General features: G+C 72.6%; 97 protein-coding genes, 2 tRNA genes and 5 pseudogenes (1 of these 104 only partly in view). 38 read left to right on the top strand and 66 right to left on the bottom strand.

Annotated features, from left to right (window positions below; genetic code table 11):
• The 8 genes from ACGWYJ_RS05975 to ACGWYJ_RS05940 all read right to left on the bottom strand — a co-directional run.
• A protein-coding gene (locus ACGWYJ_RS05975) for a serine/threonine-protein kinase (protein ID WP_395104554.1) crosses the window boundary here: on the bottom strand, positions 1–973 show its 5' portion. The gene continues 662 nt to the left of window position 1, outside the view; 973 of the gene's 1,635 nt are visible here — the first part of the coding sequence; its start codon is at positions 971–973; its stop codon lies off the left edge, out of view.
• Between the two features lie 238 nt (positions 974–1,211).
• The gene (locus ACGWYJ_RS05970; protein WP_395104553.1) at positions 1,212–3,173 is read right to left on the bottom strand and encodes an acetoacetate--CoA ligase; all 1,962 of its coding nucleotides are present in this window, start codon (positions 3,171–3,173) and stop codon (positions 1,212–1,214) included.
• A gap of 90 nt (positions 3,174–3,263) precedes the next feature.
• On the bottom strand, positions 3,264–3,974 hold the full coding sequence (locus ACGWYJ_RS05965) for an HAD family hydrolase (protein WP_395104552.1): 711 nt from the start codon (positions 3,972–3,974) through the stop codon (positions 3,264–3,266).
• Between the two features lie 141 nt (positions 3,975–4,115).
• Positions 4,116–5,747, bottom strand: coding sequence for an L-glutamate gamma-semialdehyde dehydrogenase (gene pruA / locus ACGWYJ_RS05960; RefSeq protein ID WP_395104551.1), 1,632 nt, complete (start codon positions 5,745–5,747; stop codon positions 4,116–4,118).
• 72 nt (positions 5,748–5,819) lie between these two features.
• On the bottom strand, positions 5,820–6,326 hold the full coding sequence (locus tag ACGWYJ_RS05955; protein ID WP_395104550.1) for a DUF6912 family protein: 507 nt from the start codon (positions 6,324–6,326) through the stop codon (positions 5,820–5,822).
• Between the two features lie 61 nt (positions 6,327–6,387).
• On the bottom strand, positions 6,388–7,053 hold the full coding sequence (locus ACGWYJ_RS05950; protein ID WP_395104549.1) for an HAD family hydrolase: 666 nt from the start codon (positions 7,051–7,053) through the stop codon (positions 6,388–6,390).
• Between the two features lie 201 nt (positions 7,054–7,254).
• Entirely contained in the window at positions 7,255–8,151 is an 897-nt protein-coding gene (locus ACGWYJ_RS05945; protein ID WP_395104548.1) for an N-acetylmuramic acid 6-phosphate etherase, read from the bottom strand.
• On the bottom strand, positions 8,148–9,146 hold the full coding sequence (locus ACGWYJ_RS05940) for a MurR/RpiR family transcriptional regulator (protein WP_395104547.1): 999 nt from the start codon (positions 9,144–9,146) through the stop codon (positions 8,148–8,150). Before ACGWYJ_RS05940 ends, ACGWYJ_RS05945 begins: the two co-directional genes overlap by 4 nt.
• A 61-nt stretch (positions 9,147–9,207) precedes the next feature.
• Here ACGWYJ_RS05940 and ACGWYJ_RS05935 point away from each other — a divergent pair, with 61 nt between their 5' ends.
• The 3 genes from ACGWYJ_RS05935 to ACGWYJ_RS05925 all read left to right on the top strand — a co-directional run bounded on the left by ACGWYJ_RS05935 (position 9,208) and on the right by ACGWYJ_RS05925 (position 13,088).
• Positions 9,208–10,536, top strand: coding sequence for an N-acetylglucosamine kinase (locus ACGWYJ_RS05935; protein ID WP_395104546.1), 1,329 nt, complete (start codon positions 9,208–9,210; stop codon positions 10,534–10,536).
• Positions 10,537–10,829: 293 nt separating this feature from the next.
• On the top strand, positions 10,830–12,482 hold the full coding sequence (locus ACGWYJ_RS05930; protein WP_395104545.1) for a glycoside hydrolase family 3 protein: 1,653 nt from the start codon (positions 10,830–10,832) through the stop codon (positions 12,480–12,482).
• Positions 12,483–12,659: 177 nt separating this feature from the next.
• Positions 12,660–13,088, top strand: a complete 429-nt coding sequence (locus tag ACGWYJ_RS05925; protein WP_395104544.1) for a hypothetical protein — start codon at positions 12,660–12,662, stop codon at positions 13,086–13,088.
• A gap of 20 nt (positions 13,089–13,108) precedes the next feature.
• Here the strand turns inward: ACGWYJ_RS05925 and ptsP are convergent, their stop codons facing one another.
• The 7 genes from ptsP to nagA form a co-directional block, all read right to left on the bottom strand.
• Complete coding sequence (ptsP, locus tag ACGWYJ_RS05920; RefSeq protein WP_395104543.1) at positions 13,109–14,827, bottom strand: phosphoenolpyruvate--protein phosphotransferase; 1,719 nt, start codon at positions 14,825–14,827, stop codon at positions 13,109–13,111.
• 10 nt (positions 14,828–14,837) lie between these two features.
• Positions 14,838–15,110, bottom strand: a complete 273-nt coding sequence (locus ACGWYJ_RS05915) for an HPr family phosphocarrier protein (RefSeq protein WP_285694372.1) — start codon at positions 15,108–15,110, stop codon at positions 14,838–14,840.
• 57 nt (positions 15,111–15,167) lie between these two features.
• The gene (locus tag ACGWYJ_RS05910) at positions 15,168–15,833 is read right to left on the bottom strand and encodes an HAD family hydrolase (RefSeq protein ID WP_395104542.1); all 666 of its coding nucleotides are present in this window, start codon (positions 15,831–15,833) and stop codon (positions 15,168–15,170) included.
• A 20-nt stretch (positions 15,834–15,853) separates the two neighbouring features.
• Positions 15,854–16,303, bottom strand: coding sequence for a PTS glucose transporter subunit IIA (locus tag ACGWYJ_RS05905; protein WP_395104541.1), 450 nt, complete (start codon positions 16,301–16,303; stop codon positions 15,854–15,856).
• Positions 16,304–16,404: 101 nt separating this feature from the next.
• Positions 16,405–16,635: a PTS glucose/sucrose transporter subunit IIB gene (locus ACGWYJ_RS05900; RefSeq protein ID WP_285694375.1), complete on the bottom strand. Its 231-nt coding sequence runs from the start codon at positions 16,633–16,635 to the stop codon at positions 16,405–16,407.
• Between the two features lie 41 nt (positions 16,636–16,676).
• The gene (locus tag ACGWYJ_RS05895; RefSeq protein ID WP_395104540.1) at positions 16,677–17,753 is read right to left on the bottom strand and encodes an SIS domain-containing protein; all 1,077 of its coding nucleotides are present in this window, start codon (positions 17,751–17,753) and stop codon (positions 16,677–16,679) included.
• A gap of 2 nt (positions 17,754–17,755) precedes the next feature.
• On the bottom strand, positions 17,756–18,931 hold the full coding sequence (gene nagA, locus ACGWYJ_RS05890; protein ID WP_395104539.1) for an N-acetylglucosamine-6-phosphate deacetylase: 1,176 nt from the start codon (positions 18,929–18,931) through the stop codon (positions 17,756–17,758).
• A 197-nt stretch (positions 18,932–19,128) separates the two neighbouring features.
• Between nagA and ACGWYJ_RS05885 the strand changes: the two genes are divergently transcribed.
• The 4 genes from ACGWYJ_RS05885 to ACGWYJ_RS05870 all read left to right on the top strand — a co-directional run bounded on the left by ACGWYJ_RS05885 (position 19,129) and on the right by ACGWYJ_RS05870 (position 23,758).
• Positions 19,129–20,532 (top strand): PTS transporter subunit EIIC, encoded by a 1,404-nt coding sequence (locus ACGWYJ_RS05885; RefSeq protein ID WP_395104538.1) that lies wholly within the window; start codon positions 19,129–19,131, stop codon positions 20,530–20,532.
• Positions 20,533–20,776: 244 nt separating this feature from the next.
• The gene (locus ACGWYJ_RS05880) at positions 20,777–21,517 is read left to right on the top strand and encodes a GntR family transcriptional regulator (protein WP_395104537.1); all 741 of its coding nucleotides are present in this window, start codon (positions 20,777–20,779) and stop codon (positions 21,515–21,517) included.
• 84 nt (positions 21,518–21,601) lie between these two features.
• Positions 21,602–23,065, top strand: coding sequence for a PTS transporter subunit EIIC (locus ACGWYJ_RS05875; RefSeq protein WP_395104536.1), 1,464 nt, complete (start codon positions 21,602–21,604; stop codon positions 23,063–23,065).
• 180 nt (positions 23,066–23,245) lie between these two features.
• Positions 23,246–23,758 (top strand): Rv3235 family protein, encoded by a 513-nt coding sequence (locus ACGWYJ_RS05870; protein ID WP_395104535.1) that lies wholly within the window; start codon positions 23,246–23,248, stop codon positions 23,756–23,758.
• A gap of 63 nt (positions 23,759–23,821) precedes the next feature.
• On the opposite strand, the gene ACGWYJ_RS05865 is transcribed toward ACGWYJ_RS05870, so the two are convergent.
• A complete protein-coding gene (locus ACGWYJ_RS05865) occupies positions 23,822–24,106 on the bottom strand; it encodes an SEC-C metal-binding domain-containing protein (protein ID WP_395104624.1) in 285 nt (94 codons plus the stop codon).
• 44 nt (positions 24,107–24,150) lie between these two features.
• Positions 24,151–26,686 (bottom strand): annotated as a pseudogene (gene secA / locus ACGWYJ_RS05860) (preprotein translocase subunit SecA); the annotation flags it as partial.
• 225 nt (positions 26,687–26,911) lie between these two features.
• On the opposite strand from secA, the gene ACGWYJ_RS05855 reads away from it, so the two are divergent.
• Entirely contained in the window at positions 26,912–27,337 is a 426-nt protein-coding gene (locus ACGWYJ_RS05855; RefSeq protein ID WP_395104534.1) for an HGxxPAAW family protein, read from the top strand.
• A 60-nt stretch (positions 27,338–27,397) separates the two neighbouring features.
• Here the strand turns inward: ACGWYJ_RS05855 and ACGWYJ_RS05850 are convergent, their stop codons facing one another.
• From ACGWYJ_RS05850 to mtrA, 8 genes are all read right to left on the bottom strand, one after another.
• The gene (locus ACGWYJ_RS05850; protein ID WP_395104533.1) at positions 27,398–28,576 is read right to left on the bottom strand and encodes a winged helix-turn-helix domain-containing protein; all 1,179 of its coding nucleotides are present in this window, start codon (positions 28,574–28,576) and stop codon (positions 27,398–27,400) included.
• 224 nt (positions 28,577–28,800) lie between these two features.
• A complete protein-coding gene (locus ACGWYJ_RS05845; RefSeq protein ID WP_395104532.1) occupies positions 28,801–29,961 on the bottom strand; it encodes a maleylpyruvate isomerase family mycothiol-dependent enzyme in 1,161 nt (386 codons plus the stop codon).
• Positions 29,962–30,063: 102 nt separating this feature from the next.
• Positions 30,064–30,720 (bottom strand): response regulator transcription factor, encoded by a 657-nt coding sequence (locus tag ACGWYJ_RS05840; protein WP_231336292.1) that lies wholly within the window; start codon positions 30,718–30,720, stop codon positions 30,064–30,066.
• A 334-nt stretch (positions 30,721–31,054) separates the two neighbouring features.
• Positions 31,055–31,774 carry a ribosome hibernation-promoting factor, HPF/YfiA family gene (gene hpf, locus ACGWYJ_RS05835; RefSeq protein ID WP_395104531.1) on the bottom strand — a complete coding sequence of 240 codons (720 nt, stop codon included), beginning with the start codon at positions 31,772–31,774 and terminating at the stop codon, positions 31,055–31,057.
• Between the two features lie 957 nt (positions 31,775–32,731).
• Entirely contained in the window at positions 32,732–33,415 is a 684-nt protein-coding gene (locus ACGWYJ_RS05830; protein ID WP_395104530.1) for a ComF family protein, read from the bottom strand.
• A 76-nt stretch (positions 33,416–33,491) separates the two neighbouring features.
• Complete coding sequence (locus ACGWYJ_RS05825; RefSeq protein ID WP_395104529.1) at positions 33,492–35,312, bottom strand: LpqB family beta-propeller domain-containing protein; 1,821 nt, start codon at positions 35,310–35,312, stop codon at positions 33,492–33,494.
• Entirely contained in the window at positions 35,309–36,940 is a 1,632-nt protein-coding gene (gene mtrB / locus ACGWYJ_RS05820) for an MtrAB system histidine kinase MtrB (protein WP_395104528.1), read from the bottom strand. The genes ACGWYJ_RS05825 and mtrB overlap by 4 nt, the downstream gene beginning before the upstream one ends.
• 96 nt (positions 36,941–37,036) lie before the next feature.
• Entirely contained in the window at positions 37,037–37,714 is a 678-nt protein-coding gene (gene mtrA, locus ACGWYJ_RS05815) for an MtrAB system response regulator MtrA (protein WP_395104527.1), read from the bottom strand.
• 344 nt (positions 37,715–38,058) lie between these two features.
• Between mtrA and ACGWYJ_RS05810 the strand changes: the two genes are divergently transcribed.
• The 6 genes from ACGWYJ_RS05810 (at position 38,059) to ACGWYJ_RS05785 (ending at position 44,100) form a co-directional block, all read left to right on the top strand.
• The gene (locus ACGWYJ_RS05810) at positions 38,059–39,198 is read left to right on the top strand and encodes a hypothetical protein (protein ID WP_395104526.1); all 1,140 of its coding nucleotides are present in this window, start codon (positions 38,059–38,061) and stop codon (positions 39,196–39,198) included.
• Complete coding sequence (locus tag ACGWYJ_RS05805; RefSeq protein WP_395104525.1) at positions 39,195–39,890, top strand: DUF4129 domain-containing protein; 696 nt, start codon at positions 39,195–39,197, stop codon at positions 39,888–39,890. Before ACGWYJ_RS05810 ends, ACGWYJ_RS05805 begins: the two co-directional genes overlap by 4 nt.
• Positions 39,884–41,113 carry a DUF4350 domain-containing protein gene (locus tag ACGWYJ_RS05800; protein WP_395104524.1) on the top strand — a complete coding sequence of 410 codons (1,230 nt, stop codon included), beginning with the start codon at positions 39,884–39,886 and terminating at the stop codon, positions 41,111–41,113. The genes ACGWYJ_RS05805 and ACGWYJ_RS05800 overlap by 7 nt, the downstream gene beginning before the upstream one ends.
• Positions 41,110–42,114, top strand: coding sequence for an AAA family ATPase (locus ACGWYJ_RS05795; RefSeq protein WP_395104523.1), 1,005 nt, complete (start codon positions 41,110–41,112; stop codon positions 42,112–42,114). The genes ACGWYJ_RS05800 and ACGWYJ_RS05795 overlap by 4 nt, the downstream gene beginning before the upstream one ends.
• Positions 42,115–42,138: 24 nt before the next feature.
• Positions 42,139–43,431 carry a DUF58 domain-containing protein gene (locus ACGWYJ_RS05790; protein ID WP_395104522.1) on the top strand — a complete coding sequence of 431 codons (1,293 nt, stop codon included), beginning with the start codon at positions 42,139–42,141 and terminating at the stop codon, positions 43,429–43,431.
• Positions 43,432–43,533: 102 nt separating this feature from the next.
• On the top strand, positions 43,534–44,100 hold the full coding sequence (locus tag ACGWYJ_RS05785) for a Uma2 family endonuclease (RefSeq protein WP_395104521.1): 567 nt from the start codon (positions 43,534–43,536) through the stop codon (positions 44,098–44,100).
• Between the two features lie 31 nt (positions 44,101–44,131).
• On the opposite strand, the gene ACGWYJ_RS05780 is transcribed toward ACGWYJ_RS05785, so the two are convergent.
• Complete coding sequence (locus ACGWYJ_RS05780; RefSeq protein ID WP_395104520.1) at positions 44,132–45,127, bottom strand: stage II sporulation protein M; 996 nt, start codon at positions 45,125–45,127, stop codon at positions 44,132–44,134.
• Between the two features lie 85 nt (positions 45,128–45,212).
• On the opposite strand from ACGWYJ_RS05780, the gene ACGWYJ_RS05775 reads away from it, so the two are divergent.
• Entirely contained in the window at positions 45,213–46,202 is a 990-nt protein-coding gene (locus tag ACGWYJ_RS05775) for an RDD family protein (protein ID WP_395104519.1), read from the top strand.
• Between the two features lies 1 nt (position 46,203).
• Here the strand turns inward: ACGWYJ_RS05775 and ACGWYJ_RS05770 are convergent, their stop codons facing one another.
• The 3 genes from ACGWYJ_RS05770 to ahcY (ACGWYJ_RS05760) form a co-directional block, all read right to left on the bottom strand.
• On the bottom strand, positions 46,204–46,788 hold the full coding sequence (locus ACGWYJ_RS05770) for a hypothetical protein (protein WP_395104518.1): 585 nt from the start codon (positions 46,786–46,788) through the stop codon (positions 46,204–46,206).
• Between the two features lie 10 nt (positions 46,789–46,798).
• Complete coding sequence (gene ahcY / locus ACGWYJ_RS05765) at positions 46,799–48,055, bottom strand: adenosylhomocysteinase (RefSeq protein ID WP_395104517.1); 1,257 nt, start codon at positions 48,053–48,055, stop codon at positions 46,799–46,801.
• A gap of 125 nt (positions 48,056–48,180) precedes the next feature.
• On the bottom strand, positions 48,181–49,611 hold the full coding sequence (ahcY, locus tag ACGWYJ_RS05760) for an adenosylhomocysteinase (RefSeq protein ID WP_395104516.1): 1,431 nt from the start codon (positions 49,609–49,611) through the stop codon (positions 48,181–48,183).
• A gap of 156 nt (positions 49,612–49,767) precedes the next feature.
• Between ahcY (ACGWYJ_RS05760) and ACGWYJ_RS05755 the strand changes: the two genes are divergently transcribed.
• Complete coding sequence (locus tag ACGWYJ_RS05755; protein WP_395104515.1) at positions 49,768–50,139, top strand: MerR family DNA-binding transcriptional regulator; 372 nt, start codon at positions 49,768–49,770, stop codon at positions 50,137–50,139.
• A gap of 2 nt (positions 50,140–50,141) precedes the next feature.
• On the opposite strand, the gene ACGWYJ_RS05750 is transcribed toward ACGWYJ_RS05755, so the two are convergent.
• The 7 genes from ACGWYJ_RS05750 to ACGWYJ_RS05720 all read right to left on the bottom strand — a co-directional run bounded on the left by ACGWYJ_RS05750 (position 50,142) and on the right by ACGWYJ_RS05720 (position 57,193).
• A complete protein-coding gene (locus tag ACGWYJ_RS05750) occupies positions 50,142–50,810 on the bottom strand; it encodes a response regulator (RefSeq protein WP_395104514.1) in 669 nt (222 codons plus the stop codon).
• Positions 50,811–50,841: 31 nt separating this feature from the next.
• Positions 50,842–52,422 carry a sensor histidine kinase gene (locus tag ACGWYJ_RS05745; protein ID WP_395104513.1) on the bottom strand — a complete coding sequence of 527 codons (1,581 nt, stop codon included), beginning with the start codon at positions 52,420–52,422 and terminating at the stop codon, positions 50,842–50,844.
• 352 nt (positions 52,423–52,774) lie between these two features.
• Positions 52,775–53,767 (bottom strand): cation diffusion facilitator family transporter, encoded by a 993-nt coding sequence (locus tag ACGWYJ_RS05740; RefSeq protein ID WP_395104512.1) that lies wholly within the window; start codon positions 53,765–53,767, stop codon positions 52,775–52,777.
• A complete protein-coding gene (locus ACGWYJ_RS05735) occupies positions 53,764–54,903 on the bottom strand; it encodes an SIS domain-containing protein (protein ID WP_395104511.1) in 1,140 nt (379 codons plus the stop codon). The genes ACGWYJ_RS05740 and ACGWYJ_RS05735 overlap by 4 nt, the downstream gene beginning before the upstream one ends.
• Complete coding sequence (locus ACGWYJ_RS05730) at positions 54,900–55,076, bottom strand: Trm112 family protein (protein ID WP_285694408.1); 177 nt, start codon at positions 55,074–55,076, stop codon at positions 54,900–54,902. Before ACGWYJ_RS05730 ends, ACGWYJ_RS05735 begins: the two co-directional genes overlap by 4 nt.
• Position 55,077: 1 nt before the next feature.
• Positions 55,078–56,424, bottom strand: coding sequence for a phosphomannomutase/phosphoglucomutase (locus tag ACGWYJ_RS05725; RefSeq protein ID WP_395104510.1), 1,347 nt, complete (start codon positions 56,422–56,424; stop codon positions 55,078–55,080).
• Positions 56,425–56,779: 355 nt separating this feature from the next.
• Positions 56,780–57,193, bottom strand: coding sequence for a DUF3499 domain-containing protein (locus ACGWYJ_RS05720; protein ID WP_395104509.1), 414 nt, complete (start codon positions 57,191–57,193; stop codon positions 56,780–56,782).
• 343 nt (positions 57,194–57,536) lie between these two features.
• On the opposite strand from ACGWYJ_RS05720, the gene ACGWYJ_RS05715 reads away from it, so the two are divergent.
• A complete protein-coding gene (locus ACGWYJ_RS05715; RefSeq protein WP_395104508.1) occupies positions 57,537–57,953 on the top strand; it encodes a metallopeptidase family protein in 417 nt (138 codons plus the stop codon).
• Between the two features lie 4 nt (positions 57,954–57,957).
• Here the strand turns inward: ACGWYJ_RS05715 and ACGWYJ_RS05710 are convergent, their stop codons facing one another.
• The 4 genes from ACGWYJ_RS05710 to ACGWYJ_RS05695 all read right to left on the bottom strand — a co-directional run bounded on the left by ACGWYJ_RS05710 (position 57,958) and on the right by ACGWYJ_RS05695 (position 64,590).
• A complete protein-coding gene (locus ACGWYJ_RS05710) occupies positions 57,958–59,436 on the bottom strand; it encodes a DUF5719 family protein (protein WP_395104507.1) in 1,479 nt (492 codons plus the stop codon).
• Positions 59,433–62,822, bottom strand: a complete 3,390-nt coding sequence (locus tag ACGWYJ_RS05705) for a glycosyltransferase (protein ID WP_395104506.1) — start codon at positions 62,820–62,822, stop codon at positions 59,433–59,435. The genes ACGWYJ_RS05710 and ACGWYJ_RS05705 overlap by 4 nt, the downstream gene beginning before the upstream one ends.
• A 277-nt stretch (positions 62,823–63,099) precedes the next feature.
• Positions 63,100–63,363, bottom strand: coding sequence for a WhiB family transcriptional regulator (locus ACGWYJ_RS05700; protein ID WP_067487041.1), 264 nt, complete (start codon positions 63,361–63,363; stop codon positions 63,100–63,102).
• Between the two features lie 309 nt (positions 63,364–63,672).
• Positions 63,673–64,590 carry a hypothetical protein gene (locus ACGWYJ_RS05695; RefSeq protein ID WP_395104505.1) on the bottom strand — a complete coding sequence of 306 codons (918 nt, stop codon included), beginning with the start codon at positions 64,588–64,590 and terminating at the stop codon, positions 63,673–63,675.
• A gap of 124 nt (positions 64,591–64,714) precedes the next feature.
• Here ACGWYJ_RS05695 and cofD point away from each other — a divergent pair, with 124 nt between their 5' ends.
• Both cofD and ACGWYJ_RS05685 read left to right on the top strand, forming a co-directional pair.
• A complete protein-coding gene (gene cofD / locus ACGWYJ_RS05690) occupies positions 64,715–65,665 on the top strand; it encodes a 2-phospho-L-lactate transferase (protein ID WP_395104504.1) in 951 nt (316 codons plus the stop codon).
• Positions 65,662–66,948, top strand: a complete 1,287-nt coding sequence (locus ACGWYJ_RS05685; protein WP_395104503.1) for a coenzyme F420-0:L-glutamate ligase — start codon at positions 65,662–65,664, stop codon at positions 66,946–66,948. The genes cofD and ACGWYJ_RS05685 overlap by 4 nt, the downstream gene beginning before the upstream one ends.
• Before the next feature lie 124 nt (positions 66,949–67,072).
• On the opposite strand, the pseudogene cofH reads toward ACGWYJ_RS05685, so the two are convergent.
• The 3 genes and pseudogenes from cofH to ACGWYJ_RS05670 all read right to left on the bottom strand — a co-directional run.
• Positions 67,073–68,248, bottom strand: a pseudogene (cofH, locus tag ACGWYJ_RS05680) (5-amino-6-(D-ribitylamino)uracil--L-tyrosine 4-hydroxyphenyl transferase CofH); the annotation flags it as partial.
• Positions 68,249–68,380: 132 nt separating this feature from the next.
• Positions 68,381–68,560, bottom strand: a pseudogene (locus ACGWYJ_RS05675) (helix-turn-helix domain-containing protein); the annotation flags it as partial.
• 109 nt (positions 68,561–68,669) lie between these two features.
• Positions 68,670–69,110 carry a nuclear transport factor 2 family protein gene (locus ACGWYJ_RS05670; protein WP_395104502.1) on the bottom strand — a complete coding sequence of 147 codons (441 nt, stop codon included), beginning with the start codon at positions 69,108–69,110 and terminating at the stop codon, positions 68,670–68,672.
• Positions 69,111–69,224: 114 nt separating this feature from the next.
• Between ACGWYJ_RS05670 and ACGWYJ_RS05665 the strand changes: the two genes are divergently transcribed.
• A complete protein-coding gene (locus tag ACGWYJ_RS05665; protein ID WP_395104501.1) occupies positions 69,225–69,701 on the top strand; it encodes a MarR family winged helix-turn-helix transcriptional regulator in 477 nt (158 codons plus the stop codon).
• Entirely contained in the window at positions 69,698–70,987 is a 1,290-nt protein-coding gene (locus ACGWYJ_RS05660; protein WP_395104500.1) for an MFS transporter, read from the top strand. Before ACGWYJ_RS05665 ends, ACGWYJ_RS05660 begins: the two co-directional genes overlap by 4 nt.
• A 54-nt stretch (positions 70,988–71,041) precedes the next feature.
• On the opposite strand, the gene ACGWYJ_RS05655 is transcribed toward ACGWYJ_RS05660, so the two are convergent.
• The 3 genes from ACGWYJ_RS05655 to ACGWYJ_RS05645 are packed head-to-tail and all read right to left on the bottom strand — an operon-like array spanning position 71,042 to position 73,418.
• Positions 71,042–71,311, bottom strand: coding sequence for a hypothetical protein (locus tag ACGWYJ_RS05655; protein WP_395104499.1), 270 nt, complete (start codon positions 71,309–71,311; stop codon positions 71,042–71,044).
• 11 nt (positions 71,312–71,322) lie between these two features.
• The gene (locus ACGWYJ_RS05650; RefSeq protein WP_395104498.1) at positions 71,323–71,715 is read right to left on the bottom strand and encodes a DUF2267 domain-containing protein; all 393 of its coding nucleotides are present in this window, start codon (positions 71,713–71,715) and stop codon (positions 71,323–71,325) included.
• Positions 71,716–71,747: 32 nt separating this feature from the next.
• Complete coding sequence (locus tag ACGWYJ_RS05645; protein WP_395104497.1) at positions 71,748–73,418, bottom strand: catalase; 1,671 nt, start codon at positions 73,416–73,418, stop codon at positions 71,748–71,750.
• A 369-nt stretch (positions 73,419–73,787) separates the two neighbouring features.
• Here ACGWYJ_RS05645 and ACGWYJ_RS05640 point away from each other — a divergent pair, with 369 nt between their 5' ends.
• On the top strand, positions 73,788–74,702 hold the full coding sequence (locus ACGWYJ_RS05640) for a helix-turn-helix domain-containing protein (RefSeq protein ID WP_395104496.1): 915 nt from the start codon (positions 73,788–73,790) through the stop codon (positions 74,700–74,702).
• A 244-nt stretch (positions 74,703–74,946) separates the two neighbouring features.
• On the opposite strand, the gene ACGWYJ_RS05635 is transcribed toward ACGWYJ_RS05640, so the two are convergent.
• Positions 74,947–76,005: an amidohydrolase family protein gene (locus ACGWYJ_RS05635; RefSeq protein WP_395104495.1), complete on the bottom strand. Its 1,059-nt coding sequence runs from the start codon at positions 76,003–76,005 to the stop codon at positions 74,947–74,949.
• A gap of 98 nt (positions 76,006–76,103) precedes the next feature.
• Here ACGWYJ_RS05635 and ACGWYJ_RS05630 point away from each other — a divergent pair, with 98 nt between their 5' ends.
• Entirely contained in the window at positions 76,104–76,580 is a 477-nt protein-coding gene (locus ACGWYJ_RS05630; protein WP_395104494.1) for a MarR family winged helix-turn-helix transcriptional regulator, read from the top strand.
• An 11-nt stretch (positions 76,581–76,591) separates the two neighbouring features.
• On the opposite strand, the gene ACGWYJ_RS05625 is transcribed toward ACGWYJ_RS05630, so the two are convergent.
• From ACGWYJ_RS05625 to ACGWYJ_RS05610, 4 genes are all read right to left on the bottom strand, one after another.
• On the bottom strand, positions 76,592–77,386 hold the full coding sequence (locus tag ACGWYJ_RS05625) for an XdhC family protein (RefSeq protein ID WP_395104493.1): 795 nt from the start codon (positions 77,384–77,386) through the stop codon (positions 76,592–76,594).
• Complete coding sequence (locus ACGWYJ_RS05620; RefSeq protein WP_395104492.1) at positions 77,383–79,767, bottom strand: aerobic carbon-monoxide dehydrogenase large subunit; 2,385 nt, start codon at positions 79,765–79,767, stop codon at positions 77,383–77,385. The genes ACGWYJ_RS05625 and ACGWYJ_RS05620 overlap by 4 nt, the downstream gene beginning before the upstream one ends.
• Positions 79,768–79,870: 103 nt before the next feature.
• Positions 79,871–80,356, bottom strand: a complete 486-nt coding sequence (locus tag ACGWYJ_RS05615; RefSeq protein ID WP_395104491.1) for a (2Fe-2S)-binding protein — start codon at positions 80,354–80,356, stop codon at positions 79,871–79,873.
• On the bottom strand, positions 80,353–81,222 hold the full coding sequence (locus ACGWYJ_RS05610; RefSeq protein ID WP_395104490.1) for an FAD binding domain-containing protein: 870 nt from the start codon (positions 81,220–81,222) through the stop codon (positions 80,353–80,355). The genes ACGWYJ_RS05615 and ACGWYJ_RS05610 overlap by 4 nt, the downstream gene beginning before the upstream one ends.
• A 147-nt stretch (positions 81,223–81,369) precedes the next feature.
• On the opposite strand from ACGWYJ_RS05610, the gene ACGWYJ_RS05605 reads away from it, so the two are divergent.
• Complete coding sequence (locus tag ACGWYJ_RS05605; RefSeq protein ID WP_395104489.1) at positions 81,370–82,317, top strand: LysR family transcriptional regulator; 948 nt, start codon at positions 81,370–81,372, stop codon at positions 82,315–82,317.
• On the opposite strand, the gene ACGWYJ_RS05600 is transcribed toward ACGWYJ_RS05605, so the two are convergent.
• The 3 genes from ACGWYJ_RS05600 to ACGWYJ_RS05590 form a co-directional block, all read right to left on the bottom strand.
• Complete coding sequence (locus tag ACGWYJ_RS05600) at positions 82,300–85,533, bottom strand: ATP-binding protein (RefSeq protein WP_395104488.1); 3,234 nt, start codon at positions 85,531–85,533, stop codon at positions 82,300–82,302. The two genes, ACGWYJ_RS05605 and ACGWYJ_RS05600, sit on opposite strands and share 18 nt — an antisense overlap.
• A gap of 62 nt (positions 85,534–85,595) precedes the next feature.
• Entirely contained in the window at positions 85,596–86,897 is a 1,302-nt protein-coding gene (locus tag ACGWYJ_RS05595; protein WP_395104487.1) for an oxygenase MpaB family protein, read from the bottom strand.
• Positions 86,894–88,210 (bottom strand): hypothetical protein, encoded by a 1,317-nt coding sequence (locus ACGWYJ_RS05590; protein ID WP_395104486.1) that lies wholly within the window; start codon positions 88,208–88,210, stop codon positions 86,894–86,896. Before ACGWYJ_RS05590 ends, ACGWYJ_RS05595 begins: the two co-directional genes overlap by 4 nt.
• Positions 88,211–88,743: 533 nt before the next feature.
• On the opposite strand from ACGWYJ_RS05590, the gene ACGWYJ_RS05585 reads away from it, so the two are divergent.
• Positions 88,744–89,592 carry a glycosyltransferase gene (locus tag ACGWYJ_RS05585; protein ID WP_395104485.1) on the top strand — a complete coding sequence of 283 codons (849 nt, stop codon included), beginning with the start codon at positions 88,744–88,746 and terminating at the stop codon, positions 89,590–89,592.
• Positions 89,593–89,884: 292 nt separating this feature from the next.
• On the opposite strand, the gene ACGWYJ_RS05580 is transcribed toward ACGWYJ_RS05585, so the two are convergent.
• Positions 89,885–90,337 carry a TetR family transcriptional regulator C-terminal domain-containing protein gene (locus tag ACGWYJ_RS05580; RefSeq protein WP_395104484.1) on the bottom strand — a complete coding sequence of 151 codons (453 nt, stop codon included), beginning with the start codon at positions 90,335–90,337 and terminating at the stop codon, positions 89,885–89,887.
• A gap of 13 nt (positions 90,338–90,350) precedes the next feature.
• Positions 90,351–90,557: pseudogene (locus tag ACGWYJ_RS05575) on the bottom strand (helix-turn-helix domain-containing protein); the annotation flags it as partial.
• A 361-nt stretch (positions 90,558–90,918) separates the two neighbouring features.
• Between ACGWYJ_RS05575 and ACGWYJ_RS05570 the strand changes: the two are divergent.
• Positions 90,919–91,065: pseudogene (locus ACGWYJ_RS05570) on the top strand (helix-turn-helix domain-containing protein); the annotation flags it as partial.
• Positions 91,066–91,074: 9 nt separating this feature from the next.
• Complete coding sequence (locus tag ACGWYJ_RS05565) at positions 91,075–91,650, top strand: flavin reductase family protein (RefSeq protein ID WP_395104483.1); 576 nt, start codon at positions 91,075–91,077, stop codon at positions 91,648–91,650.
• Between the two features lie 39 nt (positions 91,651–91,689).
• Here ACGWYJ_RS05565 and ACGWYJ_RS05560 read toward each other — a convergent pair whose 3' ends face one another.
• The 6 genes from ACGWYJ_RS05560 to ACGWYJ_RS05535 form a co-directional block, all read right to left on the bottom strand.
• A complete protein-coding gene (locus ACGWYJ_RS05560; RefSeq protein WP_395104482.1) occupies positions 91,690–91,812 on the bottom strand; it encodes a hypothetical protein in 123 nt (40 codons plus the stop codon).
• Between the two features lie 264 nt (positions 91,813–92,076).
• A complete protein-coding gene (locus ACGWYJ_RS05555) occupies positions 92,077–93,291 on the bottom strand; it encodes an Ig-like domain-containing protein (protein ID WP_395104481.1) in 1,215 nt (404 codons plus the stop codon).
• Positions 93,292–93,482: 191 nt separating this feature from the next.
• Positions 93,483–95,084, bottom strand: a complete 1,602-nt coding sequence (locus ACGWYJ_RS05550) for a serine/threonine-protein kinase (protein WP_395104480.1) — start codon at positions 95,082–95,084, stop codon at positions 93,483–93,485.
• Positions 95,085–95,164: 80 nt separating this feature from the next.
• Positions 95,165–96,340, bottom strand: coding sequence for an Ig-like domain-containing protein (locus tag ACGWYJ_RS05545; protein ID WP_395104479.1), 1,176 nt, complete (start codon positions 96,338–96,340; stop codon positions 95,165–95,167).
• Between the two features lie 167 nt (positions 96,341–96,507).
• Positions 96,508–97,161, bottom strand: a complete 654-nt coding sequence (locus ACGWYJ_RS05540; RefSeq protein ID WP_395104478.1) for a VC0807 family protein — start codon at positions 97,159–97,161, stop codon at positions 96,508–96,510.
• Positions 97,162–97,540: 379 nt separating this feature from the next.
• Complete coding sequence (locus ACGWYJ_RS05535; protein WP_395104477.1) at positions 97,541–98,470, bottom strand: LysR family transcriptional regulator; 930 nt, start codon at positions 98,468–98,470, stop codon at positions 97,541–97,543.
• 153 nt (positions 98,471–98,623) lie between these two features.
• Between ACGWYJ_RS05535 and ACGWYJ_RS05530 the strand changes: the two genes are divergently transcribed.
• Positions 98,624–99,940: a pyridoxal phosphate-dependent aminotransferase gene (locus ACGWYJ_RS05530; RefSeq protein ID WP_395104476.1), complete on the top strand. Its 1,317-nt coding sequence runs from the start codon at positions 98,624–98,626 to the stop codon at positions 99,938–99,940.
• Positions 99,941–100,162: 222 nt separating this feature from the next.
• On the opposite strand, the gene ACGWYJ_RS05525 is transcribed toward ACGWYJ_RS05530, so the two are convergent.
• Positions 100,163–100,233, bottom strand: a tRNA-Ala gene (locus tag ACGWYJ_RS05525).
• A gap of 15 nt (positions 100,234–100,248) precedes the next feature.
• Positions 100,249–100,320, bottom strand: a tRNA-Trp gene (locus ACGWYJ_RS05520).
• Between the two features lie 496 nt (positions 100,321–100,816).
• On the opposite strand from ACGWYJ_RS05520, the gene ACGWYJ_RS05515 reads away from it, so the two are divergent.
• Positions 100,817–101,356: a hypothetical protein gene (locus ACGWYJ_RS05515; protein ID WP_285693367.1), complete on the top strand. Its 540-nt coding sequence runs from the start codon at positions 100,817–100,819 to the stop codon at positions 101,354–101,356.
• Between the two features lie 163 nt (positions 101,357–101,519).
• Entirely contained in the window at positions 101,520–102,077 is a 558-nt protein-coding gene (locus ACGWYJ_RS05510) for a CGNR zinc finger domain-containing protein (RefSeq protein WP_395104475.1), read from the top strand.
• Positions 102,078–102,093: 16 nt separating this feature from the next.
• Here ACGWYJ_RS05510 and folP read toward each other — a convergent pair whose 3' ends face one another.
• Positions 102,094–102,981 carry a dihydropteroate synthase gene (gene folP, locus ACGWYJ_RS05505; RefSeq protein ID WP_395104474.1) on the bottom strand — a complete coding sequence of 296 codons (888 nt, stop codon included), beginning with the start codon at positions 102,979–102,981 and terminating at the stop codon, positions 102,094–102,096.
• A 224-nt stretch (positions 102,982–103,205) separates the two neighbouring features.
• Between folP and ACGWYJ_RS05500 the strand changes: the two genes are divergently transcribed.
• The 4 genes from ACGWYJ_RS05500 (at position 103,206) to ACGWYJ_RS05485 (ending at position 107,502) form a co-directional block, all read left to right on the top strand.
• Complete coding sequence (locus ACGWYJ_RS05500) at positions 103,206–104,240, top strand: GDP-mannose 4,6-dehydratase (protein ID WP_395104623.1); 1,035 nt, start codon at positions 103,206–103,208, stop codon at positions 104,238–104,240.
• 74 nt (positions 104,241–104,314) lie between these two features.
• The gene (locus ACGWYJ_RS05495) at positions 104,315–104,578 is read left to right on the top strand and encodes a ubiquitin carboxyl-terminal hydrolase 14 (RefSeq protein WP_285693364.1); all 264 of its coding nucleotides are present in this window, start codon (positions 104,315–104,317) and stop codon (positions 104,576–104,578) included.
• A gap of 195 nt (positions 104,579–104,773) precedes the next feature.
• Positions 104,774–105,799: a LysR family transcriptional regulator gene (locus tag ACGWYJ_RS05490; protein ID WP_395104473.1), complete on the top strand. Its 1,026-nt coding sequence runs from the start codon at positions 104,774–104,776 to the stop codon at positions 105,797–105,799.
• Positions 105,800–105,891: 92 nt separating this feature from the next.
• A complete protein-coding gene (locus ACGWYJ_RS05485) occupies positions 105,892–107,502 on the top strand; it encodes a Na+/H+ antiporter (RefSeq protein WP_395104472.1) in 1,611 nt (536 codons plus the stop codon).
• A gap of 81 nt (positions 107,503–107,583) precedes the next feature.
• On the opposite strand, the gene ACGWYJ_RS05480 is transcribed toward ACGWYJ_RS05485, so the two are convergent.
• Positions 107,584–108,495, bottom strand: a complete 912-nt coding sequence (locus ACGWYJ_RS05480; RefSeq protein ID WP_285693358.1) for an Lrp/AsnC family transcriptional regulator — start codon at positions 108,493–108,495, stop codon at positions 107,584–107,586.
• A gap of 754 nt (positions 108,496–109,249) precedes the next feature.
• Between ACGWYJ_RS05480 and ACGWYJ_RS05475 the strand changes: the two genes are divergently transcribed.
• From ACGWYJ_RS05475 to ACGWYJ_RS05460, 4 genes are all read left to right on the top strand, one after another.
• Positions 109,250–110,686 carry a GuaB1 family IMP dehydrogenase-related protein gene (locus ACGWYJ_RS05475; RefSeq protein WP_395104471.1) on the top strand — a complete coding sequence of 479 codons (1,437 nt, stop codon included), beginning with the start codon at positions 109,250–109,252 and terminating at the stop codon, positions 110,684–110,686.
• Positions 110,687–111,131: 445 nt separating this feature from the next.
• Complete coding sequence (locus ACGWYJ_RS05470; RefSeq protein ID WP_395104470.1) at positions 111,132–112,586, top strand: LCP family protein; 1,455 nt, start codon at positions 111,132–111,134, stop codon at positions 112,584–112,586.
• A gap of 11 nt (positions 112,587–112,597) precedes the next feature.
• Positions 112,598–113,032 (top strand): hypothetical protein, encoded by a 435-nt coding sequence (locus tag ACGWYJ_RS05465; protein ID WP_395104469.1) that lies wholly within the window; start codon positions 112,598–112,600, stop codon positions 113,030–113,032.
• A 101-nt stretch (positions 113,033–113,133) separates the two neighbouring features.
• Complete coding sequence (locus tag ACGWYJ_RS05460) at positions 113,134–114,204, top strand: enolase C-terminal domain-like protein (RefSeq protein ID WP_395104468.1); 1,071 nt, start codon at positions 113,134–113,136, stop codon at positions 114,202–114,204.
• Positions 114,205–114,285 lie beyond the last annotated feature (81 nt).

The following is a 114,285-nucleotide window of genomic DNA, read 5'->3' as shown; positions in this document are numbered from 1 at the left end:
CGACCGTGGCGCGGGGGCGGGACGACACGGCGGTGAACGCCTCGTCGTCGCCGAGCTCGGCGGCCAGCACGCTGCCGGCGGCCAGCATCGCCGTCGCGTCCGCCGCCTCGCCGGCCCCCGCGGCGGCGCCGGCGGGCTCGCGCAGCCCGGCGGCGGGCGCGGGCGCCGTCTGGTGACCGAGCAGCCGCATCAGCAACTGCTGCGCGTCGGGACGGTTGGCCGGCTCCTTGTCCAGGCAGTCGACGACCAGGTCGCGCAGCGGCCCGTCCAGGTCGCCCAGCTCGGGCTCGTTGTGCAGGATCCGGTTGATGACGGCCGGGATGGTGTCCTGCCCGAACGGCGGCTCGCCCGTCGCGGCGAAGACCAGCGTGGCCGCCCAGCAGAACACGTCGGCCGGGGGCCCGATCTCGTCGCCCTGCAACTGCTCGGGCGCCATGTACGAGGGGGTGCCGATCACCTTGCTGGTCAGCGTGGTGGCGCCGCTGATCGCGCGGGCCACCCCGAAGTCGATCAGGCGCGGCCCGTCGACGCCGATCAGCACGTTGTGCGGCTTGAAGTCGCGGTGGATGATCTCGGCCTGGTGGATCGCCGCCAGCGCCGTGGCGGTGCCGACCGCCAGCCGTTCCAGCGCGGCGCCGCTCAGCGGCCCCTGCGAGAGCACCAGCTCGTTGAGGGACGGGCCGGGGACGTACTCGCTGACGATGTAGGGGCGGTCGCCGTCGGCGTCGGCGTCCAGCACCTGCGCGGTGCAGAACGGCGCGACCTTCTTGGCCACCTCCAGCTCGCGCAGGAACCGGGCGCGCGCCTTGTCGTCGGAGGTCAGCTCGGAGTGCAGCAGCTTGAGCGCGACCCGCGAGCCCCGCCCGTCCTCGGCGAGGAACACGGTGCCCTGGCCGCCCTCGCCGATGCGGCCGATCAGGGCGTACGGCCCGAGGCGTTCCGGATCGCCGGAACGCAGCGCCGCAACCTCCATGCGTCAGACCGCCCTCTCTGGACCCGACGGAACCGGGTCGCCGAACCGGACCGGTCCCGGTCGGCGCAGACCGATCCCCTGATTGTGGGACGCCCCGAACCCGGGGCGAGTTCACCGGACCCGAGAACCCATGCACCGGCCGAAGCCGCACATACCCGGTGACCGGGACATCATTCCATGCCTCTCGTGATCACCGAGGGAATTGAGCGGTTCGGATCTCACCGGCACCGGAGAGGCGTCAGGGAACGTAGTGGTCGAGGACCTCGGGGTTGGCGAGCGAGTCGCGGTTGGCGGCCTTCTCGACCGGGGTCCCCTGGAGGATCCTGCGGACCGGCACCTCCAGCTTCTTGCCCGACAGCGTACGCGGGACCCCCGGCACCCGGTGGATCTCGTCCGGGACGTGGCGTGGCGACAGCGCCGAGCGCAACTCCCGCCTGAGCCGGGCGATCAGCTCCTCGGTCAGCTCCGCGCCCTCGGCGGGCTGGACGTACAGGACCAGCCGCCCCTCCTCGCCCAGCCGCCCGGTGTCGATGACCAGGCTGTCGGCGATCTCGGGGAACGCCTCCACCACGCGGTAGAAGTCGGCGGTGCCCATCCGCACCCCGCCCCGGTTGAGCGTCGAGTCGGACCGCCCGTAGATCACGCAGCCGCCGTCCGGGCGGATCTTGATCCAGTCGCCGTGCCGCCATACGCCGGGGAACGTCTCGAAGTACGACTCGCGGTAGCGCGCGCCGTCGTCGTCGCCCCAGAAGAACACCGGCATCGACGGCATGGGCTCCGTGATGACCAGTTCCCCGACCTCGTCGATGACGGGCTTGCCGTCGTCGCCGTACGCCTCGACCTTGGCGCCCAGGCCACGGCACTGGATGACGCCCGCGTACAGGGGCAGCAGCGGGGACGGGCCGACGAAGCCGGTGCACACGTCGGTGCCGCCGGAGATGGAGCCGAGGAGCAGGTCCTTGCCGACCGCCTCGTACACCCAGGCGAACCCCTCCGGGGGCAGCGGCGACCCGGTGGAGCCGATGCCGCGCAGCCGCGACAGGTCGTACTCCTGTCCTGGGCGCTCGTTCCGCTTGGCGCAGGCGGTGATGTAGGGCGCGCCCACGCCCATGTAGGTGACGCCCGTGTCGGCGGCCATCTTCCACAGGTCGAGGGGCGCGCCGTCGTACAGGACGACGGTGGAGCCCACCAGCAGGCCGCCGATGAGGTAGTTCCACATCATCCAGCCGGTGGTGGTGTACCAGAAGAAAACGTCTCCGGGCCCCAGGTCCTGATGGAAGGTGAGGGCCTTGAAGTGTTCGAGGACGACCCCGCCGTGCCCATGCACGATCGGCTTGGGCAGCCCGGTCGTCCCGGACGAGTAGACCACCCACAGCGGGTGGTCGAAGGGGACGGGCTCGAACTCCAGCTCGTCCCGGTCGGGCTTGGGCAGGTCGGCCCAGCGCATGCCGACGCGGAGGCCGTCCGGGGTGGAGGCCGGGTCCAGGTATGGGATCAGGACGGTCGCGGCCAGCGTGGGCAGCGCCGCCTCGATCTCCGCGACGACCTCGCGCCGGTCGAACCGCTTGCCGTTGTAGCCGTAGCCGTCCACGGCGACCAGCACCTTGGGCTCGATCTGGGCGAACCGGTCGATGACCGAGGCCGAGCCGAAGTCGGGCGAGCAGGACGACCAGATCGCGCCGAGCGAGGCGGTGGCCAGGAAGCAGATCAGCGTCTCGGGGATGCTGGGCAGGTAGGCCGCGACCCGGTCGCCCTTGCCGACGCCCAGCTCGGCCAGCCCGGCGCGGACCTCCGCGACCTGGAGGCACAGCTCGCGGCCCGACAGGACGCGGTGCCCGCCCGCGTCGGAACGGAAGATCACCGCGGTGCCGTCCGGGTCGGCCTGGGCGTGCCGCAGCGCGTTCGCGGCGTAGTTGAGGGTCGCGCCCGGGAACCACCGCAGCCCGTCCACCGGCATGGGCCCGCCGGTGCGCACCGGGCCGTCGCCGCGCTCGCCGACGACCTCGAAGTACGTCCACAGCGCGTCCCAGAACGCGTCGATCCCGGTCACCGACCAGCGCCACAGCTCGTCGTAGGACTCGGCCCGCACGCCACGGTCCCGCAGCCAGCGCATGAAGCGGGTCACCCGCGCGTTGGCGACGACCTCCTCCGACGGCTCCCACAGCAGCGTGCCCTCGGCAACCTCATGACCACGTGACATGATCGTCCCTTCGCCCTTCCAGCATCGTGCCGAGGATATGATGCGCGCACCCCGGGCGATCTCGGCGGGTCCGCGGCCGCCGGCGCCCCGTCAGCGCCCCGTCAGTTCCAGGACGGCGCGGACCACGGCGTCGGTGTCGGCCAGGGTCGGCAGCACCACGTCGGCCCCCGCGCCGCGCAGCTCCGCGGCGGTCGCGCTGCCGGTCGCCACCGCGATGATCGGCGACCGGGCGATGTGCGCGGCCTGCACGTCCCGCGGCGAGTCGGCGATGTAGACGGTCGCCGACTCCCCGTACTGGACGCCGTTCTTCGCGCCCGCCCTGCTGCGCGCCAGCTCCAGCAGCGCGGCCTTGCTGTAGACGCCGTTCTCGTAGCCGCCGACCTCCAGGTCCAGCCGGTCGGCCAGGCCGAGTTCGGTCACCTTCAGCACCGCGTTCGGCTCGATCGAGCCGGTCAGCACCGACTGCGCGGTGTCGGGCAGCCGTCCCAGCGCGTCCAGCGTCTCCCTGGCCCCCGCCAGCACCCGCCCGTGCGTTTTCAGGTCCGCCCGGCGGGTCGCGAACGCCTCGGCCAACGCCCGCATGAAGGCGGGCAGATGGTCGTCGGTGGTGACCACGTCGTTGAACGCCAGCGTCTCGAAGATGATCTCCGACTCGGTGCGGCCGGGGGTGGGGGCGAGCCGCACCAGCGGGCGCCCGATGGTCCGCTGGAACGCCTCGGCGTAGACCTCCCGGGTGACCCGTCCGACGTCCACGAGCGTGTGATCGATGTTCCACAGCACCAGACGGTTCAGCGTCGTCATCCCGTTCCCATGCGCATCGGAGGGCGGCGCGGCGGTGCCGCCGCGGCTTGCCCGTACGCCTTCCGGGTACGGGCGAGCATATCGTCGGCCCTGGCGCCCGATTACCGCAAGGCGGGCGCCAAGGCGGGTACGGGTGTCCGGTCAGCGCCCCATGTGGGGGTAGCGATGGTCGGTCGGGGGGACGAAGGTCTCCTTGATCGAGCGCATGCCGACCCAGCGGGTCAGGTTGACGATCGACCCGGCCTTGTCGTTGGTGCCGCTGGCACGGGCGCCGCCGAACGGCTGCTGGCCGACGATCGAGCCGGTGGGCTTGTCGTTGATGTAGAAGTTGCCGGCCGCGAACCGCAGCCGCTCGGTGGCGTCGGCGATCGCCACCCGGTCCCGCGCGACGATCGCGCCGGTCAGCGCGTAATCGGCGACGCTCTCCATCTGGTCCAGCATGGCGTCGTACTCGGCGTCCTCGTAGACGTGCACGCCCAGGATGGGGCCGAAGTACTCCTTGACGAAGATCTCGTCCTCGGGATCGCCGCACTCCAGCACGGTCGGCTGGACGAACCAGCCCTCGGAGTCGTCCAGCGTCCCGCCGGTCAGCACCTTCACGGTGTCGACGGCGCGGGCCCGCTCCAGCGCCCGCCGGTGCTTGGCGAACGCCCGGTCGTCGATCACCGCCCCCAGGAACAGGGACAGGTCGGCGGCGACGTTGCCCATGGGGAGGGACTTGACCTCGTCGCAGAAGTCGTCCCGCATGCGGTTCCAGATCGAGCGCGGCACGTACGCGCGGGACACGGCCGAGCACTTCTGCCCCTGATACTCGAACGCGCCCCTGACCAGCGCCGTCTTCAGTACCGCGAGGTCGGCGGACGGATGCGCGACCACGAAGTCCTTGCCGCCGGTCTCGCCCACCAGCCTCGGGTAGCTCCTGTAGCCGGAGATGTTCTCGCCCACCGTCCGCCACAGGTGCTGGAACGTGGTGGTGCTCCCGGTGAAGTGGATCCCGGCCAGGTCGAAGTGGCGCAGCGCCACCTCCGACACCGCTCGGCCGTCCCCGGTCACCAGGTTGATCACGCCGGGCGGCAGGCCCGCCTCCTCCAGCAGCCGCATCGTGTGGTGCGCGGCCAACTGCTGGGTGGGCGACGGCTTCCAGATCACCACGTTGCCCATCAGCGCCGGCGCGGTCGGCAGGTTGCCCGCGATCGCGGTGAAGTTGAACGGGGTGATGGCGACGACGAAGCCCTCCAGCGGGCGGTAGTCCATCCGGTTCCACACCCCGGCGGACGAGATCGGCTGGTCGGCCAGCAGCCGCCGCGCGTAGGAGACGTTGAACCGCCAGAAGTCGATCAGCTCGCAGGCGGCGTCGATCTCCGCCTGGTGCACGGACTTGGACTGGCCCAGGATGGTGGCGGCGTTGATCGTGGCCCGCCACGGCCCGGACAGCAGATCGGCGGCCCGCAGCAGGATCGCCGCCCTGTCCTCGAACGGCATCGCGCGCCATCCCGGCGCCGCCGCGCGGGCCGCCTCGATCGCCGCCAGCACGTCCTGCCCGGTGGCGTTGCCCATCCGCCCGAGCACGCGCCTGCGGTCGTGCGGCTGGACGACCTCGATCGGCTCGCCGCCGCCGAGCCTGCGCTCGCCGCCGATCGTCATGGTCAGCTCGGTCTGCCCGCCGCCCAGTTCCTTGATCCTCGCCTCCAGGGCGGCCCGTTCGGGGCTGCCGGGCGCGTACGGCTTGACCGGCTCGTTCGCCGGTTCGGGCACGGTGACTACGGCGTCCATCTTCGCTCCCTGGATGTTCCGGCCGGCACGCCAGGAATACCCACGGGAGGACCCCTCGAAATCAGCGGACGGTCAGGGGACCAGGTGCTCCAGCTCCTGGGTGGCGTACCAGAGCAGCTCGTGCCCCTCGGCGCCGTCGACGGTGAAGCGGGCGTCCTCGTCGCCCTTGTCGGCGGCCGGCACGGCCTGGACGGCCGCCCGGACGTCGGGGACGGCGGACTCGTCGTCCACATGGCCGGAGGCGATCGCGCGCCACGGGATCGGCTCGGTCACCTGGACGAGGGCCCGGGTCTGCTCGTCGAACCGGTCACCGGACCCGGCGCGGACCAGCTCGTCGGGGACCTCGGCGGCCAGGACGACCCGCCGCGCGGGGGCCTCCGGCTCGGCGGCCAGCAGCCGCAGCGAGGCGCGGGCGGCGGCGGTCATCGCCGCGTACTCCAGCTCCTCGAGATCGCCCGACGCGTACCACTCGCGCAGCGCGGGCGTCACCGCGTACGCGGCGAGCGGCGCGGGCCCGACCTCCTTGTCCGCCAGGACGCGGGCGAGGCCGGTGAGCGTGGACGGGACGTAGACGCGCATGACGCTCGGCAGTCTGCCAGATCAGCGCACCGGCCGGTGCGCAGGCCGTCCCCTGGGCGGGTCAGACGGGCAGCCCCATGGCCCGCAGGCCGGTGAGGGTCGTGTCCACGGCGGTGTGGTGGATGGCCCGCATGCCCAGGGCGCGGGCGGCGGCGATGTTGTGCTCGATGTCGTCGATGAACACGCACTGCTCGGCGGGCAGCCCCACCAGGTCGAGGGCGTGCCGGAAGATGCGCTCGTCCGGCTTGCGCATGCCGACCTCCGCGGAGATCACCACGGCGTCGAACAGGTCGGCGAACAGGTCGCGCGGGTAGTCGTTGCCCCAGGAGTTGGACAGCAGCGCGGTGCGCAGCCCGGCGGCGCGTGCGGTGCGCAGCGCCTCGTACATGGGCTCGACCGGGGCGAACGCGCCGAACATCCGGTTGATCAGGCCCTCGGCCGCGACCGGGCCGCCGTCCACGGTCACCAGCTCGGCGGCCAGCAGCCGCTCGAACTCGGCGACCTGGAGGCTGCCGTCCTCCAGCCCGTGCACGGGGCTGGGGCCGCCGCTGCCGTAGGCTCCGGTGACCCACGCGCGCATCACCGTCCGGTAGCGCTCGGGGTCGATCCGCTCGGCGGCCAGCCAGACGGCGATCGCCTCCTTCAGCGGGGAGGTCAGCACGCCACCCCAGTCGGTGATGACTGCTTTGACGTGGTTGGCCGGGGGTTGGGCGGAATCGACGCTCACGGGGCGATGGTAAGCGATGCCCGTTCCCGGCCGCACCGGAGGCCGTGATCACGCAACCGGCGGCGGTGGCGGCCACATGATCACGCGCTCGATCACCGGACTCGATCACAGTGCTCGCTCACAGTGCCCGATCAAGGGCTCGGAGCGAGCCGGGCATACCCCCTTGGATCCCCGTTCGGCCCCCGGTGGGCCCGGCCGGCCTCAGGCCGACCTGAGCCGCTGCAGCGCCTCCCTGACGCCGCCGTCGGTCTCCTCCAGAACGACCGTCGCGCGCGCGGCCGGGACCTCGCCGAGCAGCGAGACCAGCGCCACGCGGGTGTCCCCCCCGGCCTCGACCAGCGCGTTCTCACAGGTCATGGCGTCCATCCCGGTCGCCTCGGTGAGAATGCGCACCAGCCGGGCGCGCAGCTTGGAGTTGAGCGCGTTCACGCTCACCATCAGGTTGGAGTAGGTGCGGCCCATCCTGATCATCAGCGTGGTGGAGAAGGAGTTGAGCACCAGCTTGGTGGCGGTGCCCGCCTTCATCCGGGTGGATCCGCTGATCACCTCGGGCCCGGTGGCCAGCGCGATGTGCACCTCCACCTCGTCCCCGTGCGGCGTGCGCGGGTTGCAGCTGATCAGCGCGGTTCGCGCGCCGACCGCCGTGGACGCCCGCAGCGCCCCCAGCACGTAGGGGGTGCGCCCGCTGGCCGCGATGCCGATGGCGATGTCGCCCGGCTGCACCTCGGCGGCGTCCCTGGCGCCGAGGTCCAGGTCGTCCTCGACCTCCGAGACGGCCTGGGACAGCGCGCCGAAGCCCCCGGCGTTGTGCGCCACCACCCGGCCCCAGATTCCGAACGTGGGCGGCAGCTCGGCCGCGTCCAGCACGGCCAGCCTGCCTGAGGTGCCGGCGCCGAAGTAGTGCACCCGGCCGCCGCCGCGCAGCGCGACGACCGCCAGATCCACCAGCCGGGCGATCTCCGGCAGCACGGACTCCACCGCCAGCGGCACCGTCGCGTCCTCGGCGTTGATGCGGCGGAGCACCTCCAGCGTGGGCAGCGTGTCGACGTCGAGGGTGCGCGGGTTGCGCCCCTCGGTGGGCAGGTCAGTGTCGATCAACGACGCCTCCGGTCGGGTCGGACGGTGCGGCCGCGGACGGCCTCGAAGGTGGCCTCCAGCGCCTTGCGGGTCGGCCCGTACGTGCGCTGGGCCACGCCGACGAACACGCAGTCGACCACCGTCAGCTGCGCCAGCCGGCTGGCGGTCGCGCCCGAGCGGAACGTGGTCTCCCTGGCCGCCGTGGTGAGGATGAGGTCGGCCACCTCGGCGATGGGCGATTTCGGGAAGTTGGTCAGGGCCACGGTCGTCACGCCCTTGGCCTTGGCCACCTCCAGGGCGTCGATGGTCTCGACGGTGGCGCCGGTGTGCGAGATGCCCAGCGCGACGTCCCCAGGGCCCAGTACCGCGGCGCTGGTGAGCATGATGTGGGCGTCGGACCACGCGCTGCACACTCTGCCGATGCGGTGCAGTTTCTGCTGGAAGTCCGCCGCGACGAAGGCGCTGGCGCCGACCCCGTAGACGTCGACGCGGTCGGCGGCCACGACCGCGTCCACGACCTGTTCGAGCATCTTGATGTCGAGCTGCGCGGCGGTCTCCTCCACCGCGCGCGCGTCGGCGAAGGTGACCTTCTCCACGATCTGCTCAAGGGAGTCGTCGGGACTGATGTCGCTGCCGATGACCCGGCCGCCGGTGGCGCTCTGCGCGCGGCCCGCCTCGGTGGCCAGGGTGAGCCGCAGCTCCGGGTAACCGTGGAAGCCGATCGCCCGGCAGAACCTGATGACCGTGGTCTCGGAGGTGCCGCATGCCTGGGCGAGCTCGGTGATGGTGGAGTTCGCGACCCCCTCGGGGTCGTCGATGACGCGCTGCGCGACCCGCCGCTCGGCGGGAGGCAGTGATGGGAGCAGGGAGCGCACCCTGACGACGGTGCTCAAAGGCGTCGCGTCCCTGGCCGCCTCGGGGGGTGTCTCCCTGGAGGGGGCGGATGGCGACACCGGTGTCCTGAGCGCGGCCGGGTCCCCGGCGCTCCCCGGCTCGGGGCCGGTGGGTTTCCTCATGGAAGAAATTTTCTTACATGGAGGATGTCGCGTCAACGGTAGAAAAGGCTACGGTCGCCATGTGTTGACCCATTTGGCCGGTCCATACGTGATCGGCATAGACGCGGGTGGCACGAAAACCCGCTGTGTCGTACTAACGCTCGGGGGCGCCGAGGCCGGTTCGGGAACCGGTCCCGGCGCCAACCCCAACTCCGGGGGCGACGCCGCGATGGCGCTGGCCACGGCCCTGCGGCAGGCGCTCGGTGACGTGGATCGTTCCCAGGTGATCGGTGGCGTCTTCGGCATCGCCGGCGCGGGCTCGGCGGGACGTCCCGCCGCGGTCGCCGCCGCGCGGTGCGCCTGGAACGCCGCAGGTCTGCGCGGCTCGCCCGCCGTCGTGACCGACATCGCGGTCGCCTTCGCCGCCGGGACCACCGCCTCCAAGGGCATCGTGGTGTTCTCCGGCACCGGCGCGGGCGCCGCGGTGATCAGTGACGGCGCGATCGTGCAGCGCGCCGACGGCTACGGCTGGCTGGTCGGGGACGAGGGATCGGCCGTCTGGCTGGGCAGGGAGGCGGTCCGGGCCGCCCTGGCCGCCTACGACGGCCGGGGCTCCCCGACGCTGCTGACCGAGGCGGTGCCGCGCGCGCTGCTCGGCGCCGCGGTCGTCCAGGAGCTGGACGCGGCCAGGCGCCGCCCGCGGCACCACCGCGGGCCGGCGTCCCTGTCCGCCCCGTCACCGCCGGGCTCCGGCCACACCGGCCACCTCGGTCACTCCGGCCACCCTCCTGGCCATGGAGCGGCCGCGGTAGGCCATGGCGGCGCCGCGCTCGCCCCCGGTCCACGTCCCTACCACCCAGCACCCGTCCCCGTTCCCGCACCGGCGTCCCTGGGCCGCGGCGCGGGAACCGCGGTACTGGAGCCGGACGAGCCCCATCCGCCAGATGGGGACGCGCTCGGCCACGCGGCCCGCGGCCAGCCGCCCCGCGGTCACCCGGCCGCCGGTCCGGGCGGTCCGCCGCCCGACCGGGTGGACGGGCCGGTCGCGCCGGCCCATCCGCCCAACCCGCAACTCGCCCAGGCGATCATCAAAGAGGTGTACGGCCGCCCGCCCGCGGCGCTGGGCCGTCTCGGCCCGGTGGTCGCGGCCGCCGCGGCCGCGGGTGATCCGGTGGCGCTGCGGATCACCGCGGAGGCCGCCGAGGTGCTGCTGCGGGACGTCGACGCGGTCCGCCCGGCACTGAACGAACCGTACGCCCCCGTGGTCATGCACGGCTCGGTACTGCGCGAAGGACCCGTCGCCGAGGCGGTCCGCGCCGGGCTGCGTGACCGTTTCGCCGCCGAGCCCTGCCCGGCCGGGGACGGCGCTCGCGGCGCCGCCGCCCTGGCCCTGCGCAGGCTCGGCCTCTAGAGGCGGCCGAAGCCCAAGAGGCACGGCCGCAGCGGTAGCCGTCCCGGATGTCGCCCCCGGGCCGGCCCCGCCGCCACACCGCGCGCGTCACCGCGCGACGAGTGACCCCGCATCCCACCCCACCTTCCGTGGGGCCGCCCATGCCTTCTCCCTGCCAGAGCTTTGCTCCGGCCTTGTCCTGAGCTCGGCTGACGCGCGCGGCGCGGGTCGACACACGCTGTACGAGCGGTTAACGTCTCCAGGGCCGTTTCAGAGACTCTGTCGTTAAGCGACCATGTCGGGGGGCCTGGTCCGTGCGCGTCTCACGATCGATCACGCTGGCCGTGGCGGCCGTCGTCCTGCCGCTGGCCGGCTGCGGTGGCGGCGCGCCCGACGACGGACGTCCCTCCGGCACGGCACGGACCCCGGCCGACGGGAGGGCACCCCGGTCCCCCGCGCCCACCAGCGGCGCCTGGATCCCCGGCTACGTCGCGGAGATGTCGCCGGAGGAGAAGGTCGGTCAGCTGTTCGTGCCGTCCTTCGAAGGCCCGGCCGAGGCGGCGGCGATGATCAAGCGCTATCACGTCGGCGGGCTGATCTACTTCCCCGGCAACCTCGCGGGCGGCCCGGAGAAGACCGCGGCGCTGTCCAACGCGCTGCAACGCTCGTCCAAGCTGCCGCTGCTGCTCGGCGTGGACGAGGAGCAGGGCCTGGTCAGCCGGGCTCCGTTCCTGACCAGGTTCCCCGGGAACATGGCGCTGGGCGCCACCGGCCGTCCGGAGGACGCCCGCGCCGCCGCCCAGGTGACCGGCACCGAGCTGCGCGCCGTCGGCATCAACCAGGACTACGCCCCGGTGGCCGACGTCAACGTGAACCCCGCGAACCCGGTGATCGGCCTCCGGTCGTTCGGCGCCGACCCCGGCCTGGTGGCGCGGATGGTGCCGGCCGCCGTCGCCGGTTACCAGTCCGCGGGGGTCGCGGCCACCACCAAGCACTTCCCCGGGCACGGCGACACCGCCACCGACAGCCACACCGGGCTGCCGGTCATCAAGCACAGCCGCGCCGAGTGGGAACGGCTGGACGCGCCGCCGTTCCAGGCCGCCATCCGGAGCGGGGTGGACGCGATCATGTCGGCGCACATCGTCGTCCCGGGGCTCGACCGGTCCGGCGACCCGGCCACGCTGTCCAAGAAGGTGCTGACCGGGCTGCTGCGGGACCGGCTCGGCCACCAGGGCGTGATCGTCACCGACTCGCTCCGGATGCAGGGGGCGCGCGTGCGGTACAGCGACGCCGCCGTGGCGGTCCGCGCGGTGAACGCGGGCGCCGACCAGTTGCTCATGCCGCCCCGGCTTTCGGTGGCCTACCGCGCGGTGCTGCGCGCCGTCCGCGACGGCACGATCAGCCGGCAGCGGCTGGACGAGGCCGTCGGCCGGATCCTGCGGCTCAAGGAACGGCGAGGGCTGTTCCGCGGCACCACCGCCGACCCGGGGCGCGCGCGTGCGATCATCCGGTCGGCCGCGCACCGGGCCACCGCCGAGCGGATAGCGGAGCGCGCCGTGACCCTCGTCCGCAACGACGGCGGGCTGCTTCCGCTGCGCGAGCGCACCGTCTACGTGACGGGCCCGCGCGAGGAGGCGCTGAGCGCCGCGCTGCGCCGCGCGGGTGTCAAGGTCAGCGGGACGTACGCCGGCGCGGACGCCGTCGTCCTGACCACGCTGAACGCCGGGTCGTCGACCGCGGCCCGCGTCCGGGCGTTCGGCTCCAAGCCGGTCGTGGTGGCGGCGCTGGGCCGTCCCTACGATCTCGACCGTGCCGGACGGGCCGACGCGGCGCTGGCCACCTACTCCTCCGGCGCGCCCGCGGTCAGGGCCCTCGCCAAGGTGATCGCCGGGGTCGTGAAGCCCACCGGGCGGCTCCCTGTGCGGGCGGGCGGCATGCCCGTCGGGCACGGCCTCACCTACAAGTGACGAAGGCCCGGTGGACGAGCGCTCCCCGCCCTGGGAGGATCCTCGGAGGTTCGCACCTTCCCCGCGGAGGTCCCCGTGCCCAGCCCATCCCTTGCGTCACGCGCGTTCCGCGTTGCGGCTCTCTCGGCCGTCCTCGTTCAGGCGACCGCCGCGTGCGGAGGGACGGACGAGGTCACCATGCCGCCGCTCACACCCGAGCCGGGCCTGGAGACACCGACCTCCGTGGGCGCGGCAACGCAAGCCTCGGCCGCGCCAGGTAACACGTTCCCGGCGCGGCTGACGCTCTTCAGATTCCTGCGCGGCATCGCGATCGGTGACGCCCGGGTGTGCGCGCACCTCGCGCCCGAGTACGAGCGCACCCTGTTCGGCGCCGAGGGCGGCTGCCGCACGGGGCTCGCCCAGGCCAGAAGCAGGCTACGGCCCCAGGACCTGACCGCGCTGCGAGGCGTGACCGTGCCCACCGCCCGGCCGGGTTCCCAGCCCGGCGACCTCGTCGTGGACTTCGCGACGCTGCGCTGGAAGACCGCGCCCGCCCGTCCTGGCGGCCTGCTCGCGTCCACGTACACCCTCAGGCAGGACGGCGGCCGCTGGCTCATCGTCGGATGAGCCGGCGGCCGTCGCGTTTCCTAGAGTCCCAGCTCCGCGAGGAGAGGCAGTTCGGCGCGGGCCGCGTCCTTCGCCTCACCCGCCGTGCGGGCCTTGCGGGCCGCCGCCGCTGCGCGCTTGCACTCGTCCAAGGTGTGCCGGGCCAGCGCGGCCCGTACCAAGGGCAGGGAGGGCGCGCTCATCGACAGTGACGTCACGCCCAGCCCGACCAGCACGCAGGCCAGCGCGGGATCCCCGGCGGCCTCGCCGCACACCCCGCACCCACGGCCCGCGTCGGCCGCGGGGCCGGCGGTCATCGCCACCAGGTCGAGGATGGCGGGCCGCCACGGGTCCTGGAACGGGGCCAGGCCGCCGATCTGCCGGTCGGCGGCACAGGCGTACTGGGTCAGGTCGTTGGTGCCGATGCTGAAGAACTCCACCTCGGCGGCCAGGTCGCGGGCGCGCAGCGCCGCGGCGGGCACCTCCACCATGATGCCCGGACGCTCGATCCCGGCGGCGCGGCACGCCTTGGCGAAGAACGCCGCCTCGTCGGCGTCGGTCACCATCGGGGCCATGACCTCCAGCCTGGCGGGCAGCCCGGACGCCGCCGCGGCCAGGGCCCGGAGCTGCGCCTGCAGAACGTCCGGGTACGCCCTGGCCATGCGCAGACCGCGCTCGCCGAGGGCCGGGTTGGGCTCCTCGCCGGGCGGCGGCAGGAAGGCCAGGGGCTTGTCGGCGCCCGCGTCCAGCGTCCGGACGACGACGCGGCCCTCGGGGAACGCCTCCAGGACCGTCCGGTACGCCCGCTCCTGCTCGTCGTCGGAGGGCAGTGTCGCGCGGTCGAGGAACAGGAACTCGGTGCGGTAGAGGCCCACCCCCTCCGCCCCGTGGTGGAGCGCGGCGTCCAGGTCCTTCGGGCCGCCGATGTTGGCCAGCAGGGGGACGCGGTGACCGTCCTTGGTGGCACCCGGGCCGGTGGACTCGCGCAGGAGCGCCGCGCGGGCGGCGGACGCGTCGCGGGCCGTCCGCACCTCGTCCTCGGACGGGTCGATGCGCACCGTCCCGGCGGCGCCGTCCACGAGCACGCGGGTGCCCTCGGCCAGTTCCATCGCACCGGCCAGCGCCACCACGGCGGGGACGCCCATGGTGCGGGCCAGGATGGCGGTGTGGCTGGTGGGCCCGCCCTCCTCCGTCACGAACGCGACCACCAGCTCCGGGTCGAGCAGCGCCGTGTCGGCGGGCGCGAGATCCCGCGCGACCAGCACGAACGGCGTGTCCGACACGGGCACGCCCGGTATCGGCAGGCCCATCAGCCTGGCCACGGTGCGGTCGCGGATGTCGTCCAGGTCGCTCACCCGGGCGGCCAGGTACTCGCCGGCGCTCGCCAGCATGTCCCGGTACGTGCCGAACGCCTCGAACACGGCGCGGGCGGCGGCCAGCCCGCTGTCGATCTTGGCGGCCACCCCGTCGGCCAGGCCGGGGTCGCGGGCCATCAGCGCCTGCGCGCCCAGCACCTCCTGGCCGTCCTTGTTGCCGAGCGCGGCGGCCCGTTCGCCGCGCTCCTCCAGGTCGGCGGCCACCGCTTCGAGCGCCGCGGCGGCCGCGGCCTTCTCGGCGGCGGCGTCGCCGCCGTGACGGGCGCCGACAGGGGGCTCGGGCACGGCACCCGCGAGGGTACGGACGGGACCGGCGCCGATCCCGGGGCTCACGCCGGCGCCCCGCAGGAACAACCCCAGGCCCCGGCCCGGGACGGGGGGCATCGTGGAACCGTCAGGCACCGTCGGGCTCCGGGGTGCTCAGCAGCCGCTCCAGGGTGTCGAGCAGGTCGTCGGCGCCCTCCCCCTCGGCGGCGATCACGACCTCCTCGCCGTGGCGGGCGTCGAGGCCCAGCACGGCCAGGATGCTCTTGGCGTTCACGGGAGTTCCCCCGCGCTTGGCCACTGTGACGTCCATCGGGGCCTTGGCGGCGGTCTGCACGAACAACGCGGCCGGCCGCGCGTGCAGACCCACCCTGGACTCGATCTTGACGTTACGCTCGGTCACAGCAACTCCTCGGTAGTTCCCGGCGGCAGGTCGGTACCGCCGGGTCTCGGCACACTCTCAGCCACCCGGTACCCGCAGCGCGGGCCCCGGCACAACATCCACTTCACTCAGGTCGGCCACGACGCGGTCGGCGGCGGCCAGCGCCGGCGCCGGAAGCGTGGTGGTGACGCCGACGCAGGTCATGCCCGCGGCCTTCACCGCGTCCACGCCCGCGGGCGCGTCCTCGAACCCCACCGACCGCTCCGGCGGCGCGTCCAGCCGCGCGCAGGCGGTCAGGAAGGGTTCCGGGTCGGGCTTGCCGGCGGTCACGTCGTCGGCGGTGACGACGGCGCCGAAGCAGTCCCGGACGCCCAGCTCCTCCAGCATCCCCTCGACGTGCGCGCGCTGCCCCGACGTGGCCACGCCCAGCGGGACGCCCGCGTCGCGCAGGCGCCGCACCAACTCGACCGCGCCGGGGATGGGAGCGACGGCGGGCGAGTCCGGGCCGTGCCGGTAGGAGATCGCCTGCTGGAACAGCTCGTCGACGGTGCGGCCGGGGAACAGGTGCAGCAGCTCGGCCAGCACGTCCCTGCCGCGCCGTCCCGCGAACGAGGCGATCAGGTCGGGGTTGTGGGCGACCCCGTGCGAATCGAACAGCCAGGTCCACACCACTCGGCTGCGCGGCTCGGTGTCGATCAGCGTCCCGTCCAGGTCGAACACCACCGCGGCGGGGCGGACCAGCACCAGCGGCTCCCCCGGCTGCGTCAGCTCCAGACGAAAAGCTCGGCCCCCCTCTCGACGGCGCCCGACTCCACCACGGAGCTGAGCGCGTCCTCGCCGGCGTCCAGCGCCACCACGGCGGTCACGGGGGAACGGCCGCCCGCCTCGATCGCGGCCGGGTTCCAGGCGACCAGCGGCTGGCCGGCCACCACCCGGTCGCCCTCGGTGGCGAGCAGCTCGAAGCCCTCCCCCTTGAGCTGGACGGTGTCCACGCCGAGGTGGACCAGGACCCCGTGGCCTTCGGCGTCCACGACCACGTACGCGTGCGGGTGCAGCTTGACGATCGTGCCGTCCACGGGGGCCAGCGCGTCGCCGGGCTCCCTGACGGGGTCGATCGCCGTGCCGGGACCCACCATGGCCTTGGCGAACACCAGGTCGGGCACGCCGGCAAGCCCGACGGCCGTGCCGCCGACCGGCGACAGAACTCGCGTCATCGCTACGGCTCCCTGGGGTAGGGGATGGTGAGGGTTACTGAGGGTGAGAGTTGGGTATCCGCGGGGTCTTCGGTGGGCGGAGGGTCAGTGGACGTCCCCGGTCAGAGGATGTCCTCGATGTCGCTGGCGATCGTGTCGGCCTCGGGGCCGACGACGACCTGGACGACCCGCCCGCTGCGCATCACGCCGTAGGCGCCCGCCGCCTTCAGCGCCGCGTCGTCCACCTTGGCGGGATCGGACACCTCGGTCCTGAGCCGGGTGGCGCAGGGCTCGATCTCCACGATGTTGCCGGCGCCGCCCAGCGCCTTCACGATGGCCTCGGCCTTGTCCATGGTCTCTCCTGCGGAGGGTTAGGGGGATCCGATCCCGGTCGTCAGTCGGTCTGGGTCACCTTGTTGAGTCCTCGGGGAACGTCGGGGTCGGCGCCGAGCCCGCGGGCCAGCGCCTCGACCAGGATCTGCCCCGGGACGATCAGTCCCAGCGGCGCCACCCACTCGGGCAGGTCCGGGCCGGGCAGCGCGCGCGAGCAGGCCGCGGCGAGCCCGGGCCCGCCACCGACACCGTACGCTCGGGCGCCCGCGTCGCGGACCCGGTGCGCCAGCGCCACCGTCCCCGGCAGGGTCGGCCCGGAGTCCGCCGCGACCAGCAGCGCCGGGGTCCGGTCGTCCACCACGGCGATGGGCCCGTGCAGCAGATCGGCGTACGACAGTCCCATGGCGTGCAGGTAGCACGCCTCTTTGATCTTGAGGGCGAGCTCCAGGGCGGTGCCGAACGCGATGCCGCGCCCGGACACCACCGTGCCCTGCACCTCCGCCAGTTCCGCCACGATCTCGGGGAGCTGGTCGGACGCCTCGGTCAGCTCGATCAGCCGGGCCACCTCGTCGGGCGCCCGGCGCAGGTCGGCGATGTCGAGCGGTTCGCCCCCGCCGGCCGGTCCGCCGCCTCCCTGGGCGCCCAGCCCGATCGCGAGGACGGCGAGCGCGGCGAGCTGGGTGGTGTAGGTCTTGGTGGCGGGGACGGCGATCTCCGCCCCGGCCTCGGTGATCAACGCGACCTCGGCGCTCTCCGCCAGCGGCGAGCCCTCCCCGTTGGTGATCGCGACGGTCCTGGCGCCGCAGCCGGCCGCCCAGTCCAGGGTCTCGACGATCTCCTCGGTCTTGCCGGACTGGCTGATCGCGACGGCCAGCACCCCGTCCAGGTCCAGCCTGCCCCGGTAGGTGGTGGCGATGGACGGCGCCGCCAGCGACGCGAGCCGCCCGGCGTGCGACTCCACCAGGTACCGCCCGTACACGGCGGCGTTGTCGGACGAGCCGCGCGCGATGAACAGCACCTGCCGGGTCTCCCCGGCCAGCGCGGCCAGGTCGGGGACGCGCGGCAGCAGCGCGTCGATCGTCCTGCGCAGCGCCTCGGGCTGCTCGCCGATCTCCGCGCGCATCCTGGTGGTGGTCATCGTCACGCGTCCCCCCGCCGATCTCTCGAGTACACCTCATGTCCCGCGATCCAGGTGGCACGCGCCCGGTGCCCCTCGTCCAGCCACACCAGGTCGGCCGCGGCGCCGGGGGCGACGCGGCCCAGGTCGGGACGGCCGATCAGGTCGGCGGGCACGCGGGTGGCCGCGTCGACGGCGGTGACCGGGTCCACCCCGATCCGCACGGCGTTGGCGATCGCCTCGTCCAGGCGCAGCGCGGAACCGGCGATCGTGCCGTCGGCGCGGAGCGGCGGGCCCTCCGCGGGCATCTCGATGGGCTCCCCGCCCAGGTCGTAGGTGCCGGGCGGCATCCCGGCGGACGCGGCGGCGTCGGTGACCAGCACGACCCGTCCGGCCGCCGCCTGGAACACCAGCCGGCAGGCGGGCGCGGACACATGGTGCAGGTCGAGGATGAGGCCGGGGCTCAACCGGGTGTCGGCGAGCGCCTGCACGGCCACGCCCGGGTCGCGGTGATGGACGCCGGACTGGGCGTTGAAGATGTGGGTGACCTTGCGCGCCCCGGCGTCGGCCGCCGCGGCGACCTGGCCGGCGGTCGCGTCGCTGTGGCCCACGCTGACCAGCACTCCGTTGGCCACCAGGGTTCGGACGGCCTCCAGCGCGCCGTTCCGTTCGGGGGCGAGGGTGACCAGCTTGACCAGCCCGGTCTCCAGCAGCGCGCCGATCGCCTCGGGCGTGGGGTCGGTGAGGTACGCGGCGTTGTGCGCGCCCTTGCGCTTCTCGGAGAGGAACGGCCCCTCCAGGTGGACGCCCAGCACGCGGGTGGTGTTCTCCGGCAGCGCGGGCAGCAGGTCGCGGGTGCGGCGCAGCGCTTCGGCCAGCGCCTCGACGGGCGCGGTGATGAACGTGGGCAGGAACGAGGTCACCCCGGTCTCCGGCAGCCGGCTCACGACGGTGCGCCAGCCGCCCTGGTCGGCGTCCACCATGTCGACCCCGTAATACCCGTTGACCTGGAGGTCGACGAGTCCTGGCGCCAGCGTTCCGCCGTCCAGCTCGACGTCGGGCGCGCCTCCGGGACGTCCCTCGCCCACGTCAACGATCACGCCGTTCTCCATCCGGACGTATCCCGGGGACAAGACGCGGGTAAAGCCATCCTCAGGGGAGGCAATCACGCTGCTAGCGGTGACCAGAAGTGATGCCATGAGCGCGCACTCTCTGTGACGCCGTGAACACGGATCGCCGCCTTGGCGGCGTACTGGTCTAGTCCGGACTAGACCAGTACGCACCATATCCCACAAGTCAACGAAACAGATAGAGCGCCAGCAAACCGACGTTCCACGCTTCGGTCCGCTGGATCGCTCCAGATCTCTTCGGGGGAGGTCGTCGGACCTTGGGCTCCATGGCGTACGAACACGGCACCGGCCGGGACGCGGCGGGCGGCACGGACGGCACCGGCACGGCGGGGGGCGTCGGCGGGACCGGCGGGCCGGGCACGTCCCAAGCCCTGCTCGGCGACGACGGGAGGGGCGGTCGGGGCGGCGCCCGGCGGGGCCGCGGGGGCGGCTGGCCCGCGGCGTTCACGGTGTTGCAGCGGATCGGCCGCAGCCTCATGCTGCCGATCGCGACGCTGCCCGCGGCGGGGATCCTGCTCCGCCTCGGCCAGGACGACCTGCTGGGCCCGGACGGGCTCGGCTGGACGAGGATCGCCGACGTGTTCGCCGCGGCCGGGGGCGCCGTGATGGACAACCTGCCCATCCTGTTCGCGGTCGGGGTGGCGATCGGCTTCGCCCGCCGCGCCGACGGCTCCACCGCGCTGTCGGCCGTGATCGCCTACCTGGTGTTCGACCGGGTCACCAAGGTCATGTTCGCGCACTCGGAGCAGCTGCGCGGCTCCGTGACCACCGCCGGGCCGGCCCCGGGCGGGTCGCCCGCCCAGGCCCTCGACCTGGGCGCCCAGAACCCGACCCAGGTCCTGGGCGGAATCGTGGTGGGCCTGCTGGTCGCCCTGCTCTTCCAGCGCTTCTACAAGACCAGGCTGCCGTCCTGGCTGGCCTTCTTCGGTGGGCGCCGGTTCGTCCCCATCGTCAGCGCGGCCGCCGCGCTGCTGCTCGGGGTCGCGTTCGGGCTGGTCTGGCCCGCGCTGGGCGGCTGGATCGACGCGTTCGGCGAATGGATCACCGGGCTCGGCGCGGCCGGCGCGGGGATCTACGGGGTGGCCAACCGGCTGCTGCTGCCGTTCGGCCTGCACCACATCCTCAACTCGCTGGTCTGGTTCGTCTTCGGCGGCTACGAGGCGGCGGGCGGTGTCGCGCACGGGGAGATCAACCGCTATCTGGCGGGGGACCCGGAGGCCGGGAGGTTCCTGGCCGGGTACTTCCCCGTGCTGATGTTCGGGCTGCCGGGCGCCGCCGTGGCGATCTGGCGGGCCGCGCCCCCGCACCGGCGCGGCGCGGTCGGCGGGCTGATGGTGTCGGCGGCGCTGACCGCGTTCGTCTGCGGCGTGACCGAGCCGATCGAGTTCTCGTTCATGTTCGTGGCGCCCGCCCTGTACGGGATCCACGTGGTGCTCACCGGCGTGTCCACGTACCTGATGGCGGCGGTGGGCGCGCAGCTCGGGTTCAGCTTCTCGGCCGGGCTGATCGACCTGCTGCTCAACGCCACCAAGGACAACACGCGCGAGCTGCCCCTGATCGTCGGGCTCGGGGTGGTCTACTTCGTGCTGTACTACGCGGTCTTCAGCTTCGTCATCCGGCGCTTCGACCTGCCGACCCCGGGCCGCGAACCGGAGGAAGACCCCCGCTGAGGGTCCCCGAACGGCCGCTGAAGGGCCACCGAACGGCGGCCACTGACCTGGAGATTCTCATCGCGGGAGGCGTCCCTGGCGAAATCCGGTCGTTATTGAATCATGCATTGACATGCCGTCGCGGGCTGTGGTCTAGTCCGGCCTAGACCAGTACGACCCAGTATGACCAGCACGACCACGTACGAACAGGCGAACACGGCGAACCGGAAGTCCCGCCGCTCTGACCCGGCCCGCGAGGAAGCCCGTGACGACCATCGACCCGCACAGCCCGGTGCCCAAGTACTTCCAGCTCCGGGGCATCCTGCTCGACATGATCGAGGGGGCGGAGCTGCCGGTCGACGCGCCGATCCCGTCCGAAAGGGAGCTGTGCGGCCGGTACGGGCTGTCCCGGATGACGGTCCGCCAGGGCGTGGACCAGCTCGTGGCGGAGGGACGGCTGTACCGGGTCCCGGGCAAGGGCACGTTCGTGGCACGTCCCAAGATCGAGATGCCGCTCCGGCTCGTCTCGTTCACCGAGGACATGCTGTCGCGCGGGCTGCGTCCGGGCGCGGTCGACCTCGACCGCCGCACCGTGCCCGCCGACGCCCGGCTCGCCCGCATCTTCGAGGTCGAGCAGGGCACCAGGATCCACGTCATCGAACGGCTGCGCACCGCCGACGGCGAGCCGATGGCGGTGGAACGCGCGCACATCCTGGCCTCGCTGGCCCCCGACCTGCTCGACCGGAGGCTGGCCGACCGGTCCCTGTACGGCGTCCTCGAGGCGGTGTACGGGCTGGTCTTCGACGCCGGCGACCAGACCATCGACGCCGGGCTCGCCGACGCCACCGAGGCCAGGCACCTGAAGATCGCCCGGGGCAGCGCCGTGCTGAACCTGCAACGCCGCTCCTACTCCGGGGGCGTCTGCGCGGAACTCGGCGTGTCGACCTACCGGGCCGACCGCTACCAGATCCACACCGCTCTCGGAAATCCGCCGAGACGGACGTAAACCGCCCGTCCGGGCCCTCGTCTCCAGCCCGAACAGGCCGGCCGCACCAGCGCCGGTCACCCCCCGATATTGGAGGAGCCCCTGATGAGTTCGACAACCGCAGTGGACGGGACCGCCGCGCCACGTCCAGGGTCGGCGGCGCTGGCGGTCCTGCAGCGCATCGGCCGCAGCCTGATGCTGCCGATCGCCGTCCTCCCCGCCGCGGCCATCCTGCTCCGCCTCGGCCAGGCCGACCTGCTCGGCGCCGACGGCCTGGGCTGGACGGAGGTCGCCAACGTCGTCGGCAACGCCGGTGACGCGCTGTTCGCCGCCCTGCCGCTGTTGTTCGCGGTCGGTGTGGCCATCGGCTTCGCGCGCCGCTCCGACGGCTCCACCGCGCTCGCCGCCGTGGTCGGCTACCTGGTCTACGACCGGGTCTCCAAGGTGATCTTCTCCTACAGCGACGAGCTCCAGGGACGGGTCCAGATCACCAAGGTGGTGGACGGGGCCAACCAGACGGTCATCGACTGGGGCGCCAAGAACCCCACCGACGTGCTCGGCGGCATCCTGATCGGTGTCGTCACCGCCCTGCTCTACCAGCGGTTCTACCGGATCAAGCTGCCCACCTGGCTGGCCTTCTTCGGCGGCCGCAGGTTCGTGCCGATCATCACCGCGTTCGCCGCCGTGGTGCTGGGCGTGGTCATCGGGTTCATCTGGCCGGTCCTGGGCGGCTGGCTGACCGACTTCGGCGACTGGCTGACCGGCGCGGGCGCCGCGGGCGCCGGCATCTACGGCGTGGTCAACCGCCTGCTGCTGCCGTTCGGCCTGCACCACATCCCCAACTCCCTGATCTGGTTCGTGTTCGGCGACTACCAGACCGCGGACGGCGTGGTGCACGGCGAGATCAACCGCTACCTGGCCGGCGACCCCGACGCGGGCGGCTTCCTGGCCGGGTTCTTCCCCGTCCTGATGTTCGGCCTGCCCGGCGCCGCCCTGGCGATCTGGCGGGCGGCCCCGCCGCACCGGCGCGCCGCGGTCGGCGGCATCATGATCTCCGGCGCGCTCACCGCGTTCGTCACCGGCGTCACCGAGCCCATCGAGTTCGCGTTCATGTTCGTCGCGCCCCTCCTGTACGCGGTGCACGTCGTGCTCACCGGCATCTCGATGGCGTTGCTGGAGGCGGCGGGGGCCCAGCTCGGGTTCAGCTTCTCGGCCGGTGGCATCGACTTCCTGCTCAACATGACCAAGGACAACACCGAGGGCCTGCCGCTCATCGTGGGACTTGGGGTGATCTACTTCGTCCTGTACTACGTGATCTTCAAGTTCCTGATCGAGAAGTTCGACTTCGCCACCCCGGGCCGCGAACCCGAGGGCGAGGACTCGGTCGCGGCCGACCCGGCGGCGCAGCCCGAACTGGCCGCCGCGGCCGCCTCCACGGGCCGCAGGTCGTCCGGGTCCTCGTCCGGGTCGTCGTCATCGTCCGAGAAGAAGGCGGAGCGGGCCGACACCGATTCCGCGGACAGCTCGGCCTCCTCGGACAGCGCGGCCTCCTCGGACGGCGCGTCCTAAGGGTCCTCCCCCCACGCCCACAGGAGGACTCGTCCCCAATGGCGGCGGGCGTCGCCCCCACACACGACGCCCGCCGCCGTTCCTTTGCCCTTCGCTTGACCGCATGAGGCCACGCGCGTATCAACCGGTGCCCGCGTGCCTCTGGTGGTGGAGAACATGGCCGCCTCCCAAGGAGCCCTCATGCGCGAAGCACGCCGTCTCCCGGCCCTGGTTCCCGGACGTCCCACGACGCGGCGTCCCACCGTCGTACGGATCAGCGCGCGCATCGGACCCCGGCACACCGACGGCGCCCTCGCGCTCGCTCCCGCGAACGCGGCCCGGGAACGGCGACGATCGCACCTGGCGGTGGCCGGCGCGCCGCCCCCACGCGAGACCGCCGAGACCACCCTCCGTCTGATCATCGAGGTGCTCGCCGGGACGCGCCCTCCCCGGCACCTCGCCGGACGCGCCGTCCCGGACGTGTGGCAGGGCCTGGCCGTCCAGCGGACGCCCGCGCGGCGGACCCCGGTGGCGCCGCCGCGGATCCTGCGGACGTGGCTTCAGGACCTCGTCCCCGGCGCCCTGGAAACGGGCGCCGTGGTCAGGCTGGGCGGCCACGTCCACGCCCTCGCCGTACGCCTCGAACACACCCGAGGCGACTGGCGCTGCACCGCCCTGGAAACCACCATCCCGGCCACCCACCGGGCCAAATGAACGCCGGCCCCCGGAAGGGGAATCCTTCCGGGGGCCGACGCTTCGGCGACTACTGGACGGCGACTACCGGTTGCGCGGGTCGCCGTGGCAGCGCTTGAACTTCTTGCCCGACCCGCAGGGGCACGGGTCGTTGCGGGAGACCCCGGCGTACTCGTCCTTGGCGTCCTCGCTGTGGTGCTCGACGCCGCCCTCACCGTCGACCGTCGGGGCCGAGTAGTCCAGCTTCTTGGCGCGCTTGGGCTTGTCCAGGCCCTTCGCCTTGATCTGCGGCGTCTCGTCCTTGGCCTCCTCCGCGCCCTTGGCCTCCTTCTCCGTGGAGACCTTGCCGGACGGGGCGGACTTGGACACCTCGACGGGCTCGGCGCCCACCGTGGGAGCCTCCGGCTGCTCCTCGACCTCGACCTCGAGGTTGAACAGGTAGCCGACCGACTCCTCCTTGATGCCGTCGAGCATGGCGTTGAACATGTCGTAGCCCTCGCGCTGGTACTCCACCAGCGGGTCGCGCTGCGCCATCGCCCGCAGGCCGATGCCCTCCTGCAGGTAGTCCATCTCGTACAGGTGCTCGCGCCACTTGCGGTCCAGCACCGACAGCACCACGCGGCGCTCCAGCTCCCGCATGACCTCGGGGCCGAGCTCCTCCTCGCGCTTGTCGTACGCGGCCTGCGCGTCCTCGCGGATCTTCTCGGCCAGGGTCTCGGCGTCCAGCGCGGAGATCTCGCCGACCTCCTCGATCAGCTCGTCCACGGTCACCGAGATCGGGTAGAGCTGCTTGAACGCCTTCCAGAGCTTGTCCAGGTCCCATTCCTCGGCGAAGCCCTCGGCGGTGGCCCCCGCCACATAGCCGTCCACGACCTCGTCGATCATGTTGCGGACCTGCTCGTGCAGGTCCTCGCCCTCCAGCACCTTGCGGCGCTCGGCGTAGATGACCTGGCGCTGCCGGTTCAGCACCTCGTCGTACTTCAAGACGTTCTTGCGCATCTCGAAGTTCTGCTGCTCCACCTGGCTCTGCGCCGACTTGATCGCGTTCGACACGATCTTGGACTCGATCGGCACGTCGTCCGGGATGTTCAGGCGCGTCATGATCGACTCGACCCTGGCGGAGTTGAACAGCCGCATCAGGTCATCCTCCAGGGACAGGTAGAACCGGGACTCGCCCGGGTCGCCCTGCCGGCCGGAACGACCGCGCAGCTGGTTGTCGATCCGCCGCGACTCGTGCCGCTCGGTGCCCAGCACGTACAGGCCGCCGGCCTCCACGACCTTCTCGTACTCGCCCTTGACGGCCTCCTTGGCCTTCTCCAGCGCCTCCGGCCAGGCCGCCTCGTACTCCTCGGGCGTCTCCAGCGGGGACAGCCCGCGGCCGTGCAGCTCCAGGTCGGCGCGGAAGTCGGGGTTGCCGCCGAGCATGATGTCGGTACCACGGCCGGCCATGTTGGTCGCGACGGTGACCGCGCCGATACGGCCGGCCTCCGCGACGATCGCGCTCTCCTGTTCGTGGTGCTTGGCGTTCAGCACCTGGTGCGGGATCCCGCGGCGGCGCAGCATCTTGCTCAGCCGCTCCGACTTCTCCACCGAGGTGGTGCCGACCAGGACCGGCTGGCCCTTCTCGTGCCGCTCGGCGATGTCGTCGACGACCGCCTCGAACTTGGCCTGCTCGGTCTTGTAGACGACGTCGGCGACATCGTCACGGATCATCGGCTCGTTGGTCGGGATCGGCACGACGCCGATCTTGTAGGTCTTGTTGAACTCGGCCGCCTCGGTCTGGGCGGTACCGGTCATCCCGCTGAGCTTCTCGTACAGCCGGAAGTAGTTCTGCAGGGTGATCGTGGCGAGGGTCTGGTTCTCGTCCTTGATGGCCACGCCCTCTTTGGCCTCGATGGCCTGGTGCATGCCCTCGTTGTAGCGGCGGCCGTGCAGGATGCGGCCGGTGAACTCGTCCACGATCAGGACCTCGCCGTTCATGACGACGTAGTCCTTGTCGCGCTTGTACAGCTCCTTGGCCTTCAGCGCGTTGTTGAGGAAGCTCACCAGCGGCGTGTTGACCGAGTCGTACAGGTTGTCGATGCCGAGCCAGTCCTCGACCTTCTCCACGCCGGACTCGGTGATGCCGACCGTGCGCTTCTTCTCGTTGACCTCGTAGTCACCCGGGCCGTACTGGTCCACCTGCCCGGCGGTGCTGATCAGCTCGGCCCGCTTCAGCCGCGGGACGATCTTGGCGAACTCGGCGTACCACTTGGAGTTCTGCTCGGCCGGACCGGAGATGATCAGCGGTGTCCGGGCCTCGTCGATCAGGATCGAGTCGACCTCGTCCACGATCGCGAAGTGGTGGCCGCGCTGGACGCACTCGTCCAGGCTCCAGGCCATGTTGTCGCGCAGGTAGTCGAACCCGAACTCGTTGTTGGTGCCGTAGGTGATGTCGGCGTTGTAGGCGGCGCGGCGCTCCTCCGGGGTCATCTGCGGGAGGATGACGCCCACCTCGAGGCCGAGGAACTGGTGCACACGGCCCATCCACTCGGCGTCGCGCTTGGCCAGGTAGTCGTTGACGGTGACGATGTGCACGCCGTCGCCGGTCAGGGCGTTGAGGTACGCGGGCAGCACCGAGGTCAGGGTCTTGCCCTCACCGGTCTTCATCTCCGCGATGTTGCCGAGGTGCAGCGCGGCACCACCCATCACCTGCACGTCGTAGTGCCGCTGCCCCAGCACGCGTTTAGCCGCCTCACGGGCGGTGGCGAACGCCTCGGGAAGCAGGTCGTCCAGGGTCTCGCCGTCGGCGAGGCGCTCCCGGTACTTGTCGGTCAGCTCGCGCAACTCGGCATCGCTCATCTCGAGGAAGTCTTCCTCGATCGAGTTGACCTGATCCGCGAGCTTCTTGAGCTTGCGCAGGGTTTTTCCCTCGCCCGCACGAAGGATCTTATCGATGACTGGCGGCACTCTCGGAGGCTCCTTGCAGATCGTGGGTCACCGCTTCGGGCGGCACGCACACCACACGTACGATGCCATCGTAGGCGAGACCCAGAATGGTCTAGGTCACGTCGCGACGCAATCCGCGCGGCGCGTCCTGTTTGGCCTTCCGGGTGCGAGGAAGACCCTTCGGTGCGGTTCTAGGGCCCCATCGGGACCACTTGGTCCCGGTACACGGATCGAGGGGAGCGTGACATGTCCGAGGAAGCCCCCGGCACCCGGAAGGACGACGGCTCCGAAGAACAGCGGAAGGCGCCGCCCTCCGGCTCAGAGGAGAAGTACCTTCCCGAGGAGAGCCACGGCTCGCACGCCGGCCGCCCCGGTTCCTGGGTGGCCGTCGCGATCATGGTCACCGGCTTCGTCGTCGGCGGGGTCGCGCTGACCGTCGGCCCGTCCTGGATCACGTTCTGGATCGGCGTCGCGATCGTCGTGGTGGGCTTCATCGTCGGCGGAGCGGTGAAGATCTTCTCCGATGTCGTGGTGGACGCCCCGAGGGTGATCCCCGAGATCGTCGACTACTCCGTCTTCGGCAGCCGCTCGGCCAAACGGCGCGGCGGCCGGGCCGGTGAAACACTCGACAAGCCCGTCCACACCGATACCCAACACACCCCGCACGGCTGAGCATTCCCCCGGCCCACGTACCGGGCCCTGAGCTCAGGCCCGGTACGTGGGCCTCGGCGGCTAGTCCGGCGGGTCGAGCACGAGCAGGGACGCCAGGTCGGAGGGATCGACCTTCTCCACCCGTACGGCGTCGCATCCGACCCACTCCGCCGCACGCCACAAGGCGGTGCGCAGGGCGTCGAAGGCCGTCTCCCTCCGGGCGGCCGTCTTCACCGCCCAGGGCTCCAAGGAGATCTGCCGGGCCACCAGCGTGCGTCCCTCACGTGCCGGATCGACCCTTCCCAGCAGGCGCCCTCCGGCCAGCACCGGCATCGCGAAGTACCCGTGGACGCGCTTGGCCTTGGGCACGTACGCCTCCAGGCGATGATCGAACCCGAACATCCGGGACGTCCGGGCCCTGTCCCAGACCAGTGAGTCGAACGGCGACAGCAGCGTCGTCGCGTGCCGTCCCCGTACCGGCTCCGCCAGCGCCCCGGGATCGGCCCACGCCCCGTTGCGCCACCCCTCGACCTTGACCGGGACGAGCCCCGCCGCCTCCGCCACCGCGTCGACCTGGTCGGCCCTCAACCGGTAGTAGTCGGCCAGGTCCGTCCGCGTCCCGACGCCGAGACACCGCGCCGACCGGGCGACCAGGCCGGTCAGGCACTCGGTGTCGTCCGGGTCCCGGTCGAGCAGCCGGGACGGGATCGCCCGTTCCGCCAGGTCGTACACGCGCCGCCACCCGATCCGCCGGACGCACACGACCTCGCCGATGTCCAGCAGCCACTCGATCGCGATCTTGTGGTCGCTCCACTGCCACCAGTCGCCGCCCGCCTTCGCCCCGCCCAGTTCCTTGGTGGTCAGCGGCCCCTCGGCCCTGAGCCTCTTCAGGACGTCCTCGCACACCCCCTCGGGCACCTTGTGCCAGCGCCACCCCCGCGCCCGGAACGCCCGCCGCCTGAACGAGAACAGCGGCCAATCCTCCAGGGGAAGCACCGAGGCCGCGTGGGCCCAGTACTCGAAGCCCGCGCCCTCACCCCAGTAGGCCGCCTCGACCGCGTCCCGCCCGATGGCGCCGAGCCGCGCGTACGGCACCAGCTCGTGCGAACGCGCCAGGACGGAGATCGTGTCGAGCTGGACGGCGCCCAGCGCGCCCAGCAACCCTCGCATCCCGCCGCGCCGCAGGCCCGACCCGAGCAGCCCTTGAGCGCGAAGCTGCAACCGCCGTGCCTCGTCCGCGCTGAGTTCGATGCCATCCACGCCGCCGATGCTAGGCGACAACACCGACAAAACCCGATTGCCGGTTCCCCGAGGGCCCGTCGCGCAACGTCCACGGCAGGGCCGGTCAGGCAATCGATGGGAGGCGGAACCTCAGAAGCCCGGCGCCCAGCCACCACTCTCCCGAACCGCCCAGGCCGCGCCGCTTGACCGGAAAACCGTCGCACGTCCGCCCGGGAGGCCCGTCAGAGCACGCCGTCCCGTGCTCATGGCCCGGCGAAGGCAGGCGCGGCTTCGAGCAGGTGGCGGCCTATCGTCTGGTCACCGCTGATGGACGCGGCCACTGTGGAGGGATCGCGACGGTCGGCGGCCAGCATGCAAAACTCCAGGGCGTCCATGCGCAACGTGACCACCGGCGCCGCCGCACCGTCCCCGCCCAGCGTCACGAGCCAGTCGCCTCCCCCAGGGCCCTCCAGCACGACCCGCGCCCGTCCTTCAGGGCCCAGCCCGCGCGACGACCAGGCCGCCGGAAGGGCGCGCACCCCTAGCGCGGCGATGGCGTGGAGATGCTGAGGCAGAGGAGCGGGCAGGTTCCGCCCGACGACCTTGGCGATGTCCGTACTGTGCACCCACGTCTCGAAGGCACGGGCGACGACCGCGTTGTCCAACCGCATCGGCTGCAGGATGTCCACCTTCCGCCCCGGCTCCAGAGTGTTCAGCCGAGCACAAAGCTCCCGCGCCTGGCGGTGCCAACTCCCCCAGGTCTGCTCAACACGCCGCCCGCGCTCGAACCCGATCGCCTCAGCCGTGTAAGCCTCCACCCGATTCTGACCACCCCCTCCCGCGACCCCGGATCGCCCGGCATCCTCCTGCGGCGCACCAGCGCCCGCACGAACCCCCGGGAACCCAGCACCCCGCCGGCCCCCGTCCCCACGGACATCGTTCTCCGCGACGTGCGGCATCGCAGGTAGTTGCTCGATCAACAAACGATCGGTGGCGGACAGATGCGCGACCACGTCTTGAACGTTCCAGTCATAGATGACCGTGGTCGCCCATTCCTCCGCGCTCAGTTCGGCCAGCAGCGCGTCCAGCACGGAGACCTGCGCCGCGTACGGCGCCGCGAACTCAGGCACCACAGGCGCGGGCGCCCGCCGCCGCACCGCGGCCCCCAGAACCCGAGCGCGCAAACCCTCCGGCACCGGCTTCTGGTCATCGGGCACCGGGACGGGGGCTGAGGGGTCGGATCGCGGATCGTCCGGGGTCTGAGGGGTGGCGGGGTTGGTCGAGGCGAAGAGGAGGCGGCTTTCGTCGGCGCATTCGGCGCAGTCGGCCAGGTGTTCTCGGACGAGGGCGGCCTCCTGCGGCGAGCAGGCGCCGATCGCGAAGGCAGCCAGCAGGGGCGCCACGTCCCGGTGCGACGCCGTCATGGTGATCCCCTCCTTGGCCCGGCGTTCACTCTTCGCTCGTGGTGGCCGGGCCGGATGAAGATCCTCTGTGACCACCGGCGTCCCGGTAACCCGCGGCGCCCCTCAGGTGATCTCGAGAAGCTTCTCCCTGACCGCGTATACCACGGCCTCCATCCTGGAGTGCAACTGCAACTTCTCCAGAATGTTCCGGACGTGGTTCTTGACGGTGTTCTCGGAGATGAACAGCTCCCGGGCGATCTCCCGGTTGCCCAGGCCGCGGGCGACCAGGCGCAGCACCTCCATCTCGCGTTCCGTGAGACGGGGGGCGGGGACCTGCTGCGTGCGCTCCTCGCTGCGCTTGGCCAGCGCCGCGAACTCCGTGATCAGCTTGGACGCCATCGAGGGGCTGATCAGCGACTGGCCGCCGTGGACGGCGCGCACCGCCTGCGGCACCTCGTCGATGGAGATCTCCTTGAGCAGATAGCCGCTGGCCCCGGCCTTGATCGCCTCGAAGAGGTCCTCCTCCTCGTCGCTGATGGTCAGCATCACGATCTTGGCGCTGGGCGCCGCTTCCTTGATCGCCGTGCAGGCTTCGATGCCGCTGCGGCGGGGCATGCGGATGTCCATGAGGACGACGTCGGGCAGCAGGTCGCCCGCCATCTCGACCGCCTCGTGCCCGTCCCCGCCCTCACCGATGACCTCGATGTCGTCCTCGCCCTGCAGCACCATCTCCAGGCCGCGGCGGAACAGCGCGTGGTCGTCCACGATGAGCACGCGGATGGGATCGGCCGGGCCCTCGCCTGCCGGGGTGTCGCCGGAGGCGGCCTGCCGGGGTGCCGCCGCGGCGCCGCGAGCCTGGGGATTCTCGCTCACCTGAGTCGCGGCGTGGAGGATACGCCGCTTCCCCCCTTCACTCTGAGGTCTTGGATGGACGGAGGGGCACGCGGGCGGGGGGCGGACCGAGGGGCGGGACCGTCCACCGCCGAGGACTTCCCTCGGGGCGCGCGCTCGGCGCGGATCCCTGCTGCCCCGGACCACCGCGTCCGCGGCTTGCTTGTTGACGCCTTTCTAGATCATGACACGCTCTCGACCGCGACGTGACGCATGCCGCGCATCACTCCTCAACGAGCCGGATGACGCCGTAGTCCCAGCCTCTCCTCCTGTATACGACGGAAGGGTGACCCGTGGCCTTGTCCCGGAAGAGGAAGAAGTCGTGGCCGACCAGTTCCATCTCGAAAAGCGCCTGTTCGATGCCCATCGGGTCGGCCTTGTGGAACTTCTCGCGCACGACGAGCGGGCAGTCGCCCTCCGTCGGGATGGGCACCAGCTGCTCGTCCGCCCGTTCCTTGCCGCGGGCCGTCGCCGGCGCCGGGTCGGCCTGTGCGGGCTTCGCGGGCACGGATCGGGTTCCTTGTGGGCGGCGCCGCGCCGCGTTCCCGGCCTTGCCGCCCTGCGGCGCGGGAGCCGCGTCCGCGGTGGCGTCGGGAATCGCCTCCATGGTCGCGAGCTTGGCCGGTGACCGGCTGCCGTGGTGGACCTTCCTGCGGTCGTGTTCGCGGCGCAGCTTGGACTCCAGCTTGCCCAGGGCGAGGTCGAGGGCTCCGTACCGGTCGTCCGCCGCGGCCTCGGCCCGGATCACCGGGCCCTTGGAGCGGATCGTGAGCTCGACCCGTTCCCACTGGTCGGCCTGGCGCGGGTTGCGTTCCTGCGAGACCTCGACGTCGACCCGCATGACCTTGCGGTCCAGCCGCTCGATCTTGGCCAGCTTGGTGTCGACGTGGCGCCGGAACCTGTCGTTGACGTCGGTGTGACGGCCCCTCACGGTGATGTCCACGCGGGACCCCCCTTCTCCCGATTGCGATCTTTCGCCCGTCCCGTCCCTTCGGACGCGCGGGACGGGCGTCACGACCCGCTGGGGTCGCACCCGCCCGGCCGACCTGGTCTTCGTCCCCACATCCGCCTGCTGAGGGGCTCGCGGCGCTCTCGCCACTACTGCCCTTCTCCCGGTTCGAGGGATGTCGGATCCCTCGACGGGGCAGGACTTACCTCTAAGGCGCACCGTGATCGGTCGACGAGAAGTCGCCTTACGTGGGCCGTTTCGCCTGCGCCTGGCATCGGCTTGCCGGACCGGCTGCCACGCTCCTGACGAGCGCTGCGATCCGGCGCAACCACGGACCCGGGCGGGTGCCATGTCAGGAACGCTAACCGCTTACGCCATGAATGTCAGGGGGGTGACGCCAGGAAATACTCACGGACGGTCATCACCGATGTCCGCGTCGCCACCTGCCTCACCCCCTCCGAACCCGCTCCCAAGCCGTTGCACCAACGTAATCCGCGTGCATCCCCCGTCCACCACCGGCGCAGGTCATGGCTGTCTGACCAGCCGGTGAGTTTGACAAAGCTCTACCGTCCACATCACTCGGCGTGACCATTGACCATCCCCCATTCACGGAGCGTCCCCACCAAACCGGACCCCCGCCCACTACTCCATGTAACTAAGCACCCTGTGACCGACCCCACACGAACATTCTCGCCCTCACCCCCTCCCCTCCCCTCCCACCCCTCCAGGGCGCGCCCCCGAGCCACCTCCCCCTGGACCCCCGACAACCCAAACCACCATCCACCCGACCCATCTGCTTGACCTGCCACCCGCCCAGCGGGACCACGCTTGGGCGGGCCCCGCTCAGCTCGGCCTCCGTTCAGGCTGATACCGGTCGGTCCAGGCCCGGCTCAGGCGGGGCTCGGCTGGAGTGGGCGCTGCTTCGGGGGTCCGTTGTTGCGTGTGGGTTGGTTATTGGGGGTGGGATGGGTGGTGTTTGGGGGTGGCGGCTACGGTGGCGGCGGCTTGGACTCGGGCGCCTGCTGCTCTCAGGGTGCGGGCGGCTTCGGACAGGGTGGCTCCGGTGGTGATGACGTCATCGACCAGGATGATGTCGCGGCCCGCCACCGGGGCTCCTGGGAGGACGCCCAGGGCACCCGCCAGATTGCGCGCTCGCGCGGTTTGGGACAGGCCGGCCTGGTCGGCCACCCTGCGGCGGTGGTAGAGCGCGTCCAGGCCCGTGACAGGCGCACCGGACGTACGCAGAGCGTGGACGGCGGCCACGGTCATGCGCCGGGTGGGGTCGTGGCCGCGCTTCCGCAGGGCCGCACGAGAGCTGGGGACGGGCACGACGGCCACGCCAGGACGGGTGACGGCCGTCCTGATCGCGGTGGCCAGGGCGCGGCCTAAGGGCTCCGCCAGCGGGGTGCGGCCCCGTTCCTTGTGGGCCACGATCGCGGCGCGCACCGGGCCCTCGTAGCTCGCGGCCGCCCAAGGGGACGGGAGTCCCCTCGGGATCGGGTCGGGCCACGCGGGACGCGGCGTGTTCCCGGCCAGGAACGCCAGGCACGAGGCGCACAGAAGGGCGGGTGAGCGCCCGCAGCCGGCGCAGAGCTGGGGAAGGAGCAGGTCGAGCAGGTCGTCCAGGAGCTTCATACGTTCAACGATGAGGCGTGAGGCCCTGGGGCGGGATGGGGTGCGGGGAATGTGGATAACTTCGCGGGAGGGCTGGTCAGCGCGGGTACGTGGGGTCGGCGCCCGGGATGTTGCAGAGCCATTCGCTGAACTGCTCGCGAGGGCTGCTCTGGCGGCAGACGCTGTTGCTCCCGTTGGAGCGGGTGCCGATCAGGACGGGTTCGTTGGGGGCCGCGGCGATCGACTGAGGGGTTCCCAGGGAGCCGCCGCCCAGGGAGCGGACGGCGCTGCCGCTGACCGGGACCAGGTACGCGAGCACCTGCGAGTCGGTGGTCTTCTGCCCGAGGACGGCCAGCGTCCCGAAGTCGCTCCAGGCCAGGTCGATGGCGCCGCCCAGTTCGGAGCTGACCGGCAGGAACGAGCCGACGTCCGTGCCCCCGCCGTGGACGATGCGGCCGATCTGCACCTGCGCGCTGCCCTCCACGTCGACGATCGCGGCGACGCGCACGCCGTCCCGGGCGATCTTGAAGGCCAGCACCTTGCGCCCGCCGAGCCCCCAGTGCGCGACGCGCACGGGGGCGCTTCCGCGTGACTCGCGGACCCACAGCCAGGACTGGTCGTCGGTGTACTCCACCGTCCAGAGCCTGCCCTCGCGGTCCCAGGACGGCGGGGTGAAGCGCGAGCCCTTCTGGGAGCCGTTCAGCACGGTACGGACCCTGGCGCCCGCCACCAGGTGGACGGCGAGCAAGCGGTCGTGCTTGGGGCTGAGCCCGGCGACCTCCACGAAGTCGGGCGCGACGGCGGGGCGGGACAATCGGCCTCCGCCGGTGGTGACGGGCTGCGGCTGGCCGCCCTGCTGGAGCACGTTCAAATGACCGGTGAGGCCCACCACGTAGGCGGTCTGGTCGGCGACGACGCCGTCGGGGGCGTTCTCCTGCCACGACCGGACGGGCTGCGTGCTCGGCACGTCGGACGGCGCGATCGTCTCGCCCTCGATCTGCAGCCGCCACTGCTTGATCTCCGACAGCTGCCGCAGCGTCCAGCTGAGCTGCGCGGACATCCGTTCGACGCTGCCGGACAGGGCCTCCCGGCTCAGGTCGACGGTGGCGACGTTCTTGCTGACCGTGACGCCCCGCCCGCGCAGCCGGGTCCCGGCGGGGAACGCGCTGTTCACGGCGGGTTCCAGCCATGGCGTCGGCCCGCCGAGCAGCGCCCGGACCAGATGGGTCGGCAGCTCCTGGCGATTCCCCAGCGGCAGGAAGATCCCGTTGGGGACGAGGGTGCGGCGGTCGGGCGCGTAGAAGAACAGGTTCACCGGACGGAACGCGCGGTCCACGTCGTTCTTGGTGAGCAGCAGCCCGGTCTGCGCCTCGGCGGGCAGGCCGGTGAGCCGCCACACCCCGCCCGCGACCTTGCCGACCTGGAACGGCACGTCGATGGGCTTGGGGTCGGCGGTGTACTGGCCGCTGGGGTCGATCGTGCCGAGCTGCCGGCCGGTGACCAGCACCGTGGCGGCGTTCGCGGTCTCCTTGACGATCTCCAGGTCGGGCCGGTCCTGGAGGACGGTGACGGCGGGCCGCGGGGTGAGCCGCCACAGCGTGCGTCCCGCCAGGTATTCGCGCGCCACCGCGTGATCGTCGTCGAAGCTGGCGGACGCGGCCAGGAACCCCGAGACGATCTGCGCCGGCCCCCAGTCGGGACGCGGATGTACCGGAATCAGCCGGACATAGGGGTCATCGACCTGCTCGGACCCCTCGGCGGGCCGTCCCGAGACGACCCGCCCGCCGCTCGGCACGCTGACGCAGCCCGCGAGCAGCCCGGCCGCCGCGACCAGGAAGAACACGAAGGCCCAGCGGCGCGCCCACGATCGCCCGTCCCCCGGGCGGGGCGGGAGCGGCGGCGGTCCGGGGATGATCATTCGCCCGCCTCCAGTTCCGCGAAGAGGGGCGGAGGGCTGTCGCCGCCCGGGGGCACCAGCGGCAGCGGCGAGCCGCGGAGTTCGGCACCGGCCACCCGCGGGAGGGAGAGGCGGAACTGCGAGCCCTGCCCCGGTTCGCCCCATGCCTGGAGCCAGCCGCCGTGGAGCTGGGCGTCCTCGCGGGAGATCGACAGGCCGAGCCCGGTGCCGCCGGTGGTACGGGCGCGGGCCGGGTCGGCGCGCCAGAACCGGTCGAAGACCATCTGGCTCTCCCCCGGCTTGAGGCCCACGCCGTGGTCGCGGACCGTCACGGCGACGGCGTCGCGGTCGGCGCCCACGGACACGACGATGTCCTCGCCCTCCCCGTGCTCGACGGCGTTGACCAGGAGGTTGCGCAGGATCCGCTCGACACGGCGCCGGTCGACCTCGGCCATGCACGGCTCGCCGGGCAACTGGAACACCACCTTGCTGCCCTTGCGCTCGGCGAGTCCCTGGATGTCGCCGACGGCGCGCAGCACCAGGTCGCGCATGTCCAGGGACTCGGCGTCCAGGGTGGCGGCGCCCGCGTCGTGCCGGCTGATCTCCAGCAGGTCGGCCAGCAGCGACTCGAACCGCTCCAGCTGGCTTTGTAGCAGCTCCGCGGAACGCCCCACCGCCGGGTCGGAGAAGGTGTCGCGGTACTCGTAGAGCATGTCCGCCGCGATCCTGATGGTGGTCAGCGGGGTGCGCAGCTCGTGCGAGACGTCCGAGACGAACTGCCGCTGCACCTGCGACAGGTCCTCCAGCTCGACGATCTTGTCCTGGAGGTTGGCGGCCATCTCGTTGAACGAACGGGCCAGCCGGGCCAGATCGTCCTCGCCGCGGACCCGCATCCGCTCCTCCAGCCGCCCCGCCGCCAGCCGTTGCGCGCCCTGCGCCGCCAGCCGCACCGGGATCACCACCTGCCGGGTCACCAGGGACGCGATCGCCGCGAGCAGCAGCACCAGCACCGCGCCGACGGCGGCCAGCGAACGGCCCGTGATCGTCAGCGTGCTCTGCTCCTCCGACAGCGGGAACAGGTAGTACAGCTCGTACTGGCCCGCCTTGCCACCGACGATCAGGCCGGGCTCGGAGGGACGGCCGATATAGGACAGCCGCCCGAAGGTGTGGTTGCGGGTGCCCGGCGGCCCCTTGGCCACCTCGTCCCTGAGGCGCTGCGGGACGCTCTCCTGCCGCAGCTCGTTGGTGGCGAACCCGTCGAAGTACGGCTCCCGCACGTCCCGGATGTAGACCTCGTACAGGCCGGAGGGGCCGCTGCGGGACTTCAGCCCGTTCAGGACTCTCTCCAGCCGCCGGTCCGCGTCCGCGCTGGACGGAGGGCTGCCCAGGTCGCGCTCGACGGCGCCCAGGCCCTCGTTCAGCTGGAGCTGCGCGGCCTTGATCTTCCCGTCCATCAGGGCGGTGGTGATCTGCTGCATCAGGAACAGCCCCAGGATCGCGACGACGATCGCGGAGATGAACAGGGTCGAGGTGACCACCCGGAGCTGGATGGAGCGGCGCCACCGCGCGTAGGCGCGGCGGACCACGCCGCGCAGCACCCGGCGTCCCGTGCCGAGCCCGCGGCGGGCGACCCGCTTGACCCTGTTCATCGCGCCCTGTTCATCGCGCTGCCCATGGCGGCCTGTTCATCGCGGCTGGCTCGTCGTGTGCCCGCGCGCCGCGGCGGCGGGCCCGGACGGGCTCGTTCAGGCCGGACCGGCCTTGTATCCGACGCCGCGCACGGTCACCACGATCTCCGGCCGCTCCGGATCCCTCTCGATCTTGGCGCGGAGCCGCTGGACGTGGACGTTCACCAGCCGGGTGTCGGCGGCGTGCCGGTAGCCCCATACCTGTTCGAGCAGCACCTCGCGGGTGAACACCTGGCGCGGCTTGCGGGCCAGGGCCACCAGCAGGTCGAACTCCAGCGGCGTCAGCGGGATGTGCCGGTCGCCGCGCTTGACCGAGTGCCCGGCCACGTCGATGGTGATGTCGCCGATCTGGAGCGTCTCGGGCGCCGGCTCGTCGGTACGGCGCAGCCGCGCCCGCACCCGCGCCACCAGTTCCTTCGGCTTGAACGGCTTGATGATGTAGTCGTCGGCGCCCGATTCCAGGCCCAGCACCACGTCCACGGTGTCGCTCTTGGCGGTCAGCATGACGATCGGAACGCCGGACTCGGCGCGGATCTGCCGGCACACGTCGATGCCGTCGGCGCCGGGGAGCATCAGGTCCAGCAGCACGAGGTCGGGCCGGGTCTCCCGGAACGCCTCCAGCGCCTTGTCACCGTCGTGGACGAACGACGGCTCGAACCCCTCGCCCCTCAGCACGATGCCCAGCATCTCGGCGAGAGCGAGGTCGTCGTCGACGACCAGTACACGTCCTCTCATGGCCCTCATCGTCACAAAGTCGGGAGTCGGCGGCGTGCAGGGGAAGCAGAAGGCACACCTTGGCGTGCCAGGTTACCCGCGTTTGTCTCGTACATGACCCCTCCTCGCAAGCGGAACGACCTGCGTCCCCGCCCGCCACCGCGGCACGGCCCGTCCCGAGGGGCCCAGGGCAGGCGCCGGAGGGCGGCGACCGGCGGCGTGGAGCCGGGGGCCTGCCGCGGCCGGTGGACCGACTTCCACCGGGCTCCCACGGGGCCCATCGTCCCCCGGCACGCCCGGACAGGCAATCGTGGTCGCCCGCCCGTGACAGGATGGCCGGACGAGTCATCCCCAGGGAGCCGGAAATGCCGATACCGGACGGCAGGGGCGAACGCGCCGTCCCGGACAGGGCGCCCCCGCTGGACATGGACGCGACGGTCGCGGGCGAGATCCCGTTCCGGCCGTTGTCGATCTCGGAGATGCTGGACGGGGCGATCGCCTGCGTCCGGCTGTTCCCGCGCGCCGTGCTGGGCCCGTCGCTGGCGATCACCGCGGTGATCCAGGTCGCCGGATCCATCGCGGCCTACTACTTCGTGGGACGCACGGCCCGCGCCGAGGTCAGCCCGGACTGGATCGTGCGGTCCGTCGGCACCCAGTTCGCGCTGGGGGCGTTCGGCCTGGTGCTGTCGGCGTTCGGGATCGTGGTGCTGGCCGGGATGCTCGGCCCGGTGCTGGGCCGGGCGCTGATGGGGTCGCGCGCGACGCTCCGCTCGACCTGGCGCGACACCCGGCCGCGGCTGTGGCGGCTGATCGGGATCGCGCTGATCGTCACGCTGCTGCCGCTGGCCGCCATGATCGTGCCGGTGGTGCCGTTCGCGCTGTTCCTGGCGGTGGAGGCGGATCCGGTGGCGATCCTGCTCGCCGCGGTCATCGGCTTCCCCGTCGGCGCGGTCCTCATGATCTGGCTGTACGTGCTGCTCGTGCTGGCCGCGCCCGCGCTGGTCCTGGAACGGGAGACGGCCGGCGGGGCGCTGGAGCGGGCCTGGACGCTGTCCAAGGGCCGCTGGTGGCGGACGTGCGGGACGCTGCTGCTGGCCATCCTCGTCACCGTGTTCATGGGCTTCTTCGCCCTGCGCATCCCGTTCCTGCTGATCCAGCTACTGTTCTTCGGGAGCGGAGGGGACCAGTCCACGACCATCCTGGCCCTCACCGTCGACACCGTGGGACGCATCGTCAGCTGGACGGTGGTGCTGCCGTTCGACGCGGGCGTGATCGCCCTGCTCTACATCGACCGCAGGATGCGCCGCGAGGGCTTCGACCTCGAACTGCGGGCCCGCGTCCACGAGAGCGCCGCCGCGCCCCGTGCCGCCGGCAACGGGCAGGCCGCCGCCGAGGACGGCGAGCAGGACGGCGAGCAGGACGGCAGGGAGCCCGGCGACGACTTCGTCGCGCACTGGCGCGTCAGACCCTCCCTTCAGCCCGGGGCGACGAGGGGGACGCCATGAGACTCGATCCGATCGGCCGCGACGAGGCCCGGGAGCTGGCCCGGCGCGAACTGGAGAAGCCGATCTACCACCGGGACGAGCCGTCCTGGCTGGAACGCCTGCTGGAACGCGTGGTCGACTGGCTGAACGAGCTGTTCGGCCGGCGCCTGGTCCCCGACGGGCAGGGCGCGGGCGGCGGCTGGCTCTCGCTGCTGATCATCCTGCTGCTGGTGGCCGTCGCGATCGCGCTGATCGCCTGGCTCATGCGGGGACGGCTCAACACCCGTTCGCGGCAGGAGGCGCTGCTCGACGAGGAGCCGACCACCGCCAAGGACCACCGCGCGGCCGCCGAGGAGTTCGCCGCCGCCGGCGACTGGCCCAACGCGATCCGGGAACGCCTGCGCGCCCTGGCCCGCGACCTGGAGGAGCGCGCGGTGCTCGCCCCGCGGCCCGGCCGCACCGCGGACGAGCTGGCCGCCGAGGCGGGCGAGGCGCTGCCCGCGCTGGCCGGCGACCTGCGCGAGGGCGTGCGGATCTTCGACGACGTCTGGTACGGCGACCGGCCCGGCAGCGCGGACGCCTACGCCCGTGTGAGGGACCTGGACGACAAGGTCCGCGCGGCCCGTCCCCGCCCCCTCGGCGACGGCGCCGAAGACGGCGAGGAGGACAAGGCGATGGCGGGCGCCGCCGGTGAAGGGGGCCTCCGATGGTGACCGGCACCGAGCAGGCCCCGGCCCCCGCCACGCAGGGCGCGGACGGCGGGGACGTCCCGTCGGCAGGGCAGATCGCGGGGCGCCGCTGGAAGGCGTCGCGGAGCATCCTGGCCGCCGCGCTCGCGGTGATCGTGCTCGCGCTCGGATTGGCCGCGCTGCGCCCGTCCGGCTCCGCCCAAGCCGGGGACCCCGAGTCCCCCACCAGGCGCGGCACCAGGGCGCTCGCCGAGATCCTGAGGGGGCACGGGACGCCCGTGCGGGTGTCCAGGGACGCCGGGGACGCCGCCGCCTCCGCCACCGCCGGGACGGTCCTGATCATCACCCGTTCGGAACGGCTGACCCGCTCCGACATCGCGCGGCTCCAGGGCGTCCAGGCCGACCTGCTGCTGGTCAAGCCCACGCGGGACGTGCTCGAAGGGCTGGCGCCGGGCGTGGAGAAGGCCGGCGACACCTACGAGGAGACCGCCGAGCCCGGATGCCCGCTGGAAGCGGCCACGCTCGCCGGACGGGTCCACTTCGGCGACTCCGACACCTACACCGCCCCCGCCGGAGGCACGGCCTGCTACCGCGACCGGGCGGAGACGGACTCGCGGGTGTACCGGCTCGTCCAGGTCCGCGCGGGCGACCGGACGATCACGGTGCTCGGCTCCGGCACACCATTCACCAACGAACGGCTGGACGAGGAGGGCGACGCCGCGCTGGGCATGAACCTGGCCGGGGCGCGCTCCTCCGTGGTCTGGCTGATCCCCGACCTGCCCGAGCCGGGCAGCGGCAGCGAGGAGAAGACCCTCACCGGCCTGCTGCCGCTGGGCGTCAAGCTGTTCTTCCTGCAACTGGTGATCGGCGTCGTGCTGCTCGCGCTGTGGCGGGCGCGGCGGCTCGGGCCCGTGGTGGCCGAGGCGCTGCCGGTGGTCGTCCGGTCCGCCGAGACCGTCGAGGGACGGGCGCGGCTGTACCGGGCGCACCGGGCCCGCGGCAGCGCCGCCGAGGCGCTGCGCGCCGGGACCAGGGAACGGCTCGTCCCCCTCCTCGGGCTGCCCCGCAGCGCCGCCGACGACCCCGCCTCCGCACGGGAGATCGTCACCGCCGTCGCCCAGCGCACGACCTACGACGAGGCGATGGTCGGAGTGGCCCTGTACGGTCCTGAGCCCACGGACGACGGCCGGCTGGTGGGCCTCAGCGACCTTCTCGACGACCTGGAAAGGCAGGTACGCACCTCGTGAACCATCCAGTCGGACTCGACAAGCAGGCCGCGGCCGATGACGCGCCGGCCGAGGCGGCCGACACCGCCAGGGCCGCCCTGAGAGCCCTGCGGGGAGAGGTCGCCAAGGCGGTCGTCGGCCAGGACTCGGTGGTCACCGGCCTGGTCATCGCGCTGCTGTGCCGCGGTCACGTGCTGCTGGAAGGCGTCCCCGGCACCGCCAAGACCCTGATGATCCGCACCCTGGCGCGCGCCCTCGACCTGGACTTCAAGCGGGTCCAGTTCACCCCCGACCTCATGCCGGGCGACGTCACGGGCTCGCTGATCTACGACAACCGGACCGCGGAGTTCGAGTTCCGCGAGGGACCGGTGTTCACCAACCTGATGCTGGCCGACGAGATCAACCGGACGCCCCCGAAGACCCAGGCGTCGCTGCTGGAGGCCATGGAGGAGCGGCAGGTGTCGGTGGAGGGCTCGCCGCGCGCGCTGCCCGACCCGTTCGTGGTCTGCGCCACCCAGAACCCCATCGAGTACGAGGGCACCTATCCGCTGCCGGAGGCGCAGCTCGACCGGTTCCTGCTGAAGCTGAACGTGCCCGTCCCCACCCGGGACGAGGAGATCTCGATGCTTCAGCGGCACGCCACCGGCTTCGACCCCCGCGACCTGTCCGCCGTCCAGGCGGTGGCGGGCGCCGACGAGCTGGCCGCCGGGCGGGCCGCCGTCCGCACCGTCCACCTGGACCCGAAGGTCGCCGCGTACGTGGTGGACCTGTGCCGCGCCACCCGGCAGTCGCCGTCCCTCACCCTGGGGGTGTCGCCGCGTGGCGCCACCGCGCTGCTGGCCACGTCCCGCGCGTGGGCCTGGATGTCGGGACGCGACTACGTCACCCCCGACGACGTCAAGGCGCTGGCCCGGCCCACCCTGCGGCACCGCGTCCAGCTGCGTCCCGAGGCGGAGCTGGAGGGCGCCACCGCGGACGGCGTGCTGGAAGGCATCCTCGCCCACGTCCCCGCGCCGCGCTGATCCCCGGAACGAGGTGATGGTCTGATGGCGCTGACCGGACGGCTCGCCCTGCTCGCCCTGCTCGGCGCCCTCGTGCCGATCGTCGTGCAGAGCTGGTGGGCGCTGCTGGGCGTCTGGGCCGCGCTCCTGCTGGGCGTGGTCACCGACCTCGCCGTGGCCGGGAACGTGCGGGCGCTGCGCTTCCACCGCGAGGGCGACACCAACGTCCGGCTCGGCGAGACCGCCCGCGTCGCGCTGATCGTCGAGAACATGGGGCGGCGCAGGCTCAAGGCCGTCGTCCGCGACGCCTGGCCTCCCAGCGCCGGCGCGGCGCCCCGTACCGTACGTGTGGACGTGCCCGCGGGCGAGCGCCGCCGCGTCGAGATCGTCCTGCGCCCCACCCGGCGCGGCGACCGGCACGCGGTCACCGTCACCGTCCGCTCCCAGGGGCCGCTCGGGCTGGCCGCCCGGCAGCTGTCGCGTCCCGCGCCCTGGACGGTACGGGTGCTGCCCGCGTTCCCGTCCCGCCGCCACCTGCCCGCCAAGCTGTCCAAACTGCGGCAGCTCACCGGCCAGCACGTGGCGCTCATCCGCGGGCAGGGCACCGAGTTCGACTCCTTGCGCGAGTACGTGGACGGCGACGACGTCCGCTCCATCGACTGGCGCGCCACCGCGCGGCGCGCCGACGTGATGGTGCGCACGTGGCGCCCGGAACGCGACCGCCGCCTGTACCTGGTGCTCGACACCGGCCGCACGTCCGCGGGCCGCGTCGGCGACATCCCCCGGCTGGACTGCTCGATGGACGCGGCGCTGCTCCTGGGCGCGCTGGCGTCCCGCGCGGGCGACCGCGTCGACATGCTCGCCTACGACCGCCGCGTGCGCGCCCGCGTGGAAGGCGCGTCCCGCACCGAGGTGCTCCCGGCGATGGTGCAGGCGATGGCCCCGCTCGAACCCGAGCTGATCGAGTGCGACGCCGCCGGGATGGTGTCCACCCTGCTGTCCCGGGTCCGGCAGCGCTGCCTGGTCGTGCTGCTCACCGAGCTGAACGGCGCCGCGCTGGAGGAGGGCCTGCTGCCGCTGCTGCCCCAGCTCACGTCCCGCCACCTGGTCATGCTCGCCGCCGTGGGCGACCCCCGGGTCGGCGAGATGGCCGGCGCCCGCGGCGACCTGGCCTCGGTGTACGACGCGGCCGCCGCGGAACGCGCCCGCGCCGAACGCCGCCGCCTCACCGCCGAACTCCGCACCCACGGCGTAGAGGTCGTCGACGCCCCACCAGAAGACCTGGCCCCCGCCCTGGCCGACGCCTACCTGGCCCTCAAAGCAGCAGGACGGCTGTAACCCTTCGCGCGGTCACCGGTGATTCTCCTAGTACCCTCTAAGGGCGAGGAAGCATGCAGACCCGGCCCTTATGACGGGCATCTTCCGAGGAAGTGGACAGAAATGGGCGCATTGCCGGAATGGATGTTGTCGCTTCCCGAACAAGGACTCACGGCGGAGGAATACGATCGGATGCCGGCAGAACATTGCCGGAACATCGAAATCGTCGACGGGAATATCGTCGTGTCCCCCTCCGCGACTCCAAGGCACAACCGCATCGCCTGGCGGATGGCCGGCGCCCTGGAGAAGATGCCGCCAGAGCCGTGGCAGGTGACGACCGACGTCGATCTGCGCATCTCCGAGGTCCCGCTGACCAACCGCCGCCCCGACGTCATCGTCTTCAGGGGCGACCCGGACGAGGTTCCGGTGCTTCCGTCGTCCACCATGCTCGTCGTGGAGGTCATGAGTCAGGGCAGCGTGAACACGGACCGACTGGACAAACCCGCCGAATACGCCTCAGTTGATATACCGCATTTCTGGCGTATCGAACGCGATGGCGCCGGGCTGATCGTCTATACGCACATCCTGAACCCCACGACCAAGAGCTATGCCCCGGCGGGCGCTCACTCCCTCACGTTGAAGACCGACCGGCCTTTCCCGCTGGAGATCGATCTGACCACTCTGATCTGACCCGCTCGTCTGACCCGCTCGCCTGAGCCGCTCAGCCTGAGGTGGGGGCCAGGTCTGGGCGGAGGTCGGTGTCGCCGGTCTCGCCTTGGCGGAGGGCTCGGCGGCCCAGGACGATGACGTAGGCGAGGAACGCCGCCTCCGCGACCACGCCGATGCCTATGCGGAGCCAGGTGGTGTGGACCCAGCCGGTGACGAAGCCCTCGATGAGACCGGAGACCAGCAGCGCCCCGATCAGGCCGAGGGCGATGCCGACCGCGGCGCGTCCCTCCTCGGCCAGGGCCTGTGCGCGGCGGCGGCGTCCCGGGTCGATCACCGTCCAGCCGAGCCTGAGGCCGGCGCCGCAGGCCAGGTACACCGCGGTCAGCTCCAGCAGGCCGTGCGGCAGGATCAGGCCGAAGAAGATGTCGCCCTTGCCGTGGGCGAACATCAGCCCGGCGACGACGCCCAGATTGAGCTGGTTGACCACCAGGACGGAGATCGTGGGGATGCCGAGCAGGATCCCGAAGATCAGCGCCACCGCGGACACCCACGCGTTGTTGATCCACACCTGGAACGCGAACGAGGCCGCCGAGTGCTCGGTGTAGTAGTTGGCGAAGTCCCGTTCCACCAGCTCGCGGATCTCGTACTGGGTGCCGACCGCCGCCTGCGCCTCGGGGCTGCGCGCCACCCAGATCGCCAGCGCCAGCGCCAGCAGGTTGCCGAGCACCGCGCAGCCCAGCCACCACCAGCGTGTCCGGTACGCGATCGCCGGGAACGACGTCGTGGCGAAGCGCGACACGTCCCGCCACAGCGGGGCCTGCGCGCCCGCGACCGCCGCCCGTCCCCGCGCCACCAGCCCCGACAGCCGCCCGACCAGCATCGGGTCGGGTGAGCTCGACCGGACCACCGACAGATGGGTGGCGGTGCGCTGGTAGAGCTCGACCAGCTCGTCGATCTCCGGGCCGGTCAGCTTGCGGCTGGAGTTGATCAGCCATTCCAGGCGCCGCCACTCGGCGTTGTGCGCGGCCACGTAGGCGTCGACGTCCACCCGGCGAGACTAACGCCTGAAACTCACCGGCGCGGCTGCGATACGGGCACAATGGACACGCACCGCCCGCTCCGGAGGAGGCCCCTTGCCCCAGCTCGTGACCGGCGAGGCCGTCGCGCTCGACATCCGGGTGGCGCGGCTCGCCAGCCGGGGGTGCGCCCTTCTGCTGGACCTGTTCTTCCAGATGTTCATCCTGAACATGCTGCTCTACCTGGCCGGGATGACCGCGCTGATCGCCGACGAGGCGTGGTCGGTGGGGCTGAGCATCCTGGCGGTCGCGCTGGTGATCGTCGGGTACCCGTGCACGTTCGAGACCCTGTCGCGGGGCCGCACGCTGGGCAAGATGGCCGTCGGGCTGCGGGTGGTCGCCGACGACGGCGGCCCGATCCGGTTCCGGCAGGCGCTGGTGCGGGCGCTGGCCGGGTTCGTGGAGTTCTTCGTCCTGTACGGGGCGCCCGCGCTGCTCACCTCGCTGTTCAACCGGCGCGGCAAGCGTCTCGGCGACCTGTTCGCCGGCACCGTCGTCATCCAGGAGCGGGTGCCGCACTCGGCGCTGCACGGCCCGGTCGCGGTGATGCCGCCGCAGCTGGCCGGGTGGGCGCGCACGCTCGAGGTCTCGATGCTCTCCGACGAGCTGGCGATGACGGCCCGGCAGTACCTGTCCCGGTTCTGGGAGCTGCGGCCCGAGATCCGGGACGAGCTGGGCGAGCGGATCGCCAGGCAGGTGCTCGCCGTGGTCAGCCCGCCCCCGCCGCCCGGGGTGCGCCCGGAGATCGTCATCTCCGCCGTGCTGGCCGAACGGCGCCGCCGTGAGGAGTGGCGCCTCTGGCAGCGCCAGGAACGCCGCAGGCGCAAGCAGGGCCGCGCCTGGCCCCCCGCCGTCCAGCCGCCCGCCCCCGTGCCCGCGATGGCCATGGCGGGGGCGCCTCCGGCCGGTCCGGCGCGGCAGGGGCCGCCCGCGCCTCCGCCGTTCAGCGCTCCGCAGCCGGGTCAGCCGCGGTTCCTGCCGCCGCCCGACTATGGCGCCGGCCCGTACCAGCAGGTCCTGAACCGGCCGCCCGGCCCGCCGTACTGATTCAGGGCAGGGACGCCAGGCTGGGCGGGGTCTCCAGGTCCGCCAGCTCGATGCCGGGGGCGTCCAGGACCACGTCCCCTGCCAGGTGGAAGACCTGCGCCTCGCCTGTGGCGAGATCGGCCACCTCGTAGCGGGCGACCGGCAGCGGTTCGGTCTCGGTCTCGTAGGTGGTGACCTCGGCCAGGCGCCACCGCCGGTCGACGGTCAGCGCGGACAACGCCGTTCCCGTGACCTGGACGAGCCGGATGTCGGCGTGCCCGCCCGGTTCCAGCCGCAGCGAACGCGACACCGCCACGAGAAACCCGGGCGACTCCCCCAGGAAGCCCAGGGCGCGCACACTGCGTTCCGTGGCCTCCGGACCGCCGCCGCGCACCCAGATCAGGTCGTGCCCGCTCACACCGCCGCGGATCCACCAGTCGGGACCGGCCAGTTCCACCCTCATCTGCCGCCAGCGGGCGTCCACGACCAGGTCCACGCGCAGCCCGTCCGAACGTTCACCGACGTAGCGCCAGCCTCCGGCGCCCGGTGCGCACTGGAAGCGCTCCTCCAGGTCCGGCTCCAGGTGACGGTACGTTCCGCGCGGCACGGGCGGCGCCTCAGGAGCCCAGCCGCCAGGAGTGCAGGTAGTCCTCCTGGGCGTCGGTGAGGGTGTCGATGCCGATCTCCATCGAGGCCAGCTTGAGCCGCGCCACCTCGGTGTCGATCTCCTTCGGCACCTGGTGCACCGCCGGTTCCAGCGACGCGTGCGCGGACGCCAGCCAGGCGCAGGTCAGGGCCTGGTCGGCGAACGACATGTCCATCACGGCGGCCGGGTGGCCCTCCGCCGCGGCCAGGTTCACCAGCCGCCCCTCGGCCAGCAGCACCAGCGTCCGGCCGTCCTCCAGCACGTACTCGTCGGCCTGCGGGCGGACGCCCCGGTGCACGTCCACCGCCAGGTCCTCCAGCGCCCGCACGTCGATCTCGACGTCGAAGTGGCCGGAGTTGGCGAGGATCGCGCCGTCCTTCATCACCCGCAGATGCTCGGCGCCGATCACGTCCCGGTTGCCGGTCACGGTGATGAACACGTCCCCCTGCTTGGCGGCCTCGGCCATCGGCTGGACGGCGAAGCCCTGGAGCGCCGCGTCCAGCGCCTTCACCGGATCGATCTCGGTCACCACCACCCGCGCGCCCAGCCCCCGCGCCCGCTCGGCGAGCCCGCGGCCGCAGTAGCCGAAGCCCGCGATCACGACGGTCTTCCCGGCCAGCAGCGTGTTGGTGGCGCGGACGATGCCGTCCAGCGTGGACTGCCCGGTGCCGTACCGGTTGTCGAACATGTGCTTGGTGTCGGTGTCGTTCACCGCCACCACCGGGAACCGCAGCGCCCCCTCGCGCACCATCTGGTGCAGCCGGATGACGCCCGTGGTGGTCTCCTCGCACCCGGCCTTCACCGTGTCCAGCAGGTCCTGCCGCTCGGTGTGCAGCGTGTTGACCAGGTCGCAGCCGTCGTCCAGGACGAGGTCGGGCGCGGTCTCCAGCGCCTGGCGGATGTGCCGGTAGTACCCCTCGCGGTCGGTGCCGGACCGCGCGAAGACCTCCGCGCCGTACTCCTGGACCAGCGCCGCCGCCACGTCGTCCTGCGTGGACAGCGGGTTGGACGCCGCCAGCGCGACGCTCGCCCCGCCCGCCTGGAGGGTACGGATGAGGTTCGCGGTCTCGGTGGTCACATGCAGGCACGCCGCGATCCTGTACCCGTCCAGCGGCCGGTCCTCCGCGAACCGTTCCCGGATCTGCCGCAGCACCGGCATCGTCCGGTCGGCCCACCCGATCCGTTTCACGCCCTCGTACGCCAGCGAGACGTCCGCGATGTCGCTCATCTGCTCCCTCATGAGAACTGCCGGACGGGCACGACCCGTCCGGCAGTCCCTTATACCTCAGCCGCCCCGATAGCCGCCCGACAGCCGTCCGATACGACGACCTCGCGCGGGGCCCTCTCGGCGGCTCAGTACCGGTAGTGGTCCGGCTTGAAGGGGCCCTCGACGTGGACGCCGATGTAGGCGGCCTGCTCCTTGGTGAGGGTGGTGAGCTTGACGCCGAGCGCGTCCAGGTGGAGGCGGGCGACCTTCTCGTCCAGGTGCTTGGGCAGGACGTACACGCCGACCGGGTACTCGTCGGTCTTGGTGAACAGCTCGATCTGCGCGATGACCTGGTTGGTGAAGGAGTTCGACATGACGAACGAGGGGTGGCCGGTGGCGCAGCCCAGGTTCATCAGCCGGCCCTCGGCCAGCACGATGATCGAGTGCCCGTCGGCGAACCGCCACTCGTGCACCTGCGGCTTGATCTCGATCTTCTCGATGCCGGGCAGCCGGGCCAGCCCGGCCATGTCGATCTCGTTGTCGAAGTGCCCGATGTTGGCGACGATCGCCTGGTGCTTCATCGCGGCCATGTGGTCTGCGGTGATGATGTTGAAGTTGCCGGTGGCGGTGACGAAGATGTCGGCGGTGCCGACCACCTCCTCCAGGGTGGTGACCTGGAAGCCGTCCATCGCCGCCTGCAGCGCGCAGATCGGGTCGATCTCGGTGACGATCACCCGGGCGCCCTGGCCGCGCAGCGCCTCGGCGCAGCCCTTGCCGACGTCGCCGTAGCCGCACACGACCGCGACCTTGCCGCCGATCAGCACATCGGTGGCCCGGTTCAGGCCGTCCACCACCGAGTGCCGGCAGCCGTACTTGTTGTCGAACTTGGACTTGGTCACCGAGTCGTTGACGTTGATCGCCGGGAACAGCAGCGTGCCGGCCTTGGACATCTCGTAGAGCCGGTGGACCCCGGTGGTGGTCTCCTCGGTGACGCCCTTGATCCCGGCGGCGGTCTCGGTCCAGCGGCCGGGCTTCTCGGCGATGGTGCGGCGCAGCGTGTCGAGGATGATGCCCCACTCCTCGGGGTCGTCCTCGGACGCGGTGGGGACGGCGCCCGCCTTCTCGTACTCGGCGCCCTTGTGCACCAGCAGCGTGGCGTCGCCGCCGTCGTCCAGGATCATGTTGGGGCCGGACCCGTCGGGCCACTGGAGCGCCTGGTCGGTGCACCACCAGTACTCCTCCAGCGTCTCGCCCTTCCAAGCGAACACCGGGACGCCCTTCGGGTCGTCGACGGTGCCGTCCTTGCCGACCACCACCGCGGCGGCCGCGTGGTCCTGGGTGGAGAAGATGTTGCACGACACCCAGCGCACGTCGGCGCCCAGCTCCACCAGCGTCTCGATGAGCACGGCGGTCTGGATCGTCATGTGCAGCGAGCCCATGATCTTGGCGCCGCGCAGCGGCTTCGACTCCGCGAACTCCTTGCGCACGGCCATCAGGCCGGGCATCTCGTGCTCGGCGAGCCGGATCTCCCGGCGCCCGAAGTCGGCCAGCGACAGGTCGGCGACCTTGTAATCCATGCTTGCGTAACTCCTCGTGTGTCCACTCGGGTCGGCGCCCGCCGCACCGCCGATCGGGGTGGGAGAGCCGGATCTTGCCGCGAGTCTAGGCCCGGCCCCGGCCCGAAGGCACGGGCGGAGCTGACTTTCTCACACTAATTTGTCAGAATCGACTCCATGCGTATCACGGAGGCCGCCCGGCGCCTCGGAACGTCCCCCCGGATGCTCCGCTACCGCGAGAGCCTGGGGCTGCTCCCCGCCACCCGAGAGCCGTCCGGCGCGTCCCGGACCCCCGCCGCCAACGGCCACCGCCGCTTCGGCGACGCCGAGCTCCGCGCCGTCGCCCTGGCCCTCGCCCTGGAGAAACGCTACGACGTCGGCCCCGCCGAGCTGGCCTTCGGCCTGCGCGTCCTGGCCGAACCCGAAGTCCAGGCCCGCGTACGAGAACTCGGCGAACGCATCGGCCGCCTCTCCGCGCCCCCGACCCGGGCCCTCGACTTCGAAAAGGAGAAGGCCCTCCGCCTCCTCCAACGCCGCCGCCCCACCTGACCTCAGCGTTGCTCGCCGGGGACGACGACGCCCGCTTCGTAGGCGAGCATGACGGCTTGGGCGCGGTCGCGCAGGCCCAGTTTGGTGAAGACCCTTGCCACGTGGGTTTTGACCGTGTGTTCGCTCACCACCAGGCGCTGGGCTATCTCGCTGTTGGAAAGGCCGCCCGCGATGAGGGTGAGGACCTCGGTCTCGCGGGCGGTCAGGGTGGACAGTTCCGAGGGGGGCCGCGGGCGGTTGCGGCGCTGGCGGGTGAACTCGCGGATCAGGCGTCCCGTGACCTGGGGGGCCAGCAGGGAGTCGCCGCGGGCCACGACGCGGACGGCGGAGACCAGCTCGTCGGCCGTGGCGTCCTTGAGCAGGAAGCCGCTGGCGCCCACGGCCAGGGCCTCGTAGACGTACTCGTCCACGTCGAAGGTGGTCAGCACCAGGACGCGGACGCCCGTGGCCCACGGCTTGGCCAGGATCCTGCGGGTGGCCTCGATGCCGTCCATGCCGGGCATCCGGATGTCCATGACGACCACGTCGGGGCGGGTCTCCTCGGCCAGCCGGACCGCCTCCCGGCCGTCGCCCGCCTCGCCGGTGACGGTGATGTCCTCCTGGGCGTCCAGCAGCGCGGCGAACCCGGCCCGCACGATCGTCTGGTCGTCGACGATCAGCACTCTGATCACGCCGCCCGGCCCTCCATCCGGGGGGACGGGCTCAGGGGCGTCCTGGTGGCGCGGGGGAACCGGGGTCACGGGTCGGGTTCTCCTCCCTCGTCAGCGGAAGCTCGGCCTCCACCACGAACCCGCCCTCGGCGGCCGGGCCGGCGGAGAACCGTCCGCCCAGCATGGTCGCACGTTCACGCATGCCCACGAGGCCATGTCCGCCGCCCTGTTCACCCGGAGCCGGGGTTTCCACCCGGGTCCGCCCGGCCGGGTCGCCGGCCGGCAGCACCATGGTCGGCGCGGACGCGCCGTCGTCCCGCACCCGTACCGCCAGGCGGTCGGGCAGGTAGGTCAGCTCGACACGGACCCCGGCGCCCGGCGCGTGCCGCCGCGCGTTCGTCAGCGCCTCCTGGACGATCCTGTACGCCGACAGCTCCACCGTGGCCGACAGCACCCGAGGCTCACCCCGCACGTCCAGGTCGACGTGCCCGCCCGCGCCACGATGCTGCTGGACGAGCTCGGGCAGCCGGTCCAGGCGGGGCTGCGGGGCGGACTCCGGCTCCGCTTTCGCGTCGGCGCGCAGCACGCTCAGCAGCCGGCGCATCTCCACCAGCGCCTCCCTGGCCGTTTTGGCGATCTCGTTGTAGCCGTCCCTGGCCTCGGGTGAGAGGTTCTGCATCGTGTACGGCGCGGTCTCCGCCTGCACCGCGATCATCGACACGGAGTGCGCGACGACGTCGTGCAGCTCCCGCGCGATGCGGGCGCGTTCCCGCATGACGGCCTGCTCCCGCTGGACGGTGTTGAGCCGGGTGAGGGTCTCGCTGGTGCGTTCGTGCGCCTCCGCCTGCGTGCGTCCGGCGGTCTCCACCGTACGGCGCGCGTCTCCTAGGCCGATCGCCGCCAGCACGGCGATGACGGTCGCGGGCCACGGCACGTCGTCGAGCGTGCCGGTGGACAGGTAGACGACGGCGACGACCACGACGCTGCCCACCGCGAGCACGCCCGTGGACTGGCGCGGGAGCTGCTGCGCGAGCGCGTACAGCGTGTAGAGGGCCGCGAACGCGGTGCTCACCAGGACCATCTGGCCCGTGAGCAGGCTGGCCGCGACCGCGCCCAGCACGATCGCCGCGACGGGACGCAGGTACTCCTTGCGCCACGCCAGCGGCAGCGTGGCCGCCAAAGCGAACCCCGCAGGGACGCTGACCGGGGACTCCAATTGCGGTGCCAGCTCGGCGAGCGCGGCGACGGTCAGGGCGAGGCCGGTGAGCGGCGTGAAGTACCAGGACTCGGTGAACTCGTTCCAGGCGTGGATCCAGCGCGGCAGGGGCGCGGTGGCGCCGCCAGTTGCCATGCGGGTGTGCCCGTCGCTGCCGGGGCCCAGCGGACGCGAGACGCCACGCCCGTAAAGCCTGGCGCCGATACGGCGGCCGAGCGGTGCGAGCAGGTGCCCGATGCCGGTGAGGATCCACAGCAGGAGCTGGCCGACGCCCGCCACGACCCGTCCGGACAGCCGCCACGCGTGGTGGGCGACCGCCGGCCCGAACCCGGTGGCCGCCCCCCGCTCAGGCCGCGGCCCGCCGCCGGGCGGTGGTGGCTGGGGCGTCGCCGTCTGGGGGTAGTGGTCGTTGGTCACCCCCCAATACTGACCGCTGCGCGCCGTTTCGCACCTCACCGTGCGGTGTTATGCGGTACCCCCTCATCCCCCTGCAGGACGACATCATGTCCCTCCTCTGGGTGGACGATCGACGGCCCCTGGGCCGCGTACTGTCGTGTTCGTGACCATGACGGTGATCCCGCTGGTCAGGGGGGCCTGCGGGGTCGCCGGGGTCACACCAGAACCGCCCGGCTTCAGGGGTCCGGGCGGGGAGGCGCCCTCGCCGGCCGGTGGAGCCGTGTGCCCGTCAGGGGCATGTCCGGTTAAGCCTGGGCTGGGGTCGACCGGTACGAACGGCCGGCCGGCGAGGGGTCCGCGCGCGACGGGCGGCTCAGGACGAGGCCGACGTCTCCGGCGCGTTCTCCGTGCCCTCGCCGCTCTCCGTACCCACCGTGCTCTCCGTCCCGGCCGTGGCCGGGGTGTCGAGGGCGGGCTCCAGATAGATCAGCCGGGCCTCGGGGAACTGCGCCCTGATCTTCGCCTCGGCCGCGTCGATGCCCTGCGCCACCTGCGCCGCCGTGTCGTCGTGATCCACGGCGATCTTGGCGGCGATCAGCAGCTCCTCCGGGCCGATGTACTGGGTGCGGATGTGGATGAGGTGGTCGACCTCCTCCACCGACTCCAGCGCCGCCACGATCTGCCGCTCCACCTCGGGGTCGGCGCCCTCGCCGATCAGCAGGCTCTTGGTCTCGATCGCCAGGATGATCGCGATCAGGCCCAGCAGGACGCCGATGCACACCGTGCCGATGCCGTCCCAGACCCCGTTGTGGGTGACCACGGCCATGCTGACACCGAACAGCGCCAGGACCAGCCCGACCAGCGCGCCCAGGTCCTCCAGCAGCACCACCGGCAGCTCGGGCGCCTTGGCCCGCCGGATGAACTGCACCCAGGACCGGCCGTTCCGGACCTGGTTGGACTCCTTGATCGCGGTGCGGAACGAGAAGGACTCCATGACGATCGCGACGATCAGCACGCCGAACGCCCAGCCGGGCGACTCCACGTGATGCGGGTCGGTGATCTTGTGGATGCCCTCGTACAGCGAGAACGCGGCGCCGACCGTGAACAGCACGACCGCGACGACGAACGCGTAGAAGTAGCGTTCGCGGCCGTAGCCGAACGGGTGCTGGGGCGTCCGGGTCCGCTCCGACCGCTTGCGGCCGAGCAGCAGCAGGCCCTGGTTCCCCGAGTCGGCCACCGAGTGGATCGACTCGGCCAGCATGGACGACGACCCCGTGAACACGAACGCCACGAACTTCGACACCGCGATCCCGAGATTGGCGGCCAGCGCGGCGACGATCGCCTTGGTCCCGCCCTCAGCACTCATGTATCCGCAATCCTTGCCTTGAGCTCCTGTATGGCCGACACCGGCGTCGGGTCGGCACCCAACGCGATAGCCAAGTAAACCGTGATGTAGTCGGCAAGCGCGATCAAAGACGCGATTCTCTCCAGCGGATGATCGCCTTCGGCGCCCAGCTCGGTCACCGCCACGCCCCGCGCACGCGCCAGATCCACCGCCGCCTCACGGGCCTTGGCGACCTGCGGGTGCTCCTCGGTGTCGCGCAGAACGACCAGGTGCAGGCCGTGCTCGGCCTCGTCCGCCCGGTCCCGGAAGAAGTCGTCCGGGTCGGCCGCCGCCCCGCCCCCGGCGAAGAAACCGTCGAACGCCATCACCTGGTTGTGGGCCGCCTCGGGCAGTTCCCCGTACACGCCGGGGTACTTGGCGTTCTCGTTGAGCTGGCAGCAGAACCGGTACGCGGCCGTGCCCGCGAGCGGCGACGTGCCCCACACCAGCGGCACATCGCCCATCAGGTCGAGCGCGACCCGCTTGGCCGGGTTGACGAACGGCTCGCTGCTCGGACGGCACCGGTGCGCGACGTCCTCAAGGCGCTCCGCGGCCATCTCCAGCGTCGCGTCCGGCAGGTCCGCGAGCTTCAGGGCGCGGGCCGCCATCAGCAGCGGAACGGTCAGCCCCCACAACGTGGCCCGCGGCTGCCCCACGGACCGCACCGGGACGAACAGCGCACGGGTCTGCTCGGCCAGCTCCGCGAGCGGCGACCCCTCCGTCCCCACGAACAGCAACCGGCATCCGCGCCGCGCCGCCTCCACCGCCACGGCACGGGTCTCCTCGGTCGAACCCGAGCACGACACGACCATCACCAGGTCGGCCGCGCCCACCCACCCGGGCAGCCGGTAACCCCGGACCGTCACGATCGGGACGGGCCCGCCGCACACCGCGGCCAGCACATCCCCAGAAATGCCCGAACCGCCCATGCCCGCGACCACGATCGCTCGTGGTCGCCCGTCCTCGGCCAGCGTCTCCACGCCGCCCTCGGCCGCGCGCAACCGCGCCTCCCGCAACTGCGCCGCCGACGACGCGACCTGACGCAGCATCCCGCCCGGATCGGCGGCCTCGATCGCCCCGGGATCGTCCAGCCGTCCCGGATCGACCCCTTGGCTCATGGAGCAGGCGTCCTGGCCTCGTCCACGAGGAGCACCGGAATGTCGTCCCGCACGGGATAGGCGTAGCCGCACGTGCCTGTGCAGACCAGCTCGCTGTCACCGTCCTCGGCGCGCAACTCGCCGCCGCAGTTGGGGCAGGCCAGGATCTCCAGCAGCCAGCCGTCCAGCTTCATCTCATCCCTCTCTCACGATGGCCAGGACCTCGTCGCGGACCGCCGCCATGGTCCGCTCGTCGCCGGCCTCCACGTTCAGCCGCAGCACCGGCTCGGTGTTGGACGGCCGCAGGTTGAACCACCAGTCGTCGGTGCCCACCGTCAGCCCGTCCAGCTCGTCGATGGTCACGCCGTCCCGTCCCGCGAACGCCTCCCGCACCCGCGCGGCGGCACCCGCCTGGTCCGACACCTCGCTGTTGATCTCACCGGACGCCACGTACCTGGTGTACTCGGCCAGCAGCTCCGACAGCGACCGGTCCTGCTCGCCCAGCGCGGCCAGCACCTGCATCGCCGCCAGCATCCCGGAGTCGGCGAACCAGAAGTCGCGGAAGTAGAAGTGCGCCGAGTGCTCGCCCCCGAACACCGCGCCGCTCTCCGCCATCGTCTGCTTGATGAACGAATGCCCCACCCGGGTCCGGACCGGCCGCCCCCCGTGCTCGGCGATGATCTCCGGTACGGCCTTGGACGTGATCAGGTTGTGCACGATCGCGGCGCCCGGGTACTTGGCCAGCTCCCGCACCGCCACCAGCGCGGTGATCGCGGACGGCGAGACGATCTCGCCCCGCTCGTCCACCACGAAGCACCGGTCCGCGTCCCCGTCGAAGGCCAGCCCGATGTCCGCCCCCGTCTCCCGCACCTTGGCCTGAAGGTCCCGTACGTTCTCCGGGTTGATCGGATTGGCCTCGTGGTTCGGGAACGTCCCGTCCAGCTCGAAGTACATCGGCACCAGGTCGATCGGCAGCCCCTCGAACACCGACGGCACCGTGCGCCCGCCCATCCCGTTGCCCGCATCCACGGCCACCTTCAGCGGCCGGATCCCCGACAGGTCCACCAGCGACTTCAGATACTCCGCGTACCCCTTGAGCAGATCCCGCCGGCTGATCCTCCCCGTGGCCCCGTTACCGTCCGGGACCCCGCTCTCCACGAGCTCCCGGATCTCCCTCAGCCCGGTGTCCTGCCCGATCGGCTTGGCCCCCGCCCGGCAAAGCTTGATCCCGTTGTACTTGGCCGGATTATGACTCGCCGTGAACATCGCCCCCGGCATGTCCAGCGCGCCACTCGCGTAATACAGCATGTCCGTCGACCCGAGCCCGGCCTCGACCACGTCCGCCCCCTGCGAGGTCGCCCCCCGCGCGAACGCCTCCACCAACGGCCCCGACGAAGGCCGCATGTCATGCGCGGTCACCACGGACGACGCCCCCGTCACCCGCACGAACGCCGCACCTACCGCCTCCACCATCCCCGGATCGATTTCATCCGGCACCACTCCGCGAATGTCGTACGCCTTGAAGACCTTGTCGAGCCCCACTCTCGCCCCCCACTGCACGGCAGACTGCGGAAGCCACGAGCCTATCGCGGGGTGTTCATTGCTTCAGCGAGCTGCGCTCGTTCTTATTGCAGGCGCGAGAGGCGCTCCTCGCCTGGCGGCTCGTCGCTTGTCGCGCCTGCGGCGATCGCTGCATCGCTCCGACTCGCCCTAGGGGGCTCGCTGCGCGATCAGGGTCTCGCTGGCGCTCGCCCCTGCCTTCGGACGCGATCGCAACGCCTGGCCGCCGTCCGGGGCTGGGGTCGAGGGCTGAGGTGGGTGCGGGATGTGTTTATTAGGGGCGATGGGGGTTGGAGCTTGGCTGGGGTGAGGTAGGGGATCAGTGGGTGGGGTTGGGTCAGTCTTGGGAGGGTTGGGTTCCGGCGGGTTGGGGGCCCGTGGGGCCTGTGGGGCCGGTGGGTTCGGAGCGTAGGACTCGGAGATGGCCGCGCCGTCCTACTTCGGTGCCCTGTCCTACCGGCTCCTGGATGCCTCCGGGGGTGGGCCGGGCGGCCTCCCGTACCGCGTCGGCAAGGGCTTCCAGGTCGTCCGCGCTGGGTTCGGTCTCCTCCTCGACGGGCAGCCGGACCAGCTCCCAGCCCATGGGCGCGGTCAGCCTCTCGGAGTGCTCCGCGCACAGGTCGTAGCAGTGGGGCTCGGCATAGGTGGCCAGGGGCCCCAGGACGGCGGTCGAGTCGCGGTAGACGTACGTGAGCGTGAAGACTGCGGGCGCCTTGCAGGCGGTGCGGGAGCAGATGCGGACGGGGCTCACGATGGCCGACCGTACCCCCCTGTCGCCGACTCCGCCACCACCCGCGGGTACGTGTCGCCGTTACCCGGTCTTTTCCTGTGGAGAGCTTACATACCGTGCTCCAGACGGCGCGTTCGGTCGCCATGGACAGAAACCACGTGAACCACCCACCCCAGCCACCGGCCCCAGCCCCGAACGGCGCCCGGCCTTCGCGATCGCGAGCGAAGCCAGGGGCGAGCGCCAGCGAGACCCTGATCGCGGAGCGAGCCCCCTAGGGCGAGTCGAAGCGATGCAGCGATCGCACCACTCCGCTGAGAAGGAGGGCGCTCAGCGCCCGACGCCGAAGCGGAGTAATCTGAACAGCGTGGCAGGCGTACGGCGCCGCGATCGGCATGGTCGCGGCCTTCGTGGCCCTCTGACGCCCCCGCGGACGCCGGTCAGCCGCACGCGGGCGGAACGCTTCGATGATCTTGTGCGGGACGAGGTGCGCAGGCTGGGGCGCCGCTGGGGGCGTGAGCTGGCCCAGGTGGAGTTCACGGTCGAGGAGGTTCCGCCGGTCGAGCCGTGGTTCGACGGCCCGGTCCCGCTGGGGCAGACGCGGCCGGGGACGGGTGGGCGGCCGGTGCGCATCGTGATCTTCCGGCGTCCGGTGGAGGCCCGCGCGTCGGGGGAGCGGGAGACGGGGCGGCTGGTCCGCGACCTGCTGGTGGAGGAGGTCGCCGACCTGCTGGGGTTGTCCCCGGAGTCGGTGGATCCCAGTTACGACTCGCCGGACGATTAGCCCTTCAGGGGGTTATGGCGGTCTGGGTGTCGCCTACGGGCGGCAGGTGGACGGTGGTGCGCGCCGGGGTGATGGGCAGGGCCGTGATCAGGGCGGTGTCGCCCTTGCCCGTGGAGAGCGTCCGTACGGCGTGGACGGGTCCGGAGCCTGGTTGGGGGACGATGACGGCGCCGTAGCCCTTCTCGGCGCCGCTGGGGGCCGTGAGCTTGACCTCTACGGTGCGGTCCGAGGGCACCTTGATGGTCTGGGGCGTGCCGGGGCCCTGGGGTCCGAGGGGTGTGATCCGGACGGTGGCGTCGCCGCGGGGAGCGGTGAGGGCGATGGTGGTGTCGAACCGGTTGTCGGACACGACGCCGAAGCCGCCGGGGTTGAGGGCCGGGGTGGAGGTGCCGTAGGCGATGTCGGCTCCGCGTTGCGCGCTGAAGCCGGCCACGATGGGACGGTTGGACAGGAGCCGCACGGCGGCGGGTTTGCCGGTGAGGGCGCGGTCGAGGTCGAGGGTGGTGACGGTGCCCGCGGGGGCGTCCAGGGTGTCCTGGCCTTGGGGGGCGAACGTGCCGGTGGACGTGATCACCTGGATGCGGATGGCGGCGTCCTCCTGGCCCGGGACCGCGACGAGCAGGCTGCGGCGCCCGTTGCCGCCGGGGAGGCCGGGGACGATGAGCGAGGCCGAGGGCCCGGGGGAGATGGGGAGCCATTCGACGCCCTTGCCGTCCCCGATCCGTACGCGGACGGACGCGGCGATGCGTCCGGTCGTGGCGCGGACCCGCAGCGACAGGTCGGAGGCCGTTTTGACGATCTCGCCCAGGCCCTCGGGGGACGTCCCCAGGCTCACCACTTTGGTGCTGTAGGGGGGTACAGGGATGCCGCGCCCGTCGGGGGTGTCGAGCGGTCCTTCCCCGGAGAGGGCGGTGATGTCCACGGCGGCGGGTTCGGTGTCCACGTTGGTCAGGTGGACGTCGATGCTCTTCGCGGCGGTGGGGCCCGGCCCTAAGAACCACAGGTCGGTCCCTGGACGCGCACAGCTCAGCCCTGCCAGCCCGCGGTCGTCGCCCTTCGGCCAGTGGGTGGTCTGTTCGGCTTCCAGGCCAGCGGCCATCGCGCCGGAGGCCCGCACGGTGTAGGAGTCCTTGACGTCGCTGAGGTCCTTCGTCCACAGGCCGCCGGGGGTGCTGAGGAACCCGACACCGAGGCCGTTGGGGGTCTGCACGACGTCGGCGCGTCCCGGGGTACGGGCCTTCACCTTGAGGAGGTTCGGGAAGGCCCCCTGGACGCTCAGCCGCGCGTTCTCGCGGCCTGGGCACACCGATACGGCGGATGCGAGGGGGTCGTCCACGCCGCTGCCGAAGGCTTTGGCGGTCGCCTCGTCTCCGTTGGGACGTGAGAGGGACGCCGCGCCGTAGAGGGCGGCGAGCGCGAGCAGGACGAGCGCGGCCGTGACGTAGCGCAGCCCGAGGAGGCGGACGATCCTTTCCAGGTTCACGAGCGCTCCTCGGAGGCGATCGCGACCTCGTCCTCACCGGGCTTGCCCGTTTCCAAGGCTTCCTCGACGGTCTCTTCGGAGGGTTCAGGGATGTCCGCGGCGGGACGGGGGTCGTGGTGGATGCGGGCGCGCAACGCGTCCGTGCCACGTCCGGCACCGGCTGCGGCACGGCGGGCGAGGCTTCCCGCAACAACCCGGGCCCGCTGTCCACGCCTGCGCCCATGCCGCCCGGAGGACGCGGCGGGCGCCGCCTCGGGTGGGGCTCCGGGCAGCGCGAGGACCACGACCAGGAGTAAGGCCACGCCTTGCACGCTCACCCAGATGTGCCGCAGCCACATGGACCGCGACAGCTCGAACAGGCCGCCGCTCGCCGGGATCTCGTACCCCTGGGCCCAGCCGTCCATCGTCCGGGAGGCGACCTCGCGGCCGTCCAGCCCGGCGCGCCAGCCGCCGTCGGCGGGCTCGGCCAGCAGCAGGGTGCGGGTCGCCGAGCCGGGCGGGATCCGGACCCGCGCGGAGATCCCGTCGGGCGACGTGGCCTCCAGCGGGGTCGTGGTCCCGCCGTCCAGCAGCATGAGGCGCCCGGCGGGCGACGGCAGCCGCCACAGGCCGAACGTGCCGGTGCGGCTGAGCCGGGTCAGTTGGGGTGTGGCGTCCAGGACGCGTGTCAGGGGGTCCCGCGCGGGGCGGGGCACCAGGATGTACTGGACGCCCATCCGGATCAGCGCCCGCCCGTCGCCCGCGCGTCCCCCGGCCAGCCCGGCGACATGCCCGTCCAGGCGGCGGCGCACGTCCTCACTCATCGGGACCTCGGCCTCACCCAGCATCGGGCGGGTGCCACGCAGCATGGTGTACGCGACCCTGCCGGTGGGCTCGCTGCGCATGACGAGGGTGCGCTCCCCCACCGACCCATGGACGAAGGCGGGGACGACGTCGGGGTCGGTACGGCCGAGGGGGCCGCCCGCACCTGCGACCACCCACGCTCCGGCGGCGAGGACCGGGGTGCTCACCGCGGCCGCCACGATGAGGCCACCGGCGATCCGGTACGTCAGGTGCCGTGCCGTGAGGACGTCCACGGCGCGCTGTACGGCGGCGGTCGCGGCCAGCAGCACCCCGGTTCCGGCCAGGAGCATCGCCACGCCGGGCCAGACGGCGGCGCGGTCGGCGCCCTCGGTGACGGTGGCCATGCTGGTCACGATCGCCACCATCAGCCCGAAGATCGCCAGCAGCCATCCGGTCAGCGTGAGCGTCCGGCGGCCGCGCAGCGCCAGCGCGCACAGGGCGACCAGCGGCAGCCCGTACAGCGTCCAGCGGGCCGGGGTGCCGGGACCGCCCGGGTCGAGCGCCAGCAGGTCGCGGGCGGACGCGGCGGGCGTGACCGGGACGTGCAGCCCCGCCTCCAGCAGGAACCGGCTGGGATGCAGCAGCAGTCCCACCGTCCAGGGCAGGAGCAGCAGCGGCGGCACGGCCAGCGCGATGATCAGGTTGCGCCGGTCGCGGACGGCGCCGGGCCCGTCGCCGAGCTGCCCGAACAACGCCCACATCAGCGCGCCGGCGACCAGCGCGAGCGGCCAGATCAGCGGGACGAACGCCATCGCGGCCGTGAGCAGCAGCGCGACCGTCCACGCCGCGCGCCCCGTCAGTTGCAGGTCCGCCCGGTCCCGTACGCGCCCGCGCCCGGCGCGCCCGCCTCCCCGGCGCGGCAGCCCGAACATCCGGGCCGCCTGGACGGCCAGCAAGGGCAGCAGCACGATCACCACGGCCGTGCCGAGCCGTCCGCCCGCGATCGCGCCCGTGGACACGGGCAGGAGCGCGTAGACGGCGGCGAACCAGGCGCGCACCACCGGCACGGGGATCCGCGGGCCGCCCGCCGCCGCACGGCGCCCCTTGCGCGGCGACTCCACGATCAGCGCCCGGGCGGCCAGGTACGCGGTGAACCCCGCCAGCGGCACGCTGCCGAGCAGCAGGATCGACACCACCAGCCACGGCTTGCCGAGCATCAGCGTGGACAGCGCCGCCAGCACCGCGATGTACGGGGGGCTCCCGGCGTCGGAGCCGGCGCCGACCGGGTGCCAGCCGGACAGGTACTGGGCCCACAGGTCGCTCGCTCCGCCCCAGGCGGGCACCAGCGCGCCGCCGCCGAGCCGTCCCGCCGCGGTGATCAGGGAACGCTCGGCGGCCACGGACACCGCGCACAGCCCCAGCATCAGCAGGACGACGGGACGGGCGAGCAGGCGCCGCAGCGGGCCGGGTCCCTCGTCGGCGAACTCGTCCTCCTCCGCGTCGTGGCGGCGGGACGCGGCACGGGCGGTGAGCCGGTTCGCGACCGCCTCGAACACCCGGCGCAGCGCGACGCGGCGCGGCTGGAAGCGCCGCATGCTGTGGTAGACGCGGTTGCGGCCTTCGGCGCGAGCGGCGCGGGCCCGGCGCATCCGGACCGGGTGGCGCAGCACGTCGCCCAGCGCGGCCAGCTCGTCCCGCGCGGCCTCCTTGCGCTTGACCGCGAGGAGATACAGGACGCGGTGGAGGGTCGTCCAGACGTTGCGTACGAGGGCACGCAGCATCACGCGCAGCGGCAGGTTGGCCAGCAGGGCGTAGAGCGCGTTGCGGCGGTCGCGGCGGCGCCGCGGCTCGGCGCTCATGCCGATCTCGCGGACGCCGCGCCAGGACGCCTCGGCGTGGTAGAGCACCGCGTCGCTGACCACGACCACCCGGTGCCCGGCCGCGTGCGCCCGCCAGCAGAAGTCGATGTCCTCGCGGAACAGCCCGAACTCGACGTCGAAGCCGCCGAGCCGCTCCCACACGTCCCGTCGCACCAGCATGCCCGCGCTGGAGACGGCCATCACGTCGCGCAGCCCGTCGTGCTGTCCCTGGTCGAACTCGCGGCGGTCGAGGCCGGTCTCGCGGCGGGCCGCGCCGTCCATGGCCACGCCGACCTCGCGGAGCGTCCGCCGGTCGTCCCAGTCGCGGAGCTTGGCGCCCAGCACGGCGGCGTTCGGATCGGAGTCGGCGACGCGCAGCAGCATCGCCAGGGCGTCCTGGGCGGGCGCGGAGTCGTCGTGCAGCAGCCAGACCCACTCGACGCGCTCGTCCTCGGGCACGTCGTCGGGCAGCGGGACGTCGAGCCGCGCGGCGGGATGCCGGAGGGCCTCGGCGACCGCCTCGCCGTACCCGGTGGTGCGGGGCAGGGTCAGCACGTTGCCGGCGCCGACCACCTCGGCGAGCACGGCGGGACCCCGGTCCGCGCTTCCGGTGTCAACCGTGACCACGCGTTGCACCGGGCGGGTCTGGGTCAGCAGCGCCTTCAGCGTCTCGGGCAGCCATCGCGCGCCGTCGTGGGCGACGAGGACCGCCGTGACGACATGGCGATCGAGAGTGGGCGACACGGGTCCGCTCGATCTGTGTTCCTGGACGGGGGGTGAACGATAGCGGGTGGGCGAGGGGGCGGGGGCACATCCGATCAGAACGGATGGTGACGGACCGGGAACCGGAACAGCCGCGCCGGCCTCCCCGGCCGGCACGGCTGCCACCAGTACGCGTGACTACGCGTGACACTGTACGCGCGGCCGGGCCGGCCCGCCGTCGATCCGGTGGATCGGGACGGACCGGCCCGGCCGGTCGCCGCCGTCCGGCCGCGTGGTGCGGGCCGGACGAACGGCCTGGTCAGACGGCCTGACGCTTCAGCTTGCGGCGTTCACGCTCGGACAGGCCGCCCCAGATTCCGAAGCGTTCGTCGTGCTGCAGCGCGTACTCCAAGCACTCCGCCCGTACCTCGCATGCCCGGCACACCTTCTTGGCCTCGCGAGTGGAGCCGCCCTTCTCCGGAAAGAATGCCTCCGGGTCCGTCTGCGCGCACAGGGCGCGCTCCTGCCAGCCCAACTCTTCACCGTCTGTGCCGTGCGCCAGCGGGATCACTACCTCGCTCACAGCGCACCTCCTAGCCCGTGGAGCCCCCTGGTCAATGCCTTCCCTCAGCTCCATCCCCCGAGAAGGCATAGAACTACACGCAGGAAATTACACGCGTGTGGCGCCCGCCCCGTCAAGCGGAACGAGTTTCCAGGGGGACAAACGCGAGTAATTCGCGCTATGGCGGCCGGGTCTTTGGCCGAGATCATCGAAGATCCGTTAATCGCGTGTTAACCGCGCCGCGTTACCTGGGTGTGAAGGCCGGGTGTGAAGGCCGGTTGAAGGCCGGGGAGAGGGCTCGGAGAGCCTGACGGGCCGAGTGAGAAACCGTCACTGCGGCGGGGGCGGACGGTTGTCGCGGTACCAGTCGCCGCCCTCGTCACGCTGCTCTCCCGGCTGGCCGGAACCCGAGTCGCCGCCGGAACCGCCGTATGCGCGGGTCCATTCGCCGACGCCCTCATCTTCCTGCGCGGGCTGCTGGTAACCGCCCTGGCCGTACTGCTGGCCCGGCTGCCCCTCCTGGGGCTGTTGGGGCTGGGGCTGCTGGGGCTGCCCGTACTGAGGCTGGCCGTACTGCGGCTGCCCGTACTGGTCCTGCCCGTAGCCGGGCTGGGCGGCGCCCTGCTGGCCCTCGGGAGCGGCCTGCTGGTACGGCTGCGCCTGGTAGCCCTGCTGCGCGTACGGCTGCTGGCCGTACTGCTGCTGCGGCGGCTGTGGCTGGCCGAACTGCGGCTGACCCTGCTGGTAGCCGGGGTAGGCGCCCGGGGGCACCTGCCCGGGTCCCTGCGGGCGGACCGGCTGCATGAGCTGGAACACGGTGAACAGGAACCAGCCGGTGACACCGATCACCGCGAGCCGCGCCGCGCCGTACAGGAACACCGCGAGCTTCTGCCCGCCGCCCGCGAAGTCGGAGTCGACCAGCAGCGAGGAGAACCAGCACACCACGCCGAACAGCGCGATGCCGCCGAGCACGCCCAGCGCGCCCATGACGATGGTGCGGGCCTGGCGGGTCGGGGCGGGCCCGAGGGCGACCAGCGCCACCGCCAGCGCGAGCAGCCCGGCCACGGCGGCCTGGGTGAAGAACCCGCCGGTGATCTCCGCGAACGCCCTGTACTTGAACCCGCCGCCGTCGGCGGCCCCGCCACCGGTGAGGAGCGCGAGGAGCCCGGCGAGCAGTTGCAGCCCCGCAGAGGCGAGCAGGACCCAGGCGACCGGTTCGCGCAGGCGCTGCACGGCGTCCTTGTTCACGGCGGCATCTCTCCAATTGGTCCAGACGATGGGGTTCCGGTTCCAAAGCTTGGCACATCCGGGCGCCCGGCCGGTACCGGCCCACGAGGCGCCATAGGCTGACGTGCATGAGGAAAGAGGACGCATGAGGATCGTTGCCCTGGCCGGGGGCATCGGCGGGGCGCGGTTCCTGCGGGGGCTGCGCGCGGCCGCTCCCGAGGCCGAGATCACCGTGATCGGCAACACCGGGGACGACATCTCCCTGTTCGGCCTGCGCGTGTGCCCCGACCTGGACACGGTGATGTACACCCTCGGCGGCGGCATCAACGAGGAGCAGGGCTGGGGGCGGGCGGACGAGTCGTTCACCGTCAAGGAGGAGCTGCTCGCCTACGGGGTGGGGCCGAGCTGGTTCGGTCTAGGCGACCGCGACTTCGCCACCCACATCGTCCGGACGCAGATGCTGGCCGCGGGCTACCCCCTCTCGGCGGTCACCGAGGCGCTGTGCGACCGGTGGAGGCCGGGGGTCCGGCTGATCCCCATGACCGACGACCAGGTCGAGACGCACGTGGTGATCGACGATCCCGAGCGCGGGCGGCGCGCGGTGCACTTCCAGGAGTGGTGGGTGCGGATGCGCGCGTCCGTCCCGGCCGAGTCGATCGCGGCGGTGGGCGCGGAGGACGCCAAGCCGGCGCCGGGCGTCCTGGACGCGGTCGGGGAGGCGGACGCCGTGCTGTTCCCGCCGTCCAACCCGGTGGTGAGCATCGGGACGATCCTGTCCGTCCCCGGTATCCGGGAGGCGGTCGCGGCCAAGACCGTGGTCGGCGTGTCGCCCATCATCGGGGGCGCTCCGGTGCGGGGCATGGCCGACGCCTGCCTGACCGCGATCGGCGTGGAGACCACGGCCCGCGCCGTCGCCGAGCACTACGGACCCGATCTGCTCGACGGCTGGCTGGTGGACGAGGCCGACGCGGCGACGGCGGAGGAGGGGATCGAGGGCATGGCCGTCCGTTCCCGCCCGCTGCTGATGAGCGACCCGGAGTCGACCGCCGCCATCGCCCGCGCCGCCCTCGGCCTCGCCCTGGAGCTGAAGCGGTGAGGGTCGAGATCTTCGGTATCCCCGGGCTGCCCGAGATCCGGGAGGGCGACGACATCGCGGGGCTGCTGCCAGCGGGCATGCTGGCGGACGGCGACATCGTGGTGATCACGTCCAAGATCGTCAGCAAGGCGGAGGGCCGGGTGCTGGTCGCCGCCGACCGGGAGAAGGCGATCGACGCCGAGACGGTGCGGGTGGTCGCGCGGCGGACGCACGCGCGCGGCGAGACCCGGATCGTCGAGACGCGGCAGGGCCTGGTGCTGGCCGCCGCCGGAGTGGACTCGTCCAACACCGAGCCCGGCACCGTGCTGCTCCTGCCGGAGGACCCGGACGCCTCGGCCCGCCGGATCCGCGCGCGCCTGCGCGAGCGGACCGGCCTGAACGTGGCGGTGCTGCTGTCCGACACGCTGGGACGGCCCTGGCGGATGGGGCTGACCGACAACGCGATCGGGGCCGCCGGGCTGCCCGCCCTGCAGGACCTCCGGGGCCGCGACGACGCGTACGGCAACCGGCTGGAGGCGACGATCACGGCGCTGGCCGACGAGGTCGCCTCGGCCGCCGAACTGGTCAAGGGCAAGCTGGACGGGGTGCCCGTCGCCGTGGTGCGGGGCCTGGGCTCCCTGGTCACCGAGGACGACGGCCCCGGCGCGCGGGAGCTGGTGCGCCCCGCCGGCGAGGACATGTTCCGGTACGGGTCGGCCGAGGTGCTGCACGCGCGGCGGACGATCCGGGAGTTCACCGGCGAGCCGGTGGACCCCGCGGCGGTCCGGCGTGCCGTGGCGGCGGCGATCACCGCGCCGGCGCCGCACCACACCACGCTGTGGCGGTTCGTCCTGCTGGAGTCCGCGGAGTCGCGGACGCGCCTCCTGGACGCGATGCGCGACGCCTGGGAGGCGGACCTGCGGCGGGACGGCTTCTCCGAGGAGTCGATCGCCAAGCGGCTGCGCCGCGGGGAGGTGCTCCGCCGCGCTCCGTACCTGGTGGTGCCGTGCCTGGTCATGGACGGCTCGCACGCCTATCCCGACGCGCGGCGCGCCGGCGCCGAGCGCGAGATGTTCGTGGTGGCCATGGGCGCCGGGGTGGAGAACCTGCTGGTCGCGCTGGCCGTGGAGGGGCTGGGCTCGTGCTGGGTGTCGAGCACGATGTTCTGCCGCGACGTCGTCCGCGACGTCCTGGACCTGCCGGACGACTGGGACCCGATGGGCGCCGTGGGCGTCGGCCATGCCGCCGCGCCGCCGCGCTCCCGTCCGCCCCGCGAACCGGACGCGTTCATCGAGGTGCGCTGACGCGCCGTGCCCGGGAAACCCCCGAATTCATGGTGGATTTCTTCGGGACCGGACGCCGGGACGTTGAATATCGCACCCGAAAAGGGCCGGGCGGAGAAACCGCCCGGCCCCCTTCATCCGGCCATCAGGTGGCGACCAGCGGAAGGCTCGTCCGGCCGTTTCCGGAAAGGTTCTTCCCGAATTGGCCGACGCCGTCGGTGCGGCGGGCCGCCTCCAGCCGCTCGGCGGGTACCTCCCCGTACGTGGTGGTGCGCTGCCGGGCGGGACGGCCGGCCGCCGCGGCGATCGCCTCCAGCGAGCTGATCGTTTTGAAGGAGCCGTTCTCCGAGCCCGCCATCCGGCTGATCGTCTCCTCCATCAGCGTCCCGCCGAGGTCGTTGACGCCGCCGCGCAGCACCCGGACGCACAGCTCGTCGCCCAGCTTCACCCAGGAGGTCTGGATGTTGGGGATGGCGCCGTGCAGCAGGATCCGCGCGAGCGCGTGCACGGCGAGGTTCTCCCGGACGGTGGGCCCGGGACGTGCCAGCCCGGCCAGGTAGATCGGCGAGTTGTGGTGGACGAACGGCAGCAGCACGAACTCGGTGAACCCGCCCGTCCGCTCCTGGATGGAGCGCAGCAGCTTGAGGTGCGCCACCCAGTGCGCGGGAGTGTCCACATGCCCGTACATCATCGTGGACGTGGTCGGGATGCCCAGCTCGTGCGCGGTGGTGACGACCTCGATCCACTGGTCGGCGGGCAGCTTGCCCTTGGTGAGCACCCAGCGCACGTCGTCGTCCAGGATCTCGGCGGCGGTGCCGGGGAGGGAGTCGACGCCCGCCTCCTTCGCGGCCTGCAACCACTCGCGGATGGACAGGTCGGTGCGGCTGGCGCCGTTGACGACCTCCATCGGGCTGTAGGAGTGCAGGTGGATGTCCGGCGCGCGCCGCTTCACCTCGCGGGCCAGGTCGAAGTAGGCGGTGCCGGGCAGGTCGGGATGGATGCCTCCCTGCATGCAGACCTCGGTGGCGCCGGCCTCCCACGCCTCGTCCACCCGGTCCCCCACCTGTGACAGGGACAGGGTGTAGGCGTCGGCGTCGGTGCGGCGCTGCGCGAACGCGCAGAACCGGCAGCCGGTGTAGCAGACGTTGGTGAAGTTGATGTTGCGGGTGACGACGTAGGTGACGTCGTCCCCGACCGCCTCGCGGCGCAGGTCGTCGGCGATCCGCATGAGGGCGTCGAGTTCGGGGCCGTCGGCGTGCAGCAGCGCGAGGGCCTCGTCGTCGGACAGCCCGGCCGGGTCCTTCTCCGCCGACGCGAGCGCGAGATAGCGGCGGAGCTGCTCGCTGCCCCGGACGATGGCGGAGAGGAACCCGGGGTCGCTCGACCCTTCGTCGAGGGCCTGCGACTTGAGCGTGCGGATGCTCTGCATGACGTAGTCGTCGCACGCCTCGCGCAGGCCCTGCTTGGTGCCGAAGTGGTGCTGGACGAGGCCGGGCGACACCCCCGCCGCCTCGGCGACCCCGCGGATCGTCGTGCCGCGGACGCCGCGTGTGGCGAACAGTTCCAGCGCCGCGTCCCGGATCCGGGCGCGCGCGGTCAGATCCTCCGCCGCGTGACGCCCGGTCCCGGCCATCGCCCGTTCGCTCCAATACAAACGTTCAGCTTCCAATACGTTCGTACACCGGCGGGGTGCCCGAACGCAACGCCGTACGGCGACCGGGAGGGAAACAGGACCCCGGTGATCAGGTGAAGGTGCGCCATTGCTGCTCGATCCTCATGGCGCGGCTGCGCCACCCCTCGGGCAGCAGGACGAGGTCGTGGTGGTAGAGGCCGCCGCCGCGGCTGAGGCCGGGCGCGTCCGCCTGGATGACGCCCCGGGAGGGGGACAGCGTGTCGGTGAAGGAGACCGAGGCGATCGCCGTGTCCCCGGGATCGATGGGGAACTCGATCAGGGGGACGCCGAGCAGGTGCTGGCGCCCCGGCCATCGCGCCAGCGCCTCGGCCAGCCAGGACTTGACCTCGGCGAGCCCGCCCTTGATACCGCCGGGCTCGGTGAGGTCCAGCACGGCGTCCCGGGTGAAGACGCCCTCCAGCGCGTCCCAGTCGCCGTCGTCGACGGCTCGCGCGTAACGGATGAGCAGGTCGCCTATCTCGACACGATGGCGCAGCTCGCGTACCTGCATCGGGCACCTCCGGAGGTGAGCGGTACCGAAAGGGAAGCAAGCGTTAGGTAACCAGATACGCGCGTGACGCACATTACATAAGGGATTTATATCCGAAGTTGATATAAATGCCTTATGGATTCCGAGCCACCCCCCGGCGAGCTGGAGCTCGCCGCCGGCCTCGCGCGGGTGTCGACGCTCATGCGGACCCTGTCCATCCCCAGGGAACGGTCGATGACCTCGATGTCCACGCTGGCCAACCTGGAACGGTCCGGCCCGCGCCGGATCACCGTGCTGGCCGCCGAGGAGGGCGTGACCCAGCCGGCCATGACCCAGCTGGTGTCCCGGCTGGAAAAGGACGGCCTGGCCGAGCGAATCGCCGAGCCCGGCGACCGCAGGGTCGTCGCCGTGCGGGTCACCGAGGCCGGGCGGGCGGAGCTGGCGCGCCTCAAAAGGATCCGGGCCGCGCGCCTGGCCGCCCTGCTGGCCGAGCTCCCCGCCGCCGACCGCGCCGCGATCGCCGCCGCCCTGCCCGCCCTGAATCGGCTCACCGAGCTCGCCTGCGGCCCCGCGCCCGCCGGCGGCGACCACACTCACCGGAGCGACACATGAACCCTTCCCCCACCGGCCGGGACGCCGCCGCGGCGCCGAGCCGGAACCCGTTCCGCCAGCCCAAGGCGGTGTGGGCGGTCGCGTCCGCCTGCGTGATCTCCTTCATGGGGATCGGGCTGGTGGACCCGATCCTGCCCGCCGTCTCCGCGGACCTGAACGCCTCGCCGAGCCAGGTGACCCTGCTGTTCACCAGCTATCTGGTCGTGATGGCGGTGGCGATGCTCGGCACCGGCTGGGTGTCGAGCAGGATCGGCGCCAAGCACACGCTGATCACCGGTCTGGTGCTGATCGTGGTGTTCAGCGCGCTGGCCGGCACGTCCGGCACCGTCGGCCAGATCATCGGGTTCCGGGCGGGCTGGGGCCTGGGCAACGCCCTGTTCATCGCCACCTCGCTGGCCGTCATCGTCGCCTCGGCCAGCGGCGGCTTCGCCGGGGCGATCATCCTGTACGAGGCGGCGCTCGGCCTGGGCATCGCCGTGGGCCCGCTGCTGGGCGGCGTGCTGGGCGACATCAGCTGGCGCGGGCCCTTCTTCGGCGTCGCGTCCCTGATGGCCGTCGCGCTGGTCGCCACGACCGCCCTGGTCGCGCGGCAGCCGCGGCCGGAGCGCAGGACCTCGCTCGCCGACCCGATCAGGGCGCTGCGGCATCGCGGCCTGCTGATCATGAGCCTGGCCGCGCTCTGCTACAATTGGGGCTTCTTCACCGTCCTCGGGTACGCGCCGTTCCCCATGGAGCTGGACGCCCTGCACCTCGGCCTGGTCTTCACCGGCTGGGGGCTGCTCGTCGCGGTCTTCTCGGTGTTCGCGGCGCCCTGGCTGCGCCGCAGGTTCGGCCTCGCCCGCACCCTGTACGGCGCGCTGACGCTGTTCGCGCTGGACGTGCTGGTCATCGCCCTCTTCACCGGCTCGGTGCCGGTCCTGGTCACGGCCGTGATCGTGGCGGGGGCGTTCATCGGCGTGAACAACACGGTCACCACGCAGGCGGTCATGATGGTCGCGCCGGTCGAGCGCCCGGTGGCCTCGGCCGCCTACGGGTTCGTCCGGTTCATCGGGGGCGGCCTGGCCCCCTACGCCGCCGGACGGCTGGCCGAGCACTTCAACGTGCACGTCCCGTTCGCGGTGGGCGCGGGCGCCATCCTGGTGGGCGTGGCGATCCTGGCGACCGGGCACCGTGATCTGGTCCGCGCCGAGCGTAACCAGGACGCGGTGGACGCGCCCGCGCCGCACGGCGGCCAGGACGCCGGGCGCGCCGAGACCGCCGAGGCGGGCAGCGGCTCCACGGCCTGACCCTGGATCGTTCCAGACCGGCCTGGGCCCGCCCCGGGTCCCAGGCCGGTGCGGTCAGGCGCTACCGGACGGGTCCTCCTCCGGCTCTCCGGAGCCCTCGTCGCCGGCCGTGGTCTCGGCGTCGTCCTCGATCCGCACTCCGGCGAGAGGGTCGCCGTCCTTGGTACCACCGGCCCCGCCCCTGGTCTCGTAGCCCTCGGCGGCGGTGCCGGTGCCGCGGACGATCCGCTCCTGCGGCTGGCTCTCGTGCCCGGAGCTCGCCCCGGGACCGCGGTCGGCGGGATCGGTGTCCCCCGCGCGGCCGGAGCCCGCGTCACTGGCCATCGTGTCCCACCTCAATCAGTGAGCTCGTTCTTGCCGAACAGCGGCGCGTACCCGGACGGGAGCTGGCTGAGCACGTGGTTGAGCTCGCCGCCGGACACCGTCCGCGCGACCGTGGTCAGCACGGCGCCCGCGTCCCACTCGGCGGTCTCGTAGTGCCCGTGGGTGGCCTCGCCGACCCTGCGGTAGAACTCCTCGATGCCGAACGGGTCGGGCCTGCCGTCGGCGCCGTCCCGTACCGCCTGGTCCAGCGGCGGGGGCAGCTGCGCGGCCAGGTGGTCGGCGGACTGCGGTGTCATCCGGCTGCCCAGCACCCGGAGCACCGCCTTGGTGACCCGCTCGGTCTCCTCGCGGTCCTGGTACTCGCCCATGTCGCGGACCGTCGCGATGAATTGGCCGTACTTCACACCGGTGCCTCCCTTCCGTTGCCAGGTCCCCGCTAGGGCCGTCCGGTGAAGTGGTGGACGGCTCTCTCGTTGGGGACGCAATGGGTCATCTGCAGGCCCGTCACGTCGCGGGGACCGTTCTTCCCCAGGTTCGCCAGGCGTTTGCGGTCCTCGGGGGTGAGGCTCTGGCCCTTCAGCGGTTTCAGGTGCGCCACGTCCGCGGGGCCGATGCCCAGGCCCTCGCCGACGCGCAGACCCAGGTCGTTCTCGGCCATCAGGAGATGCCAGACCATCCGCTCCTGGATGGGCCGGTCGCACTGCGACAGGTTCGTGACGAGGTTGTGCACCAGGTCGTCCCTTTCCCAGTCCTGCATGAGGCAGTACCGCTGGCCCGTCTGCGCGTAGTCGTTGGCGCGCGGGATGCGCTTGCGGGTGAGCCGCCCCTGGATCGTCGGGCCCTGCTCGTCGTGTACGGGGTACTGCGCCTCACGCAGCCCGCCGGTGATGGACGGCTCGTAGTTGACGTGCGGGTTCTCCCCCGCTTCGTCGACGTAGTAGGTCATCTGCCCGTCGCGCTGGTTGGTGCGGACCTTGGCCTCCTTGGCCTGGTTGACCGGAAGCTGCAAGTAGTTGGGGCCCACCCGGTGGCGCTGGGTGTCGCTGTAGGAGAAGGTCCGTCCGACCAGCATCTTGTCGTCGGAGAAGTCCAGGCCGTCGACCAGCACGCCGGTTCCGAAGGAGATCTGCTCGTTCTCGGCGAAATGGTTCTCGACGTTGCGGTTCAGGACCATGCGGCCCACGGGACGGGGCGGGAACCGCTCCTCGGGCCACACCTTGGTGTCGTCCAGCGGGTCGAAGTCCAGCTCCGGGTGCTCGTCATCGCTCATCATCTGGACGAGCAGCTCCCACTCCGGATGGTCGCCCCGGTCGATGGCGTCGCGCAGGTCCTTGGTGGCGTGCCCGAGGTCGCTCGCCTGGACGGCGGCGGCGTCGGCCTCGGTCATGCTGCGCACCCCCGCCTTGGGCTGCCAGTGGTACTTGACCAGGACGGTGTCGCCCTGCTCGTTCACCCACTTGTAGGTGTTGACCCCGAAGCCCTGCTGGTGCCGGTAGTCGGCGGGGATGCCGCGCGGGCTGAACAGGTTGACCAGCATGTGCATGGCCTCGGGCGTCTGCGACATGAAGTCGAAGATCCGGTTGGGCTCCTGCCGGAAGGTCACCGGGTCGGGTTTGAGCGCGTGGATCAGATCCGGGAACTTGATCGCGTCCCGGATGAAGAACACCCCGAGGTTGTTGCCGACCAGGTCCCAGTTGCCCTCCTCGGTGTAGAACTTGACCGCGAAGCCGCGCGGGTCGCGGGCGCACTCGGAGGAGTCGCGACCGCCGATCACCGTGGAGAACCGCACCGCGACCGGTGTCCGCGCGCCCCTCCGCTGGAACAGCTTGGCCCTGGTGAAACCGGCGATGGGCTCGGCGCCCCAGGACCCGTACGCCTCGAAGTACCCGTAGCTGGTGGTGCCGCGGGCGTGCACGACCCGTTCGGGGATCCGCTCCCGGTCGAAGTGGCTGATCTTCTCGAGGAACTGGTAGTTCTCCAGTGTCGCCGGGCCGCGCGCCCCGACGGTGCGCTGGTTCTGGTTGTCGTACACCCGGTGGCCCTGGCGGTTGGTCAGTTCGGCGCGCCGGTCCCCCTCCTCGGGCCCCAGATGCGAAATATCGGTCATACCGCGATCCCCCCTCGTCAGCCCCGACGCGCGGCTCCTACCCGGGCCGTCCCTCCCTTTCCCTCCCGAAGGTCACATATCGCCGTCAAGAAACGTCCCGGACCGGCGGACGGTGACCTCGCGCACACGCCCCGTGCGGATCGGCGCCCGGGGGCCGGTTCCGGACGGGGAAACGTGAGCGTTCCTCCTGTTCAGCGGCCCCGCGAGGACCGATGATGGGTCCAGAGAGGCCGGGCCGTGGCCCCCGTGCGGCCCGGCCTTCCCCCGCTTCACCGGACAAAACCACACACCTTCCGGCGGCCGTGGCGTTACGGTGGGTGCCGCAAGCCGCGAATGACGAGCGCCCGGACGAGGGCGCGGGGGGACGGAGTGAAGGCACTTCAGCCGGACGACCATCCGGAAGCGGGAGGCCGCGCACGCGATCTCCCCAGCGGCGGGCCCACCGTTCTGCGCATCCTGCTCGGCGGTCAGCTGCGCCGGCTGCGCGAGGCCAAGGGGATCTCGCCCAAGGACGCCGGGAACGCGATACGCGCCTCCGCGTCCAAGATCAGCAGACTGGAACTCGGCCGGGTCGGCTTCAAGGAGCGCGACGTCGCCGATCTGCTCACCCTGTACGGGGTGACGGCGGCCGACGAGCGCGAGCCCCTGCTCGAACTGGCCGAGCAGGCCAACCGTCCGGGCTGGTGGCACCGCTTCAGCGACATCCTGCCGCCCTGGTTCGAGGTCTACATCGGGCTGGAGGAGGCGGCGTCCACGCTGCGCGTCCACGAGACCCGGTGCGTGCCCGAACTGCTGCAGACCGAGGACTACGCCAGGGCGGCGCTGGAGGTCAGCCGCCCCATGGCCCCCGCGCAGGAGATCGAGCGCCGGGTCAGCGTCCTGATGCGGCGGCAGCGGATCCTGAGCCGTCCCGACCCGCCCCAGCTGTGGGCGGTGGTCGACGAGGCGGCGCTGCGCCGCCGGGTCGGCGGGACGGAGGTCATGCGGGAGCAGATCGCGGCGCTGCTCGCCGCGGCCCGGTCACCGGCCATCACCATCCAGGTGATGCCGCCGCGGCACAGCGCGATGGCGGCGCTCGCCGGCTCGTTCTCGCTGCTGCGGTTCGCCGAGCCCAGCCTGCCCGACGTGGTCTACATGGAGCAGCTGACCAGCGCGCTGTACGTGGACAAGCCCGCCGACCTGGCCGCCTACAAGGCGCACCTGGACTGGCTCTCGGTCAACGCCGGCCCGCCGGAGAGCGCCGAGTCGCTGCTCGGCGGGCTGCTGGACGAGCTCGGCGGCTGACGGATCATCGCCCGGCCCGGGCCCGCTCGCTCCCGCGGTGGGGCCTGCGGCGGGCCCGCCTCCTCGAACTCGGCCCTCGTTGTCCTCGGCGGCGTCCGGGCTGTCGTACCGCGTGATCGGTTCGGCCGTGACCCAGGCGCCCTGGCATCCCGGCGAGCGGGCCGTCCAGGAGGCGGCCTCGCTGCGCGGTCCGTGATCCACGCGCCGTTCGGCGCCGCCGTGGACGGGCCCGGGCCGGGAGCCGTCAGCGGCCGATCCTCCTGGCCAGGCCGGGCAGGAGGCGCAGCGCGTTGTCGCGGCCGATGGCCCGGTGCTCGCGGTCGCCCAGGCCCGGGTCGCGGTCGAAGTCGCGCGTGTTGACGCGGACCTCCGGGGCGGTGTTGGCGGGCCAGTCGGTCCCGAACAGCACCCGGTCGGCGCCGACCGCGTTCAGCAGGGACGGCGTCGCGTACGGCGACATCGGCAGGGCGGTGTCGTAGTAGAAGCGCCGCAGCGCGTACCGGATCCTCGCCGGGTCGGGGCCGCCGTCCTCCCTTCCCCAGCCCTCGGCGCGGCCGACGATGTACGGCAGGAACCCGCCGGCGTGGGACAGGACGACGGACACCCGGCGGTACCGTTCCAGCGTTCCGGCGGCGATGAGGCTGAGCGCGGTCCGCGTGGTGTCCAGCAGGAAGTCGCCGATGTACTCCTCGACTCCGGGGACCTCGACGATGCCCTTGGGCGCGAACGGATGGGTGAACACGACCGCTCCGCGCCGGTCGAGCTCGGCGAACAGCGGGTCGAACATCGGGTCGCCGAGGTAGCGGCCGTCGGCCGAGGTGTTGAGGAGCACCCCGTCGGCGCCCAGTTCGTCGAACGCGTACGCGATCTGCTCCAGCGCGAGGTCGGGGTGGAGCATCGCGACGTTGGCGAAGAAGCCGAACCGGGTGGGGCGGGACCGTACCAGCCCGGCCATCGACGCGTTGCAGATCCGGACGCCGGAGGCGGCGACGGCCCGGTCCTGGAACACCTCGGCCGGGATCGGCGCGGAGGCGACGCCGGCTGCGATGTCGTTGGCCTTCATGGTGTCGAGCGTGGCTTTCAGGCTCCAGTCGGCCCAGGACGGCCCGCCGCCGGGCGGGATCAGTCCCTGCTGCTCCGCCCACTCGCGCATCCCGCGCGGGACGGCGTGGTGGTGGACGTCGATCCTGCCTCGCGCGGGCGGGCGGGCGGTGCCGGCCGTGACGGGGACGGCGGGCACGGTCGCCGCGACAGCGGTCAGGCCGGACGCCGCGAGGGCGCGCCGGCGGGTCATTCCGGGCATGAGGGTCTCCCCTGGTCTCGTCGGGCCACCGCACGGAGTTAGGCATTGCTGAGACAGTCTCAAATGAGACTATATCAAAAGGGCCTAAGATGGGGCCCATGCTCGACGACCTGCTCGAACGGCTCCTGTCCGAGGCGGCCGACCCCGCCACCCGGCACGTCGGGCTCGGCATGCTGCTCGCCAGGGCCCACAACACCAGCCGGGGGGCGATGAACCGGGCGCTGCGCCCGCTGGGGATCGACGTGCGCGGGTACACGATGCTGCTCACCCTGCGGACCTACGGGCCGTCGAGCCAGCGGCGTCTCATCGACATGACCGGCATCGACAAGTCCACGATGGTCCGGCTCATCGACGAGCTGGAGCACGCCGGCCTCGTCCGGCGGGAGCGCACGCCCCAGGACCGGCGGGCGTACTCGGTCACCCCGACCCCCGAAGGCGAGCGCGTCCTCGCGGAGGCCCGGGAGATCGCCGCCGACGTCGGAGAGCGGATCTTCGGCCGCTTCCGCCCGGACGAACGCGACCAGCTCGCCGCCCTCCTCCGCCGGCTCGTGGAGCCACCGGCACCGGCCGGCTGACCGGCACGCCCTCAGTGGCAGTGGTGATGTGACTCCTCGTGCCCGGCCTCCTCGTGCCGGGCCTCCTGGGCGGCATGCCGGGTCTCGTGGACGGCCCGGCGTGCCGCATGGGGCCGCTCCGAGACGATCTCGGCCAGTAAGGACAGGGCTATCTCGGGCGCGGTCCGGGCGCCGATGTCCAGGCCGGCGGGGCTGTGCACACGGTCGCCGCCCTCGATGGACGCGGTGACGGCGGCGCCTCGCCTGCGGCTGGCGATGAGGCCGATGTACGGGATGCCGGCGTCGAGGGCCGCGCGAAGGATGGCCTCCTCGTTGTGGCCGTGGGTGGCGACGACCAGGGCGGCGGCGTCCCTGATGACGGGCGCGTCCAGGTCCGCGGTGGGACGCAGGTCGTAACCGGCGGCGGTGCCGACGTCGGCCAGGGCGCGGGCGATCGGGCCGTCACCGTAGACCTGGATCAGCGCGGGCGGGATCACGGCCTCCAGGAACAGGTCCAGCGTCCCGCCGGACAGGCACGGGTTGCTGACCGTGACCAGGCCCTCCGGCGCGTCGGCGCTCTCGTCCGCGCCGGGGGTGATGCGCAGCAGGGTGGACTCCCCGGAGTCGAGGAGGGCCAGCGCCTGGGCGCGCACGGTCGAGGCCGCGCACGACCCCCCGACGAAGCCCTCAAGGGTCCCGTCGGGGAGGACGAGCGCACGGTCACCGGTCTTGGCGCTGGTGGGACGTTCCGCGCGCACCACCGTGGCCAGGACGAACGGGGTCCGTTCGCTGCGGAGCCGTTCGGCTCGGTCGAGCTGGTCCATCATGGGATCGCCAGATCCGTCCGGAACGGGTTCCCCTGCATGACGCGCCAGACGTTGGCCGGGGTGAGCGGCATGTCGGCGTGCCGCACGCCGTAGGGCTTGAGCGCGTCCACGACGGCGTTGACGATGGCGGCGGGCGAGCCGACCGTGGCGGACTCGCCGACGCCCTTGGCGCCCAGCGGGTGGTGCGGGGACGGCGTGACCGTCTCCCCCAGTTCCCAGGACGGGCACTCCATCGACGTCGGCAGCAGGTAGTCCATGAACGAGGCGCCCAGGTGGTTGCCGTCCTCGTCGAACGCCATGACCTGCATCAGCGCCATCCCGACCCCGTCGGCGAGCCCGCCGTGCACCTGGCCCTCGACGATCATCGGGTTGATGCGGACGCCGCAGTCGTCCACCGCGATGAACCGGCGGACGGTGACCTTGCCGGTGCCCGGGTCCACGTCCACGACCGCGATGTACGCGCCGAACGGGTAGGTGAGGTTCGGCGGGTTGTAGACGGTGGTGGCGTCCAGATGGCCCTCCACGCCCTCCGGCAGCTCGACGCTGCCGTGCGCGGCCATCGCGATCTCCTGCATGGTCGCGCCGGAGCCGGGGTCGCCGCGGACCTGCCAGCGTCCCGGCACCCATTCCAGGTCCTCGGGATCGGCCTCCAGCATCGCCCCGGCGACGATCCTGGCCCGCTCGCGCACCTTGCGGGCCACGACGGCGGTGGCGGCGCCGGACACCGGCGTCGACCGGGACCCGTAGGTGCCCAGCCCGAACGGGGTCTGGTCGGTGTCGCCGTGCACCACCTCGACGTCGTCCACCGGGATCCCGAGCTCCTCGGCGACGATCTGCGCGAACGTCGTCTCGTGGCCCTGCCCCTGGGTCTGGACGGAGATGCGCAGGACGGCCTTGCCGGTGGGATGGATCCTCAGCTCGGCGCCGTCGGCCATGCCGAGCCCCAGGATGTCCATGTGCTTACGCGGGCCCGCGCCGACGGCCTCGGTGAAGAAGCTGATCCCTATGCCCATCAGCGGCCCGTCGCCGGCGCGGCGGCGTTCGGCCTGCTCCTCGCGCAGCCTCTCGTACCCGGCGATGTCCATGGCGTGCCGCAGCGTGGCCGGGTAGTCGCCCGAGTCGTACTCCCAGCCGGTGGCCGAGGAGTACGGGAACTGCTCGGGGCGCAGCAGGTTGCGCATCCGCAGCTCGGCCGGGTCGATGTCCAGCTCGCCGGCCAGCACGTCGATCATCCGCTCGACCAGGTACGCGGCCTCGGTGATGCGGAACGAGCAGGCGTAGGCGACGCCGCCGGGCGCCTTGTTGGTGTAGACGCCGGTGACCGCGCAGTGCGCGGCCTCGATGTCGTACGAGCCGGTGAACACGTGGAAGAACCCGGCGGGGAACTTGGTGGGCTGCGCGGTGCCGTTGAACGCGCCGTGGTCGGCCAGCACCTTCACCCGGATCCCGCGGATCCTGCCGTCCCGGGTCGCGGCGATCTCGCCGCGCATGTGGTAGTCCCGCGCGAAGGACGTGGTCATCAGGTTCTCCGAGCGGTCCTCCATCCACTTGACGGGGCGCTTGGCGACGATGGACCCGACGATCGCGCAGACGTAGCCGGGGTAGATGCCGACCTTGTTGCCGAAGCCGCCCCCGATGTCCGGCGACACCACCCGGATCTTGTGCTCGGGCAGCCCGGCGACCAGCGCGTACACGGTGCGGTGCGCGTGCGGCGCCTGGGTGGTGGTGTACACGGTGAGCTTGCCGGTCACCGGGTCCATGTCGGCGACGATGCCACAGGTCTCCAGCGGCGCGGGATGGACGCGGGGGTACAGCACGTCCTGTTCGACGACCACGTCCGCGCTCGCGAAGACCGCGTCGGTGGCGGCGGCGTCCCCCGCCTCCCAGTCGAAGATGTGGTTGTCGGTGCGGCCCTCGACGTCGTCGCGGATCACCGGGGCGTCCGGGTCCAGGGCCTTGCGCGCGTCGACGACCGGGGGCAGCGGGTCGTAGTCGACGTCGATCAGCTCCAGCGCGTCGCGCGCCGCGTAGTGGCTCTCGGCGACGACGAACGCGACCTCCTGGCCCTGGAAGCGCACCTTGTCGGTGGCCAGGACGGCCTGCACGTCCGCCGACAGCGTCGGCATCCACGCCAGGTTCAGCCCGGCCAGCGTCTTCCCAGTGATCACCGCGCGGACCTGGGGATGCGCCTCGGCGGCCGAGGTGTCGATGGACACCAGGCGGGCGTGCGCGTGCGGGCTGCGCAGGACGGCCCCGTACAGCATGCCCGGCAGCTTGATGTCGTCGACGTAGTTGCCCTTGCCGCGGATGAACCGGGCGTCCTCCTTGCGCGGCACGCGCCCGAACCCGTGATGCCGCGGCCTTGCCTGGGTTTCCGTCATGGCGCCGCCTTGTCTGGACTGAGGAGTGAGGAACGAACGACGAGGGAAGACAAGGCGCCACAGCGCCATGACCCGGAGCGGCGAAGCCGCGACCATGAGCACGTCATGGCGCCGCTCCTTCGGTTTCCGCGGCCGGGTGTTCCGCCGCCCAGCGGACGGCGCGGACGATGTTCTCGTAGCCGGTGCACCGGCAGATCTGCCCGGACAGCGCTTCGCGGATCTCGGGCTCGGACGGGTCGGGGCGGTGGTCCAGCAGCCACCGGGCCGTCATCATCATGCCCGGCGTGCAGAACCCGCACTGCAGGCCGTGGCACTCGCTGAACCCCTGCTGCACCGGGTCGAGGACGCCGTCGCGTTCCAGTCCCTCGACGGTGCGGACCTGTTTGCCGGACGCCATCACCGCCAGCACCGTGCAGGACTTGACCGGCACCTCGTCCAGCCAGACCACGCAGGCGCCGCAGTTGGAGGTGTCGCAGCCCCAGTGCGTGCCGGTGAGCCCCAGCTCGTCCCGCAGGAAGTGGACCAGCAGCAGGCGCGGCTCCACGTCGCGTGTGTACGCCTGCCCGTTCACGGTCACCGTGATGTTCATACGCGGCACCTCTCGTAGGCGCGGCGGAGCGCGCGGGTGGTCAGTTCGCCGGCCAGGTGCCGCTTGTAGTCGGCGGGGCCGCGCTGGTCGGAGGACGGGGAGCAGTGCTCGGCGGCGAGCCTCCCGGCCTCGGCGAAGGCCGCGTCGGACGGTTCGGCGCCGCGCAGCGCGTCCTCGGCCTCGGCGGCGACGAAGCGCTCGGCGCCGACGGCGGTGAGCCCGATGCCGGCCTCGACGATCCGGCCGTCCGCGTCCAGGCGGAGCGCGGCGCCGGCGGCGGCCAGCGGCCAGTCGCCGACGCGCCGCTCGACCTTCTCGTACGCGCTCGATCCCCCCGGGCGGATCGGGACGCGCAGCTCGGTCAGCAGCTCGCCCGGTGCGACGACCGTCTCGTACGGGCCGACGTGGAACTCGCGGATCGGCACGGTCCGCTCGCCTTCCGGGCCGCGGATCACCGCCAGGGCGCGCAGCGCGGCGAACGCGGCGGACAGGTCCTCGGACGGGTCGGCCTGGCACAGCGAGCCGCCCACGGTGCCGCGGTTGCGCACCACCGGGTCGGCGATCACTCGTTCGGCGTCGTGCAGGATCGGGAAGTGCTCGCCCGCCACCGCCGAGTCCAGCAGTTCCGCGTGCCGGACGAGGGCCCCGACGCAGAGCATGTCGCCGTCGATCCTGATGGAGGACAGCTCCTCCACGTCGTTGATGTCGATGAGCGCCTCGGGCTCGGCCAGGCGCAGCTTCATCATCGGGATCAGGCTGTGCCCGCCCGCGACGACGCGCGCCTCGGGGCCGTGCCGGGCGAGCAGGGCCAGCGCCTCCTCCACGCTCGTCGCGCGCTCGTACTCGAACCTTGCCGGTACCTGCATGGCGCCCCCTCAGGGGTGGACGGGGTCGGGACGTGCATGCCCGGGCCGTGGCAACGTGGCCGGATTGTCATCCCAGGCCGGAGGCGGCCACAACCGGCGAATAACCGATCCCTTAACCCGCCGGCCGGAACGGGACAGACTGGGCGCATGACGCTCACGCAGCTCGGCGCGTTCGTGCTCGTCGCCAGGCTCGGGTCGGTGAAGGAGGCGGCGCGCGCGCTGGGCGTGAGCGAGCCCGCGGTGTCGCAGGCGCTGACCGCGCTGCGGCAGCACCTGGGCGACCCGCTGATCGAACGCGGCCCCGGCGGGATGGCGCTCACTCCGGGCGGCGCGCGGCTCCTGCCGGTCGCCTCCCAGATGGTGGCGCTCGGCGCGGAGGCCGAGGGGGCGGTGCGGGCGGCGCGGGGCGCGCCGGAGACGTTGCGGGTGGTGGCGACGGCGGCGATCGCCGAGTTCGTCGCCACTCCCCTGCTGGAGACGTTCACCAAGCGCTCGGCGCGGGAGGTGGACGGCAGCGCGGGCGTGGTGGCCGGCAAGGAGGTGCCGGTGCTGCTGCACAGCCGGCTGGCGGACGTGGCGATCGGACCCGACCTGGGGGACGAGCCGGACCTGGTCAGCGAGCCGGTGTTCCGGGCGCGGCTGGTCGCCGTGGGGCCTCCGCGCGGGAGGCCGGGACCGCCGCCGGTGTGGCTGGTCGACCCGTCCGGCACGGACCCGTCCAGCGAGACCAGCCTGCTGCTGCGGCGCCTGAAGGTCCCCGAGGACCGTGTCCGCGTCTACCCCAACCAGACCGCCGCGTGGGCCGCCGCCTCGGACGGCGACGGGCTGGCCGTCGCGCTGGCGCACCTGGTCGGGCATCGGGTGCAGCGCGGCGAGCTGCGGATCGTGCCCACCGCCGCGACGCCCGTGAAGATCCAGTGGCATGTCACGACGCTCGCCGCCGCACGCAGGCCGCCGCTGGCCGGGGCGTTCCGCCGGTTCCTGGCCACCGCCGACGCCCTGCACATCATGCGGAGCCCGGGGTCGGGCGTCCCGCCGTCCCGTTTCCGCCCGCCGGTGTACGTGACCCTCTGGAACTCAACGCCCGGTGCCTGACAGGCGCCGTTCCAGGAGGGCGGCGCCGCGGCCGGTCAGGAGGCCGGCGGCCCGTTCGCGCAGGCCGGGCGGTGCCAGTGCCGTGCCGGGCGTACGGGCGTCCAGGTCGGCCCAGTCCAGCAGGGACTCGGCCATCAGCAGCGGCACCGAGCAGCGTTCGTGGACGGCCGCCGCCGCCTCGAAGTGCTCGGCCGCCAGCGCGGGGTCCCCGGACGCCGCGGCGAGGTGGGCCAGGTAGTGGTGGCCGCAGTGGTGCGCGACCGCGGAGTGCCCGAACGTGTCGCCGTGCGGCTCCAGCGCCTTGTAGAGCGGGTCGAGCAGGTCGTCGGCGCCCTGCCGGGACGCGGCGAGCGCCAGGTTGTCCAGGGCGGGACGTTGCGCCATGTTGCGCGGCGGAATGACGCCGTGCTCGCCGACGATCCGGCGCAGCACCGGACCGGCCGCCTCGTCGTCCAGTTCGGTGAGGAAGCGCAGGAGGACGTGCGCCGGGTCGGGCATGCGGTCCTCGACGGCGCGGCGGACCGCGTCCCGTACCTCGCCGAGACGGCCGCGCAGCCTGCGGATCTCGCCGGTCTGCTCGGCGAAGAACGCGGGCGCCTCGTACTCCCGCCCGATCTCCAGGCCGAGCCGCAGCGACCGCTCGGCCTCGCTCTCCGCCTCGTCGATCCGCCCGCGCATCAGCAGCAGCGCGGCCCGGGAGAAGGAGACCAGCCAGAACAGGTGCGGCTGCGCCAGCCGGCCGGCCAGCTCGCCCGCCCGGTCCAGCCAGCGGGTGACCTCCTCGGTGTCGCCGGTGTCCAGGATCCCCGAGATGCCCTGGAAGGTCGCGTGGAACAGCGCCAGGTCGTCCCCGGTCGCGCGGGCCGCCGCCAGCATCTCCTCGGTCTCGGCGCGGCGCCGTTCCGGGGTGCCCTCCGGGACGACCGTCAGGTTCCGCAGCCCCAGGACCCGCACCAGGATGCGCGGGTCACCGGCCGCCCGCGCCCAGCCCAGCGCCACGTCGCTCAGGGTGAAGCGCCGCTCGCCGTCGTCCGGGGCGGAACCCGGAGCGGAGCCCTCGCGGAGCGGAGGGTTCCGCCCCGGACGCCCTTGCCGGGGGGTGTGGGGGGTCGTCCCCCCACCGGGATACGCCCAGGTCAGCTCGGCGGCGAGCTGCGCGGTGAGGAGCGCCCTGGTACGCAGGTCGGCCGGGTCGACCAGGCGCAGCGCCTCCTCCAGCAGCGCGATCCTGTCCGGGTCGATCGCCGCGGTCGTGCTGAAGAAGCCGCGGTCGCCGGTGGAGGCCACCGCCACGATCAGGTCGTCCCGCCCGCTCCGGCGGGCCGGCTCCACGGCGCTCTGCAGCGTCCGCCACGACCGGGAGTCGCCCGCCAGCCACATCGCCCGGCCGCACGCCGCCAGCGTCTCGGCGCGCCGCTCGGCCGAGGTGCCGGGGTCCAGGTCGAGCAGGTCCAGCAGGCCCTCGTACCAGGTCACGGCCTCGGCGTGGGCGAGCCGGGCCAGTGCCTCCTCGGCGGCGCGGCCGACCGCGCCGATCGCCTGCCGCACGCGCCCGATCCCGGCGCTCGCGCGCGCGGCGCGCAGCAGATGCCCCGCCAGGACGTACGGGCGGGTCCCCAGCGTCCGCGCCTCGTGTTCGAGGAGCAGGTCGGCCACCCGCCCGTGCAGCTCCGCCGCCCGGGACTCCGGCAGCGCCGCGTACACCGCCTCGCGGGTCGGCTCGTGCGAGAAGCGGAGGTACCAGCGCGCGGTCTGGGTCAGCAGCCCGGCCGCGGTCATCTCCGCGACCGCCCCGGCGAACTGGACGCCGTCGAACCCGAGCCCGGCCCGCAGCGTCTCGTGCCGCATCCGCTCGCCCACGGCCAGCAGGTCCGCCACGGCGCGGGCGCGGGGCGACAGCCGGTCCAGCCGGTCGGCGACCATGCGGGCGGCCGAGTCGGCCACCGGCACCTCGTCCAGGTCGCGGCCCGCCATCAGCTCCCGCACCACCTCGGTGACCAGCAGCGCGTCGCCGCCGGTCTGGTGGTGCAGCCGGGCCGCGGCCGCCTCCGGGGCGGCGAGCTCGACGTCCGGCGCGGCGGCCAGGATCGCGGCGATCTGCGCGCGGTCGAACCTGCGGGGGCGCAGCGAGACGCGGCGGTCGAGGCCGCGCGGCTTCACCCCCTGGCCGGGACGCGCGGTGACCAGCACCAGGAGCCTGGGCGGCGACTCGTCCCAGCGCAGGGAGCGCAGGATCTCCAGGGACCCGGCCGAGGCGCGGTGCAGGTCGTCCACCACCAGCAGCACCGGGCGCACCCGCGCCAGCCGCTCGATCAGCGTCCGCGTCGCGCGGACCAGCCGGTAGCGGTCGGAGACCGGATCGTCGTCGGGCGGGACGGTCATCCCCAGCGGCGGCCCGGACAGCGCGGGCGCCAGCCTGGCCAGTTGCCGGCACTCCTCCGCCTCGGTCACCCCGGCGCGCAGCAGCCGCACCGCGGAGGTGCCCGCCAGCCGCCGGACGGCGCCCGCGATCGGCTCGTACGCCTCCCGGGCGGGATCGTGGCAGCGCCCCGCCAGGACCGTGAAGCCACGGCGCGCCGCCTCCCGCGCGACGGCCGACAGCAGGTCGGTCTTGCCCTCGCCCCGTTCACCGGTGACGAGGACGGTACGGGTGCCGGCCTCGGCCGCCGACAGTTCCGCCCGTAACTCGGCCAGTTCGGTCTCGCGGCCGACCACGCCGGGTGGATGCCGCCCGTCCAGCCACGGGGGCAGCGGATCGTCGCCCGCGGGGTGCAGGTCCCGCCACCGGAACTCGTGGACCCGCGGCTCGTCCAGATAGCCGAAGGGAAGGTCGGGATCCCCGAAGGCCGCCAGGCCGCGCACCTGGTCGGTGCACAACACCTGGCCGCTCTCCGCCATGCCCGCCAGCCGCGCCGCCTCGGCCAGGGGCCTGCCACGAACGCCCTCCTCGTCCCAGGTGACATCGCCGACGCTCAGGGCGGCGCGGACCGCGACGGGCCCGGACGCCCACCGTTCCTCACCGGCCAGTTCGCGCTCGGCGACCAGCGCCGCGCCGAGCCCCGCGGTGACGGACTCGAACACCGCCATCAGCCCGCCGTCCCGGTCCTGGAGGGAGACCGCGCCGGACGCCGTGGCGGCCGAGCGCAGCAGCCGCTCCACGTCCGGGGCCTCGGACGACCCGACGATGTCGGCGCACAGGACGGTGGCCGTCGTCACGGCCCCCGGTTCTCGCTTGGGACTCACGCGGGCTCACACATGGCGGGTTCTGAAGGCGGGTTCTAGGGGGCGTTCGCGGACAGGGCCGGGCGCCTGCCCAGGGAGCCGCGCACCGCGCGCCGCGTCCGCCGGCGTATCCGTCCGGCCCGCCGGATCCGCCAGGAGCGGGCCAGCTCCGGAGGGATCCGGAACGGCGCGCGCCCATCGGCGAAATGGTCGGTGAACCATAGGATCGCGCACCTCCCGGTCTTGCGCATCAGCATCCGGATCACCGGGCGCACCGGGTCGGGGATCCGCTCGTGGCGGCGCAGGAACCGGGCGAGGCCGAACAGCGGCACCGACCACCAGGCGGGCCGGGGCACCGCCAGCAGGCCGGGCACGCGCTCGACGCCGTCGCCCCAGTCCCGGAAGACCCAGTGGATCAGGCTGCGGGGCAGCTTGCGCCATCCCAGCGGCATGAACGACTCCATCCCGGCGAGCAGCGCCGCCATCAGCCGCCGGCCCTCCTCGCAGGTGCCGAGCGTACCGCTGAAGTACGCCATGATCTCGTCGGCGTCGGAGAGCGACAGCGGCCTCTCGCGGCAGGACGCCACGCCCATCAGGTTGCCGAAGACGCTCCAGGTGTAGAGGTTGGCCTCCTTGTCGGCCCGGGACAGCTCCACCCCGAAGCGCTCCATCGCCCTCCAGGTGACGCCGCTGAAGTCGATGAGCGTGGCCAGCAGGAGCTCCTGGTTGACCGGGGCGCCGTGACGCTCGCCGTCCCAGTCCGGGTCCCACTTCCCGGCCCGCTGGCGCTCCCATACCAGCGCGCGGACGAACGCGTGCAGGACGCGCAGGCCCACCGCCGAGGTGTGGCCGGGCCCGCCGGGGCGGAGGGTGTCCGGGCCGCGCAGCGCCATCACGTCGACGAGCATCTGCCCGGTCTCGGCGACGCGGCGGGTCAGGTTCCGGGTGCCCAGGTCGGAGACGCCCGCCAGAACGATGGCGCTGGACTCGTGCGCGTAGGCCAGCGGGAGGCACGCGCAGTACAGCACCGCGGCCTGGTAGAGGCCGTTGTCGTGGAAGACCCGCTGACCGCGCTCGATCTTGGCGTCGTCGCCCGCCCAGCCGGGCAGGTCCCGGTCGCCGCCCAGCTCGTCCAGGATGGAGGTGGCGTCCCGTTGCGGGCCGGCGGCGCCGCCGCGGGCGCGGCGCTTGGCGTTCCCCAGCTCGCGGATCACGGCGCCGACGGCGGCGCGGGCGTCGCCGAGCTCGGGGTGGTCGCGCAGGTAGGCGGCCGCGGCCTCGTCGACCTCCGGGTCACCGGCGTGGCGCAGCCGCTCGAACTGCTCACGGGTCCACCGCGCCGGCGTCGTCCGCGTCATGGCCGCGGCTCCGGGGCGGTGGTCCGCGCGGTGGCGTGCGCGCCGAGGTCGATCCGCGCCAGTTCCAGCGCGTCGGGGTCGTACTGGACGGGCGAGCGGTAGAAGCGGCGCACCACCCATCCGCGCAGGCCGGGCCTCTTCGCCCTGTCCTCGTAGCGGTCGATCTTCTTACGGAACCACGCGCTGCGCACCGGCTCGGGCAGCGTCCCCACCGCCGCCTCGGCCTCCAGTTCGGCGGCCAGCGGTGGGCCGTAGGGCGGGCCGAACAGCTCGGGGACGGCCAGGTAGGCGCGGAAGTAGGCGACGATGAAGCGCATCCGCTCCGGGTAGTCCAGCCAGTCGGCCACACCGTCCTCGGCCCTCTCCGGGTCGGGGACGAACGTCTCCACCAGCTTGCGCACCTCCGCGTCCTGCACCTGCCAGGTCAGCGGCGGCGCGGCGGCACCGGGCGGCGGCCTGAGCGGCTTGCTGAGCCGGATCTCGCTGACGGGCGTGCGCAGTGTCCCCATGTAGCGCGTGTAGAGGCGGGCCCACAGCGACTCCGCGACCCGGACCGGCCAGGGCACGCTCTCGTGCGGCTGGGTGTAGAGCGCCAGGCGGTGGAACGGGCGCCGCATCACCATCGCCAGCAGCGTCCGCCACGAGGCCCGCATGACCCAGCGCACGGGACGGTAGAGCACCAGCTCCAGCGCCTTCTGCGCCCGTGCCTGCTCGTACGCCGACATCGCGATGTTCGCGCCGAACACCAGCTCCGCGCGGAGCCGCGCGTCCCGCGTCCCGGCGGCGCGCGTGAGGAGGGACGACACCGCGTCCAGGTACGCCTCGTCGGCGGGCGCGACCAGGTCGCTGAGGAACACGGGGCGGACCTCGACGGGCTCCCCGGGCCTGGGACGCCGCGGCCGTACCGCCGGTGACGCGGCCCGGCCGTCCCGCCACAGGCCCGCGGCCAGGCTGCCGGTCTCCAGGAAGATCATCCGGTTGGCCAGGGTGAGGCCGAGCTGGTAGCTGGGGCCGAGCAGCCGCAGCGTCAGCGCGCGGAACGGGTGGCCGCACCACGGCGGCAGCCCCAGCCTGGCGGCCAGGCCCGCCAGGAAGGGCGAGCCGTCGGACAGGTCCAGGCCCTCCGCGATCGCCTTGGAGCTCCAGGTCGCGAACGCGAACCAGTTGGCCTCGTCCCGTCCGGCACGCGTCCCCAGGTCACGGGCGAGCAGGTGGTAGACGTGCGCGATGACCATCGCCTGTCGGGCCGGGGCCCGGTCGCGGTAGGACGCCACGCGCAGCACGTCGTCGGCGGTCACAGGATCGGTGGACATATCGCATCACCCCGTTGGCACCCCGGAGGCTAGCGGTTCCCCTGCGCCCGCGTACATGTCATAGGACACAGGAGCCCAAGCCGTCACCTCGTTCACGAGGCGGTGGGTCAGGCCACGGCGCCTCTCGGGAACCCGCGGGTCCTCGGGGGCGGCGCGGCCGGCCTCGCTCAGCCTGAGGTCGACGTCGGCGGTGGTGCCGTCCCGGGCGCGAGATCGGCGGGCGCCACCAGGACCCGCTCGGCGGCGAAGCGCGAACGCGAGCGGGAACGCCGCCAGCCCCACCAGCACGGGCCTGGCGGGGCGCGGGAGCGTGTCCTGTTCCGGCCACCCGGCGCGCTTTGGGAAATAATGGGTACTTCCCGATACGCGTTCCAGGGACGGAATCCCAAAGTCGTTCGTCGGGCACGCCAACCGGATATGCGCCGACGGGAGACGTGTTCCGGAATCGGACGCGGCGACAAGGACCGACGTGACGGGCGGCAAGAATGGCGGAGCCACGGCGACGACCCACCACCCCCGGGTAGCGTCCGGGAATGGATCTCTCGCGGGAACGCGCGGACGGCACCGGCGGCGCGGCGGACGCCATGCTGGAAGTCGTCATTCCGTGCCGGAACGAGGCGGCGCGCCTCCCGCACGGACTGGCCGTCCTCTGCGCGCGGCTGCGCACGCTCCCGGTGCGATCCGCCATCCTCGTCGTCGACAACGCCAGCACCGACGCCACCGCGCGGATCGCGCGGTCGTGGCCGGGGCCGATCCCGGTCCGGGTGCTGCATTGCCCGCGGCGCGGCAAGGGCGCGGCGGTGCGCGCCGGGCTGCTGGCGACCAGTGCCCCGTACGTGGGGTTCTGCGACGCCGACATGGCCACCGACGTGGCGGCGGTCGGCCCGGCGCTGGAACTGCTGCGCGCGGGCCGTCCCGTGGTGATCGGGGCTCGGCGGCATCCCGGATCGGCCGCCGAGCCCTACCGCGACCCGCTGCGCCGTACCGGGGCCCTGATGTTCAACCGGCTGGTCCGGGACCTGGCCGGGGGCGTCGCCGACACCCAGTGCGGGTTCAAGTTCTTCGACGGGCCGCTCGCCCGGTCCGTCGCCGCCGACCTGCAAATCACCGGGTACGTCTTCGACGCCGAGCTGCTGATGCGCTGCGTCCGGCGCGGTGCCGCGATCACCGAGCTTCCGGTGGTGTGGCGGGATGCTCCCGGTACGGCCTTCTCGCCCGTCCGCAACGCGGCCGGATGCGCCCGCGACCTGGTGCGGCTCCGCCTGGCGGCGCTGCGGAACCGCGTCCCCGCGAGCGGTGCGGGCGCGCCGTCCACGCCGCCAGAAGCAGCAGCGCTCCCGCCACCAGCGCTGCGGCAGGACCCGCGGTACGGACGAGCGTGAACCTGAGCGCGTACCCGTCGGCGGTCTTCACGAGCCTGCGCCGGTCCGGCTCCACGGTCACCAGGTCGGCGTCCGCGAGCGTCACGCCGCGTCCGCCGCCGGGCTCGCCAAGGCGCTGCCCCTCGTCCCCGCCGCCGCGGGCGGGGGACGGGTGATCGACGCGGCCGGCCGAGGGGATTCGAGATCCCTCCGCGCATTTCACTCCTATTGACGAATCGTCCGACACTATCGATTTTCCGCTGTCAGACCACGGGGCGCCGAAAATGGAGGGACCACACCCGCCATCTGTTCTTCACCTATTCCGGCCGACGGCGTCTCCCGCCGCACCCGAGCCGGAAAGCGCGTCGTCCAGGAATACCGCGTGCGAGACGAGCCCGGCGCAGGTGCGCGCCGCGGTCTCGTCGTCCAGCAGCGACCACGGCGGCTCGTGCAGCCCTTCGAGAAGACCGCCGATCGCGACGGCCAGGGAGGACGGGTCGAGGTCGGGACGCACCCCGGGCAGCGGCGCGAGGGCCTCCAGGATGCCGCGCAGCCGCTCCAGCAGGGCGGCCCTGATCGCCTCCTCCTGGCCGCGCAGCTCGGGATGGTCCACGCACGCCTCCGACCAGGCGCCGAGCAGGCCGGCGGCGGCGCGCCGCCGCTCCACGGCGGTGCGCATGGAGCGGACCAGGGAGCCCACCGGGTCCGACAGCAGGTCGGACGGGGAGACCAGCAGCTCGGCGATCTCCTCGACCCGCTGTCCCACCCTGGAGGAGGTCGCGCTTGCTGCCGAAACGCGTGTAGACGGTGCCCACCGAGACCCCGGCGTCCCTGGCGATCCGGTCGACCGAGGCGCCCCGCCAGCCGTGCGCGGAGAAGTTCTCCAGGGCCGCGCGCAGCAGCGCCGCGTGGGAGCGGCGGCTGCGGTCCTGCCGCGGCTCGCCGGGTGGCGCGGTCGTGCGCCGGCCGGCCGCGCGAGAAGCCATCGCCCCCTCCAGCAAAATGAACCGGAACTCAGATTTGCACAGCGATTCAGCCGGAGTCAAGGCGGCTCCGCGCCCCCCGCGAAGCGTGCGCGGCGATTGAGATATCGGCCACTCCCTCGTATCGCTGCACGCGCATTCCCGCACCTCGCCGCGCGGTTTTCTCAGCCGCTCCTGAATTCGTGCCGAAAATCTTGGGAAACCGTCTTCAGCCCCTTACGCGGCACCCTCTTAGCCGTACAGCGGGTGCTGCGCGGCACGGCGCCGCCGAGGAACGCCCGCCTGATGCTGCCGAGACGCTGTCGGCCATGGTCGAGACCGACCTGAACCTGCAGGCGGCGGCCTCCCGGCTCACGTCCACCCCAACACGGTCCGTTACCGGGTCCGCCGCTTCGAAGAGGCCACCGGCCTGCGCCTGACCCGCGACCGCGATGCCTGCCTCCTCTGGTGGGCCCTCGAACACCGCCGCATGAGGACGGCCGAGACGCGGCGCGGTCCGGGCCTGCAATAAACTCGACCGGTGACCGCAGAACCCGGGCTTCCTCCGGATTCGCGCGACCGGCCCCCGCCGGCGCCCAACGAGGTGCGCAGGGCGCTGGGCGCGTTCGCCAGCGGCGTCACCGTGATCACGGCGCTGCACGGCGGTGAGCCGGTGGGGTTCGCCTGCCAGTCGTTCGCCTCGGTCTCGCTGGAGCCCCCGCTGGTGCTGTTCTGCGCCGACCACCGGGGGCGCACCTGGCCGCGGATCCGGGCGGCGGGCCGCTTCTGCGTGAACGTGCTCGCCCATGACCAGGAGGACGTGGTCCGCAGGTTCGGGTCCAGCACGGGCGCGAAGTTCGACGGTCTGGAATGGGACCGTTCCCGGTGGGGCGCCCCCGCGTTACGCGGCGTGCTGACCCGCGTCCATGCGGAGGTGGGCGACGTGCATCCCGCCGGGGACCACGACGTGGTGATCGGGCGGGTGCTGGAGGTGGAGGTCCCCGGCGACCAGGAACCCATGATCTTCTTCAGGAGCGGGTTCGGGCTGGGACGGCGCGCCGGCGACGACACCGTCTCGGAGGCCGAGCTGTGGGCCTGGGGCGACCGCTGGGAGTGACCCGGCTTCGCCGCCTCCAGGGGTCGTGCCGTCACGACGTCAGACGACGTCCAGGCCGAGCGTCCAGTCCGGGTCGCGCGGCCGTCTCCTGAGGTCCCGGACGTACCGCACTCGGACGTCCGGGTCGACGGGACAGTACGTGCCCTCCCGGCGCCGGAGCACGTGACGATCTCGATGTCGTGCTCGCGGGCCAGGTAGGCGCTCAGGTTGAGCACGGTGCGGATGGTGGCCGCCGCCCTGCGCGTAGTGGAGGAGGATGCGCACGCGCAGCCGCCCGTCCGCGTTCTCCTCCGGCGCGCGGGCATCGCCAGCAGCAGCGCCAGGCGGCGCAGTGCCCGGTGCGTGGGACGTGTCATGTGGTGCACGATCCGCCGCGTCCTCCGCCCGCACGGCGGCGGGTTTCAACAGGCGGCGGCTACCCGGCGATCAGCCGGTGGTCACGGTGCGGTCCAGGGCGCTGCCCTTGACCCAGGAGCTCCACGGCATCTGGTAGTAGCTCCACCCGTTGTTCCACTCCAGCTTCCGCTTGCTGCCCGTGATGATCACAACGTCGCCGCGGTAGGCGTACTTGTAGAACCACTGGGCGGCGGCGGGCGGCGAGTTCAGGCAGCCGTGGCTGACGTTCTGGCGTCCCTGCGCCCACACCGTGGAGGCCATCGAGTGGATGTACTCGCCGCTGTTGGAGATGCGCACGGCGTGCGGGATGACCTCGCGGTAGCCGCCGTTCTTCTTGTCCTTGGGATCGACGCCCATCCACTCCGACGTCATGATCGCCGGATTCTCCTTGCCCATGGTCAGGTGGATCCCGCTGGTGGTCAGGAAGGTGTCGACCCCGTTGACCACCCGGCCGCCCTTGCCCGCGCTGATCGGCCAGGACTTGATCGTCCTGCCGTTCTCCTTCACCACGAGCCGCTTGGTCTTGGTGCTGGCGAGGACGATGTGCGAGTCGCCGATCGTGAACCGTTGCGAGAAGTCGTCCACCCCGTAGGTCGACTTGCCGGACCTGACCCCGCTGAGCTTGGCGGAGAACGTGACCCGCTGGTTGGGCTGCCAGTACTTGCCGTTCTCGGTGCGGAAGATCACGGTGTTGGAGCTGACCCAGTTCCAGGCGCCGGTGGCGGGCTTGGTCGACCTCACCCGCAGCGCCTTCTCCACCGCCTTCTTGTTCTCCACCGGCCGGTTGAACGTCACCATGATCGGCATGCCCACGCCGACCGTCTCGCCCGGCCGCGGCGTGACGTCGATGATGTCCAGCTCGGCGGCCGGCTTGAGGGTGCTGAAGGTGCTGGTGACCGTGGTGGTCTTGCCCTGCGGGCTCTTGGCCACCGCGGTGACCTGGTACCGCGCCCCCGGGCGCAGTGTCCGCGACCGCCACCGGGTCTTGTCCGCCGACAGCGCGCCGGCGACCGGCTTGCCCTTGTACGTGAGGGTGACGCTCTCGATCGCGCCCCCCGCGACCGTGACCGAGACGCCCTTGTCGGGCCTCGCCTTGAGCTCGCCGTTGCCGGGCGCGACGGTCACCTGAGGCGTGCCGGCCTCGGCCTTGCCCCCGACGGTGACGCCGTCCCCGTTCTCTTCCCCTCCCGAACAGGCGGTGGTGAGGAGCAGGACGGCTCCTGCCACCCCCGCGCCCGCCCTCATCCCTGGGGAGAACCTCCGCTGCACCGTACGACCTCCAGAAACCCCGCCGTTACCAGGGGAACGTTAGCGACAAAGCGCCGCCGAGGATGGCATGATGGCCGCTTTGCCCAAACTCCGAGATCAAAGCGTTGCTTGGGACGTCTGCGACAAGGGACGTGGAGTGGTGCGTCACGGACGAGACGTGACGAAGGTCACGCCCCCGAGTCGGTGGGCGCGGCCGGGAACAGGTCGGAGTTGTGCAGGTCGAGGTCGATGTCGGCGGGGATCTCCCCGTCCACCCTGGTGGCCTCCCAGTCGGAGTTCAGGGCGCTGCCGACGGCGCCCCATTTGCCGTCGAGCCGGACGTCGGCGCCGTTGCGGACGATGGTGAACCGCACCTTCCCGGTGGGCTCGGTTCCCGCGCCTTCGGTGTAGCAGGCGTAGACCGACCTGCCGTTCCCCTCGACGACACCGCGGATCCTGCTCTTTCCGTGCCAGCGGTAGATCATCCAGACGTCCTCGCCGTCGGTCCGGATGTACATGTCGCCGTAGGTGCTGTTGTAGTGCCCGTCGAGGTAGGTGTGGTCGTCCCCGGACAGCCGCGGGACGATCACCATGGCGAGCACCCCCGCCAGGAGCAGGGCGGCACCGGCGGCGAGCCCGGCGAACAGCGGCCCCCGGCGCGTCCGCCGGACCGGCCGCCCGGCGCCCGCGGGCAGGGTGGGCTCCGGCCCGTGCTGCCGGCCCTCCATGGCCACGGGGGCGGTGGGCATCCCGGCCCCCGCCTGGGGCCACCCGTGCGGTGGCGGCGCGTCGGCCCGCGTGGGGATGTGGGACGGCGGCGGAGGCGGCATGTCGGGCGGCAGGGCGGGCGGTGTCGGAGGCTGCGGCGCTTGCCCGACACCGGCGGGCCCCAGGGCGCCCACGGCGCCCTCCGTTCCCGGGGAGGCGGCGGCCGCGGCCGGGTCGCCGCCGGGCACGCCGAGCCGCGAGAGCAGGTCGCGTGCCGTGGGACGGCGGGCCGGGTCCTTGGCCAGGGCCGCGCCGATCACCTCGCGCAGCGGCTCCTCGATGCCCTCCAGGTCGGGCTCGGTGTGCACGATCCGGTACGCGATGGCCTGCGAGGGGCCGGCTCCGAAGGGCCTGCGGCCGGTCGCGGCGAACGCCATGACCGCGCCCCAGGCGAACACGTCGCTCGCCTCGCTCGCCCCGGCGCCCTCGAACTGCTCGGGCGCCATGTACGAGGGCGTGCCGACCAGCTGGCCGGTCGCGGTGAGCCCCTGCGTGGCGTCCAGCGCGCTGGCGATCCCGAAGTCGATCACCCGCGGGCCCATCCGGCTGAGCAGCACGTTGCCGGGCTTCAGATCACGGTGCACCACACCGGCGCCGTGGATGCCGGCCAGGGCGGCGGCCATGCTCACGCCCAGCTGCTCCAGCTCGGCGCGGCGCAGCGGGCCGCCCTCCTCCAGCGCCTCGTCGAGCGTGGGCCCGTCGATGTACTCGGTCACGAGGTAGGGGTGCTCGGCGTCGGGATCGGCGTCCAGGACCTCGGCGGTGCAGAACCGCGGGACCTTCAGCGCGTGCGCGGCCTCGTACCGGAACCGCTCGCGGAACGTGGCGTGCCGGGCGTGGTCGGACCTGACCACCTTGATCGCCACCAGGCCGCCGCCGGGGCCGGGTCCCCGGCCCAGGTAGACCGACCCCATGCCGCCCTCACCGAGGAACCCGATCACCTCGTAGCCGCCCAGCCTCTCGGGATCCCCGGCGCGCCGGGGCCGAGCCTTGGCGGGCAACCGGGGGACGTCGTCGGCCATATGCGCTCCCGTAACCTGAGGACCGCGTCCAGCATTCCGGACCGGACGCGGTCCCCGCAATCGTGCTTGGTCAGGACCCCTCAGCTAAGGGCGCTGCCCTGCTTCCACTGGTCGAAGGGCATCTGCCAGAAGCCCCAGCCGTTGTCCCACTCAAGCCGGCGGCTGCTGCCGGTCAGCTTGAGGACGTCGCCGCGCTGGGCGATGTCGAAGTACCACTTGGCGTTGGACGGGCTCAGGTTGAGGCAGCCGTGGCTGACGTTCGCCGAGCCCTGCACGCTCACGGTGGACGGCATCGAGTGCGTGTACTCGCCGCTGTTGGAGAACCGGACGCCGTAGTTCACCACGGTCTTGTAGTAGCCGGGGTCGCCGGGCTTGCGGCCCGGGGCCTCCATGGTGACGGGGTTCTCCTTGCCCATGAGCAGGTGGATCCCGCTGGTGGTGGTGTACTCCCTGGTGGTCCCGTTGCCGGCGCTGAAGGGGATGGTGCGCAGCTTGCGGCCGTCCCGGGTCACCGTCATGTGGTGTTCGCCGATGTCACCGGTGGTGATCTGCCTGGCGCCGATGGTGATCGTCTGGTCGACGTCCTTCGCGCCGTACACGCCCTGCCCCGCGTTCACCCCGGCGAGCCGCGCGGTGAAGCGCACCGTCTGGTGCGGCTGCCAGTACGTCTGGGTGCGGTAGATCACCTGGTCGGACCCGATCCAGCGCCAGGCGCCCGGGACCGGCTTCTCCGGGGTGACCGTCAGCGCCCGCTCGACCGCGGCCTTGTCCGCCACCGGCCCGTCGAACCGCACGATGATCGGCATCCCGACGCCGACCTTCTCGCCCTTGACGCTGGGCGTCACATCGGCGATCGACAGCGTCCGCTCGGGCTTGAGCGTGCTGAACGTGCTGGTCGCGGTGCTGGTCTTGCCGTCGTGCCGCGCCCTGACCGTGACCGTGTAGGACGTGCCAGGGCTCAGCGTGCGGTCGGACTTCCAGCTCTTGCGGTCCGCGGACATCGTGCCGGTGACGGTGACGCCCTGCCCCTGGACGGTGACGTCCTGGAGCCTGCCCTCGCCGACCCGGACCTGGATGGGCCCGTCCGGCCGCACCGACCGCGCCCCGTTGACCGGCGTGATCGTGACCGCGCCCTCCTGGCCCGCGGCCAGCCCGCCGGTCTTGCTCCCCCCGACGACGCCGCAGGCGGCCGTCAGGATCAGGACCGCTCCCGCGCCCCCCGCCGTGATCAGCCCGAAACGACCTTTACTCCCCACAGAAACTCCTGAAGGCCCTGGTTAACCCCGTGTCATGCGAATCCATCCAAACCCTTTGGATGCCCAGGGCGAGGCAAAGGTTGGCTCAGGGGCACGGTGATATACGACGAGAAGGACCGGCACGAAGGCTCGTGCCGGTCCGGGAGAGGAGAGCGGTGCCGAAGGGCTCAGCCGGTGACGCCGGTGGCGGGCTCCCCGCTGACGTGGCGCAGGACGCGCTTGAAGCCGAGGATCGAGACCGCCACGGCCGCGGCGCCCAGCACGGTGACCATGCTGGTGCGCATCCACAGGAACGCGCCGAGCGACTCGTTGAACAGCATCCAGAGGCTGATCAGGGCGTTGGCGAAGAAGACCATGGACCACAGCAGGGAGATGCGCAGGAAGAACTGGCGCACCCGCTCGTGCTTCATGAACGCCTCGGGCAGCGGCACCATGTCGGCCGCCAGCTTCTGGGCCAGGGGGCGCCCGAGCGGCACCGAGGCGAGGAAGGTCGCGCCGACCACCAGGGTGCCCAGGGTCGGCTGGAGGAAGTACACCACCGGGCTTCCGGTGACCGCCGCCAGGACGGCGCGGACGGTGACGCCCGCCGCGGCCAGGAACATCAGCGCCGGGACCCCGTGCCCGCGCCAGTACCGCCAGGCGATCCCTCCGTACACCCAGGCGACCGCGGCGACGAGCCCTCCGTTGAGGCCGAGCAGCGCGAAGGCGGCGTAGAAGATGGCGACGGGGGCCACCGCGCCCTCGATGAAGCGCGGCAGGGCATGCCGGATGAGGGACGTCAGGCGCGGCAACTCGAAGCCATGGTGGGTGGAACGGTTCATAGACTGCTGTGCTCCTGGGGAGGCGGCGGTTCGGTCCAAGGTACGTGAAGATCCGCGCTGAGCGGTCATCTTCCGGTCCGGAATCCCCTCCATCCGTACCGCCTCCCCCCTGGGATGCCCCGCCTTCCGGTGCGGCGCGGCGCTCGGTTAGGTGCATGTGTAGGTGACCCTGTACGTGACTCTGTACGTGACAGGGCCCGGCGACGGATCACCGGTGGGTTCGGCCCGGAGCGGGGCCGGGTTGGCCTCGCGTCCGCTTTCGGCCAGGATCGATGTTCTCGTCCCTTGCGGCGTCCCCGTGCCCCGCACCGTGTCACCGGCCGTGAGCTGGGACTTCACACGGGGATGGTTCCTAGGAGGATGCCCCCGGATGGCGGCCTCACTCCTCCGGAAGGGGAGGCTGGACGTCGCTGGCCGCCGAGTAGATGGCGCGCAGGGTCACCGCCACCGAGGGCCTGCGCACGCTGGCGGCCCGCGTGACCGCGTACACCTCGCGGACGATGGGCGGGCCGGGTATGAGCCTTGTCACCACGCCCTCGATCCCGGCGGCCATGCCCAGCGAGGGGACGGCGGCGATCCCGATGCCCTTGGCCACCAGGCTCAGGATGGTGTGGAGCCCCTCGAACTCCCATGGGACGGGACGGGCGCCGCCCACGGTGTCCAGGAGCCGCTCCACGCCCTGCCGGGACGGCTCGCCGGGCGGCGCCGCCATCCAGGACTCCTCGCGCAGGCGTTGCAGGTCCACCGCACGGCTCCGGTCGGCCAGCGGGTGATCGGCCGGCACGGCGAGGACGAGCGGGTCGCGCCGCAGATGGAAGAACTTCAAGGCGGAGGGCGGCTGCCCGGGGAGCTTGCCGGACCAGTCGTCCACCAGGGCGATGTCCACCTCGCCGCTCTGCACCTGCCGGATCGCGCCTTCCGGGCCGGGGGTCTGCCGCAGCACGAACGTCAGCTGCGGATGATCGCGCAGGCTGCGCGCCAGGGCGGGGGCGAACGCCACGGCGGCCGTGGGGAAGGCGGTGACCACCACCCGCCCGACCGGCGTGTCGGCCTGGCTGGACAGCTCGGTCTCGGCGGCCTCGACCAGGATCAGGATCTCCTCGGCGCGCTCGGCGAGCCGGCGTCCGGCATCGGTTAGCTCGGCGCTGCGGGCGGTGCGGTCGAGCAGGGCGACCTTGGCCTCCCGCTCCAGCGCGGCGAGTTGCTGCGACACCGCGGAGGGCGTGTAGCCCAGCGCGGCGGCGGTGGCGGCGATGCTCCCCCGACGTGCGAATTCGGCGAGCAGGCGGAGGCGGCGAAGCTCCAGCATCAGACAATCTTACGGTCAGCATCGATGAGACTCGCTTGCCATGATGCTAAAACCGGGCAGGCTAGAGGTGAGCCGGCCGGCTTTTCGGGGATGCCTTAATCCTCCCCTGCACCCACCCTGAAAACCGTGACGTCGTCCTGCCTGGAGCCCGAAATGCCCGTTCTGAACCCGTCCATCCGGCCGGTTCCGCTCTCCCCGACACTTGCGATCAATGAGGCGATCGCCCGTAGAAGACGCGACGGGATGCCCGCGCTCGCCCTCGGCTTCGGCGAGGCCGGCATCCCGGTCCACCCCTCGCTCACCCGGGAACTGTCCGCCGCCGCCGGACGCGGCGGCTACGGCCCGGTCGCGGGCTCGGCCGCCCTGCGCGCGGCGGCGGCCGGATACTGGACGCGCCGCGGCCTGCCCACCGACCCCGGCCTGGTGCTCTGCGGGCCGGGCAGCAAGCCGCTGCTGTACGCGCTGATGACCGCCATCGGGGGCGAGATCGCCATTCCCACCCCGAGCTGGGTCTCCTACGCCGCCCAGGCGTCCCTCACGGGCGCCGGCGCGGTCCCGGTGGCCACCGCCCCGGGCGAGGGCGGCGTGCCCAGCCCCGCGCTCCTGGCCGACGCCGTCGTGCGCGCCAGGGCCGCGGGACGCAGGATCCGTGCCGTGGTGGTGACGCTGCCCGACAACCCGACCGGGACCCTGGCGCCGGAGGCGACGGTCCGGCGGCTGTGCGCGGTCGCCCGCCAGCACGATCTGGTGATCATCTCCGATGAGATCTACCGGGACCTGATGCACGACCCGGGCCGCCCGGTGCCGAGCCCCGCCGCGTACGCGCCCGAGCGGACGGTGGTCACGACCGGGCTGAGCAAAAGCCTGGCCGCGGGCGGCTGGCGGCTGGGCGTCGCCAGGATGCCCGACGGGCCGTTCGGGCCCGCGCTGCGCGACGCCGTCCTGGGCATCGCCAGCGAGATCTGGTCGGCGGCGCCCGCGCCCGTGCAGCACGCCGCCGCCTACGCCTTCGGCGAGCCCGACGAGCTGGTGGAGCACATCGACCGCAGCCGCCGCCTGCACGCCGCCGTCACCGCCGCCGTCGCGGACCGGTTCGCCGAGGCCGGGGCGCGCGTGCGGCGTCCCGAGGCGGCCTTCTACGCCTACCCCGACTTCGACCCGCTGCGCGCGCACCTGCGCGAGGCCCACGGCGTCACCACGGGGGCGGAACTGACCACGCTGCTTTTGGAACGTTACGGAATGGGCGTCCTGCCGGCGTCCGCGTTCGGCGAGCCGGGCGACGCGTTGCGCATGCGGGTGGCCACGAGCCTGCTGTACGGGGAGAACGACGAGCAGCGCCGGGCGGCCCTGATGGACCCGGACCCGGCCGCGCTGCCGTGGATCGCCTCGGGACTCGACCGGATCAGCGAGATCCTCGACGACCTCAAGGCCGCATCCGGTCACACGCTCACCACGGCCCTCGCCGGCTGAGCGTTCCCGGGCTCCGGCGGGAACGCGGTCGTACCACATCCGCGCCCATGAATAACGGCAGTTTCCGACTTGTCCATGATTTGGGATAATTGTCGCGAAACGGCGGCGGCCCCGGCCTCATCACGAGGCGGGGGCCGCAGCCATTCCCCGGGCGCCCGGGTCCGGGTCGGGCGCCCGCGAGATCAGGCGATCCCGCCCGCCCCCATGGCCGGGAGGGATCCGTGGACCCGCAGGGAGTCGAACCCTGATCGTCTGCGTGCAAGACAGATGTGTTCCCGTTACACCACAAGCCCAGGTCGGAAGATCAGCAGGGGCGGTAGGAGTCGAACCCACTTTCCGCTGGTTTTGGAGACCAGCCGCCTAACCGGTGGCTCACCCCTTCGTTATGAAGCCGTTTCGTTATGAAGCCGTACCGCCGGGTCCGCCTTCCGCTTCCCGCGGCCGTCCTTCATCGCCTTCAAGGATGCGACGCCTCATGATCGCCCGCAAAGCATTTTCCCGGCGCCCGCGCCCGTTCACCGCCGGTGTGATCGCGGAGGGGGGCGCGCCGCCGTCCATCCGCGGGCGCGCCTCCGGCGAATCCCTCGGGGGGCCGCGCGCCGGTTCCGCGAGGTTCGCGTGCGGCGGGCCCCACCGGGCGGTCCGTCCCGCTCAGGGCCCCTCTCCTCCCCTTTAGGAGGTGGTGTAAGGTCCAACGTCGCACGGGGCGACGTCCCTGGAGAGAGCGAGTGCGGAGCAACCGGCTTCCCGCGGCTCGTCCCCGTGATAGACCCGGAACAGTACGTCGTCGCGGACCTGGCCGAGGGCGTACACGATCGATGCGAGAAGGCGAGGGGGCCCGCCATGAGGCACGCGCGGGACGGGGCTGCCGCGGCCATGAACGCCGCATCCCGGGTACTCGTGGCCCGGGGCAGGAACGAGCCTCAGGAACTGGAGAACCCGGACGTGGCCTGGGGGCAGCGCGCCCGTGACGGCGTCTGGGTCCCCACCAAGGACGGCCAGCGCATCCACATCGGCATCGACGTCACGGCGGCCGACACCGTCGCGCAGGTGCTGCGGCCCAGCCTCCGGGTCTTCGTGGGCGTGGACGTCGACACCGACATGGTCGCGCAGACCACGGCCAGCGGCGTGCGGCTGCTGACGGTGATCCACGGGCCGGACGCCCCCGCCGAGTTCCGGTTCCCCCTGTCGCTGGCCGACGGGCTGACGCTGGAGGCCATGCCGTCCGGCGGCTACGACGTCGTCCACCAGCGGTACGGCGCCACCGTGGGGCGGCTCTACAACCCGTGGGCGTCGGACTCGATGTACCGGCAGGTCAAGGCCGACTACGTCCTGGAGGGCCAGGTCGTGACGATGCGGATCCAGCACACCGGCGCGTACTATCCCGTGGTCGCCGACCCGCACTACTCCCGCTGATCACATCCCGCTGATCACAGGACGGCGCCCGCCAGATCACGCTTTCGGCGCCCGCGCGGCGGGGGGGCGCCCGGACAGGGCGGGAGCGGCATAAGGTGAAGGTGCGGGCCGCGCGCGCCGGTCACCGGCGGCCCCGGTCCCCGATCTGGAGCCGGAGTTCATCGTGATCTTCACTCATGACACCGAGCACGCCCTCGCCACCGTCGTCGGCCTGATCAACACCTCTCCGGCGGCGTCCGGCGTCGAGGGCCTGGACGGACCGGCGGACCTGCGCGCCTTCCTCGAACGGTTCAGGTTCAGCGATCTCCGCGAGGTGACCGGCAGGGACGTGGAGCAGTTCCGCGAGCAGCGGGACCGGTTCCGCGCGGTGTTCGACGCGCCCGACGTGGCCACCGCGGTCCGGCTGATCAACGAGATCGTCGGGGGCGTGCGCACCACCCCGCACCTGACCGACCACGACGGCTTCGGCTGGCACGTGCACTTCTTCGCCCCCGGCGCGCCGCTGGTGGAGCATCTGGCGGCCGACTGCGGGATGGCCCTGGCCTACGTGGTGACGGCGGGCGAGCTGGACAGGCTGCGCACCTGCGAGGCGCCCGGCTGCTCCCGCGTCCTGGTCGACCTGTCCCGCAACCGCTGCCGCCGCTACTGCGACAGCCGCACCTGCGGCAACCGCATGCACGTGGCCGCCTACCGCGCCCGCCGGCGCGAGGCGGCCCTCTGAGGTCCCGCGTCCGGGATCAGGGCGTGCCCTGGAGGGTTGCGACGGCTTCGAGGGCGCGGCGGGCTCCGGCCACGTCGTGGACGCGGAAGACCCGCGCGCCCAGCCAGGCCGAGACGCCGAGCACGGCCATCGTGCCCACCCCGCGCCGCTCCACCGGCTGGCCCAGGGTCTCCCCGATGAAGTCCTTGTTGGACACGGCGACCAATACCGGCCAGCCGGTGCCGGTCAGCTCGTCCAGCCGCCGGGTGATCTCCAGCGAGTGCCGGGTGTTCTTGCCGAAGTCGTGGGCGGGGTCGATCAGGACGGCGTCCCTGCGCACCCCCAGGGCCACGGCGCGCTCGGCCTCCGCGACCACGTGCTCCAGGACGTCGCCCACCACGTCGGCGTACCCGGCGCGGTGCGGCCGGGTGCGCGGGTCCTGGCGGCCCGCGTGGGCGCACACCAGGCCGATCCCGTGGGACGCGGCGACCTCGGCCAGCCGGGGGTCGGGGCCGCCCCAGGTGTCGTTGAGCAGGTCGGCGCCCGCCTCGGCGACCGCCTCCCCCACCTCGGCCCGCCAGGTGTCCACGCTGATGATCACCTCGGGGTGGGCCCGCCGTACGGCGGCGACCAGGTCCACGACCCGGCGCAGTTCCTCCGCCACGCCGACCTCGTCCCCCGGGCCGGCCTTGACCCCGCCGATGTCGATGATGTCCGCGCCCTCCGCCACCGCGCGGTCCGCCGCGGCCAGGGCCGCGTCGAACCCGAAGGTGGCGCCTCGGTCGAAGAAGGAGTCGGGGGTGCGGTTCACCACCGCCATCACCGCGTATCGTCCCAGGTCGCGGCCGCGCAGCCGCAGCGGGGCGACCTCGCCGGCGGGGCGTCCCGCGGCGGCGCGGGCGGGACGGGGATCAGCGGAACGCATGCGTCGGGCACCTCATGGTGATCACACGGTGGCAGATGAACGCGGGCCGCGCCACACGGCGCACCCCGGCTGATCGTGAACCCGAAACAAATACGGGTCAAACCGCGCCCTCCCTCGTCAGTTCGGACACAGGCTCGCTAACCTCGGAAATCACACCCATCACGGCGCGGGGCCCGGGACGGTCCGGGCGTCTGATCCACCGTCTACCAGCCATGGAGGATGCGCTGTCCAGGCGAGCACTCATCACCGGCATCACCGGGCAGGACGGGTCGTATCTCGCCGAGCATCTGCTCGCCGAGGGATACGAGGTCTGGGGCCTGGTGCGGGGTCAGGCGAACCCGCACGTGTCGCGGCTGCGCAAGCACGTCGGCGACGTGCGGATCACCACCGGGGACCTGCTCGACCAGGGCAGCCTGATCTCGGCGGTGGAGCGGGTCCAGCCCGACGAGGTGTACAACCTGGGCGCGATCTCCTACGTGCCGATGTCCTGGCAGCAGGCCGAACTGACGGCCGAGGTGACCGGGATGGGCGTGCTGCGGGTCCTGGAGGCGATCCGGGTGGTGTCGGGCATCAGCCCGTCCCGCTCGCCCGGCGGCGGCCAGATCAGGTTCTACCAGGCGTCCTCGTCGGAGATGTTCGGCATGGTCAGGGAGACGCCGCAGAACGAGAAGACGCCGTTCCACCCGCGCAGCCCGTACGGGGTCGCCAAGACCTACGGGCACTACATCACGCAGAACTACCGCGAGTCGTACGGGATGTTCGCGGTCAGCGGGATCCTGTTCAACCACGAGTCGCCGCGCCGGGGCGCGGAGTTCGTCACCCGCAAGGTGACGCTGGGCGCGGCCCGCATCAAGCTGGGCATGGCCACCGAGCTGCGGCTGGGCAACATGGACGCCCGGCGCGACTGGGGCTTCGCCGGCGACTACGCCCGCGCGATGCGGCTGATGCTGGCGCAGGCGGCGCCCGAGGACTACGTGATCGGCACCGGCAAGATCCACTCGGTGCGGGAGCTGGTGGAGTTCGCGTTCGGGACGGTGGGCCTGAACTGGGAGGACCATGTCGTCCTCGACGACCGCTACACCCGTCCCGCCGAGGTCGACCTGCTGTGCGCCGACCCGAAGAAGGCCCGCGAGCAGCTGGGCTGGGAGCCGGAGGTCGGCTTCGAGGAGCTGGTGACCATGATGGTCGAGTCGGACGTGCGGCTGCTGTCGGCCTCGGCCCGTCCGGAGGACGAGCCGTTCAGCCCCGACCACTGGTAACGCCCACGCCAAGGGCGGTGAGATTCGGGGCCACGTCAGGAGTGCGCGGCCTCCCACGTGGCACGATGGGCGGTATGGGCACCTGTGAGCATGTGAAGCGGCTACCGGACAGCGATCCGGCGGCACGGACGCCCGAGGGTTGCCAGGAATGCCTGGAGACCGGGGACCGGTGGGTGCACCTACGGCTGTGCCTGACGTGCGGCCATGTCGGCTGCTGTGACTCCTCGCCGAACCGGCACGCCACGGCGCATTTCGAGCAGGAGGGCCACCCGATCGTCCGGTCGTTCGAGCCGGACGAGGACTGGCGGTGGTGCTTCGTCGACGAGCAGATCGTCTGATCGTCGTTCTCCGGGGCCCGCCGTTCTTCGGAGGCCGCCGTTCTTTCAAGGGCCGTCGTCCTTTTGGGGGGGCGCGTCCGTCCGAGTGGCGCCGCCGGCGGCACTCGACGGACGAAACCGGCTTGACGGGCAATTCGACGGTCCTATTCCGGCTATGTCCGGGACCTTGCGGGTTCGTTGGCATACGGTCAGGTCATGAATCTGCGGCAGCTGCGGTATGTCGTGGCGACCGCCGACCACGGCACCATGACGTCGGCGGCCCAGGCGCTCTACGTCGCTCAGCCCGCCCTCTCGCGGGCGGTGCGCGAGCTCGAACGCGAGCTGGGCGTGGAGCTGTTCGCCCGGTCGGGGCGCGGCGTCGTGCTGACCGCGGTCGGCGAGCAGGTGGTGCGGCAGGCACGGGTCGCGCTCGAGGCCGTCGACGCGATCGAGGGGCTGTCGGTGGCGCGCGCCAACGGGCGGGGCGCCGAGCTGCGCATCGCCGCGACCGCGTCGCTGGAGCCGGAGCTGACCGGCGCGCTGATCCCGCGGTTCGCCCGCGACCAGCCCGCCGTACGGGTCCGGGTGATCCGCTGCGAGGGCCGCGAGGCGGTCGCGGTGGCGCTGCGCGCGGGCCGCGCCGATCTGGCCGTGACCGACCTGCCGGTGCCCGGCGACCTGGTCGCGCACCCGTTCGAGCAGCGCGAGGTGGTGCTGATCTCGCCGCCGGGGCTGCGGCTGCGCGAGCCGGTGCCGCCCGCCGCGCTGGACGGCATGCGGCTGGTGCTGCCGGCCCGGGGCAGCGCGCGGCGCGCCGAGATCGACGGGCTGCTGGGCCGTCTGGGCGCCAGGCCGGTGCCGGCGGTGGAGTCCGACGAGCGCGGCTCCTGGCTGGGCTGGGTGCGGGCGGGCATGGGGTCGCTGCTGTGGTACCGCAACCAGCTTGAGGACACCGAGGGCCTGGCGGTCCGCTCGTTCCTGCCGCCCATCACCCGCAAGATCGGCCTGGTGCACGCGCACCGGCAGCTTTCCCCGGTGGCGCGCGACTTCCTGGCCTTCGCCAAGGAGAACATCCGCGAATCGAAGCCGCGCGAGACCAGGCCACGCCAGACCCAGCCCCGCCAGAGCCAGCCGCGCGAATCGAAGCCCCGCGAGACCAGGCCGCGGGAGATCACGTCACGCGACACCAAGGCACGGGCCCCGCGGGCGAGACATGCCGACGCCAGTGACCGGCACGCCTGACATGGCGCGCCCGCAGCCGGGTCACTCCCGTATAGGGATGCCGCCGCGTCTGTTGTGACGCTCGCCCGTGGCCGCGTGTCATGATGCGCCTCGTGAAGGCTACTGAGGCCCTGTGGCTGCTGACGGTGCCGGTGAGCGCGCTGTTGGTGGCGGCGTTCGCGCGCCGGGTCGGCCTGTCGGCTCCGCTGGTGCTGGTGATCGGGGGCCTGGTGCTCTCGTTCCTGCCGGGCGTGCCGCACGTCGAACTCGACCCCCATATCGTCCTGTTCTTCTTCCTGCCTCCGCTCCTGTTCTCGGCCGCGTGGGAGAGCTCCACCATCAACCTGCGGCGGAACAGCTCCTGGATCGTGCTGCTGTCGGTGGGGCTGGTGCTGTTCACCACGCTGGTCATCGGGTACGCGGCGCATCTGATGATCCCCGGGTTGCCGCTGCCGGCGGCGTTCGCGCTGGGCGCGATCGTGGCGCCGCCGGACGCGGTGGCGGCGGTGAGCGTGGCGCGGCGGCTGGGACTCCCGCGCCGGATCGTGACGATCCTGGTCGGCGAGAGCCTGTTCAACGACGCCACCGCGCTGACGGCGCTCCGGTTGGCGGTGGCCGCCGCCGTGGGCGCCGGGTTCACGCTGCTGGACGGGGTCCGGGAGTTCCTGATGGCGGCGGTGCTGGGCACCGTGGTGGGGCTGGCGCTGGGGCCTCCGCTGCACTGGCTGCGTACCCGGTTGCGCGACCCGCTGGTGGAGAACGCGATGGTGCTGGCGGCCCCGTTCGCCGCGTACCTGATCGCCGAGGCGGCGCAGTCCTCCGGCGTGATCGCGGTGGTGGTGAGCGGGCTGTACCTGGGGCACCGGTTCCCCGAGGCGCCCGCCGCGACCCGGCTGATCGGCCACGCCTTCTGGAAAGTGCTGATCTTCGTGCTGGAGTCCGTGGTGTTCCTGCTGATCGGGCTGCAGCTTCCGCTGGTGGTCCAGGGCCTGACGCCCCGGTACGCGTGGACGAGCCTGGCCGTCTGGGCCTCGGCGATCTTCGGCCTGGTGGTGCTGGCCAGGTTCGTCTACGTGTTCGCGGTCACCTCGCTGCGGCTGCGGGTCGCGCGTCTGACGGGGCGCGGGGACCCCGGCCCGGTCCCCCTGGGCGGCCGGGTCGTGGTCGGCTGGGCGGGCATGCGGGGCGTGGTGTCGCTGGCGGCGGCGTTCGCGATCCCGTTCACCGACGAGGCCGGGCGGCCGTTCCCGGCGCGCGAGCTGATCCTGTTCCTGACCTTCACCACGGTGCTGGCGACGCTGCTGGTGCAGGGGCTGACGTTCCCGACGCTGATCCGGAGGCTGGGGGTCGGCAGCGAGCGCGAGCGGTACAGCGACACCGTGTCGGAGGCGGGCGCGCAGCACGCCGCGGCCAACGCGGCGCTGCGGCGGCTGGACGAGCTGCTGGCCGAGGAGGAGGAGCAGCCGGACGAGGCGGTGGTGCAACGGCTGCGGCAGCTGGCCGAGCATCGGCAGCGGTCGGCGTGGGAGCAGCTCGGCGGCGGCACGGCCATGGGCGGGATGGAGACGCCCAGCAGCACCTACCGGCGGCTGCGCCGGGAGATGCTGGCCGCCGAGCGCGGCGTGTTCATCGAGATGCGCAACCAGCGCCGCATCGACGACGAGGTGCTGAACCGCGTCCTGCACGAGCTGGACCTGGAGGAGGCGGCCCTCAACCGTCCCTGACCCGTAGGCCCTGACCGGCGGGCACGGTGGACGACGCGGTGGGGCGCGGCCTTCCGCGCCCCTGCCGCCTCCTCACACGCGCTACTGGCCGTTGAGCCGCTTGTCGGGCAGTTCGACGGCGTAGGACTCCTTGATGACGTCCAGGTGGTGCCAGGACTCGCGCACGGTGGCGCCCGGCACGGCGCGGATGGCGTCCAGGACGGCGACCATCTCGGCGCGGGAGCGCGCCTCGGCCTGGCCGACGATGTCGTACCGTCCGAACCCGGTCGCCAGGTAGCGCACGCCCTCCTGCTCGGCGACGGCCTCGGCGACGCGGTGCAGCCCCCCGGTGACCACCAGCCCGAAGCCGCCGAGCTCGGCCGCGCCGAGGGCGAGCGGGTCGGCCAGGCCGGTCACCTGGATGACGCCCGAGCGCATCAGCCGTACCACCCGGGCGCGCGTGGCGGCCTGGGAGAGGCCGATGATGTGGGCGAGCCGCGTGTAGGGGGCGCGACCGTCGCGCTGCAGCTCCCGCAGCAGCCGCCAGTCGATGTCGTCGAGGGCGATGTCGCCCAGCTCGCGCACCACGGCGTGCGCGTCGCGCACCGTGGACACCGACCGGAACACCTCGGCCGAGCGCACGCCGGGCACGGCGCGGATGGCGTCGACCTCGGCGGCCAGGGACGCGTCGTCGCGGGTGCGCACCTGCGCGACCAGGTCGTGCGGGCCGGCGGTCAGCGCGGTGAAGCTGACCGCGGCGCGCTGGGCGATGGTCGCGGCGACCTCGCGGGCCGACCCGTCCACGGCGACCGAGACGTGCCCGATGGCCTCGGCGCCGACGACCGCGGCGTGCACGATGCCCACGACCCGGACGACCTCGGTCTCGAGAAGGTGCTGCACCCGTGCCCGCACGGCCGTGCGGGACAACCCCACCCGGTCGGCCAGCGCCTGGAACGTCGCCCGGCCATCCCGCTGGAGCTCGCGGACGAGCACTTCGTCGACCGCATCCAGCACGGCTCTCCTCCTCGGCACGCGATTACTCGATTTGCTGACAACTGCAAGATCATTCCATTCCGGCGGGGTGCGTCGTTAAATATTGATCTTGCCCGTGTTCGCCGGGGTCGCGGGCCGTCGAAGCGTCGGCCGACGGCCCCTCCGGCGACGAATGCGGCGCCGGGCGTACCGCCACGGCACCGCAACGTGGCATCGATCGCCGCGCGGGTCCCGGACCGTGGGGCGACGTCACGGTACGGGGCGGGGCTGCGGGGATCGCCGTGCGCGGCCCGGCGCCGGTCAGGCTCGCGACCGGTGCGGGGCCCTATGGCCCCGCGCGGCGCGCCGGGGCACAGGCGGGTGCGGCGCACCGGGTTCACCTGCGTGACCTGCATGCGCTGCTCCCGGTGTTCTGCTGTGACGCCTCCCGCGGGGGGTGGTCTTCCGCGCGAGGCACATGTAAGAAAACTGCATCGCGCACGCAGGATCGTCAAGAGGTAACTTTACTCCGAGAGTAACCTCTCGTTGCACTCAAATCCGTTGCATCCCGGCGGCACCTCTGGTTACGCGCCGGACGCCCGGATCGCTTGCGAAGGGCACCCCGCCGCCACCTCATCGTCACCTCGGGGCAGGGGCCCGGGGGACCCCGGAGTGATCAACCGGCCGGATCCGCGCGGCACACGGCCGGAGCACCCGGAGATATGACGCAGAATGGACGGTGGTCCAACCACTGCGACCCCCCGGACTCTGATCGCGATTGGTGCGTTGTACAGCCGTGCGCCTTCTCAACGGTGAGCGCTCCGCTCACGACCTGACCTACAACGACGTGTTCATGGTCCCCCGCCGCTCGGCGGTCGGATCCCGGCTCGAGGTGGACCTGTCCACCGCCGACGGCAGCGGGACGACGCTGCCGCTGGTGGTGGCCAACATGACCGCGGTGTCCGGCCGCCGGATGGCCGAGACGGTCGCGCGGCGCGGCGCGCTGGCGGTGCTGCCGCAGGACATCCCGGTCGACGTCGTCGCCGACGTGATCGGCTGGGTGAAGCGCCGCCACCTGGTGTACGACACCCCGATCCGGCTGGCCCCCGACGCCACCGCGGGAGAGGCCCTGGCGCTGCTGCCCAAGCGCGCCCACGGCGCCGTCATCGTGGTCGAGGACGAGCGTCCCGTCGGGGTGGTGACCGAGGCGGACTGCAACGGCGTCGACCGGTTCTCCCAGTTGCGCGACATCATGTCCCGCGACCTGGTGACCCTGCCCGACGGCGTCGACCCGCGCGAGGCGTTCGACCGCCTGCACGACCGCGGCCACCGCCTGGCGCCGGTGGTGGACGGCGACGGCCGCCTGACCGGCATCCTCACCCGCACCGGCGCGCTGCGCGCCACCCTCTACTCCCCCGCCGTGGACGACGCGGGACGGCTGCGGGTGGCCGCCGCCGTCGGCGTGAACGGGGACGTGGCGGGCAAGGCCAAGGCGCTGCTGGAGGCCGGGGCCGACCTGATCGTGATCGACACCGCCCACGGCCACCAGGAAAAGATGATCTCCGCGCTGGCGGCGGTGCGCGGCCTGGACCCGGGCGTGCCGCTGGTCGCGGGGAACGTGGTCACCGCCGAGGGCACCCGCGACCTGATCGAGGCGGGCGCCGACATCGTCAAGGTCGGGGTGGGCCCCGGCGCGATGTGCACGACCCGGATGATGACCGGGGTGGGCCGTCCCCAGTTCTCCGCCGTGCTGGAATGCGCGGCCGAGGCGCGCCGCCTGGGCCGCCACGTCTGGGCGGACGGCGGGGTGCGCCACCCCCGCGACGTGGCGCTGGCGCTGGCCGCCGGCGCGTCGAACGTGATGGTCGGCTCCTGGTTCGCCGGCACCTACGAGTCGCCCGGCGACCTGCAGCGGGCCGCCGACGGCAGGCTCTACAAGGAGAGCTTCGGCATGGCCTCGGCCCGCGCCGTCCGGCTGCGCACCGCCGACGACTCCCCCTTCGACCGGGCCCGCAAGGCGCTGTTCGAGGAGGGGATCTCCACGTCCAGGATGTACCTCGACCCCGAGCGGCCCGGCGTGGAGGACCTGATCGACTCCATCGTGGCCGGTCTGCGCAGCGCCTGCACGTACGCGGGCGCGCGGACGCTGGAGGAGTTCCACGACCGCGCCACGATCGGGATCCAGAGCCCGTCGGGCTATGCCGAGGGCATGCCGGTCGCCATCAGCTGGTGATCTTCGGGAGGACACGCCCGTACCCTCCGACATGACCGAATCCCGTGACGAAGGCCGCCACCGCCGCGACGGGGCGCGGTCGTGGCCGCACCGCCCCATGACCGGGCGGATGCGGCACGTCCGGGGACGGTGCCGCGCCCGGCGCCGGGGCCGGGCGTTCCCCGCCAAGATGCGGGGAGATCACCGGCGTGAGGCCGCTCCCCGCTAAGATCGCGGTTAATCGCGTCCTTGGGCGCCGCGGCGGATCGGCCGCCGGGCCGTGCCAGGGGCCGGGACGGGGTTTCCCGGGACGGGCCGCGACGCCTGGACGGGGCCGGAGCCGCGACGAGAGCGGCGCCATCCGCGCCCGGCAGGGCCGACCGCCTGGCAACTCCTCGCCGGTTATGCGCGTCCATAGATGTAGGGCACGCGTGGGGCTCACCGCGCGTTGGGGATCGGAGCGCAGATGGCGAGTCGACGTGCCGGCCGGCGTGACCGGCCCGGTGCCGCCGAGCCCGGTCTCTCCCGAGCGCTGGCCCTCACCCTGGCCTCCGCCCTGGTCTGGGGCGTCGCGCACCTGGCCACGGGGCGCCGGGTGGCCGGCTGGCTGCTGCTGTCCCTCTATCTGCTGCTGGCGGCGGCCGCGGGGGTGGCGGGCGCGGTCTTACGCGCCGATCTGAACGGGCTGATGGACCTGGCGGTGCGGCCGGGGCTGCTCTCGGGCGCCGCGGGCGCGATCCTGCTGCTCGGCCTGGTCTGGGTCACCGTCGTGATCCGCTCGTACCAGCTGCTGCGCCCCAGCTCGCTGTCGCTGGGCGCCGGCACCGCGGGCGCGGTGGCGGTGACCGTCCTGTGCTTCGCCGTGGCCGTCCCCGTTTCCTGGGGCGCCTACAACACCTACCTGGCCCGGGACGCGCTCACCAGCATCTTCCAAGCCGGCGGCGGCGACGGCCGCAAGATCGACGCCAAGGATCCGTGGAACGGCCAGGCCCGGGTCAACGTGCTGCTGCTGGGCGGCGACGCCGCCCGCAACCGGTCCGGCGTGCGCACCGACAGCATGACGCTGGCCAGCATCAACACCCGCACCGGCGACACGGTGCTGCTGAGCCTGCCGCGCAACCTCGAAAGCTTCCCGATGCCGCCGGGCCCGGCCCGCGACCGTTTCCCCTACGGCTTCACCGGCGACGGCGCCGGAACGCCCGGCCTGCTGAACGAGGTGTACCAGTACGCCGAGGACCATCCCGACGTGGTGCCGGGCGCCCGCAAGAACCGGCGCGGCCCCGAGCTGCTCAAGGCCACGATCGGCGGGATACTCGGGCAGCCGGTCGACTACTACATCCTGGTCGACATGTTCGGCTTCGCCGACATCATCGACGCCATGGGCGGCGTCAGGATCAACATCCCCGAGCCGATCCCGTACGGGCTGCGGGGCGACGTGCTGCCCGCCGGCAACCGCGTCCTGAAGGGCAAGGAGGCCCTCTGGTACGGGCGCTCGCGCACCAACAGCGACGACTACACCCGGATGGGACGGCAGAAGTGCCTGCTGGCCGCCATCGCCAAGCAGGCCGACCCGGCGACGGTGCTGACCAGCTTCGACAAGCTGGCCGCCGCCGCCAAGCGGACCATCTCCACCGACATCCCGCAGGAGCTGCTGCCGGCGTTCGTCACCCTGTCGGGCAAGGTCAAGGACGGCGCGAGGATCGACAGCCTGCAGTTCGTCCCGCCGCTGATCCACACCGGCAACCCCGACTTCGCGCTGATCCGCAAGCTGACGGCGCAGGCCATCGCGGAGGAAGGGCGGCCCACCCCGTCCCGCTCGGCCTCCCCGACCCGCGGCCGGACCCCCGGCACGTCCCCCTCGGCCAAGGCGACCAGGCCGCAGAGCAAACCGGTCTCGCTTGAGGCCACCTGCCCCCGCTGACGGGCACCCAGGTGAAGCCCGCGCACCGCGTCCGGCAGGCGGTCAACGTGCTGAACCTGTCGACGCCGCTGGGGTTGCTGCTGGCCGCGGTCGCCACCCGCCCCGAACCCGGCGGCGCCCGCCTGCTGCGCGGTCCGGACGGCCTGCTCGTCGCGGGCGGCTACCGCCTTCCCGTCCCGGCCGCGCCGGTGTTCACCGTCGGCAACGTGATCCTGACCCGCCGGGAGGCGCGGACCCTGCTGGAACGGCCGCGGCTGCTGCGCCACGAGGCCCGCCACTCGACCCAGTACGCCTGGTGCCTCGGCGTGGTCATGATCCCCCTCTACCTGGTGTGCGCGGGCGTGTCGCTGGTGCTGTGCGGCGACTACTCGTCCTACAACCCGTTCGAGCGTCTCGCGGACCTGGAGGACGGCGGCTACACCAAGCGCCCCCTGCGGCGCCCCTGAACGGGGCTTGCCGCGTCAGGGCGGGCGCCGATGTCTTCCCAGGTCCGCGGAGGGGGGATCATGGAGGGGTACGGACTTCTGCCGGTTGAGAGGCGGTGCGGGTGCCCCAGATCCAGGGCTGCGACGCGTTCCGGGTGGCGATGCCGCGGGGCCGCCGCCCCGAGAGCGTCCTGGTGCGGCTGACGGCGCGGGACGACGCCGTGGGCTGGGGCGAGGCCGCGCTGAACGGCTCCGCCGGTGACGGACCGGGCGCCGACGAGGTGTGGGCCGACATCCAGGAGCGGATGGGTCCCGCGCTGATCGGCCTCGACCTGGAACGTCCCGAGGACGTGTCGGCGGCGGCCGACCTGGGCTGCCGCGGCGCGGCCGCCGCGATCGACATGGCCTGCTGGGACCTGTGGTGCCGGGCCAGGGGGCTGCCGCTCGCGCACGCGCTGGGCGGCACCCGCACCTCGATCGTGACCGGCGCCCGGCTCAGCCCCGAGCCGCTGCTGGAGTCGGTGGTGAGCCGCGTCAACCAGGCGGTCGGCGCCGGGCACACACGGGTCACGCTGGACGTGCGTCCCGGCTGGGACATCGAGCCGGTGCGGGAGATCCGCCGGGCGTTCCCCGCCCTGGCCCTGGTCGCCGACGCCGGGCACGCCTACCGCGAGACGCCCGAGCACCTGGCCATCCTGGAGGGCCTGGACGCCTACGGGCTGCTGGCGATCGTCCGCCCGTTCCCCGCCGCCGACCTGGGGGCGCACGCGCGGCTCCAGCGGCAGATCGGCACGGCGGTGGCGCCCGGCATCGGCGATCTGGACACCCTGGACGCGGCGATCTCCCGTGAGGCGGGCCGCATCCTGGACCTGAGCGCCGCCCGCCTCGGCGGGCTCACCGCGGCGCGCAGCGCCCACGACCTTGCGTACGCGGCCGGGTGGGACGTGTGGTGCACCGGCACGGGCGCGTTCGGCATCGCGCAGGCCGCCGCGGTGGCGCTGGCCGCGCTGCCGGGCGTGACGCTGCCGAGCGAGGTGTCCGACCCGGCCGGGGGCCCGGTGTTCGTGTCCCCGCCGGTGCGCTCGTCGGGCGGCGTGGTCGGCGTCCCGTACACCCAGCCGGGCCTCGGCCACGAGATCGACCTGGCCCGGATCGAGCGCCTGGCCAGCCGCCGCCTGCGTATCCCAGCATGAGCGGCGAAGCCGTTCGGGGGGTCTGGGGGACCACCCCCAGGAGCAACACAGCATGAGCGGCGAAGCCGTTCGGGGGGTCTG

Origin of the sequence: Actinomadura sp. SCN-SB (assembly GCF_043906805.1) — a bacterium.
Taxonomy (GTDB): domain Bacteria; phylum Actinomycetota; class Actinomycetes; order Streptosporangiales; family Streptosporangiaceae; genus Spirillospora.
Note: the sequence above shows the minus strand (reverse complement) of the source record. Positions and strands in the feature narration are given on the sequence as shown.

Coding starts and splice junctions, on each gene's coding strand:
- ACGWYJ_RS05970 (WP_395104553.1), bottom strand. CDS start 3,173: ATGTCACGTGGTCATGAGGTTGCCGAGGGCACGCTGCTGTGGGAGCCG.
- ACGWYJ_RS05965 (WP_395104552.1), bottom strand. CDS start 3,974: ATGACGACGCTGAACCGTCTGGTGCTGTGGAACATCGATCACACGCTC.
- pruA (WP_395104551.1), bottom strand. CDS start 5,747: ATGGACGCCGTAGTCACCGTGCCCGAACCGGCGAACGAGCCGGTCAAG.
- ACGWYJ_RS05955 (WP_395104550.1), bottom strand. CDS start 6,326: ATGCGCGTCTACGTCCCGTCCACGCTCACCGGCCTCGCCCGCGTCCTG.
- ACGWYJ_RS05940 (WP_395104547.1), bottom strand. CDS start 9,146: ATGAGGAAACCCACCGGCCCCGAGCCGGGGAGCGCCGGGGACCCGGCC.
- ACGWYJ_RS05925 (WP_395104544.1), top strand. CDS start 12,660: ATGCCGCCGCTCACACCCGAGCCGGGCCTGGAGACACCGACCTCCGTG.
- ptsP (WP_395104543.1), bottom strand. CDS start 14,827: ATGCCCCCCGTCCCGGGCCGGGGCCTGGGGTTGTTCCTGCGGGGCGCC.
- ACGWYJ_RS05905 (WP_395104541.1), bottom strand. CDS start 16,303: ATGACGCGAGTTCTGTCGCCGGTCGGCGGCACGGCCGTCGGGCTTGCC.
- ACGWYJ_RS05900 (WP_285694375.1), bottom strand. CDS start 16,635: ATGGACAAGGCCGAGGCCATCGTGAAGGCGCTGGGCGGCGCCGGCAAC.
- ACGWYJ_RS05895 (WP_395104540.1), bottom strand. CDS start 17,753: ATGACCACCACCAGGATGCGCGCGGAGATCGGCGAGCAGCCCGAGGCG.
- nagA (WP_395104539.1), bottom strand. CDS start 18,931: ATGGCATCACTTCTGGTCACCGCTAGCAGCGTGATTGCCTCCCCTGAG.
- ACGWYJ_RS05885 (WP_395104538.1), top strand. CDS start 19,129: ATGGCGTACGAACACGGCACCGGCCGGGACGCGGCGGGCGGCACGGAC.
- ACGWYJ_RS05875 (WP_395104536.1), top strand. CDS start 21,602: ATGAGTTCGACAACCGCAGTGGACGGGACCGCCGCGCCACGTCCAGGG.
- ACGWYJ_RS05870 (WP_395104535.1), top strand. CDS start 23,246: ATGCGCGAAGCACGCCGTCTCCCGGCCCTGGTTCCCGGACGTCCCACG.
- ACGWYJ_RS05855 (WP_395104534.1), top strand. CDS start 26,912: ATGTCCGAGGAAGCCCCCGGCACCCGGAAGGACGACGGCTCCGAAGAA.
- ACGWYJ_RS05845 (WP_395104532.1), bottom strand. CDS start 29,961: ATGACGGCGTCGCACCGGGACGTGGCGCCCCTGCTGGCTGCCTTCGCG.
- ACGWYJ_RS05830 (WP_395104530.1), bottom strand. CDS start 33,415: ATGAAGCTCCTGGACGACCTGCTCGACCTGCTCCTTCCCCAGCTCTGC.
- ACGWYJ_RS05825 (WP_395104529.1), bottom strand. CDS start 35,312: ATGATCATCCCCGGACCGCCGCCGCTCCCGCCCCGCCCGGGGGACGGG.
- mtrB (WP_395104528.1), bottom strand. CDS start 36,940: ATGAACAGGGTCAAGCGGGTCGCCCGCCGCGGGCTCGGCACGGGACGC.
- mtrA (WP_395104527.1), bottom strand. CDS start 37,714: ATGAGAGGACGTGTACTGGTCGTCGACGACGACCTCGCTCTCGCCGAG.
- ACGWYJ_RS05810 (WP_395104526.1), top strand. CDS start 38,059: ATGCCGATACCGGACGGCAGGGGCGAACGCGCCGTCCCGGACAGGGCG.
- ACGWYJ_RS05805 (WP_395104525.1), top strand. CDS start 39,195: ATGAGACTCGATCCGATCGGCCGCGACGAGGCCCGGGAGCTGGCCCGG.
- ACGWYJ_RS05800 (WP_395104524.1), top strand. CDS start 39,884: ATGGTGACCGGCACCGAGCAGGCCCCGGCCCCCGCCACGCAGGGCGCG.
- ACGWYJ_RS05790 (WP_395104522.1), top strand. CDS start 42,139: ATGGCGCTGACCGGACGGCTCGCCCTGCTCGCCCTGCTCGGCGCCCTC.
- ACGWYJ_RS05785 (WP_395104521.1), top strand. CDS start 43,534: ATGGGCGCATTGCCGGAATGGATGTTGTCGCTTCCCGAACAAGGACTC.
- ahcY (WP_395104517.1), bottom strand. CDS start 48,055: ATGAGCGACATCGCGGACGTCTCGCTGGCGTACGAGGGCGTGAAACGG.
- ahcY (WP_395104516.1), bottom strand. CDS start 49,611: ATGGATTACAAGGTCGCCGACCTGTCGCTGGCCGACTTCGGGCGCCGG.
- ACGWYJ_RS05755 (WP_395104515.1), top strand. CDS start 49,768: ATGCGTATCACGGAGGCCGCCCGGCGCCTCGGAACGTCCCCCCGGATG.
- ACGWYJ_RS05740 (WP_395104512.1), bottom strand. CDS start 53,767: ATGAGTGCTGAGGGCGGGACCAAGGCGATCGTCGCCGCGCTGGCCGCC.
- ACGWYJ_RS05735 (WP_395104511.1), bottom strand. CDS start 54,903: ATGAGCCAAGGGGTCGATCCGGGACGGCTGGACGATCCCGGGGCGATC.
- ACGWYJ_RS05730 (WP_285694408.1), bottom strand. CDS start 55,076: ATGAAGCTGGACGGCTGGCTGCTGGAGATCCTGGCCTGCCCCAACTGC.
- cofD (WP_395104504.1), top strand. CDS start 64,715: ATGAGGATCGTTGCCCTGGCCGGGGGCATCGGCGGGGCGCGGTTCCTG.
- ACGWYJ_RS05670 (WP_395104502.1), bottom strand. CDS start 69,110: ATGCAGGTACGCGAGCTGCGCCATCGTGTCGAGATAGGCGACCTGCTC.
- ACGWYJ_RS05665 (WP_395104501.1), top strand. CDS start 69,225: ATGGATTCCGAGCCACCCCCCGGCGAGCTGGAGCTCGCCGCCGGCCTC.
- ACGWYJ_RS05660 (WP_395104500.1), top strand. CDS start 69,698: ATGAACCCTTCCCCCACCGGCCGGGACGCCGCCGCGGCGCCGAGCCGG.
- ACGWYJ_RS05655 (WP_395104499.1), bottom strand. CDS start 71,311: ATGGCCAGTGACGCGGGCTCCGGCCGCGCGGGGGACACCGATCCCGCC.
- ACGWYJ_RS05645 (WP_395104497.1), bottom strand. CDS start 73,418: ATGACCGATATTTCGCATCTGGGGCCCGAGGAGGGGGACCGGCGCGCC.
- ACGWYJ_RS05635 (WP_395104495.1), bottom strand. CDS start 76,005: ATGCCCGGAATGACCCGCCGGCGCGCCCTCGCGGCGTCCGGCCTGACC.
- ACGWYJ_RS05630 (WP_395104494.1), top strand. CDS start 76,104: ATGCTCGACGACCTGCTCGAACGGCTCCTGTCCGAGGCGGCCGACCCC.
- ACGWYJ_RS05625 (WP_395104493.1), bottom strand. CDS start 77,386: ATGATGGACCAGCTCGACCGAGCCGAACGGCTCCGCAGCGAACGGACC.
- ACGWYJ_RS05620 (WP_395104492.1), bottom strand. CDS start 79,767: ATGACGGAAACCCAGGCAAGGCCGCGGCATCACGGGTTCGGGCGCGTG.
- ACGWYJ_RS05615 (WP_395104491.1), bottom strand. CDS start 80,356: ATGAACATCACGGTGACCGTGAACGGGCAGGCGTACACACGCGACGTG.
- ACGWYJ_RS05610 (WP_395104490.1), bottom strand. CDS start 81,222: ATGCAGGTACCGGCAAGGTTCGAGTACGAGCGCGCGACGAGCGTGGAG.
- ACGWYJ_RS05605 (WP_395104489.1), top strand. CDS start 81,370: ATGACGCTCACGCAGCTCGGCGCGTTCGTGCTCGTCGCCAGGCTCGGG.
- ACGWYJ_RS05595 (WP_395104487.1), bottom strand. CDS start 86,897: ATGACGCGGACGACGCCGGCGCGGTGGACCCGTGAGCAGTTCGAGCGG.
- ACGWYJ_RS05590 (WP_395104486.1), bottom strand. CDS start 88,210: ATGTCCACCGATCCTGTGACCGCCGACGACGTGCTGCGCGTGGCGTCC.
- ACGWYJ_RS05585 (WP_395104485.1), top strand. CDS start 88,744: ATGGATCTCTCGCGGGAACGCGCGGACGGCACCGGCGGCGCGGCGGAC.
- ACGWYJ_RS05555 (WP_395104481.1), bottom strand. CDS start 93,291: ATGAGGGCGGGCGCGGGGGTGGCAGGAGCCGTCCTGCTCCTCACCACC.
- ACGWYJ_RS05550 (WP_395104480.1), bottom strand. CDS start 95,084: ATGGCCGACGACGTCCCCCGGTTGCCCGCCAAGGCTCGGCCCCGGCGC.
- ACGWYJ_RS05540 (WP_395104478.1), bottom strand. CDS start 97,161: ATGAACCGTTCCACCCACCATGGCTTCGAGTTGCCGCGCCTGACGTCC.
- ACGWYJ_RS05535 (WP_395104477.1), bottom strand. CDS start 98,470: ATGCTGGAGCTTCGCCGCCTCCGCCTGCTCGCCGAATTCGCACGTCGG.
- ACGWYJ_RS05530 (WP_395104476.1), top strand. CDS start 98,624: ATGCCCGTTCTGAACCCGTCCATCCGGCCGGTTCCGCTCTCCCCGACA.
- ACGWYJ_RS05515 (WP_285693367.1), top strand. CDS start 100,817: ATGAACGCCGCATCCCGGGTACTCGTGGCCCGGGGCAGGAACGAGCCT.
- folP (WP_395104474.1), bottom strand. CDS start 102,981: ATGCGTTCCGCTGATCCCCGTCCCGCCCGCGCCGCCGCGGGACGCCCC.
- ACGWYJ_RS05495 (WP_285693364.1), top strand. CDS start 104,315: ATGGGCACCTGTGAGCATGTGAAGCGGCTACCGGACAGCGATCCGGCG.
- ACGWYJ_RS05490 (WP_395104473.1), top strand. CDS start 104,774: ATGAATCTGCGGCAGCTGCGGTATGTCGTGGCGACCGCCGACCACGGC.
- ACGWYJ_RS05470 (WP_395104470.1), top strand. CDS start 111,132: ATGGCGAGTCGACGTGCCGGCCGGCGTGACCGGCCCGGTGCCGCCGAG.